General features: G+C 72.0%; 105 protein-coding genes and 1 pseudogene (2 of these 106 only partly in view). 44 read left to right on the forward strand and 62 right to left on the reverse strand.

Annotated features, from left to right (window positions below; all coding sequences use genetic code 11):
• Positions 1-439 carry the 3' portion of an NfeD family protein gene (locus IE95_RS0108385; RefSeq protein ID WP_240666359.1) on the forward strand. 56 nt of this gene lie to the left of the window's left edge, so the window shows 439 of its 495 coding nt (coding positions 57-495); the start codon falls outside the window, past its left edge; the stop codon is at positions 437-439.
• Between the two features lie 64 nt (positions 440-503).
• Positions 504-1,976: a flotillin family protein gene (locus tag IE95_RS0108390; RefSeq protein WP_030151177.1), complete on the forward strand. Its 1,473-nt coding sequence runs from the start codon at positions 504-506 to the stop codon at positions 1,974-1,976.
• An 80-nt stretch (positions 1,977-2,056) separates the two neighbouring features.
• Here IE95_RS0108390 and IE95_RS0108395 read toward each other — a convergent pair whose 3' ends face one another.
• Positions 2,057-2,749, reverse strand: a complete 693-nt coding sequence (locus tag IE95_RS0108395) for a class I SAM-dependent methyltransferase (protein WP_051702902.1) — start codon at positions 2,747-2,749, stop codon at positions 2,057-2,059.
• A 103-nt stretch (positions 2,750-2,852) separates the two neighbouring features.
• A complete protein-coding gene (locus IE95_RS0108400) occupies positions 2,853-3,662 on the reverse strand; it encodes a GAP family protein (RefSeq protein WP_030151179.1) in 810 nt (269 codons plus the stop codon).
• A gap of 127 nt (positions 3,663-3,789) precedes the next feature.
• Between IE95_RS0108400 and IE95_RS0108410 the strand changes: the two genes are divergently transcribed.
• Together IE95_RS0108410 and IE95_RS0108415 are read left to right on the forward strand one after the other, a co-directional pair.
• The gene (locus IE95_RS0108410) at positions 3,790-5,280 is read left to right on the forward strand and encodes a sensor histidine kinase (RefSeq protein WP_051702903.1); all 1,491 of its coding nucleotides are present in this window, start codon (positions 3,790-3,792) and stop codon (positions 5,278-5,280) included.
• Complete coding sequence (locus IE95_RS0108415; protein ID WP_030151181.1) at positions 5,277-5,963, forward strand: response regulator; 687 nt, start codon at positions 5,277-5,279, stop codon at positions 5,961-5,963. The genes IE95_RS0108410 and IE95_RS0108415 overlap by 4 nt, the downstream gene beginning before the upstream one ends.
• Before the next feature lie 40 nt (positions 5,964-6,003).
• On the opposite strand, the gene IE95_RS0108420 is transcribed toward IE95_RS0108415, so the two are convergent.
• The 3 genes from IE95_RS0108420 to IE95_RS0108430 all read right to left on the reverse strand — a co-directional run bounded on the left by IE95_RS0108420 (position 6,004) and on the right by IE95_RS0108430 (position 9,784).
• Complete coding sequence (locus IE95_RS0108420) at positions 6,004-7,485, reverse strand: sugar porter family MFS transporter (RefSeq protein WP_030151182.1); 1,482 nt, start codon at positions 7,483-7,485, stop codon at positions 6,004-6,006.
• Positions 7,486-7,593: 108 nt separating this feature from the next.
• Positions 7,594-8,967, reverse strand: a complete 1,374-nt coding sequence (locus IE95_RS0108425; protein ID WP_030151183.1) for an MFS transporter — start codon at positions 8,965-8,967, stop codon at positions 7,594-7,596.
• A 130-nt stretch (positions 8,968-9,097) separates the two neighbouring features.
• A complete protein-coding gene (locus IE95_RS0108430) occupies positions 9,098-9,784 on the reverse strand; it encodes a FadR/GntR family transcriptional regulator (protein ID WP_030151184.1) in 687 nt (228 codons plus the stop codon).
• Between the two features lie 130 nt (positions 9,785-9,914).
• On the opposite strand from IE95_RS0108430, the gene IE95_RS0108435 reads away from it, so the two are divergent.
• On the forward strand, positions 9,915-10,553 hold the full coding sequence (locus tag IE95_RS0108435) for a gluconokinase (protein ID WP_206053329.1): 639 nt from the start codon (positions 9,915-9,917) through the stop codon (positions 10,551-10,553).
• Positions 10,550-11,962 (forward strand): GntT/GntP/DsdX family permease, encoded by a 1,413-nt coding sequence (locus IE95_RS0108440; protein ID WP_030151186.1) that lies wholly within the window; start codon positions 10,550-10,552, stop codon positions 11,960-11,962. The genes IE95_RS0108435 and IE95_RS0108440 overlap by 4 nt, the downstream gene beginning before the upstream one ends.
• A 78-nt stretch (positions 11,963-12,040) precedes the next feature.
• Here the strand turns inward: IE95_RS0108440 and IE95_RS0108445 are convergent, their stop codons facing one another.
• The 3 genes from IE95_RS0108445 to IE95_RS0108455 all read right to left on the reverse strand — a co-directional run bounded on the left by IE95_RS0108445 (position 12,041) and on the right by IE95_RS0108455 (position 14,973).
• Positions 12,041-12,352, reverse strand: a complete 312-nt coding sequence (locus IE95_RS0108445; RefSeq protein WP_129429523.1) for a hypothetical protein — start codon at positions 12,350-12,352, stop codon at positions 12,041-12,043.
• Between the two features lie 58 nt (positions 12,353-12,410).
• Entirely contained in the window at positions 12,411-13,688 is a 1,278-nt protein-coding gene (locus tag IE95_RS0108450) for a hypothetical protein (RefSeq protein WP_129429524.1), read from the reverse strand.
• 166 nt (positions 13,689-13,854) lie between these two features.
• Complete coding sequence (locus IE95_RS0108455; RefSeq protein ID WP_030151189.1) at positions 13,855-14,973, reverse strand: VIT1/CCC1 transporter family protein; 1,119 nt, start codon at positions 14,971-14,973, stop codon at positions 13,855-13,857.
• 123 nt (positions 14,974-15,096) lie between these two features.
• Here IE95_RS0108455 and IE95_RS0108460 point away from each other — a divergent pair, with 123 nt between their 5' ends.
• From IE95_RS0108460 to IE95_RS0108495, 8 genes are all read left to right on the forward strand, one after another.
• Complete coding sequence (locus IE95_RS0108460) at positions 15,097-15,474, forward strand: FKBP-type peptidyl-prolyl cis-trans isomerase (RefSeq protein WP_030151190.1); 378 nt, start codon at positions 15,097-15,099, stop codon at positions 15,472-15,474.
• Between the two features lie 219 nt (positions 15,475-15,693).
• Positions 15,694-16,284 (forward strand): ribonuclease H family protein, encoded by a 591-nt coding sequence (locus tag IE95_RS0108465; protein ID WP_084689980.1) that lies wholly within the window; start codon positions 15,694-15,696, stop codon positions 16,282-16,284.
• 113 nt (positions 16,285-16,397) lie between these two features.
• A complete protein-coding gene (locus IE95_RS0108470) occupies positions 16,398-16,820 on the forward strand; it encodes an ester cyclase (RefSeq protein ID WP_030151192.1) in 423 nt (140 codons plus the stop codon).
• Between the two features lie 40 nt (positions 16,821-16,860).
• Positions 16,861-17,829 (forward strand): DNA-3-methyladenine glycosylase family protein, encoded by a 969-nt coding sequence (locus IE95_RS0108475; protein ID WP_240666361.1) that lies wholly within the window; start codon positions 16,861-16,863, stop codon positions 17,827-17,829.
• 298 nt (positions 17,830-18,127) lie between these two features.
• Complete coding sequence (locus IE95_RS0108480; protein WP_030151194.1) at positions 18,128-19,186, forward strand: iron-siderophore ABC transporter substrate-binding protein; 1,059 nt, start codon at positions 18,128-18,130, stop codon at positions 19,184-19,186.
• A gap of 13 nt (positions 19,187-19,199) precedes the next feature.
• On the forward strand, positions 19,200-20,258 hold the full coding sequence (locus tag IE95_RS0108485; protein WP_030151195.1) for a FecCD family ABC transporter permease: 1,059 nt from the start codon (positions 19,200-19,202) through the stop codon (positions 20,256-20,258).
• Positions 20,255-21,334 (forward strand): FecCD family ABC transporter permease, encoded by a 1,080-nt coding sequence (locus IE95_RS0108490; protein ID WP_084689981.1) that lies wholly within the window; start codon positions 20,255-20,257, stop codon positions 21,332-21,334. Before IE95_RS0108485 ends, IE95_RS0108490 begins: the two co-directional genes overlap by 4 nt.
• Positions 21,335-21,336: 2 nt before the next feature.
• The gene (locus IE95_RS0108495; RefSeq protein WP_084689982.1) at positions 21,337-22,197 is read left to right on the forward strand and encodes an ABC transporter ATP-binding protein; all 861 of its coding nucleotides are present in this window, start codon (positions 21,337-21,339) and stop codon (positions 22,195-22,197) included.
• A gap of 102 nt (positions 22,198-22,299) precedes the next feature.
• Here the strand turns inward: IE95_RS0108495 and IE95_RS20385 are convergent, their stop codons facing one another.
• Together IE95_RS20385 and IE95_RS0108505 are read right to left on the reverse strand one after the other, a co-directional pair.
• Complete coding sequence (locus tag IE95_RS20385) at positions 22,300-22,458, reverse strand: hypothetical protein (RefSeq protein ID WP_157283418.1); 159 nt, start codon at positions 22,456-22,458, stop codon at positions 22,300-22,302.
• A 217-nt stretch (positions 22,459-22,675) separates the two neighbouring features.
• Positions 22,676-23,347 carry a DsbA family oxidoreductase gene (locus tag IE95_RS0108505; protein ID WP_030151198.1) on the reverse strand — a complete coding sequence of 224 codons (672 nt, stop codon included), beginning with the start codon at positions 23,345-23,347 and terminating at the stop codon, positions 22,676-22,678.
• Positions 23,348-23,492: 145 nt separating this feature from the next.
• Here IE95_RS0108505 and IE95_RS0108510 point away from each other — a divergent pair, with 145 nt between their 5' ends.
• Entirely contained in the window at positions 23,493-23,765 is a 273-nt protein-coding gene (locus IE95_RS0108510) for a hypothetical protein (protein ID WP_030151199.1), read from the forward strand.
• 102 nt (positions 23,766-23,867) lie between these two features.
• On the opposite strand, the gene IE95_RS0108515 is transcribed toward IE95_RS0108510, so the two are convergent.
• The 5 genes from IE95_RS0108515 to IE95_RS20390 all read right to left on the reverse strand — a co-directional run bounded on the left by IE95_RS0108515 (position 23,868) and on the right by IE95_RS20390 (position 26,638).
• Positions 23,868-24,476 carry a DinB family protein gene (locus IE95_RS0108515; RefSeq protein ID WP_030151200.1) on the reverse strand — a complete coding sequence of 203 codons (609 nt, stop codon included), beginning with the start codon at positions 24,474-24,476 and terminating at the stop codon, positions 23,868-23,870.
• Between the two features lie 111 nt (positions 24,477-24,587).
• The gene (locus IE95_RS0108520) at positions 24,588-25,376 is read right to left on the reverse strand and encodes an SDR family oxidoreductase (protein ID WP_051702931.1); all 789 of its coding nucleotides are present in this window, start codon (positions 25,374-25,376) and stop codon (positions 24,588-24,590) included.
• Positions 25,377-25,555: 179 nt separating this feature from the next.
• Positions 25,556-25,816: a metal-sensitive transcriptional regulator gene (locus IE95_RS0108525; RefSeq protein WP_030151202.1), complete on the reverse strand. Its 261-nt coding sequence runs from the start codon at positions 25,814-25,816 to the stop codon at positions 25,556-25,558.
• 11 nt (positions 25,817-25,827) lie between these two features.
• Entirely contained in the window at positions 25,828-26,295 is a 468-nt protein-coding gene (locus IE95_RS0108530; protein WP_030151203.1) for a hypothetical protein, read from the reverse strand.
• Between the two features lie 169 nt (positions 26,296-26,464).
• Positions 26,465-26,638: a hypothetical protein gene (locus tag IE95_RS20390; RefSeq protein WP_129429525.1), complete on the reverse strand. Its 174-nt coding sequence runs from the start codon at positions 26,636-26,638 to the stop codon at positions 26,465-26,467.
• A 75-nt stretch (positions 26,639-26,713) separates the two neighbouring features.
• Between IE95_RS20390 and IE95_RS0108545 the strand changes: the two genes are divergently transcribed.
• Positions 26,714-28,522: an FAD-dependent oxidoreductase gene (locus IE95_RS0108545; protein WP_036571507.1), complete on the forward strand. Its 1,809-nt coding sequence runs from the start codon at positions 26,714-26,716 to the stop codon at positions 28,520-28,522.
• A 344-nt stretch (positions 28,523-28,866) separates the two neighbouring features.
• Here IE95_RS0108545 and IE95_RS0108555 read toward each other — a convergent pair whose 3' ends face one another.
• Positions 28,867-29,061 (reverse strand): hypothetical protein, encoded by a 195-nt coding sequence (locus IE95_RS0108555; protein WP_129429526.1) that lies wholly within the window; start codon positions 29,059-29,061, stop codon positions 28,867-28,869.
• A gap of 215 nt (positions 29,062-29,276) precedes the next feature.
• On the opposite strand from IE95_RS0108555, the gene IE95_RS0108560 reads away from it, so the two are divergent.
• Together IE95_RS0108560 and IE95_RS0108565 are read left to right on the forward strand one after the other, a co-directional pair.
• Positions 29,277-29,936, forward strand: coding sequence for a histidine phosphatase family protein (locus tag IE95_RS0108560; RefSeq protein ID WP_051702905.1), 660 nt, complete (start codon positions 29,277-29,279; stop codon positions 29,934-29,936).
• An 18-nt stretch (positions 29,937-29,954) separates the two neighbouring features.
• Entirely contained in the window at positions 29,955-30,479 is a 525-nt protein-coding gene (locus IE95_RS0108565) for a PH domain-containing protein (protein WP_030151207.1), read from the forward strand.
• Positions 30,480-30,518: 39 nt separating this feature from the next.
• On the opposite strand, the gene IE95_RS0108570 is transcribed toward IE95_RS0108565, so the two are convergent.
• Complete coding sequence (locus tag IE95_RS0108570) at positions 30,519-31,214, reverse strand: MOSC domain-containing protein (RefSeq protein WP_051702906.1); 696 nt, start codon at positions 31,212-31,214, stop codon at positions 30,519-30,521.
• Positions 31,215-31,451: 237 nt separating this feature from the next.
• Between IE95_RS0108570 and IE95_RS0108575 the strand changes: the two genes are divergently transcribed.
• Entirely contained in the window at positions 31,452-32,975 is a 1,524-nt protein-coding gene (locus IE95_RS0108575) for an APC family permease (protein ID WP_030151209.1), read from the forward strand.
• An 83-nt stretch (positions 32,976-33,058) separates the two neighbouring features.
• Here the strand turns inward: IE95_RS0108575 and IE95_RS0108580 are convergent, their stop codons facing one another.
• Both IE95_RS0108580 and IE95_RS0108585 read right to left on the reverse strand, forming a co-directional pair.
• On the reverse strand, positions 33,059-34,792 hold the full coding sequence (locus tag IE95_RS0108580) for a M20/M25/M40 family metallo-hydrolase (protein WP_240666366.1): 1,734 nt from the start codon (positions 34,790-34,792) through the stop codon (positions 33,059-33,061).
• 215 nt (positions 34,793-35,007) lie between these two features.
• Entirely contained in the window at positions 35,008-35,517 is a 510-nt protein-coding gene (locus IE95_RS0108585; protein ID WP_129429527.1) for a hypothetical protein, read from the reverse strand.
• A 96-nt stretch (positions 35,518-35,613) separates the two neighbouring features.
• Here IE95_RS0108585 and IE95_RS0108590 point away from each other — a divergent pair, with 96 nt between their 5' ends.
• Entirely contained in the window at positions 35,614-36,351 is a 738-nt protein-coding gene (locus IE95_RS0108590; protein WP_030151212.1) for an MIP/aquaporin family protein, read from the forward strand.
• Positions 36,352-36,404: 53 nt separating this feature from the next.
• Here the strand turns inward: IE95_RS0108590 and IE95_RS0108595 are convergent, their stop codons facing one another.
• The 4 genes from IE95_RS0108595 to IE95_RS18800 all read right to left on the reverse strand — a co-directional run bounded on the left by IE95_RS0108595 (position 36,405) and on the right by IE95_RS18800 (position 41,154).
• Positions 36,405-36,908, reverse strand: a complete 504-nt coding sequence (locus tag IE95_RS0108595; RefSeq protein WP_129429528.1) for a hypothetical protein — start codon at positions 36,906-36,908, stop codon at positions 36,405-36,407.
• 166 nt (positions 36,909-37,074) lie between these two features.
• Positions 37,075-37,770 (reverse strand): TetR/AcrR family transcriptional regulator, encoded by a 696-nt coding sequence (locus tag IE95_RS0108600; protein WP_084689983.1) that lies wholly within the window; start codon positions 37,768-37,770, stop codon positions 37,075-37,077.
• A gap of 22 nt (positions 37,771-37,792) precedes the next feature.
• Complete coding sequence (locus tag IE95_RS0108605; protein WP_030151215.1) at positions 37,793-40,111, reverse strand: YhgE/Pip domain-containing protein; 2,319 nt, start codon at positions 40,109-40,111, stop codon at positions 37,793-37,795.
• 89 nt (positions 40,112-40,200) lie between these two features.
• Positions 40,201-41,154, reverse strand: a complete 954-nt coding sequence (locus tag IE95_RS18800) for an ATP-binding cassette domain-containing protein (RefSeq protein WP_240666367.1) — start codon at positions 41,152-41,154, stop codon at positions 40,201-40,203.
• A 162-nt stretch (positions 41,155-41,316) separates the two neighbouring features.
• Between IE95_RS18800 and IE95_RS0108615 the strand changes: the two genes are divergently transcribed.
• From IE95_RS0108615 to IE95_RS20840, 6 genes are all read left to right on the forward strand, one after another.
• Complete coding sequence (locus tag IE95_RS0108615) at positions 41,317-41,805, forward strand: RrF2 family transcriptional regulator (protein WP_051702907.1); 489 nt, start codon at positions 41,317-41,319, stop codon at positions 41,803-41,805.
• A complete protein-coding gene (locus tag IE95_RS0108620) occupies positions 41,805-43,028 on the forward strand; it encodes a globin domain-containing protein (protein WP_030151218.1) in 1,224 nt (407 codons plus the stop codon). The genes IE95_RS0108615 and IE95_RS0108620 overlap by 1 nt, the downstream gene beginning before the upstream one ends.
• Before the next feature lie 171 nt (positions 43,029-43,199).
• Positions 43,200-44,552 carry an NAD(P)/FAD-dependent oxidoreductase gene (locus tag IE95_RS0108625; protein WP_051702908.1) on the forward strand — a complete coding sequence of 451 codons (1,353 nt, stop codon included), beginning with the start codon at positions 43,200-43,202 and terminating at the stop codon, positions 44,550-44,552.
• A 315-nt stretch (positions 44,553-44,867) separates the two neighbouring features.
• Complete coding sequence (locus IE95_RS0108630) at positions 44,868-45,782, forward strand: lysylphosphatidylglycerol synthase transmembrane domain-containing protein (RefSeq protein ID WP_051702909.1); 915 nt, start codon at positions 44,868-44,870, stop codon at positions 45,780-45,782.
• 104 nt (positions 45,783-45,886) lie between these two features.
• Positions 45,887-46,114 (forward strand): hypothetical protein, encoded by a 228-nt coding sequence (locus IE95_RS0108635; protein WP_030151221.1) that lies wholly within the window; start codon positions 45,887-45,889, stop codon positions 46,112-46,114.
• Positions 46,115-46,124: 10 nt separating this feature from the next.
• Positions 46,125-46,586: a hypothetical protein gene (locus IE95_RS20840; protein WP_204807050.1), complete on the forward strand. Its 462-nt coding sequence runs from the start codon at positions 46,125-46,127 to the stop codon at positions 46,584-46,586.
• Positions 46,587-46,714: 128 nt separating this feature from the next.
• Here the strand turns inward: IE95_RS20840 and IE95_RS0108645 are convergent, their stop codons facing one another.
• Positions 46,715-48,838: an MMPL family transporter gene (locus tag IE95_RS0108645; protein ID WP_036571514.1), complete on the reverse strand. Its 2,124-nt coding sequence runs from the start codon at positions 48,836-48,838 to the stop codon at positions 46,715-46,717.
• A gap of 77 nt (positions 48,839-48,915) precedes the next feature.
• Entirely contained in the window at positions 48,916-50,400 is a 1,485-nt protein-coding gene (locus IE95_RS0108650; RefSeq protein ID WP_084689985.1) for an amino acid permease, read from the reverse strand.
• A 199-nt stretch (positions 50,401-50,599) separates the two neighbouring features.
• Here IE95_RS0108650 and IE95_RS0108655 point away from each other — a divergent pair, with 199 nt between their 5' ends.
• From IE95_RS0108655 to IE95_RS0108670, 4 genes are all read left to right on the forward strand, one after another.
• Positions 50,600-51,238: an SDR family oxidoreductase gene (locus IE95_RS0108655; RefSeq protein ID WP_030151225.1), complete on the forward strand. Its 639-nt coding sequence runs from the start codon at positions 50,600-50,602 to the stop codon at positions 51,236-51,238.
• Positions 51,239-51,332: 94 nt separating this feature from the next.
• The gene (locus IE95_RS18805; RefSeq protein WP_129429530.1) at positions 51,333-53,414 is read left to right on the forward strand and encodes a hypothetical protein; all 2,082 of its coding nucleotides are present in this window, start codon (positions 51,333-51,335) and stop codon (positions 53,412-53,414) included.
• Positions 53,415-53,656: 242 nt separating this feature from the next.
• Complete coding sequence (locus tag IE95_RS0108665) at positions 53,657-54,274, forward strand: class I SAM-dependent methyltransferase (protein WP_030151227.1); 618 nt, start codon at positions 53,657-53,659, stop codon at positions 54,272-54,274.
• 112 nt (positions 54,275-54,386) lie between these two features.
• Complete coding sequence (locus IE95_RS0108670; RefSeq protein ID WP_030151228.1) at positions 54,387-54,803, forward strand: Hsp20/alpha crystallin family protein; 417 nt, start codon at positions 54,387-54,389, stop codon at positions 54,801-54,803.
• A gap of 236 nt (positions 54,804-55,039) precedes the next feature.
• Here IE95_RS0108670 and IE95_RS0108675 read toward each other — a convergent pair whose 3' ends face one another.
• Positions 55,040-55,885 (reverse strand): SDR family NAD(P)-dependent oxidoreductase, encoded by an 846-nt coding sequence (locus IE95_RS0108675; protein ID WP_030151229.1) that lies wholly within the window; start codon positions 55,883-55,885, stop codon positions 55,040-55,042.
• An 86-nt stretch (positions 55,886-55,971) separates the two neighbouring features.
• Complete coding sequence (locus IE95_RS0108680; protein WP_129429531.1) at positions 55,972-56,907, reverse strand: hypothetical protein; 936 nt, start codon at positions 56,905-56,907, stop codon at positions 55,972-55,974.
• 124 nt (positions 56,908-57,031) lie between these two features.
• Between IE95_RS0108680 and IE95_RS0108685 the strand changes: the two genes are divergently transcribed.
• On the forward strand, positions 57,032-57,991 hold the full coding sequence (locus tag IE95_RS0108685; RefSeq protein ID WP_030151231.1) for a hypothetical protein: 960 nt from the start codon (positions 57,032-57,034) through the stop codon (positions 57,989-57,991).
• A 57-nt stretch (positions 57,992-58,048) separates the two neighbouring features.
• On the opposite strand, the gene IE95_RS20845 is transcribed toward IE95_RS0108685, so the two are convergent.
• On the reverse strand, positions 58,049-58,336 hold the full coding sequence (locus IE95_RS20845) for a hypothetical protein (protein WP_206053330.1): 288 nt from the start codon (positions 58,334-58,336) through the stop codon (positions 58,049-58,051).
• Positions 58,337-58,358: 22 nt separating this feature from the next.
• Here IE95_RS20845 and IE95_RS18810 point away from each other — a divergent pair, with 22 nt between their 5' ends.
• Positions 58,359-59,840, forward strand: coding sequence for an exonuclease domain-containing protein (locus tag IE95_RS18810; RefSeq protein WP_084689986.1), 1,482 nt, complete (start codon positions 58,359-58,361; stop codon positions 59,838-59,840).
• A gap of 15 nt (positions 59,841-59,855) precedes the next feature.
• Here the strand turns inward: IE95_RS18810 and IE95_RS0108700 are convergent, their stop codons facing one another.
• Positions 59,856-60,572 carry a hypothetical protein gene (locus IE95_RS0108700; RefSeq protein WP_129429532.1) on the reverse strand — a complete coding sequence of 239 codons (717 nt, stop codon included), beginning with the start codon at positions 60,570-60,572 and terminating at the stop codon, positions 59,856-59,858.
• Positions 60,573-60,791: 219 nt separating this feature from the next.
• Between IE95_RS0108700 and IE95_RS0108705 the strand changes: the two genes are divergently transcribed.
• Positions 60,792-61,958: a DNA/RNA helicase domain-containing protein gene (locus tag IE95_RS0108705; RefSeq protein ID WP_036571518.1), complete on the forward strand. Its 1,167-nt coding sequence runs from the start codon at positions 60,792-60,794 to the stop codon at positions 61,956-61,958.
• 1,162 nt (positions 61,959-63,120) lie between these two features.
• On the opposite strand, the gene IE95_RS20115 is transcribed toward IE95_RS0108705, so the two are convergent.
• The 4 genes from IE95_RS20115 to dcm all read right to left on the reverse strand — a co-directional run bounded on the left by IE95_RS20115 (position 63,121) and on the right by dcm (position 69,394).
• Positions 63,121-65,331 carry a Z1 domain-containing protein gene (locus IE95_RS20115; protein WP_084689987.1) on the reverse strand — a complete coding sequence of 737 codons (2,211 nt, stop codon included), beginning with the start codon at positions 65,329-65,331 and terminating at the stop codon, positions 63,121-63,123.
• Positions 65,328-66,884: an ATP-binding protein gene (locus IE95_RS0108715; protein WP_030151237.1), complete on the reverse strand. Its 1,557-nt coding sequence runs from the start codon at positions 66,882-66,884 to the stop codon at positions 65,328-65,330. Before IE95_RS0108715 ends, IE95_RS20115 begins: the two co-directional genes overlap by 4 nt.
• A 425-nt stretch (positions 66,885-67,309) precedes the next feature.
• A complete protein-coding gene (locus IE95_RS0108720; RefSeq protein WP_036571695.1) occupies positions 67,310-67,738 on the reverse strand; it encodes a very short patch repair endonuclease in 429 nt (142 codons plus the stop codon).
• A gap of 96 nt (positions 67,739-67,834) precedes the next feature.
• Entirely contained in the window at positions 67,835-69,394 is a 1,560-nt protein-coding gene (gene dcm / locus IE95_RS0108725; protein WP_051702912.1) for a DNA (cytosine-5-)-methyltransferase, read from the reverse strand.
• 147 nt (positions 69,395-69,541) lie between these two features.
• On the opposite strand from dcm, the gene IE95_RS0108730 reads away from it, so the two are divergent.
• On the forward strand, positions 69,542-70,957 hold the full coding sequence (locus IE95_RS0108730) for a hypothetical protein (protein WP_129429533.1): 1,416 nt from the start codon (positions 69,542-69,544) through the stop codon (positions 70,955-70,957).
• A gap of 38 nt (positions 70,958-70,995) precedes the next feature.
• Here IE95_RS0108730 and IE95_RS0108735 read toward each other — a convergent pair whose 3' ends face one another.
• From IE95_RS0108735 to IE95_RS0108760, 6 genes are all read right to left on the reverse strand, one after another.
• Complete coding sequence (locus IE95_RS0108735; RefSeq protein WP_030151241.1) at positions 70,996-71,838, reverse strand: VOC family protein; 843 nt, start codon at positions 71,836-71,838, stop codon at positions 70,996-70,998.
• A gap of 85 nt (positions 71,839-71,923) precedes the next feature.
• On the reverse strand, positions 71,924-74,278 hold the full coding sequence (locus IE95_RS0108740) for a GmrSD restriction endonuclease domain-containing protein (RefSeq protein WP_051702913.1): 2,355 nt from the start codon (positions 74,276-74,278) through the stop codon (positions 71,924-71,926).
• 249 nt (positions 74,279-74,527) lie between these two features.
• Complete coding sequence (locus IE95_RS0108745; RefSeq protein ID WP_030151243.1) at positions 74,528-75,079, reverse strand: hypothetical protein; 552 nt, start codon at positions 75,077-75,079, stop codon at positions 74,528-74,530.
• Complete coding sequence (locus tag IE95_RS20850; protein ID WP_206053331.1) at positions 75,076-76,143, reverse strand: vWA domain-containing protein; 1,068 nt, start codon at positions 76,141-76,143, stop codon at positions 75,076-75,078. The genes IE95_RS0108745 and IE95_RS20850 overlap by 4 nt, the downstream gene beginning before the upstream one ends.
• 44 nt (positions 76,144-76,187) lie before the next feature.
• Positions 76,188-76,586 (reverse strand): hypothetical protein, encoded by a 399-nt coding sequence (locus tag IE95_RS0108755; protein ID WP_051702914.1) that lies wholly within the window; start codon positions 76,584-76,586, stop codon positions 76,188-76,190.
• Between the two features lie 82 nt (positions 76,587-76,668).
• Positions 76,669-77,175 carry a hypothetical protein gene (locus IE95_RS0108760; RefSeq protein WP_030151246.1) on the reverse strand — a complete coding sequence of 169 codons (507 nt, stop codon included), beginning with the start codon at positions 77,173-77,175 and terminating at the stop codon, positions 76,669-76,671.
• Positions 77,176-77,511: 336 nt separating this feature from the next.
• Here IE95_RS0108760 and IE95_RS0108765 point away from each other — a divergent pair, with 336 nt between their 5' ends.
• Positions 77,512-78,498, forward strand: a complete 987-nt coding sequence (locus IE95_RS0108765) for a glycoside hydrolase family 19 protein (protein WP_030151247.1) — start codon at positions 77,512-77,514, stop codon at positions 78,496-78,498.
• Positions 78,499-78,587: 89 nt separating this feature from the next.
• Here IE95_RS0108765 and IE95_RS0108770 read toward each other — a convergent pair whose 3' ends face one another.
• The 12 genes from IE95_RS0108770 to IE95_RS0108825 form a co-directional block, all read right to left on the reverse strand.
• Entirely contained in the window at positions 78,588-79,235 is a 648-nt protein-coding gene (locus IE95_RS0108770; RefSeq protein ID WP_030151248.1) for a nucleotidyltransferase domain-containing protein, read from the reverse strand.
• Positions 79,236-79,526: 291 nt separating this feature from the next.
• A complete protein-coding gene (locus IE95_RS0108775) occupies positions 79,527-82,052 on the reverse strand; it encodes an alpha/beta hydrolase-fold protein (protein WP_129429534.1) in 2,526 nt (841 codons plus the stop codon).
• A 93-nt stretch (positions 82,053-82,145) separates the two neighbouring features.
• Entirely contained in the window at positions 82,146-82,982 is an 837-nt protein-coding gene (locus IE95_RS0108780) for an HpcH/HpaI aldolase/citrate lyase family protein (RefSeq protein ID WP_030151250.1), read from the reverse strand.
• On the reverse strand, positions 82,979-84,187 hold the full coding sequence (locus IE95_RS0108785) for a CaiB/BaiF CoA transferase family protein (protein ID WP_030151251.1): 1,209 nt from the start codon (positions 84,185-84,187) through the stop codon (positions 82,979-82,981). The genes IE95_RS0108780 and IE95_RS0108785 overlap by 4 nt, the downstream gene beginning before the upstream one ends.
• Positions 84,184-86,286: an SUMF1/EgtB/PvdO family nonheme iron enzyme gene (locus IE95_RS0108790; RefSeq protein WP_030151252.1), complete on the reverse strand. Its 2,103-nt coding sequence runs from the start codon at positions 86,284-86,286 to the stop codon at positions 84,184-84,186. The genes IE95_RS0108785 and IE95_RS0108790 overlap by 4 nt, the downstream gene beginning before the upstream one ends.
• Positions 86,283-87,242 carry a ribokinase gene (locus tag IE95_RS0108795; RefSeq protein WP_030151253.1) on the reverse strand — a complete coding sequence of 320 codons (960 nt, stop codon included), beginning with the start codon at positions 87,240-87,242 and terminating at the stop codon, positions 86,283-86,285. Before IE95_RS0108795 ends, IE95_RS0108790 begins: the two co-directional genes overlap by 4 nt.
• Positions 87,239-88,660 carry an ADP-ribosylglycohydrolase family protein gene (locus IE95_RS0108800; protein ID WP_084689988.1) on the reverse strand — a complete coding sequence of 474 codons (1,422 nt, stop codon included), beginning with the start codon at positions 88,658-88,660 and terminating at the stop codon, positions 87,239-87,241. The genes IE95_RS0108795 and IE95_RS0108800 overlap by 4 nt, the downstream gene beginning before the upstream one ends.
• Complete coding sequence (locus tag IE95_RS0108805) at positions 88,657-89,835, reverse strand: ADP-ribosylglycohydrolase family protein (RefSeq protein WP_030151255.1); 1,179 nt, start codon at positions 89,833-89,835, stop codon at positions 88,657-88,659. The genes IE95_RS0108800 and IE95_RS0108805 overlap by 4 nt, the downstream gene beginning before the upstream one ends.
• A gap of 107 nt (positions 89,836-89,942) precedes the next feature.
• Positions 89,943-91,235, reverse strand: a complete 1,293-nt coding sequence (locus tag IE95_RS0108810; RefSeq protein ID WP_030151256.1) for an ABC transporter substrate-binding protein — start codon at positions 91,233-91,235, stop codon at positions 89,943-89,945.
• Between the two features lie 80 nt (positions 91,236-91,315).
• On the reverse strand, positions 91,316-92,143 hold the full coding sequence (locus tag IE95_RS0108815) for a carbohydrate ABC transporter permease (protein WP_030151257.1): 828 nt from the start codon (positions 92,141-92,143) through the stop codon (positions 91,316-91,318).
• A gap of 4 nt (positions 92,144-92,147) precedes the next feature.
• On the reverse strand, positions 92,148-93,116 hold the full coding sequence (locus IE95_RS0108820; RefSeq protein ID WP_030151258.1) for a carbohydrate ABC transporter permease: 969 nt from the start codon (positions 93,114-93,116) through the stop codon (positions 92,148-92,150).
• Positions 93,113-94,153, reverse strand: coding sequence for a LacI family DNA-binding transcriptional regulator (locus tag IE95_RS0108825; protein WP_030151259.1), 1,041 nt, complete (start codon positions 94,151-94,153; stop codon positions 93,113-93,115). The genes IE95_RS0108820 and IE95_RS0108825 overlap by 4 nt, the downstream gene beginning before the upstream one ends.
• Positions 94,154-94,422: 269 nt before the next feature.
• Here IE95_RS0108825 and IE95_RS0108830 point away from each other — a divergent pair, with 269 nt between their 5' ends.
• Positions 94,423-95,577 carry a hypothetical protein gene (locus tag IE95_RS0108830; RefSeq protein WP_129429535.1) on the forward strand — a complete coding sequence of 385 codons (1,155 nt, stop codon included), beginning with the start codon at positions 94,423-94,425 and terminating at the stop codon, positions 95,575-95,577.
• A 45-nt stretch (positions 95,578-95,622) separates the two neighbouring features.
• Entirely contained in the window at positions 95,623-96,276 is a 654-nt protein-coding gene (locus IE95_RS0108835; protein ID WP_084689990.1) for a chitinase, read from the forward strand.
• An 88-nt stretch (positions 96,277-96,364) separates the two neighbouring features.
• On the opposite strand, the gene IE95_RS0108840 is transcribed toward IE95_RS0108835, so the two are convergent.
• Positions 96,365-97,132 carry an SDR family oxidoreductase gene (locus IE95_RS0108840; protein WP_030151262.1) on the reverse strand — a complete coding sequence of 256 codons (768 nt, stop codon included), beginning with the start codon at positions 97,130-97,132 and terminating at the stop codon, positions 96,365-96,367.
• Between the two features lie 153 nt (positions 97,133-97,285).
• Here IE95_RS0108840 and IE95_RS19560 point away from each other — a divergent pair, with 153 nt between their 5' ends.
• Positions 97,286-97,915: a hypothetical protein gene (locus IE95_RS19560; protein WP_051702916.1), complete on the forward strand. Its 630-nt coding sequence runs from the start codon at positions 97,286-97,288 to the stop codon at positions 97,913-97,915.
• Positions 97,916-97,952: 37 nt separating this feature from the next.
• Here IE95_RS19560 and IE95_RS19565 read toward each other — a convergent pair whose 3' ends face one another.
• From IE95_RS19565 to IE95_RS0108860, 3 genes are read right to left on the reverse strand one after another with little or no spacing between them, the layout of a single operon-like run.
• Positions 97,953-98,552, reverse strand: coding sequence for a MarR family winged helix-turn-helix transcriptional regulator (locus tag IE95_RS19565; protein ID WP_051702917.1), 600 nt, complete (start codon positions 98,550-98,552; stop codon positions 97,953-97,955).
• Entirely contained in the window at positions 98,549-99,337 is a 789-nt protein-coding gene (locus IE95_RS0108855) for an SDR family NAD(P)-dependent oxidoreductase (RefSeq protein WP_036571523.1), read from the reverse strand. Before IE95_RS0108855 ends, IE95_RS19565 begins: the two co-directional genes overlap by 4 nt.
• A gap of 47 nt (positions 99,338-99,384) precedes the next feature.
• On the reverse strand, positions 99,385-99,816 hold the full coding sequence (locus IE95_RS0108860; protein WP_051702918.1) for a VanZ family protein: 432 nt from the start codon (positions 99,814-99,816) through the stop codon (positions 99,385-99,387).
• 28 nt (positions 99,817-99,844) lie between these two features.
• On the opposite strand from IE95_RS0108860, the gene IE95_RS0108865 reads away from it, so the two are divergent.
• A complete protein-coding gene (locus tag IE95_RS0108865) occupies positions 99,845-100,300 on the forward strand; it encodes a YchJ family protein (RefSeq protein ID WP_240666369.1) in 456 nt (151 codons plus the stop codon).
• 146 nt (positions 100,301-100,446) lie between these two features.
• On the opposite strand, the gene IE95_RS19570 is transcribed toward IE95_RS0108865, so the two are convergent.
• Together IE95_RS19570 and IE95_RS19575 are read right to left on the reverse strand one after the other, a co-directional pair.
• Positions 100,447-101,355 carry a copper chaperone gene (locus tag IE95_RS19570; protein ID WP_051702919.1) on the reverse strand — a complete coding sequence of 303 codons (909 nt, stop codon included), beginning with the start codon at positions 101,353-101,355 and terminating at the stop codon, positions 100,447-100,449.
• Entirely contained in the window at positions 101,352-102,977 is a 1,626-nt protein-coding gene (locus tag IE95_RS19575; RefSeq protein ID WP_030151269.1) for a tyrosinase family protein, read from the reverse strand. Before IE95_RS19575 ends, IE95_RS19570 begins: the two co-directional genes overlap by 4 nt.
• Before the next feature lie 169 nt (positions 102,978-103,146).
• On the opposite strand from IE95_RS19575, the gene IE95_RS0108880 reads away from it, so the two are divergent.
• Positions 103,147-104,256, forward strand: a complete 1,110-nt coding sequence (locus tag IE95_RS0108880; protein WP_030151270.1) for a threonine aldolase family protein — start codon at positions 103,147-103,149, stop codon at positions 104,254-104,256.
• 73 nt (positions 104,257-104,329) lie between these two features.
• Here the strand turns inward: IE95_RS0108880 and IE95_RS21340 are convergent, their stop codons facing one another.
• From IE95_RS21340 to IE95_RS0108900, 5 genes and pseudogenes are all read right to left on the reverse strand, one after another.
• Positions 104,330-104,881, reverse strand: coding sequence for a DUF5979 domain-containing protein (locus IE95_RS21340; protein WP_036571525.1), 552 nt, complete (start codon positions 104,879-104,881; stop codon positions 104,330-104,332).
• A 229-nt stretch (positions 104,882-105,110) separates the two neighbouring features.
• Positions 105,111-107,162 (reverse strand): annotated as a pseudogene (locus tag IE95_RS19580) (choice-of-anchor A family protein); the annotation flags it as partial.
• 300 nt (positions 107,163-107,462) lie between these two features.
• Complete coding sequence (locus IE95_RS0108890; RefSeq protein WP_030151281.1) at positions 107,463-107,741, reverse strand: hypothetical protein; 279 nt, start codon at positions 107,739-107,741, stop codon at positions 107,463-107,465.
• On the reverse strand, positions 107,738-109,015 hold the full coding sequence (locus IE95_RS18850) for an inorganic phosphate transporter (RefSeq protein ID WP_084689994.1): 1,278 nt from the start codon (positions 109,013-109,015) through the stop codon (positions 107,738-107,740). Before IE95_RS18850 ends, IE95_RS0108890 begins: the two co-directional genes overlap by 4 nt.
• A gap of 189 nt (positions 109,016-109,204) precedes the next feature.
• Positions 109,205-109,975 (reverse strand): NUDIX hydrolase, encoded by a 771-nt coding sequence (locus IE95_RS0108900; protein ID WP_030151272.1) that lies wholly within the window; start codon positions 109,973-109,975, stop codon positions 109,205-109,207.
• 96 nt (positions 109,976-110,071) lie between these two features.
• On the opposite strand from IE95_RS0108900, the gene IE95_RS0108905 reads away from it, so the two are divergent.
• From IE95_RS0108905 to IE95_RS20400, 4 genes are all read left to right on the forward strand, one after another.
• Positions 110,072-111,118, forward strand: coding sequence for an SPFH domain-containing protein (locus tag IE95_RS0108905; protein WP_030151273.1), 1,047 nt, complete (start codon positions 110,072-110,074; stop codon positions 111,116-111,118).
• Position 111,119: 1 nt separating this feature from the next.
• Entirely contained in the window at positions 111,120-112,160 is a 1,041-nt protein-coding gene (locus IE95_RS0108910; RefSeq protein WP_030151274.1) for a hypothetical protein, read from the forward strand.
• 47 nt (positions 112,161-112,207) lie between these two features.
• On the forward strand, positions 112,208-112,960 hold the full coding sequence (locus IE95_RS0108915) for a DinB family protein (protein ID WP_030151275.1): 753 nt from the start codon (positions 112,208-112,210) through the stop codon (positions 112,958-112,960).
• A 207-nt stretch (positions 112,961-113,167) separates the two neighbouring features.
• Positions 113,168-113,169 carry a 2-nt sliver of a hypothetical protein gene (locus IE95_RS20400; protein WP_157283420.1) on the forward strand. Its footprint extends 172 nt past the window's final position, so only 2 of the gene's 174 nt are visible here; only part of the start codon is in view: it crosses the right edge, with 2 bases visible at positions 113,168-113,169; the stop codon falls past the right edge of the window.

Here is a 113,169-nt window from a genome sequence, read left to right on the forward strand (position 1 = left end):
GCTCGCGCTCGTCCTGATCTCGATGATCCTCGGGGAGTTCATCGAGCTCGGCGACGGCGCCGTCTCGGGGACCTCGCTCGGCGTCGGGGCGATCGTGTTCGGCGCGACCGGGGCGATCGTCGTCTCGAACGACCTGCCCGTCGTGCTCGCGTACGTGGGCTCCGCGGTCCTCGCGGCCCTCGCGATCCTCCTCGTGGCCGTGCTCACGACCAAGCTCCGCGCGTCCGACGACGCCGTCCCCGTCTCGCTCGTCGGCGTCCAGGGCACCGCGACGAGCGACATCTCGCCCGCGACCGGAGAGGTCTCGCTCGACGCCGCGCACGAGCTCGAACGACGCCTCGCCTGGGCCGACGAGCCGATCCCCACGGGGGCCCGCGTCGTCGTCCTCGAGCAGTCCGGGACGCGCGTGCGCGTCCGGCGGTACTTCCCCAACGACTGACACCCGCACGACCCGCACGCACGACCCGCCACCGAAAGGAGTCGCGCCGCAGGCGCGTACCGACATGCTCGAAGATCCCAACCTCGTCGGCATCATCGCCACGATCGCCCTGGTCATCGCACTCTTCGCGATCATCACCTTCATCGCCAAGCGCATCCGTCGCGTCCCCCCGAACGAGGCCCTGATCATCGTCGGGCGCGGCGCGGGTCGCAAGGAGGCCGCGGGCACCGGCCAGCGCGTCGTCACGGGCGGCCGCACGTTCGTGTGGCCCATCCTCCAGCAGGGTTTCTCCATCTCGCTCGAGCAGCGCCAGATCGGCATCACGGTCGAGGGCGTCGACAAGAACCGCATCAAGATCGCGATCAAGGCCTCGATCAACTTCAAGGTCCGCGGTGACGAGGAGGGCGTGCGCCGCGCGGCCCAGCGCTTCCTGTCCCAGCAGGGCACCCTGACCGAGATCATCAAGGAGTCCCTCGAGGGCTCGCTGCGCTCGATCGTGGGCGACATGACGATCGAGCAGATCATCTCCGACCGCAAGGGCCTCTCGGACCGCGTCGTCGAGTCCACCAAGACGGACCTCTCGGAGCAGGGCCTGCAGGTCGACCTGCTCAACATCTCCGACATCTCGACGCCAGGCTCCGACTACCTCGCGAACCTCGGTCGCGCCGAGGCCGCTCGCGCCCGCCAGGTCGCCGAGGTCTCCGAGGCCGAGGCCCAGCGCGCGTCGGAGTTCGCCGCGATCGACGCCGCCGAGCAGATCGCCGAGCGCCAGAAGGCTCTCGACCTCAAGCGCGCCGTCATCAAGGCCGAGACCGACAAGGCCAACGCCGAGGCCGAGGCCGCGGGTCAGCTCGCCCGCGCCGAGCAGGAGCGCCTGGTCGCGGTCGAGGAGCGAGAGGCCCTCGCCGAGCAGGCCCGTGTGACGCAGGAGCGCCTCGACATCGAGATCCGCAAGCCGGCCGAGGCCGCGGCCTACGCCGAGGTCCAGCGCGCCAACGCGCAGCGCGACTCGTCGAACGCCGCGACCGAGGCCGACGCGTACAAGCGCACCACGATCGCCGAGGCCAACAAGACCGCCGCGATCCAGGACGCCGAGGCGTCCGCCGAGGCCGTCCGCCGCGCCGGTGAGGCTGAGCGTGACCGCCAGGTCGCCCTGGCCGTCGGTATCAAGGCCGAGGGTGAGGCACGGGCGTTCGCGGTCGAGGCCGAGGGACGCGCAGAGGCCGTCGCCACGGACGCCAAGGCCGAGGCGCTCAAGAAGTACGGCGAGGCGGCCCTGGTCCAGGAGCTCATCGAGCGCCTGCCGGAGATCGTCCGTGCCGCGGCAGAGCCCATCGGCAAGATCCAGGGCATGACCGTCATCTCGACCGACGGCGCGAGCGCGGTCACCAAGAACGTCGCCTCGGTGCTGGGCGAGGGCCAGCAGGTCATCAAGCAGCTCACGGGCGTCGACATCAACCAGCTCATCGCCGGGCTCGCGGGCGGGCACCTGAGCGGTCAGCCGGCGTCGAACGGTTCGGCCGCGTCGTCCAGCTGACGTCCCGCACGGCGAGGTGTCGAGGTAGAGCCGTCGTGCCGAGGTAGAGCCCTGTCGGCTCTACCTCGGCATCCACGGCTCTACCTCGACGGACGCTGGGCCTGACGCTGGGCCTGGTGCTGGGACGGGCGCCGCACGCGCAGCACCGTGTCGCGGATCGTGGTGGGCTCCCCGTCGGGGCCGGTCGTCTCGCGCGTGGGCGCGTCGTCGGTCTCGACCGTCCAGCCGTCGAGGTCGAGCTCGCCCAGGAGGTCGTCGCCCGTGTAGAAGAAGTGCTCGTCGAACTCGCGGCGGACCGTCTCGTGGTCCTCGGGGTGGTGCCCGACGACGAGCAGCCGCCCGCCCGGTGCCACGGCGTGGGCGAGGCGTGGGAAGACCTGGCGGCGCAGGTCGGCCGGCAGGTGCATGAAGTGGACCGTGACGAGGTCGAAGCGCTCGTCGCCCGGCACCCACTCGACGAGGTCGGCCTGGCGCCACTCGATGCGGTCGGCGACGCCGGCGACGACCGCGTGCGCCGCCGCCTTCCCGAGCGCCACCGGGGAGATGTCGAGCCCGACGACGTCCCACCCCCGGCGCGCGAGCCACACCGAGTCGGCGCCTTCGCCCGCGCCGACGTCGAGCGCGCGGCCCGGCGTCAGGTCAGCGGCCTGGGTCACGAGCTGCGGATTGGGGTTGCCGCTCCAGACCGACGCGGCGGAGCCGTAGCGCTCGTCCCAGAACGCCTGGTCGTGGTGGTGCTGCTGGTGGCCGTGGTCGTGGTGGTCGTGCGTCATGCGGGGCTCCTCGGGTCGGGGCGGGCCGCAGGGTCGGCCGTCCTCCCGACCATGGGCCCTCGCCCGGCCCGCGCGCAAGCGCCGTTGCCGTTCCGGCAAACGCTCACCCCATCCAGCCGAGCCACACCACGGCGTCGCGCGCGAGCAGGAACCCGACGATCCCCACGACCCATGCCGTGGTCGATGCCGCATTCTTCGTCATCCAGGCGTTGAGCCGGGCGAGCAGCGGCTCGACCAGCCGTCCGGCCAGGACGCGCCCCGCCAGGAGCACCAGCGCGGGCAGCACCATCACGAGGCAGTACCCCGCGAGGACGACCGCGGTCCCGGGCCACCCGAGGTCCGAGCGGGTGAGCATCCCGATCGCTGCGAGGTACGGCAGCATCGACGCGAGCTCGATCGCGGCGGCTGCGAGCGCCAGCCCCATGAGCGCGGTCACGGAGCCGGTGCGGGGTGTGGTCGCCACGCCCGGGTGCGTGCCGGGAACGGGGTGCGCTGCGCCGTCGGGCAGGGGTGTGAGGCCCGACGGCGCCGCTCCCGTCGCGTTCGACGCCCCCATGGCGCGGGCTCGCCACCGCAGGACGCGACCCTGACCGTTCGACGGCTCCTTCGAGCGCCGGTCGAGGCGGAAGCTGTAGGCGACGAGAGCGACCCCTCCGAGCAGCTCGATCAGCCGGGCGGGCCGTGTCTCGAAGAGCTCGCCGAACCCGTCGGCGAAGGCCCCCGCTCCGAGCGCGAGGACGACCCCGACCACGAGGTAGAACCCGGCGATCGTGCCCAGGTACACGAGCAGGCGTGCGACGCGCACCCGCCCCGGGGTCATGAGGAGCCAGACGGGGATGAGGAGGGTCCCGAAGCTCGTCGAGTCGACGAGGGCCAGGACGACGAGCGCGCCGAGAAGAGGCAGGAGTTCCATGCCGCAAGGTTCGTGCGCTGCGGCGGGCGGCGTCGTCGGGCGGACGAGTGATCCTGGGGTCGGCGGGCGCCGCGCCGTACATCGTTCGGGCGATCCCGGGCCCGGGTCGCTGTGCTGTGATGGGGGCGTGCCCGACCCCCTGCCCACGGCCGCCGACACCGAGGCCCCGACCGCACGCGCCGACGCGGCGCCGGCGACGGCGCCGGCACCAGCGACGGGACCGAGCCTTGCTTCGCACGTGCAGCGGGTCGTGCGCCGGATCGACGCGGGGTTCCGCGACGACGGTCCTGCCGGGGACCCGTACGGCGCGGCCGGGACGTTCCTCGTCGGGGTCGCTCTGCTCGCGGTCGGGGTGGTCTCGGTCTGGTCCGTGCCGGCGCTCGTGCAGCCGGCGAACCGGTGGTGGCACGTCGTGCCGCTCGCGGTCGGCTGCCTGGTCCTGCTCGTCAAGCGCCGCCGCACGGCCCTCGCCCTCGTGGGGGGCACCCTGGTGGTCGTCGCCGACTTCCTGATCGGCGGCAGCCTGAGCATCCTCCTGGTCCTGTGGGACGTGTTGTTCGCGTGCGGCCTCTACGGGAGCAGACGCCTGCGGACGGTGGTCAACGTCGTCGTGACGCTGCTCGTCGCCGTGGCCGCGGTGGCCACGGGCGAGCACTTCCGGGACGTGCAGGGCTTCGCCCTCGGCGGCATCCAGGCGGCGGCGATCATCGCGACGCCCCTGTGGTGGGCCGCGAACGTGCGCCAGAAGACCGACCTCGCCGCGCTCTCGGCCGAGCGCGCAGACCTGGAGGCGCAGCGTGCGGATCTCGAGGCGCAGCGCGCCGCCGACCTGGAGCAGATCGCCGAGCTCGGTCAGCACGAGGCCGTGCGGGCCGAGCGTGCGGCGATGGCGCGCGACCTGCACGACGTCATCGCGTCGCACCTGTCGGCCATCGCGATCCACTCGGGGGCCGCGCTCGCGTCGCCCCCCGACGCGGTGAGGGACCGGGGGGCGCTCGAGCTCGTGCGGTCGAGCAGCATCACGTCGCTCGAGGAGATGCGGGCCATGATCCTGCTGCTGCGCTCGGACCTGCCGCGCGACGGGAACCCGGTCGGCCCCGCGACCCGTGACGTGCCGCACGGCCGCGACGCACCGCACGGCACGGTGCTCGCGGGCGAGGCCGTCGCGGCTCCCGCACGCCTCGCCGGGCTCGACGACGTGATCTCGTCCGCGTGCGCCCAGGGGCTCGCGGTCGAGGTCGAGGACCCCGACGGCGCCCGCTCTGCGCATCTGCCGTCGGCCCTCGACCAGGCCGCGCACCGGATCGTGCAGGAGGCCCTGACGAACGCGGCCAAGCACGCGCCGGGGGGCCGTGTGCGGGTCGTGCTCGGGCTGGCGGAGCAGGTCCTCACGGTCGAGGTCACGAGCACCCTGACCGCGACGCGCGGGCCGTTGCCCCCGCCCCTGAGCGCCCGCACCGGTCTGCTCACGATGCGCGAACGGGCCGAGGCGCTCGGCGGCACGTTCCGTGCGGGCCCGGGTGGCGTGGGCGACGTGTGGACCGTCCGGGCCGACCTGCCGCTGCGGGGTCCGTCCCCGTCCTCTGCCACCCGCCACGATCCTGGAGCCCTCGCATGATCCGTGTCCTGCTCGCCGACGACCATGCCGCGATCCGCGCCGGCCTGCGTTTCCTGCTCGACTCCGCGCTGGACGTCGAGGTCGTGGGCGAGGCCGCCGACGGCGCCGCCGCGATCACGAACGCCCGTGCCCTGCGCCCCGAGGTCGTCCTCATGGACCTGCGCATGCCGGGTGTCGACGGCATCGAGGCCACGCGCACGATCGTGTCCGAACGGCTCGCCGAGGTCCTCGTCCTCACGACGTTCGACCTCGACGAGTACGTCGACGAGGCCTTGCGCGCGGGGGCGGCGGGGTTCCTGCTCAAGTCTGCGGAGCCCGCCGCGCTCATCGACGCGGTCCGTCGCGTCGCGGCCGGGGACGGCGTCCTCGCACCGGAGGTCACGCGCCGTCTGCTCGCCGCGTTCGCGTCCGCCCCACGGCCCGACGGCGCCGCTCACCTCCCGGGGGGAGCGGCGTCGTCGGGCACGGGGACGCCGGGCGACCCGCGACTGTCCGACCTGACGCCGCGCGAGACGGACGTGCTCGCAGCCCTGGGGCGCGGGCTGTCCAACCAGGGCATCGCCGACGAGCTCGTCATCAGCGAGGCCACCGCGAAGACGCACGTGTCGCGCGTGCTCGCCAAGCTCCAGGTCACGACCCGCATGCAGGCAGCGATCGTCGCGCGGGACACGGGGCTCGCGTGACGATCGCTGCTTCCTCGGCGGGGCCGGGCGAGGACGTGGGTCAGCCCGGCTCGACGATGTGGCCGCGCTTGATGACGAAGTCGTCGCGCATGTCCTCGAGCTCCTTGCCGCGCGTCTCCGGGATCTTGTGGAAGACGAAGAACAGCGACAGCAGCGCGAAGAACGCGTAGAACGCGTACGCGAAGCTCAGGCCGATGTCGGCCAGCACGGGGAAGGTCGTCGAGATCGCGAAGTTCGCGACCCACTGCGCCGCAGCGGCCACCGCGAGCGCGCTCGCACGGATGCGGTTGGGGAACATCTCGCCCAGCAGCACCCAGACGACCGGCCCCCACGACGCCCCGAAGAACACCACGAACGCGTTCGCCGCGACGAGCGCGACCGTGGCCCAGGCGCCGTCGAGCGACGCCGACGTCGTGCCGTCCGAGGCCGTGGTCAGGGTCGCCTGCGTGAACGCGATGGCCATCATGCCGAGCGAGACGAACATCCCGCTCGACCCCGCAAGAAGCAGGAAGCGGCGGCCGACCCGGTCGATCAGCAGGATCGCGACGATCGTCACCACGATGTTCGTGATCGACGTGATGACCGAGGTCAGCAGCGCGTCGTCCTCCGAGAACCCGACCGACCGCCACAGCGTCGTCGAGTAGTAGAAGATCACGTTGATGCCGACGAACTGCTGGAAGACCGAGAGCAGGATGCCGACCCAGACGATCGGCTTGAGACCCAGGCGCGTGCCCTTCAGGTCCTTGAGTGACGCCTTGGTGTCGGACGTGAGGGAGTTCTCGATGTCCGCGATCTTGTGGTCGACGTCCTCGACCCCCGTGAACTCCCGCAGGACCTCCGCGGCCTTCTTCGTCTCGCCCTTCGCCACCAGGTAGCGCGGCGACTCCGGGATGCGCAGAGCGAACACGCCGTAGACGACGGCAGGGACAGCCTCCGCCATGAACATCCAGCGCCACGCCTCCTGGCCCAGCCACAGGACGTTCGACGCGCCCCCCGCGGCCCCCGCCAACGCGGCGTCCGACAGGAGCGCGGCGAAGATGCCGGTCACGATCGCGAGCTGCTGCAACGACCCGAGCCGCCCACGGATGCGCGCCGGGGACACCTCCGCGATGTACGCGGGCGCGATGACCGACGCGGCACCGACGCCGAGGCCGCCCACCACGCGCCACACGATCAGGTCCACCACCGAGAACGCGAGACCTGACCCGAGCGCCGACACGAAGAACAGTGCCGCCGCGATGAGCATGACCTTGACGCGGCCGATCTTGTTCGCGACCGGGCCCGCGAACCAGGCACCCACCGCACAGCCGATGAGCGCCGACGAGACCGCGAACCCCGTGATGGCCGCGTTGAGCTCGAACTGGTCGGACAGGGCGTCGACGGCCCCGTTGATGACCGCCGTGTCGAACCCGAACAGGAAGCCACCGAGTGCGGCTGCCAGGCTGATCCCGATGACTCTCTTGTTCAGCCGATCGGCCCGGGTCTGTGCGTCCCCAGCCGCTCCCGCGTCGTTGCTGGTCATGACGACCCCCTCCGTGTCAGGTTGTCCTTCGACGATAGTGAGGAGAGGGCGTGGACGCGCGGTGAGGGACCGTGGTGAGAGTCACGGCGCTCACCGGTGCAGGGCGCCCTACGGCTCGGGGTGCAGCGCGTCGTACCTCAGGAAGCGCGGCTGCGCCCGCAGGATCAGCCACACCACGACGACGCAGGCCAGGCCGCCCGCGACCGCGGCCCACGCCTCGCCGAACCAGCTCGCCTGCGCACCGAGCACGACCTCGCCGAGCCGGGGCCCGCCCGCGACGACCACGATGAACACGCCCTGGAGGCGGCCGCGCATGTCGTCGGGTGTCGCGGTCTGCAGGATCGTCTGGCGGAAGACCGCGCTCACCGCGTCGGAGGCCCCCGCGAGGGCGAGCGCGACGCACGCCGCGACGAGCCCGCCCACGAGCACGTGGGAGGGCTCGGTCCGCCCGACGACGAGCAGCACGGCACCGAACGCCGCGATCGACAGCCCCCACGCCGTGATGGCCCACGCGATCACCAGCCCCTGCCAGCGCACGCGCGACAGCGCCCCGGAGAACACCCCGGCGAGCACCGCACCGACCGCGAAGGCCGCGCTCAGGACGCCCGTCGTGGTCTCGCCGCCGCCGATGAACAGGACGCCGACCGCGGGCAGCAGCACCCGCGGGAAGGCGAGGATCATCGCGGCGAGGTCGACGAGGAAGGTCGTGCGGACGTTGGGCCGGGTCGCGAGGTAGCGCAGGCCGTCGACCACCGAGCTGATGCCGACGACCTTGCGGCGGGGTGCTGCTCCATCCCCCGCCGGGTCGCCACTGACGTTGTCAGAACCACCGTGACCCGGGGTGCTCGCTGGTTCTGACACGTCGCTCGTGAGGACCGGCGGGATCGACGGCAGCCGCCACACCGCCCACAGTGCCGCCGCGAACAGCACCACGTCGATCGTGTACGCGACCGGGTAGCCCCACAGCGCCACGAGGAACGCCCCGAGCAGCGGGCCCACGGTCAGCGCGATGCTCCACGAGATCGTCTGGAGCGCGTTCGCGGCGGGCAGCAGGCGGGGCTCGACCAGGCGCGGGATGATCGCCGAGCGTGCGGGGTTGTTGATCGCGAACGCTGCGGACTGGAGCGCCACGAGCCCGTACAGGACCCCGACGGACCCGACGTCGAACCACGCCTGGAGCGCGAGCAGCCCCGTGACGACCCACAGCGCCCACGACGCGAGCAGCGCGACCTTGCGGCGGTCGTACGCGTCGACGAGCGCGCCCCCGTACAGGCCCAGCGCCACGAGGGGCACGAGCGCGAAGATCCCGAGCACGCCGACCGCGAGCGTCGAGCCCGTGAGCGCGTAGACCTGGAGCCCCACGGCCACGACCGTGAGCTGGGAACCGAGGTTGGAGATCCCGAGCCCCCACCACAGCCTGCGGAAGGGCGGGGAGACGCGGAGCGGGGTCGTGTCGGCAAGGATGCCGTCGAGGCGGGGCACGACCGACGAGGCTACCTCGCACCGGCCGGAAAACCGTCTCCCGGGGCGACCGTCTCAGGACCGCGAGCCTGGACGTGCGGGGTGAGCGACGCCGTCGGGCACCCGGCGCGCTGCCCTGCCGGCGCGCAGATCATGCGCCGAGCGCAGCCCTGACCTCGCCCACGAGCGCCGCCATGGCGCGCTCGGCCTCGACGGGGTCTCCCGCCGCGACGGCGCGGGCGACGGCCTCGTGCTCGTCGAGGGCCTCGGCGACGGGCGCCTGCGGCATGAGGCCCAGGTGCGTGCGCCCGGCGAGGACCTCGCCGACGACGTCGGTGAGCGCCGCGAACATCTCGTTGCCGCACGAGCGCAGGAGCAGGGCGTGCAGGCGGATGTCGAGCTGGAGGAACTCCTCGAGGCGCCCGGCCTCGCCGAGCGCGCGCATGCGCGCGGCGAGCTCGACGGCCTCGGCGCGGGCCTCGGGGGTCGCGTGCCGGGCGGCGCCGGCCGCGGCGAGGGGTTCGACGGCGCAGCGCAGCTCGGTCAGCGAGCGCAGCTGTGCGTCACGGGCGGGGCCGGCGAGGCGCCAGCGGATGATGCGGGCGTCGTAGACGTTCCAGTCCTGCTCGGGGAGGACGACGAGGCCGATGCGTCGGCCCGAGCGGACGAGGCCGAGCGCTTCGAGCTGGCGCATGGTCTCGCGGGTCACGGTGCGGGAGACGCCGAACTCGGTGCCGATGCCGTCGAGGGTCAGCGTGGCACCCGCGGGGAGGTGACCTGCGGTGATGCGCTGGCCGAGGACGTCGGTCACCGAGCTGTGGAGCACCGTCGTGGACATGGGTCGAGCGTACGGCGTCCACCATTGGTCACACCATTGTTTGCCAAAGGTGATACCAATCATGCATGCTCGAACAGCGGCCGCAGAGGTCCGCGCACGACGCAGCAGTCGACAGGCCAAGGAACCCCTCATGGACACAGACGTCAGCCCCGCCCCGACACCGGGGAGCGAGACCGAACCCGTGCACCTCGTCATCATGGGCGTCGCCGGATCGGGCAAGACCACGGTCGCGACCCTGATCGCCGAGCGCACGCACCGCCCCTACGCCGAGGCCGACGAGTTCCACCCACGGGCCAACATCGACAAGATGAGCGCGGGCACCCCGCTCACGGACGAGGACCGCTGGCCCTGGCTCCGGGCGATGCGCGACTGGCTCGACCACCAGGCCGCCGAGGGCGACTCCGCCGTCGTGACCTGCTCCGCGCTCAAGCGCACCTACCGCGACCTGCTGCGCACGGCGCACGGCCGCGTGCGGTTCGTGCACCTCACCGGGAGCCCCGAGCTCCTCGAGGAGCGCATGACGCACCGCAGCGGGCACTTCATGCCCGCATCCCTGCTGCCCTCCCAGCTCGCGACGCTCGAACCCCTCGGGGACGACGAGGACGGGACCACGCTCGACGTCGGCACCCCGCCCGAAGAGCTCGTCGACCGGATCCTCGCGACCAGCACCCTGCCCCACCCCACGATCCCCCGCTCGCCCCGCCACCTCGCGGGTGCACCCAGCACCGTCCAGGGGACCGACACCGACACCGACGCCGAGGAGCGATGATGCTCAGCCTCGCCTCGCACCCGCTCACCGCGGGCGCCCTGCGCGCAGCCACCGAGACCCCCACGACCGACGCCGGGACGACCCAGCTCATCCTCGCGGCCGTCGTCGGGATCGCGACGATCATCGTCCTGATCGTGTGGCTCAAGCTCCACCCGTTCCTGTCCCTCATGATCGGCTCGGCGGTCCTCGCGATCGTCGCGGGCATCGACTTCGTGAGCGCGTTCGTGAGCTTCTCCGCCGGACTCGGCTCGACCGTCGCCGGGGTCGGCGTCCTCATCGCCCTCGGCGCGATCATCGGCAAGATGCTCATCGACTCGGGCGGCGCCGACCAGATCGTCGACACGATCCTCGCGCGCACGCCCGTGCGACGGCTGCCGTGGGCCATGGCGCTCATCGCGTTCGTGATCGGCATCCCGCTGTTCTTCGAGGTCGGCGTCGTCCTGCTGATCCCCGTCGTGATGATGGTGGCCCGCCGCTCCAAGGTGTCCCCGATCCTCGTCGGCATCCCCGCCCTCGCGGGCCTCTCGGCGCTGCACGGCCTCGTGCCCCCGCACCCCGGCCCGCTGCTCGCGATCGACGCACTCGGCGCGAACCTCGGCCTGACGCTCGGGCTCGGCCTCCTCGTCGCGGTGCCGACCGTGATCGTGTCCGGACCGCTGCTCGCCAAGCCCCTCGCCGCGTGGGTCAGGCTGGCCCCGCCCACGACCGTCCTGGGCGTGTCCGAGCGAGACCAGGACGCCCCCCGCCCGAGCTTCGCGGTCGCCGTCACCGTGGTCCTGCTGCCCGTGATCCTCATGCTGGCCCGGACCGTCGTCGAGACGACCGGCACCCTGGACACCACCGTCGGCAAGGGGCTCGAGTTCATCGGGACGCCGCTCGTCGCGCTGCTCATCACAGCGCTCGTGTCGCTCGTCGCGTTCGGCAGCGCGATGGGCCGCACGCGCGACGAGATCAGCACGCTCGTCGACAAGTCCTTCGCCCCGATCGCGGGCATCCTGCTCATCGTCGGCGCGGGCGGCGGCTTCAAGCAGACGCTCGTCGACTCGGGCGTGGGCGACGTCATCGCGAGCGGCATCTCCGACGCGAACCTCTCGCCGCTCCTCGCGGGCTGGCTCGTCGCGGCCCTCATCCGTGTCGCGACGGGGTCAGCGACCGTCGCGACCATCACGGCCGCAGGGATCATGGCGCCCCTCGCCGTGGGCCTCGAGCCCACCCACGCGGCGCTGCTGGTCCTCGCGATCGGTGCGGGCTCGGTGTTCCTGTCCCACGTCAACGACGCCGGATTCTGGCTCATCAAGGAGTACTTCGGCATGACCGTGGGCCAGACGTTCAAGACGTGGTCCGTCATGGAGTGCGTGCTGTCCGTCGTGGCGCTGGTCGTGATCCTGCTGCTGGGCCTCGTCGTCTGACGCGCCTCCCGGGATTCCGAGGCCCGACGGCGGAGCGCGCCTCCACCGTCGGGCCTGACGATCACTGCGCCTTCACGCTCACGCCCTGCGGAGGTGGTCGGAGACGAACTGCCCCACGACCCCCAGGGTCAGGACGATCAAGGCGGGCCACATCCGCAACACCTCCAGGTCCTCCCTCAGCGTCCACCACCCGAGCGGAACGGCGATGAAGACCAACGCCACCCAGGCGAGCGCGCCGACGACTCCTCCGATGAGGATCGGGCCGGCCCTCTTCGCCCGAGGCTTCGGAACGAGCACCCGGGCGTACTCCTCCGGACTGCCGAGCTCGCGCTCGAGTGCGGCGTCGCTCGCCCCGCGGGCCTCCACGTCCCGCAGCGCAACGGCGATCACGTCATCCTCGGCGCCACGAGCTCGAAGGGCGGCGTCCAGTCTGCGCGCGTAGGTCACCTCAAGACCTCTCATCGGCGGCGGTCGCGCTCTGCGCGGGTGGACGCGTCCCGTCGTCGGCGCCCGCCCACGAGAACGTCCGCTCCTCGATCCCGACGCCGTCGCGCCAACGGTAGAACAGGCGGCGGTCCTTCGCGTATCGCCATCCCTCGCCCTTACCGTCGTCGAACACCCCGAAGGGAGGGCTGAGGCCGGGCAGGTGCTCGACGACGCTCCCGTCGAGCCTGACGAGGAACGCGCCGTCAGCACTCAGGGCGACGAGGAGGCCGGTCGCCTTGTCGTGGTGCAGTTCGCCCTTGACGCCGCCATCGTCGTCGAGCGGGAACACCTCGCAGTCCACCTTGGCCACGGGGTCGAGCCACCTCGCCTCGCCGTCCGGCGTGAGTGGCGAGGGGATCGTGAAGAAGTGGAGCTGCTTGTACTCGTACCCCTCCTCGACCGCGTCCTCCTGGTCCATGAACCCCCCGAGGAGCAGGTCGTCCACGGCCACCACGAACGTCGAGTCGTCGATGAACGTGAGAGGCCGAATGGCGCTGTCCCCGCAGCCTTCGAGGTGCGCAACACTGGCCCCCCAGTCCTCCAGGAAGTCGTTGACCGAGTACACGCACTCTGCCGAGTGCATCGTGCTGCTGGCCTCGCAGAGGAAGTGAGCAGAGCCTGGCGCGACGTGCAGCGTGCTGGCTGCCAACCAGGACCAGTTCTTCTCCTCGACCTCCCACACGCCGTCCTCGTTCGGCTCGCCGACCCTCCGCGAGTACATCTCACGGTCGGTGCGAAGGTCCCCGGTCTCGGCGTCAAAGATGTCCAACCTGTTGAAGTCCGTCTGGGCGATCAGTAAAGTCCGACCACCACGTTCCACGAACCCCACGGAATAGGAGGTGAAGGAGTGGTGCCGGAGCTTTCGTGAGAGCTCCCGCACCAGCCCCGTGACGGTGTTCACGAGTGTCGCGTTCTCGCCGAACCTCTCGGTGACGCACACCCACGGTCCGTGCACGTACAGCTGCAGCGCGAGCGGACTGTCCCTCCAGTACCCGCCTTCCCTCTCCTCCCGGATGTTCGGCAGCTCGCACACGACCTCGGCCTCCGCCCCTTGGCCGACGGTCAAGCACAGCCGCCCGTCGGCCACCACGAAGAACCCCGGGCCGTCGTCCGCCGCGGCGACCGCCCGCACCACGCTGTTCCTCAGGTCAACGGTCATCAGCGCGGTCTCCTCGGGGTCTGCGGCGGGCGGCGACGCCGGGACGCGGGCGGTGGACCGACCGATCGTCGTCGTCCACACCGCCCGGGGCGCCCTGCCGCCACCGAGTGTGCGCCGAGTATCGACGCACACCGGCGGCCAGCGCAAGGAGGACATGTCCGGCACGCGGGCTCTCGTCCGCGCCACAGGGGCCCACACCTAAGGACCGAGGCGCGCTCCGCCGTCGGGCCTCCTCGCGGGCGGACCGCTACGCGACCGTCGCCCCGAAGATCAGGCCCAGCGCGTACGTCGCGGCCGCGGCCCCGAACCCGATCGCGAGCTGGCGCAGCGCACGCTTGATCGGCGAGGCGCCCGACAGGAGCCCGACCGTCGCGCCCGTCCCGAGCAGCGCAATCCCCACGAGCGCGCTGCCGACGAGGATCGCGACCCCGCCCTGGAGGCCGAACAGGTACGGCAGCACGGGGATGAGCGCGCCCGACGCGAAGAACAGGAACGACGACACCGCGGCGCCCATCGCCGACCCGTGCGTCTCGAACTCGTCCCCCTCCACCGCGGGCGCGATGACGGTCGCGGCCGTGTACGTCGACAGGACCTCGCCAGCGTGCTTCTCGGCCTCGTCGGGCGCGAGGCCCCGCGCCCGGTAGACGAGCGCGAGCTCGTTCGCGTCGACGTCGAGGTGCGGCAGGGCCGCGGACGCCAGCGGCGAAGGCGTCGACGCGTCGAGCAGCTCGCGCTGCGAACGCACCGACACGTACTCGCCAGCCCCCATCGACAACGCCCCGGCGAGCAGGCCCGCGAGGCCCGACAGCAGCACGGTCGCGTTCGACGCGCCCGACGCCCCGATGCCGAGGATCAGCGCCAGGTTGGACACCAGGCCGTCGTTCGCACCGAACACCGCCGCACGGAACGTCCCCGACATGCGCATGCGCCCGCGCGTCGCGAGGCCGCGCACGACCTCCTCGTGGATGCGCTCGTCGGCGGCCATCGTGGCGGTCGCGTCGGCGTCGGTCTCGTACGTCGACCGGGCCTCGGCCCGCTGCGCGAGCGCGAGCACGAACACCCCGCCGAACCGGCGCGCGAACAACCCGAGGGACCGCGTGCGCCAGTCGCCGCGCAGCGGCTTGCCGACGTCGTCGCCGAGCAGCGCGAGCCAGTGGTCCTCGTGCCGCTTCTCGGCGTCGGCGAGCGCCAGCAGGATCTCCTTCTCCTCGCCGCTGCGGCGCGACGCGAGGTCGCGGTAGGTCGCGGCCTCGGCGCGCTCGTCCGCCAGGTAGCGGCGCCAGCGGCGGATGTCCTGGGGGGCCCGACGGCGGTCCGCACCTGCGTTCGCGGGCACGCCGGAGGTCGGGGTGGAGGGGGGAGTCATGCGTTCATCATGGCAAGAAAGGGCCCTGCGTGGGTTTCGGGATCCCCAACTTTTCCGCGCGGTTCTGCGGTTCCCGGGAGTTCCGACAGCCCGCGCGGGGGTGCGGCGTGGTTGGATCGGAACATGTCCGAGAACACCGAACGCACCCGTCCTGAGGTCGACGCCCCCGAGGGCCCGGCCCCCACCGAGCTCGAGGTCACCGACCTGATCGTCGGTGACGGCGCCGAGGCGCAGCCCGGCTCGACCGTCAACGTCCACTACCTGGGCGTCGAGTACGACTCCGGCGAGGAGTTCGACTCGTCCTGGAGCCGCGGCCAGTCCATCAACTTCCCGCTGCGCAGCCTCATCGCCGGCTGGCAGCAGGGCATCCCGGGGATGAAGGTCGGCGGGCGCCGCAAGCTCGTCTGCCCCCCGGAGCTCGCGTACGGCCCGGCCGGTGGTGGCCACCGCCTGTCCGGCAAGACGCTCGTCTTCGTGATCGACCTGCTCGGCGTCAGCTGACCACGGCCTGATCCTGCGGCGCCCCCGCTCCCCCGGTTCGCGGTGGGGAGCGGGGGCGCCGTGCGTGGACGGTGCCGGAGGTGTCAGAACCAGCGTGAGGTCTGGGTCACGCTCGCTCTGACATCACCCGCGGGCGCGCGAGCGGCGGTCCTCGCGGCCCGGAAAGTCGGGGACAATGGGCGCGACGGACTTCCGACTCCGATGAGCGAGGACGCACAAGTGATCACTGTCAGCACCGACGGCTCGTGCCTGGTCAACCCGGGTGGAGCGATCGGTTGGGCGTGGATCAACCACGACGGAACCTTCGACTCCGGCGGCGCAGCCTCCGGGACGAACCAGATCGCGGAGCTCATGGCTCTGCTGGAAGCGGTACGCGCCCACCCCAGCGCCGAACCGCTCCTCATCGAGTCCGACTCCCAGTACGCCATCAAGTGCGCGTCGGAGTGGCTCGAAGGATGGAAGCGCAAGGGGTGGCGGACCGCCGGCGGCAGCCCCGTGAAGAACCTCGAGCTCGTGCAGGGCATCGAGGCCGCGATCACGGCCCGCCCCGGTCCGGTGCGTTTCCGGTGGGTGCGCGGGCATGTCGGCAACCACTTCAACGAGCGGGCCGACCAGCTCGCGGGCCTCGCGGCGCAGGACTGGGCCGCGGGCCGCGGCGAGGAGCGGGCGACGCTCGCGGGGACGGACGACCTCGCGGTCGTGCCCGCCAAGCGGCCGGCTGCTGCGGGCCGTGCGGCCACCAAGGTCGGGGCGAGCGCCGCGTCCAAGGCTGCTGCGGACGCCTGGACCGAGTCGACGCTCTTCGACTGACCCTCGCGAGCCGCCGAGAACGGGTTGGAGGTCGTCACCGCGTCGGTGGCGGCCTCCACCCCGTTCTGGACGTGGCCCACCGGCCCCGGTGACGGATTGGCAGGATGTCACCCATGAGCACTCCCGCTTCCGAGGCCCTGGTCCGTGAGTTCTTCGCCGTCGTCCGCTCGGGCACGGCCCCGCACCGGGCGGGCGACTTCATGGCTCCCCGCGTGCGTGCTCACCAGGTCCAGGCCGAGGCGCCGACGACGGTCGAGCGCACACCCGAGCAGTACGCCGAGCACGTCGAGGAGATGATCGCGGCCTACGGCCCGTTCCGGCTCACGATCGACGAGGTGCTCGCTGCGGGCGACAAGGTCTACGTGCGGTGGACCCAGGAGGGGAACCATGTGGGCGAGATCGACGGCCACGCTCCGACGGGACGGCCCGTGGTCCAGGTCGCGAGCTGCGTCTACCGGGTCGAGGACGGCCGGATCGTCGAGTACTGGATGCAGATCGACCGGGCGGGGTTGGCCGTGCAGCTGACCGCCACCTGAGCCCGGCGGGGCGCCCAGGTGGCGGTGCGAGACTGGGGCGATGTCCGCGTCTGCGCTCTCCGCGCCGGCCCTCGTAGGGCCCGGGGCTGCCGATGCGCTCCCCCTCGTCGTGCGTTCCGAGCGGCCGCTCGACCTGCGTTCGACGCTCGCGAAGCTCGCGCGCGGCCCCTACGACCCCACGTTCCGCGTGGTGCCGAGCGGCCCTCAGGCCGGGACCTGGCGCACGAGCCTCTTCCCGACCGGACCTGTGACCTACCGCCTGGTGCAGGCGGGGGTGCGTGACGTCGTCGGGCAGGCGTGGGGGCCTGGGGCGGGAGAGCTCGCCGCGTCGCTCCCCGCGCTCCTCGGCGAGCCCGACGACGCAGCCTCCTTCGAGCCCCCGCCTCCCCTCGCGGACGCGCACCGCAGGCACCCCGGGCTGCGCGTCCCGGCCACCGGGCGGGTGCTCGAGGCCCTGGTGCCCGCGGTCCTGGAGCAGAAGGTGCAGGTCGTGACAGCGCATCACGCGTGGCGCTGGCTGCTCGCGCGGTACGGGACGCCCGCGCCGGGTCCCGCGCCGGACGGCATGCGCGTGGTGCCCGACGCCCGGACCTGGGCCACGATCCCTACGTGGGACTGGCACCGCGCGGGCGTCGACCCGCGGCGTGCACGGACCGTCGTCGAGTGCGCGCGCGTCGCGCGTCGGCTCGAGGAGTGCGCCGCGATGGACCCGGCCGCGGCGCAGGCGCGGTTGCAGCTCGTGCCCGGGGTCGGGGTGTGGACGGCTGCGGAGGTCGCGCAGCGGGCGCTCGGGGACGCGGACGCGGTGTCGGTCGGGGACTTCCACCTGGCCAAGGCCGTCGGGTGGGCGCTGACCGGCGAACGGACCGACGACACCGGGATGCTGGCGCTGCTCGCGCCCTACGCGCCGCACCGGTACCGCGTCGTGCGGCTGCTCGAGGTGTCGGGCCGAGGTCACGCACCCAGGCGAGGCCCGAGACTCTCGATCCAGGACCACCGAGGGAACTGACCCCCGCTCCCCGCTCCCCGCTCCCCGCCGGTGTCGAGCATGCGGTTGGCGTCCGTCTGGGGTCGATTCTCGACGCCAACCACATGCTCGGGCGACGCCAACCGCATGTTCGGCACCGGGAGGCCCCCCGCCTGGGCTCCGCGACGGCAGTTCCGCGACATGTCCTGGCCGGGAGATGACACCGCGTTGTGAACCATCCCACTGGGTCGCGCGGGCCCCTCCGTCGAGAGCACCCAGGTCATGAGGTTAGCCTTACCTCTAGCACTACCGTCCTGTGCAGCACCGACCGAGGAGCACCATGTCTCGCACCGTCTCTCGACGGCTCCGGCCCGCCGCGCTGGTCGCCGCGACCGTCGCCACCGCGTTCGCCCTGGGCGCCTGCTCCGGCGGGTCCACCGGCGACGCCTCGTCGCCCGCGGGCGACAGCACCGCGTCCGAGGGCGCCTTCCCCGTGACGATCGACAGCGCGCTCGGCGAGGCCGTCATCGAGAAGAAGCCCGAGCGCGTCGTGACGTGGGGCTGGTCGACGCAGGACGCCGTCCTCGCGCTCGGCGTCGTGCCCGTCGCGATGCCGGCCTACGCGTACGGCGGCAACGCCGACGGCGTGCTCCCCTGGGTCGCCGAGACCCTCGACGAGATGGGCGCCGAGACGCCGACGCTGCTCTCGGGCGGCGACACGAGCGAGGTGCCGTTCGAGGAGGTCGTGGCCGCGAAGCCCGACGTCATCCTGGCCCCCTACTCGGGCGTCACGCAGGAGGAGTTCGACAAGCTCTCCAAGATCGCGCCCGTCGTCGCGTACCCCGACGAGCCGTGGTCGCTGTCGTGGCAGGACCAGCTCGACGTCGTCGGCACGGCCCTGGGCCTGTCCGAGGAGGCCGACGCGCTGCTCGAGGAGACGAACGCCGGCATCGCCGCGCAGTCGGACGCCCACCCGGTCATCAAGGACAAGTCCTTCCTCTACGCGGCCGCCAACACGGCCGACCAGCTCAACGTCTACCGCGCCGGGGACCCGCGCGTGCAGGTCGTCGAGGACCTCGGCATGACGCTCTCGCCGAGCGTCGCGGAGCTCGACGCCGACCCCGAGTCCGGGACCTTCTGGTACCCGCTGAGCTACGAGAACGTCTCCAAGATCGAGACCGACGTCCTCATCATGTACTTCGCGACGCAGGCCGACGTCGACACGTTCGTGGCCGACCCGGTCATCGCCGCGATGCCCACGGTCGCCGAGGGACGCTTCGCACCGATCGTCGGCGAGTCGTTCGTCATGGCGTCGAGCGCCCCCACGGTCCTGTCGATCCCGTGGATGCTCGACCAGTACGTGCCGCAGCTCGCGGCCGCCGCCGAGAAGGTGTCGTAGTCTCGCACCACTCATGAGCACGACCCACAGCACCGACGCCGGCACGGGCCGGGCGACCTCTCGTCGCCCGGCCCGTGCTCGGCGTCTCGTCGTCGGGCTCGTGCTGCTGCTCGTCGCGCTCTCTGCGGTGTGCGCGCTGAGCCTCGCGGTCGGGGCCAACGCCCTGCCGCTGCGCGTCGTCATGGACGCCCTCACGAGCTACGACCCGACCAACCCCGACCACCTCGTGGTGATCGAGAAGCGCGTGCCGCGCACGCTCGTGGGCCTGGTCGCGGGGGCCGCGCTCGGCGCCGCAGGCACGCTCATGCAAGGCCTGACGCGCAACCCGCTCGCCGACCCGGGCCTGCTCGGCATCAGCGCGGGGGCCTCGCTCTTCGTGGTCGGCGCGATCTCGTTCCTCGGCGTCTCGCAGGTCGGCGGGTACGTGTGGTTCGCGTTCGCGGGCGCCGCGGTCGCGGCGGCCGTCGTCTACGGCGTCGCGAGCGTGGGGCGCGAGGGCGCGACCCCGGTCAAGCTCGCCCTCGCGGGGGCTGCCGTCACGGCCGCGCTCACGTCGGTCGTGACCGCGGTCCTCCTGGTCGACCGCGCCGCGCTCGACCTCATGCGCTTCTGGCAGGTCGGCTCGCTCGCCGCGCGCGGCTCGGCCGTGGTGTGGCAGGTGCTGCCGTTCGTCGTCGTGGGCCTGGTCCTGGCGCTCGCGCTCGGGCGCTCGCTCAACGGTCTGGCCCTGGGCGACGACGTCGCGCGCGGCCTGGGCCAGGACGTGACCCGCACGCGTGTGGCCGCGGGCGTCGCGATCGTCCTGCTGTGCGGGGCAGCGACCGCGGCCGTCGGACCCGTGGCGTTCGTGGGGCTCGTCGTCCCGCACGTGGCGCGCTACGTCGTCGGGCTGGACTACCGGTGGGTGCTGCCGTACGCGGCCGTAGCGGCGCCCGTGCTGCTCATCGGGTGCGACGTGATCGGACGCGTCGTGGCCCGGCCGGGCGAGCTCCAGGTGGGCGTGGTCACGGCCGTCGTGGGTGCGCCCCTGTTCATCGCGCTCGTGCGGCGCGGGAAGACGGTGTCGCTGTGAGCGCCCCGACCACCGCCCCGCACGGCCTGCCCGACGGCGCCGCTCCCCCGGGCATCGACGTCGCCCGGGCCTCGCGTCACCGCGGGCGACTGCGCGAGGCACGCCTCGTGACGGGTCTGTCGGCCGTGCTCGTGGCGCTCGCTGCCGTCGGGATGACGCTGGGCGACGCCGCCGTGCCGTTGTCCGGCATCCTCGACACGGTCCTGGGTCGCGCCGACGTCCTCACGCAGTTCGTGATCGTCGAGCTGCGTCTCCCCCGTCTCCTGACGGCCCTGGTCGTGGGGGCCGCGCTGGGCCTGTCGGGCGCGCTGTTCCAGTCGATCGTGCGCAACCCGCTCGCGAGCCCCGACATCATCGGGATCACGCAGAGCGCGAGCGCCGCGGGCGTCATCGGCGTCGTGGTGCTGGGGATCAGCGGGCTCGCGCTCACGGGGCTGGTGCTCGCCGGGTCGCTCGTCGCGGCCGTCGCGATCTACCTCCTCGCGTGGCGCGGCGGCGTCGCCGGGTACCGGCTCGTCCTCATCGGCATCGGCGTCGCGGCCCTGTGCATGAGCGTGGTCTCGTGGGTCCTCACGACGAGCGACGTCCGCGATGCGCAGGCCGCGCTCGTGTGGATCACGGGCTCGCTCGCGCGCTCCGACTGGTCGACGCTGGGCCCGCTGCTCGTCTGCTTCGCGGTGCTCGTGCCGCTCACGACCTTCCTGGCACCGCGGCTGCGCTCGCTCGAGCTGGGCGACGACGCCGCGGCCGCTCTCGGCATCCGCGTCGAGCGCTCCCGGCTCCTGCTGATCCTCGTGGCCGTGGGGCTCGCGGGCGCGGCCGTCGCGGTCGTGGGCCCGATCGCGTTCGTCGCGCTCGTCGCGGCCCCCATCGCCCGCCGCACGCTGGGCGACGGCCGGCTCGCCCTCGTGCCCGCGGCGCTCGTGGGCGCGCTGCTCGTGCTCGGCTCCGACCTCGTCGCACAGTTCGCGATCCCGGGCGTCACGCTGCCCGTCGGCGTCGTCACCGGGATCGTCGGGGCCCCCTACCTGCTGTGGCTGCTCGTGCGCACCAACCGTTCCGGACGCGGAGGCTGAGAATGACCGACCACCCCGAGACTGCCGGGGGCGCGCCCGAGGCGCGCGACGCCGTCGGGCGCACCGCCGGGACGCACACGCTCGCCGCCGACCACGTGTCGCTCGCGTACAACGAGCGCCGCGTCGTCGAGGACCTCAGCCTGACGGTCGCGGCCGGGAGGATCACGTCGATCGTCGGCTCCAACGGGTGCGGCAAGTCGACGCTGCTGCGCGGTCTCGCGCGCCTGCTCAAGCCCGTGGGCGGCGCCGTCCTGCTCGACGGCGAGGACATCCGCTCGATGCCCACCAAGCAGGTCGCGACCACGCTCGGCCTGCTGCCGCAGAGCCCCGTGGCCCCCGACGGCATCACCGTCGCTGACCTCGTGGGCCGTGGCCGCTACCCGCACCAGGGCTGGTTCCGGCGCTGGACCGCCGACGACGACGAGGCCGTGGCCGACGCGCTCGCCTCGACCGGGACGCTCGACCTGGCCGAGCGGTCTGTGGACGAGCTGTCGGGCGGGCAACGGCAGCGCGTGTGGATCGCGATGGCGCTCGCGCAGCGCACCGACCTGCTGCTGCTCGACGAGCCGACGACGTTCCTCGACATCGCGCACCAGATCGACGTGCTGGACCTGCTCGTGGACCTCAACGAGTCGCGCGGGACCACGGTCGTCATGGTGCTGCACGACCTCGACATGGCGTGCCGCTACTCCGACCGCCTCGTCGCGATGCGCGACGGCCGGGTGCACGCCGAGGGCACGCCGGGCGACGTCGTGGACGCGCAGATGGTGCGTGAGGTGTTCGGCCTGGACTCGCTCGTGGTCCCCGACCCGATCACGGGCACGCCGACCCTGGTGCCGATGGGCCGCCACCACCGCGGCTGAGCCTCCTCCGGCTGCCGAGCTGCCGACCTTCCGAGCCGCGAGAACGGGGTTGAGGCCGCTCCGCGGGCCAGAACGGCCTCAACCCCGTCCGCGACCCGGCGATCACTCCGGGAGAGCGCACACCCCGTCGACGCACACCGCGGCGTCGTCGCTGCCGACCATCGTGAACGGCGCGGCGGCCTCGGAGGCAGAGACCGTCATGAGCGTCGTACGGCGCGGGTTCGCGATCGAGTGGAAGAGGGTGTCCTGGGTGTCAGTCATGGGATCTCCTGATGTCACGTGCTGCGATGCTCGTGGGTGGTGGGATGGCTTGCCGTCTCGACGGGCGGACGGCCGCGAGGCCACCGGGACCAGCGACGCTGCGGGTTTCCGACAGTCTGGCTGATACTCGGTCGCATTCGCTACCGCTCCTGCTGTGATCTCGGTCGCATTCCACGCGGTAGGTGGAGGCGCCCCGGACCCACGGCGAGCCGGGGCGTCAGGCCACGGACTCCGCGGCGTCCGCGACGACCTGGTCGAGGACCTGAGTGAAGACCGCCGGGTCCTGCGCGCCCGAGACCCCGTACTTGCCGTTGAACACGAAGAACGGCACGCCGCTGATGCCGTAGGCGCGGGCCTGCGCGATGTCCTGCTCGACGTCGTCCTCGAACTGGCCGCTCTCGAGGGCCGTGCGGACCTCGTCGGCGTCGAGCCCGACCTCGGTCGCGAGCGCGACGAGCTCGTCGATGCGGCCGACGTGGCGCCCCTGCTCGAAGTACGCCTTGAGCAGGCGTTCCTTCATCTCGACCTGCTTGCCACGCGACTTCGCGAGGTGCAGCAGCTCGTGCGCCTTGAGGGTCTTGGTGTGCTGGAGAGCGTCGAAGTCGTACGCGAGCCCCTCCGCGGCGGCGACCGTCGTCATCTGCCCGAGCATCTGCTCGACCTGCCCTGCGGGCATGCCCTTGTGCTTGGCCAGGAAGTCGACCTCGGTCCCCTCGAAGTCGACCGGGGTGTCCGGCGCGAGCTCGAACGAGTGGTACTCGATCTCCACCTCGGGGGCGTCGTCGCGACCCGCGAACCCGGCCAGCGCCGTCTCGAAGCGGCGCTTGCCGACGTAGCACCAGGGGCACGCCACGTCGGACCAGATGTCGACCTTCACCTTTTCGCTCATGACCGTTCTCAACCGCGGCAGAGGGCCGGCGATTCCCCGCAGCGGTGTGATCCTGGCGACGGCTCTCCGGTTGCGGGCCGTCCAGCCCTGTGACGAGGATTGCGGCGTGCCCACCACGGGGCATTCGGATGAATCAGGGGAAAACATGCGAAACAAGGTCATCGGAGCCCTCGTCTCTGCAGCACTCGGCATCACCGCTCTGGTCGGAGCTGCGGCCCCGGCGAGCGCGGCGCCCCACAGCGGCCAGGCCGCACCTGTCAGCGGGCAGGTCGCACTCCTCAGCACACCGGTCGTCGTCGGTGGCTTCACGACGCTGGCGAGCTGCAACGCCGGACGCGCCGAGTGGCGCAACCGCGGGTACATCGTCAGCTCCTGCACGTACGCGGGCGGCGAGTACCGCTTCACCGCCCGGCGCTGACCGACGACCTCGGCGACGTCGCCGAGAGGACTGCTACGGTCCCGTCAGCAGAGCACGACGGCGCGCCGCCCCGTGGGGGTGGCGCGCCGTCGTCGGGGTGACTCAGTCCGCGTGCCGCGCCCGGTACAGGTCCTGCAGCACCATGATCTCGGCGCCGTGGTGGATGAGTTCGCGGTTCATGTGGAGCACGAGGTGCCCGAACGGCGCCTGGGCGTCGATCTCGGTCGCCTGGCCGAGCCCGACCGTGAAGACCTCGTCGTCGGGCAGCGAGTCGACACCGTCGCGCCACAGGTCGACCCAGCGCGTCAACCCTTCGATCGCGGGGTCGACCTCGCCCGAGAACGCGACGGTGTCCCGCCGGGCGATGCGGTCGCCGAACGTCCACTCCCACCGCTCGAAGAACGCCTCGGTGAGGTGCGCGACGAGCCACGCGATGGTCCGCGGCTGCGGCGAGTCCGACCCCTCGGGCCACTCCATGACCCACTCGCCGACCCCGAGCGTGCGGGGCGAGCGCTCCTCCCCACGCCGCACGACGCGCAGCGCGTCGGGTCCGGGCTCCCACTCGAACTCGTCCTGGTCGAGCGTCACGAGCCGCCCGAGCACCTCGAGCCACGAGAAGCCGAGCTGCCCGCGCACCATCGCGAGCGGGGTCGGGACGGTCAGCAGTGACCAGTCGAAGACAGGGCTGCCGTAGGTCGCGTCGTCGCTCATGGATGGCTCCTGGGAGGTCGCTCCTGCCCGACGGCGTCGCTCGCCGCGGGCGTCCTGCTCACCTTCGCGATCATCCCCCGGGGCATGCGCGGTCGCCTCCCGGGGCGAACCTCAGCGGCGCGGGATGCCCGCGACCAGGCCGCCGTCGACGACGAGCTCGGCCCCGGTCGTGTACGACGACGCGTCGCTCGCGAGGAACACGATCGTGTCCGCGATCTCCGCAGCACGACCGGCGCGCCTCAGGGGGATGTCGAGGTGGTCGGGATCGATGCGTGACGTCATCCGGGTGCGCACGTAGCCGGGGTGGACCGAGTTGACCCGGATGCCGAACTCGCCGAGCTCGACCGCGAGCGACTTCGACAGACCTCGCACACCGAACTTCGCGGCCGTGTAGGCGTGCACGGCGGGGCTGCCCCGCAGGCCGTCGACCGACGAGATGTTGATGATCGAGCCACGACCCTGCGCCTTCATGACGGGGACGACCGAACGACAGCCGAGGAACACTCCCGTGAGATTCACGGCGAGAACCGCGTTCCACCTGGCCGTGGTGAACTTCTCGATCGGTGCCATGTTGGCGATGCCAGCGTTGTTGACCAGCACGTCGACGGTACCGAGGTCGGCGACGACGTCCTTGACCGTCCGGGCCCACGCGGTCTCGTCGCTCACGTCGAGGTGGACGAACCGGGCCAGGTCACCGAGTGCGGCCGCGAGCGCCGCCCCGTACTTGTCCGCGACATCGGCGATCACGACGTGCGCACCTGCGGCATGCAGCGCTCGCACGGCGCCCTCGCCGATCCCGCGGGCCCCGCCCGTGACGAGTGCGACACGTCCGTCGAGCGCCCCGGCACCCGTCCCTGCGTCGGCCTGCGCCGCTTCCACGTTCGTCTCCGCACGCGCCATGGCTCCCCCCTCGGTCGTGCCGAGCGGTCGCTTCGGCTCGTCGTCACAGTAGGGGAACCGCACGTCCTGCGACAGGGGGCGGCGGCGCGGCTCGGCCACCACCCCCGGTGAGGGCGAGAGCGCGGCCGGCGCTGCGCCGTCGGGCCGGAAGGTGCCGATGGGAGGCTGGGCCGGGCGGGCTACGTGAGGGACAGGAAGAGCTTCTCGAGCTTCTGCACGTCCGCCGGGCCGTTCTCGTCGTCCGTGAGGCACTGCTTCATGCCCGAGGCGATGATCGCGAACCCGGCGCGGTCGAGCGCCTTGGACACCGCGGAGAGCTGCACGACGAGGTCGGCGCAGTCGCCGCCCTCGTCGACCATCCGCACGACCGCGGCAAGCTGCCCCTGGGCGCGCTTGAGCCGGTTCGAGACCTTCTTCATCTCGACCTTGTCGAGCTCCATGACTCTTCCTCTCATCGCGCACACACGTCGCGCGTGCTGCTCGTGCGCTGCACGAGCCCGAACAGGACAACAGCCAGCGCGGGCAGCACCATCCCGACCTGGTGAGGCGCCTGGCCGACCAGGAACACGGCGGCGAGCACCGTGCCGCCCGAGACGACGGCGCACGGCGAGCACCCGAGGGTATCCCGCCAGGACTCGCCCCGGGCCGGGACGTAGCTCGCGAGCGTGAGGCCACCGACGGCGGCCACGACCACGAGCAGCCCCAGCCACAGGGGTGTGACGCCGGTCGTCCAGCCACCGCCCGCCTGCACGAGCAGGACGAGCAGGGCGGGCGCGAGGGTCGCTGCGACGACGAGCCGCCGCCTGCCCCAGGCCGGGCGCCGCACCTGGACCGGCAGCGGAGCGGCCGCCTGCGCGGTGACGGGAGGTGGGGCGTCGGACGGGGCGTCGAGTGCGGCGCTCCGGGGCGCCGGGCTCATCGGCAGGTGCAGCGTTCGGAGGGCTCGAACTCGGCGAGGACCTCGTCGGCGTGCATGCCGCAGCCGGTCCAGGTGATCTTGCGGCAGGTTCCGCAGCGGGCGGGGCTGCACATGGTGGTTCTCCTCGTGATCTGGGTGGTCTAAGTGGTCGATGCGGTCGCGGTCGCGATCAGCGCTTGAAGAGACGCGAGAGGAAGGACCCCTGGGCAGGGGCCTTGACCTCGGCCGCGTGGCCCTCGCAACGGTCGTTGCGGGGCACGCCCCGCATGACCTGGTCGACGTGCTGGCCGCAGCCGGCCCACGTCGTCTTGCCGCACTTCTTGCAGGTCACAGCTCTACACACGCTTTTCCTCCTCGGTGGATGTGCTCCAACTATACCCCCAGGGGTATAGTGCTTCTCGACCCCCAGGAGGAAACCATGAAGATCGTCATCGTCGGAGGCGTCGCGGCAGGCATGTCCGCGGCCACCCGTCTTCGCCGTCTGTCGGAGGACGCCCAGATCGTCGTCCTCGAAGCCGGCGATCACGTCTCGTTCGCCAACTGCGGCCTGCCCTACTACGCGGGAGGAGTCATCGAGGACCGCGACGCGCTCCTCCTCCAGACCCCCGAGTCGCTCGCCGCCCGCTTCCGCATCGACGTCCGCGTCCGCCACCGCGTCACGGGCGTCGACGCCGACGCGCACACCGTCACCGTCCACGACCTCACCACGGGCGAGGAGTCCGTCGAGACCTACGACCGCCTCGTGCTCAGCCCCGGGGCCCGACCGATCGTCCCGCCCGCCCCCGGCATTGAGCGCGCCCTCGTGCTGCGCGACGTGGCCGACGTCGACAAGATCGTCGCCGCGATCGACGGCACCGTCCCCGAGGCCGCACGCTCGGCCGTCGTGATCGGCGGCGGGTTCGTCGGGGTCGAGGTCGCGGAGAACCTCGTCCACCGAGGCCTCGACGTCACGCTCGTCGAGCTCGCCGACCAGGTCCTCGCCCCGCTCGACCCCGAGATGGCGATCCGCGTCCAGCAAGAGCTCGAGGCCCACGGCGTCCACGTGCGCACCTCGACGCAGGTCACCGCGCTCGGCCCCGACACCGCCGACCTGTCCTCGTCCGACGGCTCCCCCCGCGGCACCGTCCCGGCCGACCTCGTCGTCGCCGCGATCGGCGTCCGCCCCGACGTCGAGCTCGCGGTCCTCGCCGGGGCCCAGGTCGGACCGCGCGGCGGCATCCTCGTCGACCAGGACCTGCGCACCTCCGTACCCGACGTCTACGCCGTCGGTGACGCGGCGACCAAGCGCGACGCGCTCGCAGCCACCGGCTCCGACCCCGGCGCGACCGGCGACGAGCCCACGACCCTCATCCCGCTCGCCAACCTCGCCAACCGGCACGGACGCCACGTCGCCGACGTGATCCTCGGTCGCCGCACCGGCATGCGCCCCTCGATGGGGACGGCCGTCGTCGGCGTCTTCGGGCTCACAGCCGCGAGCGTCGGGCGCAACGAGAAGCGACTCCGGGCCGAGGGACGTCCCTACCGGGCGATCCACACGCACCCCGCGCAGCACGCCGGCTACTACCCCGGCGCGACCCAGATGGCGCTCAAGCTCCTCGTCGACCCCGAGACCGACCAGATCCTGGGCGCCCAGGGCGTCGGGCGCGACGGCGTCGACAAGCGCATCGACGTGCTCGCCACCGCCATCGCGGGCGGGCTCACGGCCTCCGACCTCGCAGACCTCGAGCTCGCGTACGCCCCGGCGTACGGCTCGGCCAAGGACCCCGTCAACATGCTCGGATACGTGGCCGACAACCTGCGCACTGGCGAGACCCGCAGCGTCCAGTGGCACGAGCTCGACGCGCTCGTCGCGCAGGGTGCGACCGTCGTCGACGTCCGCACGCCCGGCGAGCACGCGCGCGGGACGGTCGAGGTGGCGCAAGCCTCCGGCGGTGCCGCGAGCGCGAGCCGCACGCCCGGCCCGGACGGCACCGGCTCGCTGCCCGCACTCAACGTCCCGCTCGACGAGCTGCGCGACCGCGCCGCAGCCGAGATCCCGGCCGGGGCACCCGTCGTCGTGCACTGCCAGGTGGGGCAGCGCGGGCACACCGCCGCGCGGCTGCTCGCCCAGCTCGGCTACGACGTGCGCAACCTCGACGGCGGCTACCTCACCTGGCGCGACGGGACGGCCGCCCGACGCGCGGCCCGCGCCGACGAGCTCGCGGCCTCCGGCACCCCCGCCACCTGACGTGTCCGGGCGGGCGGGCAGACCCGCCCGCCCGGACACGTCGGCCGCGGGTACCTCGGCCGCGGGCGCGTCGGCCGCCCCGACCGTCCCGGCGCCGCGACGGAGCCCCGGGTGCCTACGATGGTCAGGTCCCCACACCTTCGCCCGACGCACCCGGACGACCGGTGCGCCACCCCGACCCCGGCAGGAGCCCCATGCCCGTCCGCCCCCGCACCATCCTGCTGATCTCGGTCGGTGTCGCCGTCGTGCTGCTCGGGTCCCTCGTGGTCTTCCTGTCGATCGTCGGGATCGACGGCGTCGCCTGACACCCCGTCAGGCGCCCTGCCCGCCGGGTCGTCAGCGGGTCAGACGACCTCGTGCGCCCCGGTCCACGACGCCACCGTGCGGTCGTCCGAGGTCTGCAACGAGAACGACGTGAGCGGCAGGTTCCCGCTCCGCTTGCGTGACCGGACGACGTCGAGCGCCGCCTCGTCGGTCTCGGCCTCGAACGGTTCGCCTCGCAGCGCAGCGGTCGCCGTCAGGATCGAGTAGGTGGTCATGACGGACGAGCCTATGGGCAGACCCCGCCCCGCGACGAGCCCCGACTCGGTCACACCGGCCCACGAACACCCGTGCGGCCGGCGCTGCAGGACCTCCGACACCGGCCGGCCCGCCCTCGGACACCCCGCCCGCACGGCGCGACGGACACCCAGCGCGTGCTCCGCCGTCGGGCCTGGGAGATGCTCGGAACAGCAACCCGACCCCGGAGGACACCATGCCCGAACCCCAGCTCGTGCTCCTGCGCCACGGCGAGACCGCGTGGAGCCGCACCGGTCAGCACACCGGCACGAGCGACATCCCCCTGACCCCGCACGGTGAGGAACAGGCGCGCGCCGCCGGGGCGTTCCTCGCCGGACGCACGTTCACCCTCACGCTGTGCAGCCCCCTGCTGCGCGCCCGGCGGACCGCCGAGCTCGCCGGGCACCCCGACGCGACCGTCGAACCCCGCCTCGCCGAGTGGGACTACGGCCCCGTCGAAGGCCGCACCGCCGACGACGTGAGCCGGGAGATCGGCCACGACTGGCTGATCTTCCGTGACGGCGTGCACGTCGTGCCCCGCGCACAAGGCACCCCGGGCGAGCCGGGGACCCGGCCCGGCGAGACGCTCGACGACGTCGCGGACCGGGCGCACGCCGTCGTGCAGCGCGTCGAGCCCGTGCTCCACGACGGCGGCGACGTGCTGCTCGTCGCGCACGGTCACCTGCTGCGCGTGCTCGCCGCGGTCTGGCTCGGGCTGGACCCCGCGACCGCCGCCCGGTTCGAGCTGGGCACCGCGAGCATCAGCCTGCTCGGCCACGGGCACGGCCTGCGCACGGTCGAGGGCTGGAACCTGCCGACGGACCGACCGGGACACCGTGCCGCGACACCCCCCTGAGGTGGCACGATGCTCCCCATGAGCGTCAACAAGAACCTCGCCGAGGGCGAGACCGTCGTCATGGAGCTGCGGACCCACCCCAAGGCCCTGTTCCTGCCGATCCTCGTCCTGGTCCTGATCGTGGCCGCGGCGACGGCGATCCTCTGGTTCTCGCCCGAGCACCCCGTGATCCTGTGGGGCACGCTCGGTGTGGCGGCGGTCGCGGCGTTCGTGTGGGTCGTCGTGCCGCACCTGCGCTGGCTGACCACCCAGTACACCGTGACGACCAAGCGCCTGTCGACGCGCACCGGCATCCTCACGCGCACGGGCCGCGACATCCCCCTCTACCGCATCAACGACGTCACGTACGAGAAGGACCTGGTCGACCGCATGCTCGGCTGCGGGACGCTCATCATCTCGGACGCGACGGCCAAGCCCGGCATGACCCTGCCCGACGTCCCACGCGTCGAGGAGGTCCAGGTCCAGCTCCACGAGCTGCTGTTCGCGGCCGACGACGGCTCGGACGACGGCGAGTGGCCCCCGAGCGAGCCGCGACGCGCCTGACCCGTCCTGGCCCGTCGCCGCCGGATCACGCACTCAGCGTCAGCGCACGGCCCGCTCGGCCCGCTCGCGCACCTCGGCCGACAGCCGGACCTCGCCCGCAGCCTCGGCGTCGAGCAGGCGCTCCGACACCTCGACCGTCGTCCCCGCGACGCGTGCCCCGAACCAGTCCGCGATGCTCACGCCGTGCGACGGCCGCGACACGACCTCGACCACGTCACCGGCCCGCACCTCGCCCGGCGTCACGACCCGCAGGTACGCCCCCGTGCGGTTCGCGTCGGTGAACCGTTTGACCCACCGCTCCTCACCGAGGCGCCGCGCGAACGTCGAGCACGGCGTCCGCGGCTGCGTGACCTCCAGGACCGCGGTCCCCACCTGCCAGCGCTCACCGATCAGCGCCCCGCTCGCCGCGACGCCACGCGTGCGGAAGTTCTCCCCGAACAGCCCGGGAGTCACCTCGTAGCCGAGCTCGCCCGACCAGTGGTCGGCGTCCTCCTGCGAGTACGCGTACACGGCCTGCTCCTCGCCGCCGTGGTGCGCGCGGTCGGCCTGCACGTCGGCGTACAGACCCAGCGGTCGGACCTTGACAGGCCCTTCGACGGGTCGCTTGTCGATCGCGGTCACGCCGACCGCACCGGCATCGGGCAGCAGGACGTGCACGCGGCACACCGCGAGGAGCTCACCCGCCGCGCCGAGCGGCGCGTGGGGACGGGCAGGTTCGGGGGTCGAGAAGGTCATCGGACGATTCTCCCAGGTCGTGCTGCCCCTCCGGCCCGACGGCGGCGCACCCGCAGGACCGTCCCGTCACCCTGGACGGTGCGTGCGGTCACCGTCGGCGGGCAGGCGCGTCACCCTCGGCGGGCGGGCGCGTCACCCTCGGCGGGCCGCGCCTCCGGGGCGTCCGTGATGCGGGCGGCGCTGCGTCGTCGGGCGGTCCGGCGCGCGTGATGCGAGCCCTGCGGACAGACTGGAGCGATGGCCAGAGGTGTACTACGACTCAAGTCCGTCGAGGAGTCCCTCGCGTCGCTCGACGACCCGGAACGCTCCCTCAAGCGCGACCTCAACGCCTGGGACCTCGCGGTCATGGGCGTCGCGGTCGCGGTCGGCGCGGGGATCTTCTCGGTCGGCGCGACCGCCGCCGCGAACTTCGCCGGGCCGTCGGTCATCATCTCGTTCGTGATCGCCTCGATCGTGTGCGCGCTCGCCGTCATGTGCTACGCCGAGTTCGCCTCGGCGCTGCCCATCGCAGGCTCGGCCTACACGTTCTCCTACGCGACCATGGGCGAGCTCGTCGCGTGGATCATCGGGTGGGACCTGATCCTGGAGATGCTGCTCGCGGCGGCCGTGATCGCGAAGTTCTGGGGCATCTACCTCGCCGACGCGTTCGCGCTGTTCGGCGTCGACCTGCCGTTGTCCATCCCGATCGGCCCGGTCGACCTCGAGTGGGGGCCCGTGTTCATCGTCGCTGTCTTCACGACGCTCCTCGCGATCGGGACCAAGCTCAGCAGCCGCATCAACAGCGTGTTCACCATCATCAAGGTCGCGATCACGCTGTTCGTGATCGTCGTGGGCTTCTTCTACGTCAAGGCCGAGAACTACACGCCGTTCATCCCGCCGTCGCAGCCCGCGCCCGAGAAGACGGCCCTCGAGCAGCCGTTGTTCGCCTTCCTCACGGGCCTCGAACCGACGACGTACGGCGTCATGGGCCTGCTCGCGGGCGCGGCGCTCGTGTTCTTCGCGTTCATCGGGTTCGACGTCGTCGCGACCACGGCCGAGGAGGCCAAGAACCCGCAGAAGACCATCCCGAAGGGCATCCTGAGCGGCCTCGCGGTCGTCACGGTCCTGTACATCCTGGTGACGCTCGTCGTCACGGGCATGGTCTCGTACACCGACCTCGCCGCCTCGGACGACCCCTCGCTGACCACTGCGTTCATCCTCGTGGGCGCCGACTGGGCCGGGAAGGTCATCTCGGTCGGCATCCTCGTCGGTCTGACGACCGTCATCATGGTCCTGCTCCTGGGCCTCACGCGCGTCATGTTCTCGATGAGCCGCGACGGCCTGCTGCCGCGGGGCGTCTCCAGGACCTCGCACCGGTTCCACACCCCGGTCCGCCTCCAGGTGGGGACGGGCCTCGTGGTCGCGCTCATCGCGGGGCTCGCGCAGGTCGAGCTGCTCGAGGAGATGATCAACATCGGGACGCTGTCGGCGTTCGTGCTCGTGAGCTTCGGCATCCCGATCCTGCGCCGCACGCGACCCGACATCGAGCGCGGCTTCCGCGTCCCCTGGTCCCCCGTGCTGCCCATCTTCTCGGGTGTCGCGTGCCTGTGGCTCATGACGAACCTGACGACGCTCACGTGGCTGCGGTTCCTCGTGTGGGTCGCGGTCGGGCTCGTGATCTACGCGTCGTTCGGCTACCGGCACAGCCTGCTCTCGAAGCGCAACGTCGCGGCGCGCGAGGCGGAGGCCGCTGCCGACCCGCCGGGCATGACGCCGAGGTAGAGGTGTTTCGTCGAGGTAGAGGGCCGGAACCCTCTACCTCGACGGGAGGCCTCTACCTCGGCGACCGCGGTCTCACGGCCAGGTCAGCAGGTCAGGGCCGCGTACGGGAGCGTGTAGGTCTCCTGCGAGCCTGCCTCGTCCCACGCCCTGACGGTCACGCTGCCCGCCGCGAGCGCACCGGACCGGGTGCTGAACTTCTGCTGCGCGATCTTGTCCGGGTTGACCTGGTCGAAGGTCTTCTCGCCGAACGGCGTCGTGATGCGCACGTCGAGCGGGCGGTCCTCGCCGTTCGTCGCGACGACCGAGAGCGACGCCACGCCGCCCGTGCAGCGTGCGGACGCCGAGAGCCCCGTCAGCTCGGGGTCGACGGGCGAGACCACACCGTTGATCGCCGACGTGTCCGCCGCGAGCGACGCCGTGGCGTGCGCGATCGCCTTGGACGTGATGTCGAGCGCAACCGGGTCGACGTTGTCGATGTCGTCGTCCGCCGAGTGGTAGTTCGGGTCCTGCCAGATCCCCGCCGTGCCGCCGAACAGAGCGACCTCGGCCTCGGTCTTGACATCGTCGGCACCCGTGAACAGGCCAGACGCCGGGACGCCGTTCGCGATGAACGCCTGGTAGTCCGAACGGCCCGAGAACTCCGAGTCGACCCACGCCTGCCCGATCGAGTCGAAGTAGTCCGTGAAGACGTCCTCCGTCTCCGGGGAGCCCGGCGGGACCTCGACCGGCGCCGGATACGTCGACTCGTCGGCGTCGTAGACCCCGATCACGTAGTTGGGCGAGCCCACCATGTCGAAGTTCAGGTACGTCGCGATCTGGTCGAGCGCTGCCGGGTCGTTCGCGACGAGGTCGTCGACGTAGTGCGTCGACCCCAGCAGCCCCACCTCCTCGGCGCCCCACCAGGCGAAGCGCACCTGGTTGTCGAGCGGGCCGCCGTGCTCCGCGAGCTGGACCGCGGTCTCGAGGATCGCGGCCGAGCCCGACCCGTTGTCGTTGATGCCCGGCCCCTCCGGCACCCCGTCGAGGTGCGCGCCGAGCATGACGACGTTGTCCGACCGGCCCGTGCTCGTCTCCGCGATGACGTTGAACGTCTCGTGCTGGACGGTCGACGTCTGGAGCACGTAGGTCGCGCTCGTCTGCCCGCCCGCGACCCCGGCGATGATCGCCTGGCCGTCGGCCTGCGTGATGCCGACCGTGGGCACCCACGCGTCGCTGGGCGCACCGAGCGTCGGGCTGATGGGGCCCGCCGTGTTGTTGTAGATGATGACGGCCGCCGCCCCCGCAGCGGCAGCATGCTGGACCTTGAGCGAGAAGTTGCAGGCCCCTCGGCTGACCAGGGCGACGCCGCCCGTGGCCGCGACCCCGGTCCACGCGTCGGCCGTGCAGCCCTGCCTGAGGGCGTCGGCCGGCTGGACGACCGGACCCGTGACGCCTTCCGGCGGGGTGTCGGGCGCGAACTCCGCGGGGAAGACGCTCTGCGTGACCGCGACCCCGCCGGCCGTGAGCGACAGCTCGTCGGTCACGAGGTCCTCGAACGTGAAGTACTGGCGCTCGGGCGTGTACCCGGCGTCGGTCAGGACCTGCTCGACGTACGCGGCGCTCGCCTCGTACCCCGGGGTCTCCAGGGCGCGGTTGCCGCCGTTGGCGTCCGCGATGGCCTGGAACTGCTCGAGGTGCTCCATGACGGCCGCGCCCGTGACGTGGTCCTCGAGCGGGGCGGGTGGTGCCGGCGGCGCGGCGGCGGCCGGCGGGACGAACACCGCGGCGAGCCCCAGGCTCAGCGCGGCGACGGACGGGACGATCGGACGTGTTCTCACACTCGTTCTCCTCCACTGGTCTCCCAGCAGCAGACCGCACACTCGACGCGACGCTGCGGGAGTTCGGTTGTCGCGAGCGTACGGGCAAGGTGCGGGACGCGACACAGGAACGGGAGCCCGCCGAGGGTGACGGGCTGACCCGCCGAGGGTGACGGGCTGACCCGCCGAGGGTGACGGGCTGACCCGCCGAGGGTGACGGCGACACCCTCCCAGGACTACGGGACCGACCCGACCCCGTCGAGCGGGGTGATGAGCGCCCACCCGTCGCCGGACCCGGGGAGATGGAACGACTCGGCGTCCTTGAGGTACAGGCGCACCTCGCCGTCGGCGTCGAGCGGGTCACCCTCGGGGTACGTCGCACTCGAGCACGTCGGGGGCGTCGAGACGACCTCCAGGCGTTCGCCCGGCTCCGCATCTCCCTTCGCGACCGACCCGACGTCGACCGACCACACGTTCGCCTCGGCACCGAACATCGAGCGGGTCCCGGCCTGCTCGACGACGGTCGCGTCGACCACGAGGTCGGCCTGCTCGGTCCGGGCCGCGTCGTCCGCGAAGGACGCCCAGCTCACGCACGTCTCGCTCCCGGTCCCGGCCACGCAGGCAGCGAGCAGCACGGTCAGCACGCCCGCTGCGGCGACCACGACCGGTGGTGCGACGACAGTCCGCGGCGAGCGACGCCGTCGGGCCTGCCGCGTCCCGGGACCCGCCTGAGCCTCATGCTCCATGACGGGCAGTGTCCCCGATCCCCGGGGATCGCGCGAGGCCCGTCTCGCGGGGTGTCGCGCCGCCCGCCCACAGCCCACCCCTGGTAGGGTGTGCGCATGGATCCGGACTACTCCCTGGCGGTGCGTGCCGCGTGCGAGTTCATCGGCACGGCGATTCTCATCATCCTCGGCAACGGCACGGTCGCGAACGTACATCTCAAGGGGTCCAAGGGGTACGGCGGCGGTTGGAGCCTCATCGCGATGGGCTACGGGTTCGGCGTCATGATCCCGGCGCTGATGTTCGGCGGGATCAGCGGGAACCACATCAACCCGGCGTTCACGATCGGGCTCGCGACGTGGGGCCTGTTCCCGTGGGCCGACGTCGCGCCGTACGTGGTCGCGCAGATGCTCGGGGCCATGGCAGGGCAGCTCGCGATCGTCGCGACCCACAAGCCGTACTACGACCGCACCACGAACACCGACGACGTGCTCGCGACCTTCTCGACCGTCAATGCGGCCCGCAGCCGCGTCAACGGGTTCGCGAACGAGCTGCTCGGCTCCGTCATCCTGTTCTCGTGCGCGCTCGCGATCATCGGCTCACCCCTGACGACGACCGAGCCCGGGCTCGCGCACCTCGCGCTCGGCTTCCTGGTGTGGGGGCTCGTCGCGGGCCTCGGCGGGCCGACCGGGCCGGCGCTCAACCCGGCCCGTGACCTCGGTCCGCGCATCGTGCACGCGCTCCTGCCGCTCAAGATCAAGGGCCGCTCCGACTGGGGCTACGCGTGGGTGCCCGTCGTGGCGCCGCTCCTCGCGGGGGTCATCGGGGTGGGCGGCTGGAAGCTGCTCCTGGGCTGAGCCGTGCAGGGGCCCGACGGCGGAGCGTGCGTCCCGCCGTCGGGCCGCCCGGGTCAGCCCACGGGCGCGAGGTACGAGTACAGGTTCCCCGCGGCGTCGGCCGTGTAACCGAACTCGACGGCCCCGTAGGAGCCGTCGGCCCACTCCCCGGCCCCGCGGCAGACCAGGACCTCGTCGGTCTCCTGGCCGGCGGCGACCGTGAACGTGCCGGCGTCGAGCTCGTCCTGGCGGTCCTCGAGGAACGACGCGTCGGTGATGTCGACGATCTGACCGGACGCCGGCTCCTCCGCGGTCATGGCGACGACCTCGTCGATCGCCTTCTCGCACGTGAGCGGCCCGAGGCCGAGCAGCTTCTGGACCACGGACCACAGGACGAGGAGCAGCACGACGCCCACGGCGATCAGCCACCACCCCCAGACCGGCATCGGGGCGCGCGTGTACAGGACCCACCCGGACGGCGGCGGGCCCCATGCGGGGTCCGGCTCCCAGCCGCGCGGGGGCTTCCATCCCTGGGGCGGTACCGGCCAGTTGGGGGGTCGGTTGAACTTCCTGACCATGCAGCACTCCTTGCGCCGGGCGCCGACGGTGGCGCACCGAGAATCTAGCGCCTGGCGGTCACTGCGGAGAACTTCGCCCGCACGGCCTGCCGGCCGTCACCCTCGGCGGGACGGAGCGTCACCCTCGGCGGGTGGGCCCGTCACCCTCGGCGGGCGCGAACCGCGCTCAGAGGTCCGTGACCAGCTCGAGCACCGCGGCCAGGACCTCGTCGAACTCGCGCTCGGGCTGGAACACGAGCCATTCGAGCCCGGCGACGAGCGTGGCCCCGAACACCGACGCCGCGAGCAACGACACGTCCGCCCCGGGGCGTTCCTCGCGCAGCGCGGCCGCGTAGAACTCGATGACGCGCGCACGGATGTGCCCGACTGTCTCCTGCCACTCGCGCCCGACCCGGAAGACCTCGGCCGCGAGGAGCTTCGCGAAGTCGGGGTGAGCACTGATCTGCTCGAGCAGCGACGCGATGAGCGCCGCGAGCGCCTCCTTGCCCCGCAGCCCTGCGCGGGCCTCGGAGAGCGTGAGGGTCAGGCGTTCGAGCCCGCCCGTGAGCGCGGCCTCGAACACGTCGGACTTGGACCCGAAGTTGTAGTAGACGCTGCCCTTGGCCACGCCCGCGGCGGCCGCGATGTCCTCGACCGACGTGGCGGTGAAGCCCTGGTCGGCGATGAGGCTCACGGCCGCGTCGATGATCTGCTGCCGGGTCCCGGCGCGGCGGGCCGCGAAGGCCTGCTCGCGCCGGGTCCCGTTGGGACCGCCGGACGTGGTCGCCCCGCTGGGCTCAGCGGGCTCCCCGGTGGCGCCGGGCTCGTGGGGCCCGACGGCGCCCGGTCCGTCCGCCGTCGGGTCCGCCTCGGTCGTCGTCATCGTTCGTCCAGCCTCTTCGTCGTCAGATCTCGAGCGCCGGGTGCAGGCGGTCGAGGGTCCAGGTGCGCATGCGGCCCGCCCGCCAGGCGCTGATCGCGAGCGACGCTAGCAGCAGCACACCGAGGTAGACCACCGCGAACCAGAGCCGTCCGTCGACGCCGCCCGTGATGGTCTGCCGCAGCCCGTCGACCGCGTAGCTCATGGGCAGCAGCGGGTGGATGGCCTGGAAGAACGCAGGCGTGGTCTGCACGGGGTAGGTGCCGCCCGAGGACGCGAGCTGGAGCATGAGCAGCGCCAGGATCGCGACCTTGCCCGCGGCCGGGCCGAGCAGTGCCATGAGCGCCTGCTGGAGCGCGAGGAACGTCGCGGCGACCAGCGTCGTGAACGCGAGCGTCCCGAGCGCGTGCGTCATGTCGAGGCCCACGCCCCAGTGGATGACGGCGAGCATCACGGCGACCTGCGCGAACCCGATGCACAGCGCGGGCAGGAACCCGGCGAGCGTGGTCCGCAGACCCGAGGCGGGCGTCGCGAGGGCCCGCGAGGGCAGCGGACGCATGAGCAGCCACGTGATGAGCGCCCCCACGAACAGGGCCAGCGGGATGAAGAACGGTGCGAATCCTTCGCCGAAGCCCTCGGCCTCGGCCAGGTCGTGGTCCGCGACGGTCACGGGGGCCGCGATGACGTCGGCGCGCTGCTCGCGCAGGGCGGTGCCGTCGTCGGGGATCGCCTCGGACCCCTCGGCGAGCTTGTCGGTCAGGGTCTGGGTGCCGTCGGTGAGCTGGGCCCCGCCGTCGGCGACCTGCGTGGCGCCGTCGGCCAGGGTGCTGGTGCCGTCGGCGAGCGCCCCGGCGCCGGCCGCGGCGGACTGTGCACCGTCGGCGAGCTGCTGGGCGCCCGAGTAGAGGGACGAGGTGCCGGCGGCGAGCGTGCCCGCCCCGGTCGCGAGCGACGCGTTGCCGGCCGCGAGGTCCGAGGCCCCGCCGCGCAGGGTCGTGAGGCCGCTGCTCAGGTTCGCGGCACCGGCGGCCACGCCGTCGACGCCGTCGCGGACGGTCGCCGTGCCCGACCCGGGGTGGAGCTGCGCGTCGATCTGTGCCGCTGCGGCCGAGGCCGTCTTGAGGCCGGTCGAGAGGGCGGGCAGCCCGGCCGCGACCTGCTTCGAGCCGTCGGCGAGGGTCTGGAGCCCGGCTGCGCTCTGGGCGAGCTCGGCGTCCGAGGGGAGCTGGCCGAGGGCCTGCTGGTTCGCGGCCGCGAGCGCCTGCGCCCGGGGGTCGGCGGAGGCGCCGAGCGTCGCGGCGTTCTGCTGGAGCAGCGCGCGGAGCGTGGGGATGCTGCCCGTGAGCGAGGTGACCTGTCCTTGGACCTGCGCGACGCCGTCGGACACCTGCTGGGCGCCCGCGGCGGCCTTGTCCGCCCCGGCCACGAGCCCGTCGGGGGCCGTGAAGCCCCCGACGAGCTGCTGCGAGCCGTCGGCGAGCTGGACCATGCCCGACTGCGTCGTGGCCGCACCGGCCGCGAGCGCAGAGGCGCCGTCGGCCGCGGAGGACGCACCGGCGGCGAGCTTCGAGGCTCCCGCGCTCGCCGACGACGCGCCCTGGGACAGGGCTCCCGCACCGGTCGCGAGCTGTCCGGCGCCCGCCACCGCGGACCCTGCGCCGTCGGCGAGGCGGTCGATCCCGGCCGCGAGCGTGCCTGCGCCGTCGGCGGCGGACGTCGCGCCGTCGGCGACCTGCGTCGCACCGTCGGTGAGCCGGCCGCTCGCCGCGGTGAGCGTGAGCGCACCGTCGGAGGCCTGCGCGAACCCGTCCCGCGCGCTGCCGAGGCCCACCAGGACCTTGTCGACGGCCTGCGCGCCGATCTCCTCGCGCACCGCGCCCTGGACCTGCGTCATGGCGCTGCGGCCCAGGGTCGTGGCGAGGAACGAGTTCGCGTCGTTGTACGTGACCATGAGCTGGGCGGACTGCGGGTCGTCGCCCGCGGCGCTCGCGACGCCCTCGGAGAACCCCTCGGGGATGGTGAGGGCGAAGTAGTACGTGCCGTCCTTGACGCCCTGCTCGGCCTCGGTCGCGTCGACGCGCGCCCACTCGAGGTCGCCCGAGTCGATCAGCGTGGACGTGACCTCCTCGCCCGCGTCCAGGCGTTCCCCGTCCACCTCGGTGCCGGTGTCGGCGTTGACGATCGCGACGGGGAGCTTGTCGAGGTTGCCGGTCGGGTCCCAGAAGGCCCACAGGTACATGGCTCCGTAGAGCAGGGGCACGAAGATCATCGCGCCCACGGCGAGCTTGGGCAGGAGGCCGCGGCGGAACCGCCGCAGCTCCGTACCGGTGGAGGTCCAGGACATCACGAGAGGTGTTTTCCGTTCTGTTCGTGCGAAGGATGGGGCCCGACGGCGGAGCGCGGGCGGGCGACGACCGGCACCCGGGTGGTGGGTCAGGCCGCGACGAGCTGCGGTCCGGTCGTGAGGCGCACGACGTGCGGGGCACGGCCCCAGCGCATCGCGGCGACCTCGCCGGCGGAGGCGACCGAGCCGACGACGGTCACGCCCGTGGCCGCGATCGCCTCGAGGCGCTCCCAGACGATCTGGCGGCGGGCCGAGTCGTGGACCTGGTCGAGGTCGTCGACCACGAGCAGCTCGGGGACCTGGGCCATGGCGATCGCGATGCGCAGGAGCATCGCGTCGACCTCGTCGAGGTCCCACACCATCGAGTCGAGCGCGGGCAGCTCGCGCGGCCCGAACACGGGACGGGCGACGCCCTCGTAGACCTCCTGGGTGACCCGGGGCGTGCGGCGGTACCAGGGCGCGAGCCAGGTGAGGCGTTCGCGCACCGAGTCGCCGACCGTGACGGCGTCGTCGAGCTCGTCGATCCCGTGGAAGCCCGCGATCGCCGCGCGGCGCTGGACCGCGGTGCGGCGTGCCCTGCGGCCCGTGAGGTTCTCCCCGAGCACGACGAGCCAGCCGTCCGGGGTGTGGTCGGGGGCCATGCGGCCCGCGAGGGTCAGGAGCAGGCTCGAGCGGCCCGCGCCCTGCGGGCCCTGGAGGACCACGACCTCGCCGGCCGGGACCTCGAGGTCGACCGGCCCGTAGACCAGGCCGCGCGGGCCGTGGAGCTGGAGGTCGTAGGCGCTGATCGCGTGCGGGGTCGCAGCGGGCGGGGACGCGTCCTCGGCAGGCTCGAGGGTCTCGGCGATCTCCCCGCCGAGCGGGCCGCGCAGCGTCATGTCGTCGGCGATGTCCGCGGCGGCGAGCCGTCCCTGCGGGAGGTGCGCGGCACCGTCGGGCACCTGGTGGTTCGTGGTGCCGGGGGCGCCGGCGGGCGTGGTCACGGTGGCCTGCACGAGGTACGTGGCCTCGTCGCTGCCGTGTCGGGCGACGGGCTGGTTCATGGGGGTTCCTCCGAAAGTTCCGGTCCGATCACTCTTTTAGACTGACCGGTCAGTTCGAAGTTACGCGCAGGAGGGCCGGGTTGTCCACACATCGTCAGAAAATGACCGAGATCACACCCTGATACTTCGCATGACGAATGCGAGAAAAGCTACGGTCGCAGGGTGCAGCTCACCCAGTTCACCGACCTCGGCCTCCGCATCGTGATGCGGCTCAGCGTCGTCGCCCCGGACGAGCCGGCGAGCACGCGGCAGGTCGCCGAGCAGATGGCGGTGTCCTACACGCACGCGACCAAGGTCGTCACGCGGCTGGCCGAGCTCGGCGTCGTGCACGCCCGCCGTGGACGCACCGGAGGTCTCACCCTCACCGACGCCGGGCGCACCGTGACCGTCGGCTGGCTGGTCCGCCGCCTCGAGGGCGACGGCGAGGTCGTGACCTGCGAGGGCCCCGCACCGTGCCCCCTGCGCACGGCCTGCCGCCTGCGCCACCTCCTGCGCGACGCGCAGGAAGCGTTCTACCGCTCGCTCGACGACCACACCGTCGCGAGCCTCGCCGAACCCCCCACCGGCCCCGTCCTGCTGACCCTCACCCGGCCCGCCCAGGACCCCCCAGCCCTTGCAGGTCCTCACTACATCCAGGATGGGAGCAGCTGATGCTGTCCGAGAAGTCCACCGAGATCGTCCGCGCGACCCTGCCCGTCATCGGCGCAGCGATCGGCGACATCACCCCGATCTTCTACCAGCGGATGTTCGCCGCACGACCCGACCTGATCACGGACCTGTTCAACCGCGGCAACCAGGCGCAGGGCGACCAGCAGAAGGCCCTCGCCGGCGCGATCGCCGTCTACGCGACGCTGCTCGTCGACCCCGCCGCGCCCTCGACCGGCTCCGTCCTGGGCCGCATCGCCCACAAGCACGCCTCGCTGGGGATCCTGCCCGAGCAGTACGCGATCGTCCACGAGCACCTGTTCGCGGCCATCGTCGAGGTCCTCGGCGAGGTCGTCACACCCGACGTCGCCGCTGCCTGGGACGAGGTCTACTGGCACATGGCGCACGACCTCGTCGCGGCCGAGACCGCGCTGTACCGCGAGGCCGGCGTCGAGGGGGGCGACGTCTGGCGCGACCTCGTCGTCTCCGAGCGCCGTCTCGAGTCGACGGACACCGTGTCGTTCGTCCTCGCCGCCCCCGACGGGTCGGACCTGCCCCCGTTCAGCCCGGGCCAGTACGTCTCCGTCCAGGTCGAGCTCCCCGACGGCGCCCGGCAGATCCGCCAGTACTCCCTGTCGTGGGGCCCCCAGCGTGGCCAGTGGCGGATCGGTGTCCGCCGCATCCTCGCCGCCTCGACCCCGACGGGCACCACGCTGCCCGCGGGCGAGGTCTCCAACCACCTCTACGAGAACGCGTTCGAGGGCGACCTGCTCCACGTGTCCCTGCCGTTCGGCGACCTCGCTCTCGACGACGCCGACACACCGCTCCTGCTCGTCTCCGCGGGCATCGGCTGCACGCCCATGCTCGGGATGCTCGACCACCTCGCGGCCGGGCCCGCGCACCGTACCGTCGCCGTCGTGCACGCCGACCGGTCGCCCTCGCGCCACGCCCACCGCGCGGAGCTCAAGGACCTCGTCGACCGCCTGCCCGACGCCGCCCTGCACACCTGGTACGAGGACGCCGGGACGGGCGCCGCCCAGGAGAGCCGCACGGGGTACGTCGACCTGTCCGAGATCGACATCGCCCCCGGCACCACGGCCTACCTGTGCGGGCCGCTGCCCTTCATGTCCGCGATGCGCGACGCGCTCGTCGCGCGCGAGGTGCCCGCCGATCGGATCCACTACGAGACCTTCGGGCCGGACAGCTGGCTCGTGGGCGCGCCCGCCTGACCGCGCTCCGGCTCCCGACAGCCACTCGACCCTGATCCCTGGCCGGGAGACACCTCGTCTCCCGGCCAGAGCGCTCGTCTCGCCCCCGGCACCCCGCCCGGCATACGCTCGTGCCCCGGACCACCCGGCACATCGTCGTGTCGCACCACGAGACGTTTCGAGAGGCACACAGTGAACGACGGCACCGCCGCGCAGCCCGCACCCACCGGGGCGCACGACGCGCTCCCCCACGTCGTCGTCGTGGGCGGCGGGTTCGCCGGCCTCGCGACCGTCAAGGCTCTCGCCGGGGCCCCGGTGCGCATCACGCTGATCGACCGCCGCGTCTACAACACGTTCCAGCCGCTGCTCTACCAGGTGGCCACGGGCGGCCTGAACCCGGGCGACGTCACGTACTTCCTGCGCGCGCTGCGCCTGGGGCAGCCCAACGTGCACGTGGTGCACGAGCACCTCGTGGGCCTCGACCCGCAGCACAAGACCCTCCGGCTCCTCAACGACGAGGAGATCCGCTACGACTACCTCGTCCTGGCCAACGGCGTCACGACCAACTTCTTCGGCACGCCGGGTGCCAAGGAGCACGCGTTCGCCATGTACTCGCGCTCTCAGGCGCTCAAGATCCGCGACACCCTGTTCGTGCGGCTCGAGAAGTCCGCGGCCACCCCGGAGACCGACGACGGGCTCCGCGTGATCGTCGTGGGTGGCGGGTCGACGGGCGTCGAGGTCGCGGGAGCGCTCGCCGAGCTGCGCACGCAGGGCCTCGCCCCCGCGTACCCGGAGATCCACGGCGACGCGTTCAGCGTCAAGATCGTCCAGCGCGGCACCGAGCTCATCAAGCCCTTCCCCGCGAAGCTGCGCACGTACGCGGCGCGAGAGCTCCAGCGTCGCGGGGTGGACCTGCACCTGGGCGCGGGCGTCGCGAAGGTCCTGCCCGACGGCGTCGAGCTCACCGACGGCACCTTCATCCGCTCGGACCTCACGGTCTGGGCCGCGGGCGTGGCCCCGCACGAGGAGGTCTCGCGCTGGAACCTCCCGCTGGGCGACGGCGGGCGCATCCGCGTGGGCGACGACCTGCAGGTCGAGGGCTGGCCGGGGCACTTCGCGGCGGGCGACATCGCGATCTCGCCCGCGGGCCTGCCGCAGCTCGCCCAGCCCGCGATCCAGTCGGGCAAGGTCGCGGGGCGCAACATCCGCGCGCTCGTCCAAGGACGCCCGACGACGTCGCTCACCTACCTTGACAAGGGCACCATGGCCGTCATCGGACGGCGCGCGGCCGTCGCGGACATCGCCGGGAAGGTGCGACTGACCCGCGGCAGCGCGTGGCTGGCGTGGCTGTTCGTGCACATCATGAGCCTGATCGGGCCCCGCAACCGCCTCACGACGCTCGCCGGGCTCGTGACGCGCTACGGCTTCCCGTTCCACCGCCGCCCGGTGCCGATCGTGGGCGACGTCCCCACGATCCGCCCACCCAAGGGATGGGTGCCCGCGGACGGCCCTGCGCCGCTTCCCGAGGTCACGCCGAACGACTGAGCCTCTGTCACCTGACGCCGAGCGTGCAGTTCGGGTCGCCTCCGAACGGCAAGGACGACCGACCCGCACGCTCGACGGACGGTCCGGTGCACCGGGCCTCGCGCATCGGTAGGGTCGCGGGACAGCCCGCACTCTCTCGGCAAGGAGCTCGTCATCGCGCACGCACCCGACCCCGAGCCCTGGTCCGCGGTCCCCGAGGTTCCGGCCACCCCAGAGGCTCCGGCCACCCCGGGGACTCCGGCCACCCCGGGGACTCCGGCCACCCCGGCCCCGACCCCCAAGCCCGCACGCTCTCCCCGGAGCCACGCCCTGCGCGTGCTCGTGTGGTTCGTGCTCATCGGCGGGCTCACGTACGTCGTCATCCCGGAGATCAGCGAGATCCCGCGCATGGGCGAGGCGCTGCGCGACGCGCAGCCGGCATGGGCGATCCTGGCCGTGCTCATCGCGGCGACGGGCTTCTTCGCGGCTGCAGCGTCGCTCGCGGCGTGCTCACCGATGCCCTTGCCGTTCCTGCGGACCACGCGGGTCCAGCTCGCGAACGCGTTCGCGGGCACCGCGACCCCGGCCAACGTGGGCTCGCTCGCGCTCAACGTCCGCTACCTCGCGAAGTCGGGTATGACGACGGCGCTCGCGACGGGCACGGTCGCGCTCCAGAGCATCGTGCAGGTCCTCACGCACCTCGTGCTGGTGACGATCCTGGCGCTTGTCGCCGGGCGCAGCATCGACCACCACATGCCGACCTGGGCAAAGTGGGCGCTGCTGGCGGCGGGGGTCGCCGTCGTCGCGACCGGTGTCCTGCTGCTCGTGGTGCCGCGCTTCCGCCACGCTGTCCGGACGTACGCGCGCGACGACGTGCTGCCCGCGTTCCGCCAGCTCGGCGGGCTCGCAAAGGACCCGCGGCGGCTCGGGCTCGCCGTCTTGGGCGCGATGGGCACGACACTGACATCGGCCGCGACCCTGTGGGTGTGCGTCCTGGCGCTGGGCGGCGGCAGCGACCCGATCGCGGCGGCGTTCTCGACCATGGTCGGGCAGACGCTCGCGTCCGCCGCCCCGACGCCGGGCGGCGTGGGGGTGGTCGAGGCCGCGCTGACGGGCGGGCTCGTGGGCTTCGGGATCCCGTCGACCATCGCCCTGCCCGCGGTCCTGCTGTACCGGCTCATCACCTGCTGGATCCCGGTCCTGCTGGGCTGGATCACGCTGCGCCGGCTGCAGCGCGAGGACGTGGTCTGACGCGACGACACACTCGACGGGACGGCTCTCGTACCGACACCGCAGGAGCGGGCGAATGTCAAAGCAGGCTTGACGCAATCCATCTGTCAAAGTACCTTTGACAGATGCGGATCCTCCCCGATGCCCTGAAGCACGGTGTCTCCCGCGACGAGATCCGCTCCGCTCTCCAGGTGCCGATGCGGGAGGTCCGCCAAGGCACTGAGAAGATGCTCGTCATCGGGGCGACGAGCGCTGGGACGCTTCTCGAGCTCGTCGTTGCTGATCCCGAAGGCGACGACCCTCGCGTGATCCACGCAATGGCCCTTCGCCCCAAGTTCTACGACTACCTGTGAGGTGATGACGATGACCAAGACAACGCGCAAGGACCCAGCCGTCACCGGCCGGGTGTTGACCACTCGTCACGACGCTCTCGACGAGGCCCGCCGCCTGTTGAAGGTCGCGCATCTCAGTCTCGCTTCGGCCGACGAGACGCCGCTCGACGAACTCGACGAATCACTCGGAGAGCCGATCGAGGTCATCTACGTCGTTCCGCGACCAGCAGATGCGCCCCGTGGCGAAACGGCAGAAGCAGAAGATTGGCTCGACTCCCTCGACCCGGCGTCGACTCCGGCCGATGACCCGCGCGAGCTTCGTCGGGTCGGTCTCGCACAGCGAGGTGTTGAAGAAGCCGAGGCCGAGCTCAGGGCAGCCGTGCGTGAGGCCCGAGCAGCCGGGCGAACCTGGGCCGACATCGGACGCACACTCGGGGTGACTCGACAGGCCGCACAGATTCGATTCCGCGAGTCGCCACTCCCCACCGCCTGAACCCACCGTCAGCGCCGCCTCCGAGCAATCGGAGGCGGCGCTCTGGCGGGTCCTCGTCGACGAAGGCATGGTCCGACACCCTCCGGCGGTGCGCTCCGCCGTCGGGCGTGGGTCTTCCTGGCCGGGTGCTACTCGCGGACCGGTGCGCCCGTCGGGACCACCGGGGCCTCCTCGACCGGCACGTCCTCCTTGCGGCCCAGGGCGCTCGGCCACCACATGTGCCGTCCCACGTCGAGGTTGAGGGCCGTGACGAGCACCGACCGGACGACGAGCGTGTCGAGCAGGACACCGAAGGCGACCGCGAACCCGATCTCCGCGAACGCGACCACGGGCAGCGTGCCCAGCACCGCGAACGTCCCCGCGAGCACCAGGCCCGCCGACGTGATGACCGCGCCCGTCGCGGCCAGCCCGACCAGCGCACCGCGCCGCGTCCCGACGCGCAGCGACTCCTCGCGCACCCGGGTCATGAGGAAGATGTTGTAGTCGATCCCGAGCGCGACGAGGAACACGAACACGAACAGCGGCAGCGACGTGTCGGCGCCCTCGAACCCGAACACGTACCTGAACACGAGCGCGCTCACCCCCAGGGCCGCCGTGAACGACAGCACGACCGTCGCGACGAGGACGAGCGGCGCCGTGACCGCGCGCAGGAGCACCGCGAGGATGACCAGGACCGTCAGCAGGATGATCGGGATGATGAGCACGTTGTCCGCGGCCGAGGCGCGCTGGACGTCGAGCGTGATCGCGCTCGCCCCGCCCACCAGGGCGTCGGCGTCCGGGACCGCATGGACCGCGTCCCGTACCCGGTCGACGGTGTCGTACGCCGCCTGCGAGTCCGGCTCGGACGTGAGCGTGCCCTCCATGTACGCGTAGCCGCCCGCCGACACGGGCTCTGTCACGGTCGACGCGTCGATCCCCTCGGTGCTCGCGAACGCGTCGTGCACCGCAGCGACCGCGGCGGGCGACGAGTCGTCCGCGACGACGACTACGGGCGAGCCCGACCCCGCCGGGAAGTGCTCGGAGAGGACCTGCTCGCCCACGATCGAGGGCTGCTCGCCCCGGAACGACTCGGCGCTCGACAGCCCGTTGGCGTCGAGCTGCGTGATGCCCAGCCCCAGCACGGCCAGGACGATCGAGGTCACGACCCACACGCGCCGCGGACGCCTCGCGATCCGGCCGCCCAGCCGTGCCCAGACGCCGTGCTCGGTGGGCTCGTCGTCGCCCAGGTGCGGCACGCGCGGCCAGAACACCCACCGGCCCGTCGCGACGAGCAGCGCGGGCAGCAGCGTCAGCATGACCAGCAGCGCGACCACGATCCCGACCGCCGCGACCGGCCCCAGCCCGGCCGTCGAGCTCATCTGCGCGAACAGCAGGCACAGCATGCCGATCGCGACCGTCGCACCGCTCGCGACGATCGCCGGGCCCGCGCGGTGCAGCGCGAGCGCCATGGCCTCGTGCCGGTCCTCGTGGCGGCGGAGCTCTTCCCTGTAGCGCGCGACGAGCAGCAGGGCGTAGTCCGTCCCCGCGCCGAAGACCAGGACCGTGAGGATGCCCGCGCTCTGCGCGTTCACGGTCAGACCGGTGGTGTCGGCCAGGACGTAGACCACGGCCTGCGACACCGTCAGCGCGACGCCCGCCGAGACCACGGGCAGGAGCCACAGCGTGGGGCTGCGGTAGGTCAGCAGCAAGATCACGATCACGACGCCCGCGGCTGCGTACAGCAGCGTCGAGTCGATGCCCTCGAACGCCTTCGAGGAGTCCGCGGCCGCGCCGGCCGGGCCCGTCACATAGACGTCCATGCCGTTCGCGCCGTCCTCCGCGGTCGCGCGCAGGTCCGCGACGGCGTCGGCCGCGAGGTTCCAGCCCTCGCTGCCCAGGTCGAGGGGCACGATCACCTGGGCAGCCTGCCCGTCCTCGGACGGGATCGGCCCGACGACGTCCCCGTCCAACGTGTCGAGCTCACCGAACGTCGCGACGTCCTGGGAGACCTTGGCCAGGTCCTCGGGCGTGAGGCCCGACTCGCGCACGTAGACCAGGACCGCCGGGATCGTGTTGGGCGACGTGAAGCTGCTCGCGACGTCGAGCACCTGGGTCGACTCGGCGTTCGCCGGGAGCCACGACGTGGCGTCGTTGTCCTGCGCCCCCGTGAGCCTGCCCGCCAGCGGCGCGGTCAGCGCCAGGACGACCGCCCAGAAGGCGATGACGACCCACTTGGCGTAGCGGTGCGTGATCCAGCCGGCGATGCGAGACATGGGTTCTCTCCGAGACTCCCGGTGCTCCCTGGCGCGAGATTCCAGCGCACACCCGCGAGGGGGTGGGTGTCAACGGGTCAGGAACCGGCGCCGGCCCGCCCCGCCCGCCCCCGCAGCCGCGACCGCACCGCGTAGATCCCGACGATGACGCCCACGAGCACGAGCGTCGACACGAGCTGGACGCGCGCGGCGTCGTCGAACAGCATGAGGACGATGAGCCCGGCGAGGCCCGCGAGCGTCGCCCACGTGAGCCCCGGGTAGGCCCACATGCGCAGCGTCATCTTGTCCGCACCGCCTGCGGCGGCCTCGAGGCGCGGGCGCAGCCTGAGCTGCGAGACGGCGATGAACACCCAGATGACGAGCAGCGCCGAGCCCACGGCGTTGAGCAGGATGCCGAGGACCTCGCCCGGCAGCAGCCAGTTGAGCCCCACGGACAGAAGGCCGAAGAACACCGACAGCAGCACCGCGACCCACGGGACGCCGGTCGGCGACACCTTGGTCAGGGCACGGTGGCCGTCGCCGCGGCCCGCGAGCGAGAATGCCATGCGGGACGTGCCGTAGACGTTCGCGTTGAATGCCGACAGGAGCGCGACGACCACGACGGCCTCCATGAGGCGGGCCGCGCCGGGCAGCCCGGCGAGGTCGAGCACCGCGACGAACGGGCCGCTCAGCAGCTCGGGGGCGTCCCACGGCAGGACGAGCGCCATGATCGCGACCGCACCCACGTAGAAGAAGAGGATGCGCCACACGATCGAGCGGGTCGCGGTCACGATGGCCTTCTGCGGCTCGCGCGCCTCGGCCGCGGCGATCGTCACGATCTCGATCCCGCCGAACGCGAAGACCACGACGAGCAGCCCCGCCGCGATACCCGGCAGGCCGTGGGGGGCGAAGCCCGCGAGCGAGGCGGGGTCGCCGAAGATGTTGGTCGTCCCCACGGGGTCGGTGCCGGGCAGCCAGCCCAGGACGAGCAGCACACCGATCACGAGGAACGCCACGATCGCGGCGACCTTGATGAACGCGAACCAGAACTCGAACTCGCCGAAGTGCTTCACGCCCCACAGGTTCACGACCGCGAACACCGCCACGAACACGAGCGCGACGACCCACTGCGGCACGCCCGGGACCCACCCGGACACGATCTGCGAGGCGCCCGTGATCTCGGCGCCGAGCACCATGATGAGCGTGAACCAGTAGAGCCAGCCCATGGTGAACCCGGCCCAGCGACCCAGCGCGGTCTCGGCATACACCGAGAAGGACCCGCTCGACGGCACGGCCGACGCCATCTCGGCGAGCATCCGCATGACGAGGATGACGAGCAGGCCCGCGACGGCGTACGAGACCAGGACGGCGGGTCCCGCGGTCGCGATCCCGACGCCGCTGCCGAGGAACAGGCCGGCCCCGATCGCGGACCCCAGGCCCATCATCGTGAGGTGGCGGGTGCGCAGGCCGTGAGCGAGCTGCTCACCCTCGGGGGCGAGGGGCCCGGCGGGGTGCGCGGCGTCGTCGGGCAGGGCGGGGGAAGCGCTGTCAGGCATGCCCGACGGCGGAGGTGCGGTGCTCATGGGGGTGCGGTCTGTCCGTGCTCGAGGGGGGCGCCGAGATGGCGCCGTTCCACGGTACCCGCACCCGGGCGACGACGACGACCCGCCGTGGAGCGTCCCGGCCTCACCTGCGCACCACCACGGGCACGCCCGGCGAGCGGGGAGCGCCTGCACGGTGCACGGTGGAGGGAGCCCGTCACCGACACCCCCGAGGAGAACCATGAACGTCGCCCTGATCGGAGCCCACGGCAAGGTGGGCCGCCTGGTCATCCCCCTCCTCGCCGACCACGAGATCCAGGTGAGCGGGATCGTGCGGCACGAGTCGCAGCTCCCGCTCGTCGAGGAGCTCGGCGGCACGCCCGTGCTGCTCGACGTCGAGAACGCGACGACCGAGGAGATCACGGAGGCCCTGCGCGGGCACGACGCCGTGGTGTGGTCCGCCGGGGCCGGCGGCGGGGACCCCGACCGGACCTACGCCGTCGACCGGGACGCCGCGATCCGTTCGATCGACGCCGCCGCTGCCGCGGGCGTCTCGCGCTACGTCATGGTGTCGTGGATCGGCTCGGTGCCGGACCACGGCATCGCGAAGGACGACAGCTTCTTCCCGTACGCCGACGCCAAGCTCGCGGCCGACGACCACCTGCGCGGCACCGACCTCGACTGGACGATCCTGGGTCCCGGCACCCTGACGAACGACAAGGCGACCGGCACCATCGACGTCGGCGCCGAGAACGGCAGGACGTCGCGCGGCAACGTCGCCCTGGTCGTCGCGCAGGCTCTGCGGTCGCCGTCGACCGTCGGGCAGTTCGTCCGTTTCGTCGACGGCGAGACGCCGGTCCTGGAGGTGTTCGGCCGGTAGGCCGGGCGCGTCGCCCCCGTCGCCCCCGGCCCGTCGCCCCCCGACCGCCGCGAGCGGCTACCGTGTGCCGAACGGCAGACGAGGAGGTGTGCACGTGGTCAGGCGCAACAGGACGAAGGAGCGGGCCCGGGCGGGCTCCGTCCTGGGCGACGCGACGACCCCGGTACCCGCCGAGGCCGCCCCCACCGCGTCGCCCCGGACCCCGCCGTCCGGGGCACGCTGGGTGGCCGACGTCGACGGGGCGCGCGCCCTCGCCGAACGGCTGCTCACCCCCGGCCGCGCCTGGCCCGTGGTCGCGATCTCGGTCGCCGCCGGGCACGCCGAACCGTACGTCGACCTCGACGAGCTCGTCGACGAGGTGTCCGGGCTCGCCGAGGTCGTCGTCCTGCCCACGGGCGACGCGTCGTGGGCGTTCTCGGCCGTCATGCCCCCTGCGACGCAGGTCTACGGCGGCGCAGCCCGCGTCTACCCCGTCGACCACGAGTGGGTCGGCGCACCGCGCCGCAGCAGGCTGCGCTTCGCGTACTCGGAGTCCGACGCGGGGCGCCTGCTCGACCACCTGGTGCACGACTGCCTCACGGCCGCCCTCGGCGCGGGCCTGCTCGGCGCCCACCGCGACCCCGACGCCCCGCGCGTCGAGGGCACCGTGCGCTCGATCCTCGGCCCGCGCGCGTTCGTCGCGCTCGACGACGACTCGCTCGCGAGCATCGCCGAAGAGCTCACGGTCCCCGGAGTCTCGCTCGCGCGCCTGCTCGTCGTCGGGCAGCGGGTCACCGGGACGCTGGACCGGGAGGGCCGCCGGCTGGACGTCCGCGAGTCGCTCCTCCTGCCCGACGGCGCCACGCCCCCGGGTGCGGACGCAGGCCTGGGTGGCTACGCCGTCGGGCAGGTGGTGCTCGCGGACGTCGCCGCGGTCTCCGCGGCGACCGTCCGGCTGCGCCTCGTGCCCGGCCTGACCGTGGACGTCCCGCGCGACGCCGTGACGGGGAACCCCGCCGACGCCCTGACCGACCTCTTCACGGTCGGCGAGGTCGTGCTCGCACGCGTCGCGTCCACGGCGCCGTGGGCGCTGCGGCTCGACGACATCGACGACATCGACGGCGACGACAGCACCGAGGTCCCCGTGGCTGCGCCGAGCCTGCTCCCGGGCGGGCCGCCGTGGCTCGTCCTGCCCGAGGTCGGGCACGCGACGCCCGCACGCGCCCTGCCCGAGCTGCCGCCGCTGCGCGTCCCGGTCGTGAGGGCCGCGCTCGGGGCTCCACCGGACCCGGGGGCCCCGGGCGAGCCTGGTGCTGCCGACGACACGCACGTCGGCGACGACACGGGCGCACCCGCCGCACCCGACCCCGACGACCACCCGCGTCCGGACGGGGCCGCCGAGGGCACGCTGCGCCGTCGGACCCCGCTGGACCTCGTCGCCCCCGCCGACCGACCCGGCGCCCGCTCCTCCACCGCTCCCCCGCCTGCGGGGCGCGCCCTGCGGGACATGAGCCTCGCGCTCGAGGCGAGCCGGGCGCAGACCCGCGGGCTCGACACCGCCCTCGCCGCGGCACGGGCCGAGAACCTCACCCTGCGGGCCACGCTCCAGGCGACCACGGTCGAGCTCGCCGGGCTGCGCCGACGCGCCGCCGAGCTCGAGCACGAGGCCGCCGCCGCACAGAGCCGGGCCACGAACTTCCAGACCAAGTACCGCCGGGCAGACCTCAGCCGGCAGCAGCTCAAGAAGGACCAGCGAGCGACCGCGCACACAGACGAGCACCACGACGGCATCGCGTTCCTCGACCCCGCCGAACAGTTCCGCCACGAGGTCGCCACCGCCTGGATCCGGCGCGTCCCCGCCGCCGAGAAGGCCAGCAAACCGCTCGCGGAGTACACCCTGGGCGACCGCTTCCTGACATCCCTCGACGCGCTCGAAGGGATCTCGCGGGCCAAGGTCGTGGACGTCGTCGTCGAGGTCCTGACCGGGGACGCCGAGCACATCGCCGGCCGCGAGCTGCACCCCCTGCGGGTCAACGAGGGCGGCGGCAGCCCGGCCGTCGTCCGCGACGACGGAGCCACGTGCTGGCGTGCGTCCCTCCAGACCAGGAGCGCCTCGGCGCGGCGGCTGCACTACTGGAAGCGTGGGGACCGGATCGAGCTCTCACGCGTCGTGCTGCACGACGACATGGACCCGTGACCCCGGCGCTGCCGGAGCTGTCGGTCGGTAGCCGGTGCAGGCAAGCCCCTGATCGACGGGTGGTGGGGGGTCCGGTCGTTGAGACCACGGCGGCCCTGCCCTGGACGGCCGCCAGCACGGTACCCGGTGGGGGTACGGTCGGGGTGCGGCAGCCGGCTCTCGTGCTGGTCGCCGAGCGCACCCCCGCACGACAAGGACCCGCCTGACCCCGTCCGACCCCGTCCGACCCCGAGGAGCCACCGGTGAGCAAGGCCAACCCCACCCGCTGGGAGCAGAAGACCGCCGTGAACCCGTCCCACTCGACGTGGTACGTCGAACGGTTCCGCGCCATGGCCGCCCAGGGCGCCGACCTCGCAGGCGAGGCCCGGCTGGTCGACGCGATGGTTCCCCGCGGCGCCCGCATCCTCGACGCCGGCAGCGGGCCGGGACGCGTCGGCGCCGAGCTCGCGGCGCGCGGGCACGTCGTGGTCGGCGTCGACGTCGACCCCGTGCTCATCGAGGCCGCCCAGGCCGACCACCCCGGTGCGACGTGGCTCGTCGGAGACATCGCCGAGCTCGACCTGCCCGCGGCGGGCATCGCCGAACCGTTCGACGTGATCGTGTGCGCAGGGAACGTCGTGACGTTCCTTGCGCCGGGCACCGAGGTCGAGGTCCTGCGCCGCTTCCGCGCCCACCTCGTGCCGGGCGGCCGGGCCGTCGTCGGGTTCGGAGCAGGGCGCGGGTACGCGTTCGACGCGTTCTTCGCCGACGCCGCCGAGGCCGGGCTCGAGGTCCAGCTCGCGCTCTCGACGTGGGACCTGCGGCCGTTCGCCGAGGACGGCGACTTCCTGGTCGCGGTGCTGGGAGTGCCCGAGGCCTGACGACGGCCACCGGGGCGCAGCCGTTCGTCCAGGGCGAACGGCGATCTGGAATTGAGCGGAGGCGACTCAAGTTGTACCGGTCAGAGGTTCCGCACCGACCGAAGGAGTCACCATGACCACCACCCTGACGACCGCTCCCGCGTTCGACCGCGCCCTGCGCGACCTGCTCACCGCCCGCCCCGTGGCAGGCGTCCCGGCCCACGCCGACGTCTTCCAGGACGGCGACGACCTGGTCGCCCGCTTCGACCTGCCGGGCATCGACCCGGCGCAGGACGTCACGGTCGAGGTCGAGGGCCGCAAGCTCGTCGTGCGCGGCGAGCGCAAGGACGAGCGGGCCGAGGAGGCCGAGGGCCGTCGCGTCCGCGAGGTCCGCTACGGCGCGTTCCACCGCGTCGTGACCCTCCCCCAGCCCGCCGACGCGAGCACCATCAGCGCCCGGTACGACGCAGGTGTCCTGACCGTCACCGTCTCCGGCGTCTACGCCGGCACGACACCGCAGCGCATCGAGGTCACGACCTCCGCGTCCTGACGGTCTTCCAGACCTCCCCGCCGCCGGTCACCCCCCTTCGGCCGGCGGTGCGGTGAGTCGACGGGCCCGGTGCGAGTGCACCGGGCCCGTCGTGCTGTCCGGGCACGGTTCGAGCATGCGGTTGGCGTTCCTCGAGCATGCGGTTGGCGTCCAGTTCCGGGCAGATCCCGACGCCAACCGCATGCTCGGCACCGGACACCGAGGCCCGGTCCGGTGCGGGCTCCGGCCCCGAGGTCTCAGGCTGCGGCCCCCGGGGCGCCGTCGGCGGCGACCATCTCCACGCTGCGTTCCCACAGTTCGGCCGCGAGACGTGGGTCGCTCACGAGCGGGTGGGTCGTCGCGACCTTGCGCTTGACGTAGTAGCTCCCCGGCTCCCAGTCGACGCCCGGGGTCGTGGTCGCGAGCCAGACGAGCGTGTCGGCCCCCTTGGCCGACGACGTGAGGAAGCGGCTCAGCACCGTCTGGTACATGACGCGCATGCTGCTCGTCGAGGTCGCGGCGAAGTTGGTCGCGACCACGCCCGGGTGGAACGCCGCAGCCGAGATCCCGGCCGCACGGTACCGACGGTCGAGCTCGCGCGTGAACAGGTTCACGGCGAGCTTCGCGTTGCCGTACGCGGTGTTGGGCGCGTACGACCGCTCGGACTCGAGGTCGTCGACGTGGAAGTCGCTGAACAGCCGGTGCGCGGCGCTGCTCGTGCTGATGACGCTCGCACGGCTCTCCGCCAGCCGGTCGAGCAGCAGCGTCGTGAGGAGGAACGGTGCGAGGTGGTTGACCTGGAACGTCAGCTCGTGGCCGTCCTCGGAGACCCGACGGTCGGCCATGATGCCGCCCGCATTGTTCGCGAGGACGTCGATCCGCTCGTAGCGGTCGCGCAGCTGCGCGGCGAGCGACCGCACCTCGGCCAGCCGCGCGAAGTCGGCCGCGAAGAAGTCGGCGCCCAGATCGCGTGCGACCGCCGCGGTCTTCTCGGGCGAGCGCCCCACGACCACGACCTCGTGCCCGTCCTCGGCGAGCGCCCGGGCCGCCGCCGCCCCGATCCCGTCGCTCGCTCCCGTGATGACGATCGTCCTGCGTGCCATGTGCCGTCCCGCCTCGTCTCGTGCCGTCGCCGTGCCCCTCTCGGAGCGTAGACCGCGTGGGGGCGACGATCCCCGCCCGGGGCGCGCTACGCCGTCGGGCCGGTGTCTCGCGTGAAGCGGTCCCGTAGTCCCAGCGCGGTCGAGCGCCACGCCGCGGCCCGCTTGATCGTCGCGCCCATCTCGCCCTCGTCGACGGGGACGTGCACGACCGGTACGCCGCGCTCGGCTGCGAGCGCGAGCATCGCGTCGGTCGACCCGGGGAACGCGAGCTGCAGCAGGACCGACGTCGCGCTCGCCTGCCGCTCGCCCTCGCCGAGGCGGCGCTTGTAGCGGATCTCGGTCACGGTCCGCCGTGTGAACGGGGCCGCCCTGGACCCCGCGTCGCTGTCCGGCGCGTCATCCGTCGTGCCGCCGGTCGTCAGGAGGTGAGCGGCGTCGTCGGGCAGCGGGACGGCCGTCAGGTACAGCGACACGAGCAGCTCCGTGACCTTGCCCAGGACCCAGCCGCGCCCCGGCACGCGCGGGATCACACGCAGGTACTGCGCGAAGTTCGCCTCGAGCGCGTCGGCCGACAGGCTCGACCACGCGGGCTGGGTGCGCACCTCGAGGACGCGGTCCCAGTCGATCGCGTCGCCGTCGAACCCGACCTCGCGCGGCCCGACGTGCACGGCCCCGAACCGGTCGAGCAGCTCGAGCGGCCTGGTCGCGAAGCGCGGCACCAGCGGGACCTGGCGCACGAGACCGGCGACCGAGGCGTCCCAGTGGTCGGTGAGCGGCAGCACAGGTCGCGGGTACGCGTCCAGGGCGCGGCCGACCCAGCCGGTGACCAGGGTGTCGAGGCGCGGCCTGGTCTCGGTCCCGTCACGGCCCGACGGCGGAGCGTCGGCCGCGTCGTCGGCCGCCGCGGTGGCGGTGGCGGAGGTGGCCGTGGCGGCCGCGTCATCGGCGGTGGTGGCTGACGGCTCGGTCAGGTCGTCGGGCTCGCGGCAGGTCGTCGAGACCACCGGTAGTTCCTGGTCCATGGACTCCTCTGCGTGCACGCGACCGCGCGCGACGAGCCGGGCGCGGTCAACCCCGGACCCTACCTTCTCCTCGCCGGGCCCGGCCGCCCCGGCGGCGACTCCCGAACGGTGCGACGCTGGACCGATGAGCGAGGAGCCCGACGCGACCGGCGATCAGGTGATCGACGGGCTGTTCGCCCTGCCCCTCGACGAGTTCGTCGCCGCACGGAACGCCGCGGCCAAGCAGGCGACCGCCGCCGGGGACGCCGTGGGTGCCGCACGCCTGAGCGCGCTGACCAAGCCGACCGTCGCCGCGTGGGTCGTCAACCAGGTGGCCCGCGCCCACCCCGAGACGGTCGGGAGCCTCGTCGCGCTCGGCGACGACCTGCGCGCCGCGACCGAGGCGCGGGACCGGGCGCGGCTGGCCGAGCTCGACCGCGACCGCCGACGCCAGGTCGAGGCGCTGGTCGGGGGCGTCTCGGCGGCGGGCGAGGTCCGCGGGCGGGCCGTGTCGGGCGAGGTGCTGCGGCGCCTCGGCGAGACGCTCACCGCCGCGGTCATGGACCGTGACGCGGGCGCGCTCGTGCAGGCCGGGCGCCTGACCCAGGCGTTGCAGTACGTCGGGTTCGGGATCGTCGACGAGTCCGGCGAGAGCGCCGACGTCGTGTCGTTGAGCGCGGAGCGAGAGGCCCGACGCAGCACAGGGACGCGCTCGCGGGCCGCCGAGCAGCAGGCCGAGGAGGCTCCCTCGCCCGTGCCCGAGCACTCGGGATCGGACACCCACCTCGCAGACGCGGAACGTGAGGTCGCCGCGGCGGCCGCAGAGATCGACCGTCTCGAAGGTCGCCGCGACCAGGCCGCCGACGTCGTGCGGGAGGCGAGCGACGCCGTCGGGCCGCTGGACGCGCGACTCAGCGCGCTCGACGAGCAGATCGCGCGGCTCACCGCCGCACGCGACGACACGCTCGTGGCGCTCGACGAGGCGCGGAGCGCGCTCGCCGCAGCCGAGGAGGACCTGGCCGCCGTCGACCGCGACCTCGAGGACGCCGAGGGGAAGGCCGAGGAGGCGAGGCGCCGCCGGCGGGCGGCGCGACCGAAGGGCTGAGTCGGGCGGCGCGATGCCCTGGCGAGCGCTGGGGCGTTCGGGCGCGGTGGCCCCTCGTCAGCCGCCCGAGGGCGGGGTCGTGCGCTCGGGGATCTGGACCTGGATCGAGATCTCGTTCTCGCCCGGCTCGGTGGGCGTCGCGGGGTCGGTCGGCGTGGGGGTCGGCGTGGCTGTCGGGGAGGGCGTCGGCAACGGGGTGACCGGCGGGGTCGTCGGGGAGGTCGTCGGGGCACTTGTCGAGGTGGGGGTCGGCGAGGGCTGCCCGGGGCCCGTCTCCCCGCCCTTGCAGCCCGTGAGCACGGCGACGGACAGCAGGACTGTGGTCGTGATGGCGGCAGTGCGCACTACGGCTCCCCGATGAATTGGTATGTCCGTCCAGGCTAAAAATGATTCGCGCGTCTCGCTCGGCGAGAAGTCCTCTCGACGGCTCCTATGCGCGGACTTCACCCAGCAGCCCGGACCTGGCACGCTGTCCCCCGTGCCCGGATTCGCCGTGATCGACCTCGAGACCACAGGGTTCTCGCCCCGCCAGCACGACCGTATCGCCGAGGTCGCCGTCGTCCTCACCGACACCACCGGCCGCGTCCAGGACGAGTGGTGCACGCTCGTCAACCCCGAGCGCGACCTCGGACCCCAGCACGTGCACGGCATCAGCGCCGCCGACGTCGGGCTCGCGCCCACGTTCGCCCTCGTCGCGCCGCACCTCGCGCGGCTCCTCGAAGGGCGCGTGATCGTCGCGCACAACGCGAGCTTCGACACCCGGTTCCTGCGCGCAGAGTTCAGCCGCGTCGGCCTGCCCGTGGGGATCGACCCGCTCGCGTGCCTGTGCACCATGCGCCTCGCCGGGACGTTCCTGCCGTCCGCGCCGCGCGGGCTCGCGATCTGCTGCGAGCTCGCCGGCGTCGTGCACGACGGCGCCCACTCCGCCCTCGGGGACGCGCGCGCCACGGCCGGACTCCTCGAGCACTACCTCGGGCTCGACGACTCCGACCCGCTCTGGGCCGTCGCGCACGAGGCGTCGTCCTTCCACTCCTGGCCGGGGCTACCCGCCGCTGGAGCCTTCACCCCGGTGCTGCGCGGCGCGAGCCGCCCGACCGGCCACTGGCTGTCCGGCCTGTCCGACCGCCTCGACCGCGTCCCCTTCCCACCCCAGGCCGACGACTACCTCGCTCTCCTCGACCTCGCCCTGCTCGACCGGTACGTGTCCTTCACCGAGCGCGGCGCCCTGCTCGCTGCTGCCGAGGAGGCCGGGCTCAGCCGGGCGCAGGTCGAGTCGCTGCACCACGGGTACCTCGACGCGCTCGCCCGCGTGGCCCTGCTCGACGGTGTCCTCTCGGACTCCGAGCTCGCCGACCTCCACGAGGTCGCGGGCCAGCTCGGCATGGACGCCGACGACGTCGCGGCGGCGGTCGCGCGCGCGGGGCGCGGCGTGGTGGTCGCCGGGGCACCCGCCTCTCTCCCCACGGTGCCCGACGCCGGAGCGCACCCGGGCGCGGAGGCGAGCGGCGCCGTCGGGCCGGTTGGGACGGGCGAGGCCGAGGCGCTGGGCGAGGCCGGTGCGCCGAGCGGGGCCGTCGCGACCGTGGCCGACAGGCCGCGGTTCGCGCTGGCCCGGGGAGACGAGATCGTGCTGACCGGGGCCATGACGCGGCCGCGCGAGGACTGGGAGCGTGAGGCGCGGGGCGCCGGGCTCGCACCCTGGCCGAACGTCACCAAGCGCACCCGCGTCGTCATCGCCGCCGACCCGGACTCGCTGTCCGGGAAGGCGCGCACCGCTCGGCGATACGGAATCCCGGTCGTGAGCGAGCGGGTGTTCGAGGAGCTGCTGGGGCGGGTCTCGGTCGGCTGACCTCGTCGTGGGAACTCATGCCAGCGCTGCTTGGTCCGGCCCGGACGGTTCCCACGGTGCCGTGACGTAGTGCGTCGATGGCGGTGTCCGCGCCCTGCTGAGACCCCGCACGATCGGTGAGACCCGGTCGACGACCCGGAGCTCGCCGTCGACCCCCTGCCGCGGCCGGTGGCGGCCCGGGAGATACCCCTGCGCGCACTCACCACTGCGCACGTCCACCAGTCGCACGCCCGTCCAGTGCGCGTACCGGACTGCCTCGACGAGCTCCACCACGCGGCCACCCGGCACCGCGTCGGCCCGGAGGAACAGGCGCGCCCACCGACGCCGGCTGCGCGCGACGAACCACGCCGGGCCGGCGACCGGGGCGAGGAACAGCGTCCAGACGACGACCATCTGCATCCTGCCGGTGGCCGAAGTCACCGGTTCCCCGCCGACCTGGACCGCGAGATGCGGGCTAACGAGGAAGGCGACGAGCGGCAAGGGTGAAAAACAGACTGCCACGAACGGCAGCAGCAGGCCGACGAGGGTCGGTCGGAACCAGTAGTGGGTGACGAACCACGGAAGGTAGAGGGCGAGCAGCACGAGACCGACACCCCCGCTGTACGCCAGGCCCTCGTCGCCGCGCACCACCCCCGCGATCCACATCGCCAGGACCGAGACGAGACCCGCAACGACGAGCCCCGTGAGGACCAGACCCGCGGTAGCCCACACTCGTGTGACGGTCGTGCCCATGCCGACTCCCCCGGTCGTGGACGCCCGTGCCGCTCGGCGCGTGCGCCACGGGACCGGACCGGCGCGCGACGCGCGCCCTGGGACCATCGTGGTGGCGTCACGGGGTGCGGTCGGGGTTGTCCACAGGGAAATCTCGGTGTGAGACGAACTCAAGCCCCGCCGGGTGAAATCAACCATCGGCGAGAGGCCGATCCCATTGCGAGTGCTAGCGTCGCGGCCGTGGCAACGACCAGGGTGCGGGAACAGCACATCGCAGTGTTCGGTGGCAGCGGCAGCGGCAAGACCGTGCTCGTCTCGTCGTTTTACGGGGCGGCGCAGGAAAAAGCGTTCACCAAGGACAGCTTGTTCTACGTCAACGCTGACGACACCGGCCAGGGCCACCGGTTGCACCAGAACTTCCTGGGCATGAAGAACTCGGCGGTGGTCCCTGAACCTACCCGCTTCGCAGCGACCTCCTACGCCTTCTCGATCAAGTCGAAAGGCCCGAGCGATGAGAAGATCGCCAAGATGCGGCCGTTCGACGAGCTGAAGCTCGTCTGGCACGACTACCCGGGCGAGTGGTTCGAGCAGGAACCTGACCGAGAGTCGGAGGCCACCCGCCGCGTCGAGACCTTCCGGACGCTCCTTCGATCCGACGTCGCTGTCGTCCTCGTCGATGGCCAGAAGCTCCTGGACAACCGGGGCGAGGAGGAGAGGTATCTCAAGCTGATGCTCGGAAACCTCCGTGGTGGCCTGCTGAGGTTGAAGGACGACATCCTCGATGACGGCCAGCCGCTCGCCGAGTTCCCCCGCGTCTGGGTCATTGCCTTGTCCAAGGCCGACCTTCTCCCCGACCTCGACGTGCACGGGTTTCGCGAGCTGCTCATCGAGAAGGCGGGCAGTGACATCTCGTCGCTGCACGAGGTGGTCAAGGGCTTCGTCCAGCTTCCCGAAGCACTGTCGATCGGTGAGGACTTCATGCTTCTCTCATCAGCGAAGTTCGAGCCGGGCCGGATCGAAGTGTCGAAGCGGGTCGGGCTGGATCTCATCCTCCCCGTCGCCACCCTGCTGCCGCTGGAGCGCCTCGTCCGATGGTCCGAGAGGTTCGATATCCCCCGCAAGCTTGTCGGCCAGCTAGCCGATAATGCCGAAGCTCTGGCGACGGTTCTCGTCGGCGCCAACGCCTTCCACGCCCTTGTGAAGAAGGTGCCCAAGGTCGGCCCGGTGCTGGGCACGCTCATCCTCCCGATGCTCACCGGGGCGATCCGGCTCAGTAAGACCAAGATCGAAGAGACCAACACCAGTGCGCGGGCGAATCATGACTACCTCACGGCGACCCTGACTCAGTCCCGACTGGACCTCGATCAAGGTGTCGAGGACGACATCCTCGTCAAGAGCGTCAAGTGAACATTGTCTGGGCCACGCGCGGACGCACTTGGGGCTTTCGCTTCCTCCTCGACGCCGGGCTCCCTGATCCCCTCCCGACCTATGACCTCGCGTTCGACGGAACCGAGGGCGATCGGACGCTCTGCCGACGCGTGGGGGACCACGTCGCGCTGAAGTTCCCTGACCCCGTGGGCCGCCGGGACCAGTCCGGCCGTGTCATCCCCCACGACATCGTTCTGCGGCCGCCATTGGCGGACGACGTCCGCTCAGTCGAGGACGGCCTACGAATCGTGTGGCCCCTTCTCGCTGATGCGTTCACAGTCGTCTGGGACGGGGAGAAGCCACCCACCGGAGCGCGCCTCCAAGCACTTCTTGCGAGTGGTCGGCCTTCCTCTGACGGTGACAACTCACCGGGACAATCACCTGGGGTGCTTCCTGCCGGATGATTGATCCGCTGGAGATGTGCGGATCGCGAGACATCATCGCTCATACTGCTACCACCCTGCCCAGGGTGAGGGCACGAACGCTCTCGAGCACGCCATGGCTGCTTACCGGACGGACGTGCAGGCCCTCACGGACCGTGATGAGGTGGAACGTGACGTGGTCGGACGAGTCGATCTTTCTAGGAACACGCAAACTGCGATGCGCACCCGGGCCTGGCGCTCAGCGGGCGCTCTCACGACCAGCGTGACCTGACGTCACGCTTGACATGCACTTGGGGCCTCCTGCGGGTGTCGAAATGTAGCGCGTCGTTGCCGACGCCTGTTCCTGTCGAGTCCGCGCACAATCGACGAGGCCCGTTCGAGAATGGTCTCGGGGCATCGTCACCCATTCATAGCTCCCCAACCCGTAGGACCCCTCCACCTACGCTCCTCCTGCGGACCGGTGGGGCATCGACCGGGCGCACCCACGTCGACCGGGTGTGCCGGACGCCCCGACCACAGCACCCCGGACACGACATCTCCAGAGGGGACCAGACCCGCGGGACCGCTGAACTATCAGATGCCTGCGTTTCCCAGGCACAGCGTGCGACCTTGAAGTACTCACGGAACGGGTCGCGAGGTTGCAGCCAAGTGGGGGCACGCCAGCTCTCGCTAGTGCATCAATCAGTCGACCGAAACAACCAGGTGGCGCTCCTGGCCGAGGTTGCCCGTCGCCAACATTCGACCGTCCCGACGGTCACCTACTCGGCCTGCTCCGCTTGGAGAATCACCCGGTCACCGAGATCTGTCGGGATGTGAATCGCCAGCGAGGTCGCACGAGATCGAGCGGCCAAGCCAACCTCGACCGCGAGCTCATGCACCTCGACGGTGACGGCGTCGACCGCCGTGAAACCCCGGTCGCCCGGATAGGTGCTTCCATCATCCGGGTCAGGACCTTGCATCAGGTTCCCAACCTCGAGCGCCTCGACGTCGTCGATCCGATTCAAGTCCCAGCCTGCAACGGCAAGCACCGGGCGCGACGCGACTGACGGACCACGATCACGAGTGGCTCCACCGTTCATGAAGACGACATCGACCGGGACCTCCCCCTCGACGCTGCCAAGCGCGAGGAGGATCGCGTAGAGGATGTTCTTCTCGCCCGCTGCCGCACGCCAGTCAACGAGGACTTCGGCCACTTCGGACCAAGTGCTCCGGACGACCGTGTTGCGGGCACCTGTACGGCGATCCCGAGGGTCGTCTGTCGCTGAGGCACGAAGCCCGTCGAGTCGAGACCTGCCTGCCGCTGTTGGGCCCGTTGGCTCTCCGTATACGTGGGTCTGCGTAAGCACCCATCCGCGGAGTCTGAAGTCGTTCACATCCAGACTGATCACCGCACGTCGTGTTGGGTTGAGGCTGGAGTCAAGCAGGATCGTCCGTCGCCATGTCGATAGCTCTCGGCCATTGGAGTCGAGATCCGAAAGCGCGTCCCTCATAGCGTTCTCGTGTCTGACATACTTTTGGAACACGTCGCTTGTATCTGGGTTCATCCATGCGCGCAACTGGTCCAGGTAGGCCCGCTTGTATCCAAAGAAGCGTCCGCGCTGCTGGACCGTGTCGGCGTTGCGCACGCCAGGCCCCCTCGGCATGTATGTGACGGCGAGGTTTTCCACGGTGAAGCCACGGTCGAGCTTATTTCCTCCAATGACAACCCATCCGGGGGCCTGCGTCCACTCGCTCGAACTAATCTCGTTGCCCTGCGCACTGTTGACTACACGAACTCTCACCGCTTCGAGGTATCCGCCGTCGCCAAGCATCTCGATGAGCTCTTCGAGCGGCACTCGCACACCCTCGACCATGTTGCCACCCGTAGATGACAGGTCGTCGTATGCAGGAAGGAACACCTCTTTAGCGACCTGATCTCTTAGCACCTCATCGCCATCGGTTAGCCCAACTGTCAGCCGATCCATGATGCCTCGCACCCAGATTTCGTAGGCGCGATGCAGGTCTGTCCCCGAGGACGGATGGATCAGCATCGTGAGAGGTCGAGGGCTTCCTCGGAACTGCGCGATACCCATTGCGAGGAGGTATGTTGCGATCGCCCGCTCAAGCGACTCGGGCGGACTGATCGACGCATCATCGAGAGCGTCGTCGTTGATCTCCCGCACGAACCCGGTATAGGACTCGTCGAATAGGTCCGCACCACCGACGTAGCCATCACCGGGAGTTAGGACTGAGACCGTCCGTGGCGAAAGGGTGTCCTCCAGAGCGATCAGAAGAGGAGCCTGAGGCGTGGCCGTATAAAGGACGTAAGAGTGATTTCCTGCCGTCTCCCGGAGAAGTCGAATCGCGCGATATGTAGGGCTCTCTTCGGCATCAGATCTGGCGACATTTAGGCCCGCCTGGTCCGCCTCGTCATCGATGAACATGACCGGTGCGCCAGGGATCTGACCGAGGACTTCTGCAAGCACAGATCGAGCGCGTCGAAGGCTTGCGTGGTTCTTGAGCACGACGGCAACGGTCGTGACCCGGCCCCTAACTCTGCGATCGTCTTGCCATCGCTGAACTCGCGCAAAGATCTCCTGTGCGTTCGCCGGTCGAAGGTCGTTGACCGGATACCAGCTCGGCAGTCCGCCGTCACCGTCCATTGCAAGGTCCCTGACGAGCCGCTCGTAGGTCTGGTTGCGCAGGTTGGTCTTAGTCCCTGCAAGCACAACGACTAGCGGGAAGCCGTTGTCGCGGGCCGCTGCGATGAGACCGGTGAAAGACAGCGTCTTGCCACTCTGCACGGCGCCCACCACAAGTTCGGCCGCGTTGCCATCGTTGTCCCACTCCGGTGCGCGGCACCGACCCAGGATACGGAGGGTCTCCCGCTCGACACGCGCCTGCTCATGCGCGATCAGGTTTGTACGAGCGAGCAGGCCCTGCAACTTCTCCCCCGGCTGCGGTGCCCACAGGTTTGCGTGGCTAGTCATGATGTCGCCTTCTTCGCGAGCGGGCCGGTGAGGATTCGATTAAGTTCCGCGATCATGTAGCGCGGTTCGCGTGCTCCACCACGCTCGGCCTTAATCTGAGCGAGAGCGATAGCGACAGCGAGCCGAAGCACAGGCTCCAGGTCCATGCCTGGCAAGTACGCGAATGACTGAGTGAACGTATGGGCACGGTTAACTGTTACCGTCCACCCGTTCTCTTCCTGGAGGACCCTGATCCAATGGTTCTTGTCCGCTGCGCTGTCAATGACGCTGACCGTCAGATGTTCGCCCAGGACCTCCCGCTCGGTATCGCTAAGAATCACCGACTCTGTCACAGGCGGCGACGCCGGGCCCGCCCCGATCGCCTCCGCCTGATCACTGGGTCCAGCGGCCTCAGGGATCGGCTGAACGGCCGCCTGAACAACCTGTTCAACAATTCCGCGAACCGTGGTCTGGATGCCACGCCCGCGCTCAGTCGTTCGGTGGTTGCGTGCCATCTTGAGTATCGGAAGCGGTTCTGCGTCGATCGCCTGGCCGAGCTTTTCCAGGAACTCCTCCTCTTCATCGTCATGCCAGACGAGGGAGTCCTTGGTGTGGGTAACGTCAACTTGGGAGACATCAAGTTCTCCGACGAGTCGCTGCGACTCAAAGGAGTTGCCGCGGCCGAAGACTCGGGCGGGCTTATACCCATCGTCGTCTCGCGCTGCGCCCCCCGCGCCCTGCACGACCTTATCGCGATACAGGAGAGCAAAACCAGCCGCAGCAGTATCTCCCTTCGCGAAGAGTCCTGCCCAACCAGTGATCGTGCGGCCGGAGTCGAGCGTGATCGAGATGTCTTTCCGCCACGTATTTGGCGCGGCTTCGGGAGTGCTCCATCGCGGGGCAACCAGCAACGCCGGGGGTGAATAGGTGAGTCGACGGCCAGCAACAACGATCTCCACCCGCTCGTCAGCGATGAACCTTCGGTAGATTGACGAGAGGTAGTCGCGGATCTTGCCGAGCGTCCGCCCGCTGGGGGCCGGGTGGTTGAGGTCGGTGAGGACAAGAGTTGTTCCATGCTCCTCGGTCCGCGCCAGCGTCGTCACGACCGCGATGTGATCCGAATTCGCCTCGACGATACCAGGAATGTCAAAGGCGACCACTCGGCGAACACCTTCGCCGAGGGCCGTAGTGGTAACAACGAAGTGCTTGGCGTACCAGCTAGCGGCACTCTTCATCCCGATACCAAACTGCGATAGCCCAGAAGAGTCGGCGGGTGGGGCAGCCGGCGTAAATGCGCGACCGATGTCCTCGGCGTAGATGCCCGCTGCGTTGTCGGCAACAGAGATCCGCCCACCCGAACGGTCGATCTCGATGTCGATGTTGAGCCGAGCAACTCCACCGCCCACGCGGGCAAGGTGCTCCTGATTCGTCCGCCAGGACTGGAGTGAGTTGTCGACGAACTCGCCGATCGCGTACCAAGCTTTGTAGTTCATAGACGGGAACAGTGCGAGCATTCCCACACCGGGCCGGACTTCGACCTGTTCGACAACCTGTTCGACGACCTGCTTGCTCATTCGACTCCCTTGGCTCCGGGAGAAGGCTAGCGGAGATCCGAACACTCGAGGGGGTGAACCTACGGTCGGAGCGGTTGCGCGCAACAGGCACCCGGGTGAGACGCTACGGGGCGCTGCTTGAAAGGTGTCCCGTGCCCCTGTCACCCTTCCTGAAGAGTTGGCGGGGGCGTCATGGCGATCGACTGTCAGAGGGGGAGTCAGGTGGCGGGTGACCGCGCGCGGTGTCTGTGCTTGGCGGGCGGCTGGTGGTCCTAGGCGCAGGGCCCAGTAGGTCGAGCAACAGGGGCCGCCCGCGCAGGACGGCCTCTTCCGTGGTGTTTCACCACGGACGAGTCCAACACGTTGTGGCAAACGGACTTCACCAAGCAGTCCGCTCGGTTCACGCCGCAGCGACTTGGGCACTGACACTGCCAGGCCGAGCGATCTCAGCGGAAGGCGTCCATCGCAGCACGTACTTGGTCAGACACCGTCTTAGGGTCCTCATGCTCCCAGAAGCGCAGGACGGTCCATCCCGCATCCTCCAAGTGGCGTGTGGTCTCGACGTCCCGCACCGCGTTTCGCTGGAGCTTGGCGTCCCACCAGTCCGAGTTGGAACGTGGGTGCGTGCCGTGCTCTGGGCAGCCGTGCCAGAAACAGCCGTCGACGAACACCGCGACCTTGACCCGGGTGAACGCTATGTCAATACTCCGGCGTGCCATACCAGGGACCGGGAAGGCGACGCGATACCGAAGACCGCGCGCATGAAGGACCCGGCGCACGTCAAGCTCTGGTTTGGTGTCTCGACGGCGTGCCGCGCTCATTCGACGGCTCACCGCCAGGCTCGAAGCCCCAGGGTGCGGTCCGACGAGTACCATCCGTCTCACGCTACCGCCCTGCCCGGGCACCAAGCCATGTCGACGTTGCAGAGAGATCGACCAGCTCCGGTCGCCGGGAGTCAACTTCAGGCGGCTTCAGGCCGCGCGGGAGCCTTCTACCACATCGGTCCTCGACACCTTGGCCTGACCTCGGGTGACCGCCGCGGCGATCTTCTCGCGCAGGTCCCCACCTGTCACACGCATCGTCTCGCGCACTGCCGCGAGGACTCTACGACCTCGCTCATCGAGCTCGAGGAGCGCAGCGTCTCGCTCAACTTGCGCAGAGAGCGCCTGGGCCACGACACCCGTGTTGACCCCGTTGCCCAACTGCTTCCATGTCGCGCCCTTGAACGACGCCGGAAGCCCCTGAAGCAGGGTGCCTTCCTCGATCGTCAGTCGGCGCTCGAGCGGGCCAATGATCGGTGTCTGCGAGATCGCCACCAGGGCTGGCAGGTGGGTCATCTGCTTGACGCGCAGGCCCGAAGGACGCATCGAGATCACGCAGTCACGGATCGAGCCCGAGTCCTGAGCCTGCCACTCCATCTTCTGGCGCGACTCCGGGAACTGTCGCGTCGTGCCTAGCCAGTTGGGCGTCCACCGCGACTCGTCCGCGCCCTTCTCGTCCGCGCCCTTCTCGGTCGAGGCCAAGAAGGCGTCGTAGGAGCGCAGTCGGTCGTAAAGCTCGTAGTTCTTCCTGAGATGGCTGACCTTCCACGCCATCCCCGCGGCGCCCTCGAGCGCGGCCCGACGTTCGTTCTCATCCGTGGTCCAGACGTTCGCCCAGATCGGGAAGCCCGGGATCTCCTTCGCGGGGAGACCGGCACGGTCGGCCTCATGTGCGAGCATCGCACGCATTCGCTGGACGAGGCGCTCCCAGTGATCGATCCACCGCCACTCGTCCACGCTGACAGATGAGCCACCGACATTCTTCTCGTCAAGCGGCAGGTCGGCCATCAGGTTCCAAGGGCGCTGCATCTTCAGGTGGTCCAGCGCGATCGGCTTTACGGTCTCGTCGGTGTCCTGAACAGGATCGGGGAGGACGATCCTGCCCCTCGCGAGAGCCTCTTCGGCCTCCGGGGTCGGCCGCAGAGGAGCGACACGCGTCGCCGCTATGAACACACGATCACGTGTCTGAGGGTGCCCCCCGAACTCCGGCGCAACCTTGACCGGAGACAGTACCGATGCCGTGTGGCTCACACGATATCCAGCCTTCCGAAGGCGCTCGATGATCACGTCCCACTCGTGCACGTGACGCGGTCCGGCGAGGTTGCGAACGTTCTCGAGCAGCACCACAGCGGGCTTGCGGTCGTTGACGATCCGCATGATGTCGAAGAACAGCGTGCCCCGGATCTCGTCCATGCCCTTCTGAGCACCAGACTTCGAGAACGGCTGGCACGGGAAACCAGCCACGAGCACGTCATGCTCGGGCACGTTGACCTCTAGCTCGGTCTGAGTGTCGAGCGTGATGTCGCCCTTGTCGTTCGATCCGAGGGGGCGCATACCCCAGTTGGCCTCGTAGACGTCCTGGGCAGCCTTGTCGATCTCGACCGCATAGACGCACTCTCCGCCCATCGAGTCGAGGACGGCGTGGAAGCCACCGATGCCGGCGAAGAGATCGATGTACCTGAAGGCCGCAGTCTCAGTCTGGTGGCTCACGGATACTCCATCTGCCGAGTCGGGGTCGAACACGTGTTCTAGCTAACCGCATCCTGCGCGCGAGCGCAAGTACCCCTGTCGGATGTTGTGAGCGAAGCCCCAGTGTTCCACGAACTTGGCATCTCCCCGCTGTGCCAGGCTGTGCACGTGACCGACACCACGTTCAACCCTGCGACATCGATTCCTGAGGCGAGTGCACGCATGTTCGCCCTCACCACGTCCCAGGACTCCGGGACGCGTGGGCCAAAGCGCTCACTGGTGGCGCTTGCACAGAGCATTGGTCTCGACGTGGATCTCAGTGCGGTCAACGCGACGCTCGGTGGTCAGATCGCCGCAGCCTTGTCGGTCGACTGGGTTGCCGAGCACGACTACATCGGACTCCAGGTGACGCTCGCCGGCATGAACACCCTGCTTCGTGCAGCGTCGTACAGCCTCGCCGCCCTGTCGCGCTCATCGAACGTCGGGTCGAAGACGACCGCCCAGCAGGTCATGAAGGCGTTCCCCGGTTTCAGACCGGCGGAGAGCAAGCAACAGGCAGTCGATCGCATCTGCGACATCGCGGGAGTGCCGCACGACCTGCTCGGCCCTGGAGGCAAGGAGCACACGTGGACGCTGAAGGACCTCGCGAGGCGCCACGCACCGCACCTGCTCGACCAGAGGAGGACCAAGCACGACCTGGCGGCGGCGCTGTGCAACGAGTTTGGTGTCCCATGGCTCGACTCGGCTGGCTCGACAGGCGCAAGCATCACGCTGGAGGGGCTCAACCTCATCCTTGCTGGTGCCGAGAGGCATGCCCACGTCTCGTCTGCCGCTTGGGCGACCGCGGCTGACGAGGGGACCGCCCTGGTGGACGCACTTCAGCGTGGACTGCCAGACCACTGGGACGGGCGGGCATGCGTCGAGTGGATGCGCGAGAGCGGCTCGACGCAATGGCGCCAGATGGAGTGGGCCGGGTTCTACTTCGAGGAGAAGGTCCGCGAGATTCTCAACGAGCTCCGTCCGACACCACCTGTCGGCGGACCCAAGGTCAGGTTCGGAAACACGATCTTTGACTACGCCTCGCCGACGCGCGTCTGGGACGCAAAAGCCCACACCGCGATGACGGCGACCCACCCGTCTGACGGGCAGCCACCGAAGCGGAGCAACGGTGCGATGTGGCTGAACGACTCGCGCGCCGTGAAGGAGTGCGTCGCCGAGCAAGGACTCGGCTTCCTGGTGGTCGACGGGCTCGCGGGTCTTGATGCTTCCGGCGGATTCCGCGAGTGGCACAAGGCCTACGGGGAGTCAGACGGACGCCCGCTGAGCGGCTACGTCGCCAGCACGGGTACATCTCGTCCGCGGAAAGCCGTGTGGAAGCCTCTGATGCTTCGAGCGATCTGGATCGAGGACCTGCCTGCCCTCGATGCCGGGATCGCCGCCGGTTGGATAGTGCAGAAGGAACAGCCCGACTGGGGAAGCGGAGACGCACGGCGTCGACGCAACGACAAGTTCCAGGGCAAGCCCTCCTTGGCAGCACCGTGGCACGTGGCTTCCCATGTCTGGCCGAACCAGACCTTCAAGTAGGCGCGGCTCGCGCCGACCTGACTGTCCCTTTCGCGCGCCTACCCCCACTCCTGCGGCGCGAACTGCGACAGCGTCAGCTCCGCTCCCTGCGGGTCGCGCACCACGGCCTCGCGCACCCATTCGTTCTCCGACGTCGACAGCACGACCCCACCGGCCCGCTCGGCCGCGGTCGCGCTCTCGTCGCGGTCCGCGACGGCGAACGCCACGTCCCAGCGCGCGGGCTGCCCCGCCACGCGCGCGACGCCCGCGGCGACGTCGGCGAACCGCGGGGGCGCGAACTCCTGCCGCTCGTGGATGCCGGGATCGACGGTCCGCGTGAGGTGGTCGCCGTAGCCGGGGACGCGGAACATCCCGGCGCCGAGCTCGGGGTCGAGCACCCAGCCGAGCAGCGGTCCGTAGAAGTCGAGTGCCCGGTCCGGATCAGGCGTGAGGAGGTTGCTGAAGTTCCAGGTCCCGGGCTCGTTGACCCGTTGGGCGCCGAGGCGCGTGCCGGCCTGCCACAGGCGGAACCGTGCGCCCTGCGGGTCCTGGACCGAGGCCATGCGTCCGGGTGGGCCGACGATCTCAGGACCGGAGAGCAGCACGCCGCCGTCGGCCGCGACCGCCCCGGCCGTCACAACGATGTCGTCGACCGCGACGTAGGTGATCCACTCGGGCGTCGCGTCGCCCCCGTCGGACGGGGAGGCGATCGCCGCGACGTCCTGCCCGTCGAGCGAGGCGACGACGTAGCGCCCGGGTGCGTCGGGCGGCATCTTGTCGGTGAACGTCCACCCGAACAGGGCGCCGTAGAACGCGGTGGCGGCGTCGACGTCGGGCTGCTCGGTGTCCACCCAGCACGGCACCCCGTGCGGGTACGTGCGTGGCGGTGTCGGTGTGCTCATCGCTACCTTCCCGGTCCCGCCCGGCGCGGGGCCTCCCGCATCCCACCTTCCCAGCCGCCGCCGACACGGGCCTCCCGGAGGACGCCTACGACGCGTAGCGCGTGTAGGCCTCGCTGACCTCCTCGACCCAGACCTTCTCCTTCTGCGCGCGGTTGAGAGGCCAGGCCGGGACCCGGCCGTGGTGACGAGCGATCGCGTAGAAGCCCTCGCCCGGCTCGTTGCCCCCCTTGTAGATGCACAGAGCACTCAGCAGCGGCCCGCCGTCCTCGACCTCGCGCGTCGCGATCTGGCCGAGGAGGTGCGGGAAGGCGTGGTCGTGCGCTCGGATCTCGAGGCCTGTCCGGTCGACGAGGGCACCGGCCAGGTCGGAGTACGACGTCAGGGTCCGCCGGCGTGCCACCTCTCGCAGTTCGTCCAGGCCTGCTCGCACCAGCTCTTCCCAGGTGTCGAGGGAGTAACCGTAGAACGTGCTCGCCTCGTCGGCCTCGGCGCCCGCACCAGGCTCAGCCGTGGTCTCGGCCTCGCCCTCGACCCCCCGGTGACGGGCGTATCCGAGCAGTGCGTCGATCGACGTGAAGACCTTGTAGCCCAGTTCCGTGAGGCGGGAGAGGTCGGCCATCTCGGCGTCCACCTCAAGGACCACGGACGAACCCATTCCAGGCTGGAGCCCGTCCGGCCAGAAGGCCTCCGCCACGGACAGAACATGGCCGGTGGCCGGGTCGGCGATCTCGGCGTCTCGGAGAGGCGCGGCGAACCCGAGCTCCTGGAACTCCGCGGTGAGGTCGTCGATCTCACCGGAGCGCTCATCCATCTCGAGGTCAACGGGCGGCTCGGCACGACTCAGGTCAGCGGTCGGGTCGGCGGTACCGGCCAGGAACGAGTCGAGCAACCGGTTGGCGGCCTCCGCGAGCAGCGCCTTGCGGGCATCGAGGAAGTCGAGATAGCGCTCCGGCTTCCACAGCTCCGGGTCCATGGGGATCCACTGGGACTCCAGGGCACCGGGTTGCTTGGCAGCGACCTCGGGCAGGTACTCGAACGGAGCACGCTTACCGATCTCGAGGTTCGTCTTCTGGGTGAGGAAGGCGAAGTTCGCGACGGCGTTCACGTCCCCGCGCGTGTACCCGTGCTCGTAGAGATAGGCCTTGGGGAAGAGGTGGTGCACCTGGAGGGAGGACAGCCTGCCGAGCATCTCTCTCTTCAAGGGGTTCCCCGTCCCGAAGTCGCGAGCCTCGAGGACACGCGTCATCAGATAGAGCAGCGGGTAGAAGCGGGACCCGACTCCTGCTCCCTCGAAGTCGTGCGGGGCGATCGTGAGGTTTCCACCTCGCCATCGCCGCAACGACTCGACGAGACCAGCCACTCCGTCTCGCTCGGCGATCTCGAACTCACGCGCCAGCACCGTCTCGACGGAGCCGGTGAAGCGGCCCCAGAGCGCCTGCTGGACATACCAGTAGAGCGCCAGGTCCCTCTCCCGTGCGTCCGCGAAGCTGCCGCCCTGCAGGGCAAGGTGCCTGGTGACGACCGGGATCGCGTAGCGCCCCATCAGGACGCGGTCGTGATCAAGGCCCAAGCGCCCCTGGACCGCGTCGAGGAACGTTCCGACATGCTGGGTCGCCTGGTTCCGTGCCGCACGGAACTCCTCGCTCGACACCTGCGCGAGGAACGAGAACGCCGCTCTGCCTGTTGCGACGGCGTTGACGTTGCGCAGGAGCCAGTCGAGCGAGAACGCGTACCCTGCCTGCTCCCACACACTGAGCATGGCCCGGAGATCGCTGCGCGCCGACGGGTCGGCCGCCGAGATCCGAGCGAGGGCGAGGTCCCCCTTCGAGAGCTTGGTCCCGCCTGAGTTCACCTTGTTGAACAGGTCGACGACCATGTCGATGGACCAGGTCGAACCCGCGATCTTCTCCAGGTGGAACTCCTTGCCAAGGATGCCCTGGAGCTTCATGAGCCTCGTGAGTGCCTCGAGGAACTCGTCGTTCGGCAGAGCGGCCTGGAGCTGTGCGGTCGCCTTCTGGAGACCTCCGGTGGCGAAGAGCTCCGAGACATCCACCCACGTCGCCTCGTGTCGCATCTTGGCGGGCGCGTAGAACTCGAAGCTCTCGCTCCTCACGTTGAAGCGCAGGCCCGTGAACGCCTTCTCGTTCCCCTCGAAGAAGGCCGGGGGCCGACCACGCAGCACGCCGTAGAGCGATGTCATTCGCTGCTGGCCGTCGAGGAGCAGCTGGCGGACACCGCTCGCGGCGGGCTGGTCGCCTCGCACTGCCCCGGGATCGGTCTCCGCTTCCCAGACGAGCAAGGAACCGACGGGATAGTCGAGGTACAACGAGCGCATGAGCCCACGGACCTGCTCTCGATTCCACACGTAGCCCCGCTGGAACTCCGGCAACAGCACGGAGCCGGCATCGATCTGGTCGAGGAGGGTCGAGAGCTTGGTCACGGTTGGTTCCTTCGTCGTGGGACGGTCGTCCGTCGAGGCCCGGTGACCGGCCCTCGCCGAGCATCCTCATCGTTGCGACCCGTCCACGGCTGATCGGACCGCCTGGCTGGCACCAGCAATCTGCCACGAAACCAGCACGTGCACTAGGGCCGGCCGGGTGAATAGGCCGTCTTCCACCCCGCCCACCTCGCACGCACAGGTGGGCCGTCCGTGCCGCGCGGGCGGAGCAGGCACGCGGATCGAGCGCACTCAGTCGCAGTAGTCGCACGTCCCGGCCGCCGGCAGCTGCATCGAGCAGGACGGGCACATCGCCGCCTCCCTCTCAGGCGCACGCCGGGCCCCTGCTCCCCCACCGCCACCGAAGTTCGACATCTCCGTCCGCTCGTAGTCGTTGGCTCCCCGATAGACGTCGACGAACCCCCGGTTGAAGTACGCGGCAGCCGGTCGGCCGTCGTCGAACCCGACACCGACGTACGACCGGCTCGCCGGCGCCCACACCACGTCGAAGTCGATGAGCGCTGCGATCTCGCGCATCCGCGCCCGGTTGGCGACCGGCAGGTTGAGGGCCTCGAACGCAGAGTCGAGAGAGACGAACAGGGTGCGCCCCCGCCCGTGGATCTCGTCGTCGCAGGCCGTACAGAGCTCCGCCTCGGCGCGATCGGTCTGCGTCGCCTCGACGAGCTTGTCCGCGGCGGTCCATGTCAGGTGGCTGCACCCGCGGAGGTGCAGCCTGCCGCCGCTCGCCGTCCGGTAGAGCGTCACCCGAGCCACCGGACCGTCGTCGCCGACGACGCCGCTCACAGCTGCCCCTCCTCCGCCTGTGCGGCCGTGAGGTAGCAGTACCAACCGGGGGTGCGGGCGCCGTCGGGCTGGAACGTGATCTTGTTGACGACCCCGTTGCGGTTCGTGATGGCCGACCAGACGAGCGGTCCTCGCGCCGCGTGCGCGAGGAACTGCTCGACGGCTTCTCGCGACGTGTCGGCGTTGAGGAACACGTCGCTACCCGCGACCTGGGCGTCGATGAGCCTGCGCCCGCCGTAGGTCTTGCGGTCACCGATGCTCGTGGCCGACGTGGTGTCGCGCCACTGCGTGAGCCACGCGACGAGCTCGCGCTCGGTGAGCCTGACGGTCGGCACGTCGGGTGGCCCAGCCGGACCCGTCACCACGGGCGCGCGTCGGGCAGAGTGTGCGCCCCCCGCGGGCTTCCCGTCGCCAGCCGCTCGGTCGCGCTCCTCGGTCGTGAACCCCGCGAACGTGTCGCGAGCCGCGGAGGGCGCAGCGCCGTCGGCGACCCCGGTGCGCAGGCGCGCCATGCTCGCCGACGCGGCCCCGTACGCGGCCCCTGCCGAGGCGCCCTCGTAGGTCAGCGACCGCTCGCGGGAGACACCGATCGACTCTCCGACCTCGATCGCGTCCTGGTTGGCCCCCATATAGAGGAAGGTCCACCCGAACACGGTCTCGCGCTCGGTCACGAGCGCCTTGATCGCGGCATGCGTGTACTCCTTCGAGGCGTTCTCGTGCCCGTCGGTCATGATGCCGACGATCACGGTCGCGGGCCGCTGGTCATCGGGCATCTGCGCGAGGCGCACGCTCGTCGAGTGGACGAGGCGCGCGATCGAGTCGAGCAGTGCCGTGGTACCACGAGGCTGGAGGTCGAGCGACGGGACGGAGGTGATGTCCCGGTCGGTGTAGAGCTCCTCGTACTCGCTGTCGAACTGGGCGAGCGTCACGGTGCAACGCCCCGTGACGCCGCGCTGCTCGAGCATGAACTCGTCGAAGCCCGCGATCGTCGCGGCCTTGATGGACTGCATGGAGCCCGACCGGTCAAGGAGCATCGACAGGTGGGTGGAGGTGGTGTCGGCCATGGGGTGCTCCTCGGATCGGGCGGGTGGGTGGGTGGGCCAGGGGGTCAGGTGCGGCGGCGGAAGCGCAGCGGCGTGGTCGTGTCTGGTGCGGCGCTCACGTGCTTTCCCTGCTCGACGTCGTAGCGCGCCCTGGTCACTCCTTCCGCGCTCACGCGGTCGTCGGGCCCGCGGTACGAACCGAGCGCCGCCGTGCGGGCGACGCGTGGCGGCACGGTGTTCGGGGCGACTCCTGCGTCGGCCGCGACCGAACGCAGCGAGCGGCCTGCCAGAAGTGCCTGCGCCATGGCCTCGTCAAGTGCAGCGTCGAGCTGGACCCGGGCCGCGGCGAGCGCGGCGACGGCATCCTCGGGGGCGAGGGCATCCGCAGCGTCCAGCGCAGCGCGGGCCGAGGCGAGGCTCGGCAGGCCGTCCATGCGGCGCGGTGCGTTCTTGTCGGTGGCCATACGACGAAGGTAGTGCATCAACTGCACGCGTGCAATAGATGCACACGTGCAACTTGTGCACGACGGACGGACGAACGTCCCCCTACCCTTCCTCCCACCCCTGGCACTCCGTCGCCTCACCGCGCAGCACCGATCCCCCGGACAGCCCCACCTCGGTGTGCTCGGTCGAGCGGAGCGTGAGGACGGCCCCGTTGGCGTCCTCGGCCGAGAGGAAGGCCCAGCCGCCGGTGGGTGACTCGTTCTCGTGGAGAGCGTGGAACCCGTGCTCGGTCAGGACGACGTCGAGGGTGTCGACGACCTGCGCCCAGGAGCCGTCGATGCTGATCGGTTCCTCGGCGCGCCACCCCGGGGTCCAGAACGGGCACCGGCCCTCGGCGACCTCCCACACGATCGGTGCCCGCTCGACGGACGTCCACTCACGGGGTCCTTCATGGTCGTCGACCACCTCACGGACGTCGGCGAGCACGGCACCGTAGTGCTCGGGCGCGTCAGCGAGCGTGACCGCCGCGGGTCCCGACGAGCCGTTCCCGCCGCAGCCCGCCACGAGCGCGGCCCCCAGCAGCGCGCTCAGGACGTCCCCACCTCGCATGGCACCCCCGCACTGCGTCCGAGGCTCCCGCGCGGAGCCGGGGCGACGATACCGACCGCCCCGGTCCGCCGGAGAGTTGTCCACAGGGATGGGCAGCCCGCTCGCCGGGCCTGCGCACCATCCGTCGCCGGTCCGACGTCCCCCCGCCGACACCCCTGTGCGCCGAGGGTGCAGTTCGGGTCGTCCGGACGCCCCCACGACAGCCCGAACTGCACACTCGACGACACCGCACGAGCCGCGAGCGCCCTACGTAGTACCCCCTACGTGCGTTGACCATCGCCCGGGCCTCCCGACAGGCTCGCAGACGTCCCCCTGTAATCGACGAGAGGCACGTGCATGCTCACGGCACGAACGATCCGACGACCAGCGACGGTGCTGGCCCTCCTTGCTCTTCTCCTGACGACGGCCCTCGCGTGGTCGATCGCCGGACCCGCGCCCCGTGCGTCCGCTGCCGAGGTGTGCGCTCCGGCGTGGTCCTCGTCCGCGGTGTACACGGGCGGCGCGGTGGTGTCGAAAGACAACCAGAACTGGAAGGCCGGGTGGTGGACGCAGGGCGAGGCGCCGGGCACCACGGGCCAGTGGGGTGTCTGGCGCGCCCAGGGCGTCTGCGGCCCGACCGGCGGCACCACGGGCGGCACGACGGGTGGGACCACCGGCGGCACCACGGGTGGGACGACCGGTGGCAGCACCGGTGGCGGCACGGGCAGCTTCGTGGTGAGCGAGGCTCAGTTCAACCAGATGTTCCCGAACCGGAACCCGTTCTACACCTACCAGGGCCTGGTCGCGGCGCTCAGCGCCTACCCGCAGTTCGCCACGTCGGGCGGCACCGAGGTCGCCAAGCGTGAGGCCGCGGCCTTCCTCGCGAACATCAACCACGAGACGGGTGGCCTGGTCTACATCAAGGAGAGCAACACCGCGAACTACTCGCACTACTGCGACACGAGCAAGTCGTACGGCTGCCCCGCGGGTCAGTCCGCGTACTACGGCAAGGGCCCCATCCAGCTCTCGTGGAACTACAACTACAAGGCCGCGGGCGACGCCCTGGGCATCGACCTGCTGAACAACCCGTACCTGGTCGAGACCGACCCGGCCGTGGCCTGGAAGACGGGCCTCTGGTACTGGAACACGCAGTCGGGCCCGGGCACCATGTCGGGCCACCAGGCCATCGTCAGCGGCGCGGGCTTCGGTGAGACGATCCGGTCGATCAACGGCACGCTCGAGTGCAACGGTGGCAACCCCGCGCAGGTGCAGAGCCGCATCGCGGCGTTCCAGCGCTTCGCGCAGATCCTCGGCACGACGACGGGGTCGAACCTCACCTGCTGAGTCGTCCCTTCCCTGCCCGACGGCGGAGCGCACCTTCTCCTGGGAGGTGCGCTCCGTCGTCGGGTTCTGCGGGGGGCCGGACCCACGCGTCAGACGACGAGCGGCAGGTGCTCGTGCACCGGTGGGCCGCAGAGCTGTTCGGCGTCGCGAGCCCATCGTTCGAGCATCGGCCGGGCAGCGCCGAGGCTCCACGCGACGAGCTGTGCGGGCGTCGCACGGTGAACGTCGGCATCGTTCCCGGTCCATCGCGGAACGTCGCGGTTCAGCTGGTCGAGCAGCTCCGCGGCGATCCACCCTTCCAGGCTGGCCGGGACGACGACCAGCAGGTCGAGGTCGTCGGCGGCGGCACCGTCCCCTCGCGCGGCCGAACCGACGAGCGCGACGCCGATCTCCGCACGGACCTCGTCGTCCCGCACGACGTCGCACAGCAGGCTCTCGACCCGACGCTGCAGCTCGCGGCGGGGATGGAGCGCCTCGAACAGCCCCTCGATCGCCGGCCAGCACACATGATCGGTGTTGATCCGGTACCACGCGCTGGCCCCCGCGCCCCGACGGCTCACGACCCCCTGCTGCACGAGCCGGGCGAGCGCCTTGCGGACGCCCTCCGACGAACCGGCGTGCGCGACCCGGTGCACCTGCGCTCCCGACAGCTCGTCGTCCTGCCGAGCCCAGAGCCCCCGCAGGACGGCGCCCTCGAGCCCGGGCACGACCGCCGAGACTGGTCGGCTCCAGTCCACGGACTTCCCCTTTCGTGCGGTTCCTCGTGCGCCGTGCCGGGCCGGCCTGCCTCTCGGTGCCGGCAGCCTGCGTGCGCACACAGACGGTGCTGGGGCTGCGCTGGGGGGGGCGGGGGTGATGTTTCGAGAATCGCCCACCATTGTTGGTGATTCTCGAAACAACACCCCGCCCCTGCCGAGCCGCACCACCCGGAGCACCTCCGAGCAGTGTGCCGCCTCGGCAGCGACGCGCGAGCGAGCGCGGCCCGGCCTGTGGACGGCCCACCGAGGTCTGTGGACGACCCCGCCCCGTCAGGCCCCGCAGTCCGTCGCCGCGTACGGCGCGAGGACCTCGACCGGCCCCGACGGTTCGCGCACCGTCACGGTCGCCGCCCCCGCCTCGATAGACGGCACACGGGCGGAGAACGCCTGGTGCGCGCTCTTCCCGGCCCCGAGGGCCGTGAACTTCTTGCTCCCGAACGGCGTCGACACCGCGACGTCCACGGGGTGGTCGCCGCCGTTGAGAGCCCGCACCGAGACCTGCGCCCTGCCCCCGACGCAGCGCGCCGTCGCCTCGACGCCGACCTCGGTCGACGGCACCGACGGCCCGGTCGCGAACTCGACCCGGGTCACGAACACGTCCCCGGCACCGGCGTTGACCGCCCCGAAGGGCGCCCCGAACGTCAGACCGCTCAGCCACACGCCGTCCGCCCCGGGGGCCGCCGCGGCGAACAGGTTCGCGTCGTCCCACTCGTCGGCCCCGTCACGCTCGCGCGTCCCGAGCTGGGTCACGGCCCCGGGCGCACCGTCGGCCGCGAGCGCCAGCGTGAACACGTCCACCCCTCCGACGGGCGTCCCCAGCGAACCGTACGTCGTGCCCACGACGAGCACCGTGCCGTCGGCACCGGCGACACCTGTCACGCCGCGGTCGTCGGTCGCCGTGCCGGTCTGCGTCGTCCACAGCACCTCGCCGCGCGCGTCGAACGCCCGCGCGAACACGTCGTTGTCCCCTGCGGACTCCCCGCCGAGCGCGCCACGCGTGTGCCCCACGGCGACGACCGACCCGTCGGCGCGCGCGACGAGCCCGCTCACCTGGTCGTTGGCCGACGTCGCGACGCCGCGCAACCACTCGAGCTCGCCCGCGCCGTCGTACCGCGCGACCCACCCGTCGTTGGCGCCGGCCGCCTGCGCGCCCGGCATGCCCTGCCCCGCGACCCCGCCGACGTACACGGACCCGTCGGGCCCGGGCGCGACCGCGAGCGCCTTGTCCTCGCCCGCCCCGCCGACCTGGCGCAGCCACAGGAGCTCGCCGCTGGCAGAGACGCGCCCGACGATCGCGTCCTTGTCCCCCGCGCTCGTCCCGCCGGGGACGGTCCCGCTCGTGTACCCGGCGACGTACGCGCCGCCCGCGCCGTCGGACGAGACGGCGTAGAAGCGGTCGGCCGCGGCGGGGTCGCCCGTCTGGAGCGTCCACGCGCGCTCGCCCGTGGCGGTCACGGCCGCGACGAACCCGTCGTCGCGCGTCGAGCCCGGGTGCTTCCCGTCGAGGTCACCCTTGGTGTACCCGGCGACGAGCGTCGTCCCGGCGCGCCCGGCGACCACGCCGTACGCGCGCTCGTCGGCGGCCGTCGCGATCTGGTGCTGCCACTGGGTCGCCCCGTCGGCGTCGCGGCGGGCGAGCACGACGTCGAGGCCGCCCGCGGGCTGCGACCCGGCCCACGCCCCGGCGAGGTTGAGCGCGACGGTCGTGCCGCCGTCGGGCGTGGCGAGGATGCCGCCCGCACGGTCGTCACCCGCGGAGCCGAGCAGCTCGGCGTCCCACGGCACGGTGGGCTCGGTGCGCAGGCGCGAGGACACGTCGACGATCGCCTCGCGGAACGCGGGCTGCCAGACGTCCCAGTCGTGGCCGCCGTTCATGACCCGCAGCTCGGCCGTCACCCCCGGCACGCGGCGCGCGGTGTTGTAGAGCCGGGCGGACTCGAAGTCGATGTCGTGGCTGGCCTCGGCGGGGTCGGGGTTGGCCCACTCGTCGTCGCCGACCGCGACGAACAGGTGCACGGGCAGGGCCGGGTCGAGCGCCGCGAGCGCCGCCGGGTACGAGAGCTCGGTGTACCGCTCGGGCGAGAAAAGCTCGTGCCCGACGCCGTAGCCCCCGTGGTCACGGACGGACGAGTCCGCGGGGGGCTGGGGGACGTACACCGCGGGGCTCAGCACGAGCCCGGCCGAGAACTCGTCCTGGTGCGCGAGGGTCAGGCGCAGCGCGCCCGCCCCGCCCATCGAGTAGCCGCCCACGGCGCGCGCCTCGCGGTCGGCCACGGTCCGGTAGGTCGCGTCGACGTGCCCGACCAGGTCGCGCGTGAGCGCGGTCTCGACCTGGAAGCCTGCACCGGTGCCGGAGTCCGCGGAACCCTCGTAGGCCGAGTCGGTGTACCAGCTCCCCCGGTCGTTCCAGGGCGCGTCGGGCATGACCACGACCAGGGGCTGGATCGCCTCGGTGCCGATGAGCTCGTCGAGGTCGGTCGCGACGCGCTGCCACGCAGCCTGCGTGTCGCCGCGCCCGTGCAGCAGGTAGACGGTCGGGTACCGCTGCTCGGCGTCCTCGTCGTAGCCCGGCGGGAGGTACACCGTGTAGTCGACGGCGCCGCCTGCGCCGAGCGCCTCGGAAGGCGCGCTGCCGGGCACGAGCGTGCCCTGCTCGGCGGCCGCGACGGGCCCGGCGGCGACGAGCGGGAGCCCGACGACGGCGCCGCCCGCTCCCACCACCCCGGCCAGGAGGGCGGCGATCCGCCGTCGTGAGCGAGGGACGCGTGGTGGGGTCGCCGGGAGTGCAGTGGTCATGGTTCTCTCCTTTGAGAAGCAGTTGTGTCACTGAGCCGTTGAGTGCGGAGTTCTTGTGCGACACGCCCGGCGTGTCGCACAAGAACTCCGCACTCAACGATGGGGCTGGGGGTCGCCCGCGACCGCGAGGACCGAGCGCGCGCGCTCGACCATCGCGACGTCGAGGAACGTGCCGTCGGGGAGCGCGATCGCCCCGACCCCGCGCGCGGCCGCGGTGCCGACGCGGTCGAGCACCTCGCGCGCCCGCGAGACCTCGTCGGTGCTCGGGAGGAACGCCTCGCGGATGGGGTCGAGCTGGACGGGGTGGATCGCGGTGCGCCCCAGGAAGCCGAGCGCACGGCCCGCACGGCACGAGGCCACGAGCCCGTCGAGGTCCTTGACGTGCGTGTACGCCGACATGGACGGCGACGGCAGTCCGGCGGCCCGCGCCGCGACCACGAGGCGGCTGCGCACCCAGGCCAGCGCGCCGTCGTCGTCCACGCGCAGGTCCGAGCGCAGGTCTGCCTCGCCGAGGCCGACCGACGCGACCTGGGGCGAGGCGGACGCGATCTCGAACGCGCGCTCGACCCCGAGCGCCGACTCGATCAGCAGGTGCAGGTCACGTCCGGGCAGCGCGGCGGCGAGGTCGCGGACCTCGTCGGCCGACTCGACCTTGGGCACGCGAGCCCCCACGGCGCGAGGCAGCAGCGCGACCGCCGCGACGTCGTCGGCGTGCCAGGGCGTGCCGCGCTGGTTGACGCGCACCTGGACCCGGCGCGAGACCTCGGCCAGCAGCGCCACGGCCTCGCGGCGCGCGGCCTCCTTGGCCGCCGGGGCGACCGCGTCCTCGAGGTCGACGATCGCGACGTCGGCGGACGTCGCGAACGCCTTGGCGACGCGGTCGGGCCGGTCTCCCGGGGCGTAGAGCAGCGTGAGCGGCGGGGTGCTCATACGGCTCCCGCCTCCCGCAGCGCGGCGACGCGCTCGGCGTCGAAGCCCAGCTCGCCCAGCACCTCGTCGGTGTCGGCGCCGTGCGCACGGCCCGTGAACCCGATCACGCCGTCGTGGCCCGAGAGCCGGAACAGCGGGCCCTGCATGAGCATGGGCCCGAGCTCGGGGTCGTCGATCTCGTGGAGCGTGCCAAGGGCCTGGAACTGCGGGTCGCCCACGATGTCCTGCGCGTCGTAGATGGGCGCGACCGCGGCCTGCGCCTCCTCGAACGCCGCCACGACCTCGTCGCGCGTGCGCTGCGCGATCCACCCGCCCACGGCCGCGTCGAGCTCGTCGGCGTGCTGGGCGCGCTCGGCGCCCACCGCGAACCACGGCTCGTCGATGACCTCGGGGTGCCCCACGAGACGCATGACGCGCTCCGCGATCGACTGCGCCGACGTCGAGACCGCGACCCACTGGCCGTCGCTCGTGCGGTACGTGTTGCGCGGCGCGTTGTTCGCCGAACGGTTGCCCGTGCGCGGCTGCACGGTCCGCAGCTGGTCCCAGCGCGTGATCTGCGGCCCGAGCATCGCGAGGATCGGCTCGATGATCGCGGTGTCGACGACCTGGCCGCGCCCCGAGCGCTCCCGGCTCTGGAGCGCGACCATGACCGCGAAAGCGGTCGCGAGCGACGCGACGCCGTCCGCGAGGCCGAACGGTGGCAGCGTCGGCGGGCCGTCCGCCTCGCCCGTCATGGCCGCGAACCCGCTCATGGCCTCGGCGAGCGTCCCGAACCCGGGACGCGACCGGTACGGCCCCACCTGCCCGAACCCGCTGATGCGCGCGAGCACGAGGCGCGGGTTGTGCGCCGAGAGCTCGTCGTAGCCCAGGCCCCAGCGTTCGAGCGTCCCGGGCCGGAAGTTCTCGATCACGACGTCGGCCTCTGCCGCGAGCGCCAGGAAGACCTCGCGGCCCCCGTCGCTCGACAGGTTCACGGTCACGGTCCGCTTGTTGCGGCCGAGCGTCTTCCACCAGAGGTTGACGCCGTCCTTCGCGGCGCCGTGCCCGCGCGACGGGTCGGGCTTGGTGGGGTGCTCGACCTTGATCACGTCGGCGCCCATGTCACCGAGGTGCATGGCCGCCATGGGGCCCGCGAAGAGCGTCGAGGCGTCGACGACCTTGAGCCCCGCGAGCGCACCGTCCTGGGGGTCGCGCGAGACGGTCACGCCGTCACCTCGTCCGTGGTGGCGGCGCCGAGGGTCCACGCGCACCGGAAGCCGATGCTCGCGCTGCGCGCCAGACCCAGGCCCGGCAGGAGCAGCTTGGCGCTGAACTCGGGGCGCTGGACGCCGCCGTCGAAGTACCACTCGGAGCCGACCGACTCGTGGTCCGAGCCGCCCTTGAGCATGACGTACCGCGTGCGGCCGTCGCTGTGCTCGCTCTCCGTCCAGTTCCACACGACGGGGGCACCGCGCAGCAGTCCGCCGGTCTCGCCCGCGAGCTGCCACTCGTCCTCGCTCGGGAGCCGGCCCCCGCGCCACGCGCTGTAGGCGCGCGCGTCGTCGAGGTCGACGAACGTGACGGGCTCGTCCTCGCGCCCCGCGGGCGGTCGCCCGTCGACCCAGTGCGCGAGGAACCGGTGCGGGGTCGCGGGCCGGTAGCCCGTGGTGTCGACGAACGCCGCGAACTCGGCGTTGGTGACCTCGGTGGCCGCGACCGCGACGGGAGCGGCGAGCTCGCCGTCGCGCTGGAGCGTGCGGGGGTCGTGCAGGCGCGGCGAGAGGGGCTTCCACTCCTCGACGTAGGGCGCGCCCTGGTACATCCCCGTCTCGCGGGCGCGGTAGCGCACGGTCAGGACGTAGGGCCCCGCAGGCACGACGACGGCGCCCGCCTCGGCGCCCTGGCCCGCCCCGGTCGTGGCGTGGGTCGGTGCGGCGGCGCCGTCGGGCCGGGCGGCGCCGTCGGGCCCGGACGCCGGGGCCCGCGGCACGATCCGGCGCGCGAGGCGGTGCGGGAACCGTGCGTCCGCGCTCGGCGCACGGTGCCGCATGTCCTCGACCAGGCCGGGGAGCCAGTCGGGCTCCTCGGCGCCGGGCGCGACGTGCACGAGCGCGGCGATGCCTCGCCCAGGGATGGTGGGCCCGGTCAGGTCGATCAGGCGGCCGGCGGGGGCGTCCGTGAGGACCGGGCCCGTCCAGTCGTCCTCGCCGCGGTTGACGAGCGTCCACAGCGAGACGCCGTCGCGGGAGAACAGGGACGCGTGGACGCCTGCCTCGCGCGCCTCGGGGGCGAGGTCCGTGAGCGGGGTCCACTCGCCGTCGAGCAGCAGGTCCTTGGCGGCGCGCTGGACCGTGACCATGCGGCGCAGGGTCGCGGCGTCGCGCTCGCTCCACCCGACCCACACCCCGAACACGACCTCCCACACCATGACGCCCACGCCGTTGATCCAGGCGGACTGGAGCTCGTCGGTGTGGTCGCGGTTCCAGCGGCGCACGTGGTGCTGCATGTGGCGGCGCTCGTACCAGTGCGCGCGCAGCACGCCCGGCACGGACGAGTCGGCGAAGAACTGCGCCCACGACGACGAGTGGTCCTCGATGCGCTCGACCGCGAGCTTGGACTCGCCCTCCAGGACGATGCCCGGCCGGGCGGCCTCGAGCCGCTCGACGAGCTCGGGCTCGGCCTTCTTGAGGGTGTCGAGGAAGACGCCGTCGGCGGGAAGGTCCGCGACGACGGCGGCGAGCTCGGTCAGGTCGTCCTCGCCGCGGCGCGTGCCCGTGTCCCACGGGTTGTAGTCGACGAACACGTGCAGGCCCGCGGCGTGCAGGGCCGCGACCAGGCCGCCCGGCCCCGTGAGGCCTGGGACGTCACGGTAGAAGTCCCACTGGTTGCGGTCGTCGATCCCGATCACCGGGTACGCGTGCCACAGCACCACGGCGTCGAGGTCCGCGAAGCGCTCTCGCGCGTCGGCCAGGAAGCGCTCGGGCGTGAAGCGGTTCTCCTCGAACGAGTAGAGCAGCTCGTCCCACAGCCAGACCTGCGCGATCGTGAAGCAGCTCGCGGCCCACGCAGCCTGGGGCCGCTCGTAGACGGCGCCCGTGAAGCCGTGGCGCTCGCGCGCGTCGGTGCGCCACGCCTCGAGCCGCTCGCGCCACGCGGCCCACTGCGCGGGGTCGTCGGGCGCGGCGAAGATCTTCGCCTGGTCGAGCGCGGCGAGGGCCTGCGTGGCGTCGGTGGTGCCGTCGGTGGCTTCGGTGGCGGCGTCGAGCGGGACGACCGTCGGGAGGTCGATGGGGCGGGGGACGAGCGGGTCGAACGTGTAGCTCATGGCTGCTGCTCCGGGTGCGCGAAGGTGGTGACCTCGTCGGCCGTGGGGACGGCGTCCTGGGCCCCGGGCCGGGTCACGGCCAGGGCACCAGCGAACGAGGCGGTCCGGGCGGCGTCCACGAGGGTGGACCCGCCCGCGAGGGCGGCGGCGAGCACGCCGCAGAAGGTGTCGCCCGCGCCGGTCGTGTCGACCGCGTCGACGCGCGGGGCCGGGACGCGGACGGGCGCCGAGCCGCGCTGGGCGACGAGGCACCCTGCACCACCGAGCGTCACGACGACGGCGGGCACCTTGGCGAGCAGGGCCGCGGCCAGGTGCTCGGCGGCGTCGACGGGGTCCGTGGGGGTGGCCGGGCCGGCGGCCTCCCCCGCGAGGTCGCGCGCCTCGTGCTCGTTGACGATCAGCAGGTCGAGCGCGGCCCACATCGCGTCGGGCAGGTCACGGGACGGTGCGGCGTTGAGCGCGAGCACGGCCCCCGGCCGGCGGGCGGCACCCGCGGCGAGGACGACGTCGAGCGGGATCTCGAGCTGCGCCAGGACGACGTCCGCTGCGCCGATCCGCTCGGCCTGCTCCGGGCCGATGCGCACGTGCGAGTTCGCTCCAGGGGCGACGACGATCGCGTTCTCGCCGTCGGGCGAGACGGTGATGAGCGCGGTGCCCGTGGGCGCCGCGGTGCGTCCGACGAGGTCGGTACGCACCCCTGCGCCGTCGAGCGAGGCAAGCAGCAGCTCGCCCGACTCGTCGCGGCCGAGGGCCCCGACGAACGTCGTGTCGGCGCCGCCCGCCCTGGCCGCGGCGACGGCTTGGTTGGCCCCCTTGCCGCCAGTGCTGCGGCGCAGGTCGCCGCCGAGGATCGTCTCGCCGCCGCCAGGGTGGCGGGGCACGTCGACCACGAGGTCGACGTTGGCCGAGCCGACGACGACGACGCTCCCCCGGTGCGTGCTCGGGTCGGGGCTCATGCGCCGGCCCTCGCAGTGTCGGCAGGGTCGGCAGGGTCGGCAGGGTCGGCAGGGTCGGCCACCGGGACCACCGCTTCCGTGAGCCGCAGCGCGAGCGTCCGGGCGACGAGGTCGTCGATGCGCTGCTCCCCGCCGGGGAGCGAGGTCGCGATGCGACCGTCGATCGGCGCGGTCCATGCCTGACCGATCCCGTCGGTCCCGAGCAGGGCCCCGACGACGCCGCCCACGGTCGCGGCCGCCGAGTCGGTGTCCCAGCCCGCGGTGACCGCGATCGAGACGCTCGTCCCGAAGTCCCCCGCGCCCTTGGTCAGGGCGTACGCGATCACGGCCGCGTTGTTGAGCACGTGGACCCAGTGCAGGTCCCCGTACGCGGCGTGGATCCGGTCGAGGCCGACGCTCACGTCGCCGTCCTGCGCGGCCTCGCGGCCCAGGCGCACGGCCTGCGCGATCCGGCTGCCGGGAGGGAGCACGGTCTGGGCCGCGTCGAGCACGTCCTCGACGCTCGCGCAGACCATCGACGCCGACGCGAGGGCCGCGGCCCACATGGCGCCGTAGACGCCGTTGCGCGTGTGGCTCAGGCGCGCGTCGACCCATGCGAGGTACGCCGCGCCCCGGACGTCGCCCGGGGCGACCCACCCGAGCACGTCGGTGCGGATGAGCGCACCGATCCACTCGCGGAACGGGTTCTGGTGCGTCGCGGTCTCGGGCACGGGACGCGCGTCGAGGATGTTGCGGTACGCCGCGCGCTCCGCGGTGAAGACGCGCCCTGCGGGCAGGTTGTCGAGCCAGAGCTGGGCGACGTCGTCGGTCGTGAAGCCCGGGCCGTGCTTCTCGAGCAGGGCGAGCGCGAGGATCGGGTAGTTGAGGTCGTCGTCCTCGGGCATCCCGTCGATGTTCTCCTCGAGCGAGGTCGGGGCGCTGCGCCGGTTCCAGGGCCAGCGCGCCGCGACGTCGTCGGGCAGCCCGACCGCCGTGAACCACGTGGCGAGGGGCCAGCGGCCAGTGGCCCGCAGGATCTCCTCGATGCCCTGGCGCGGGATCTTCTCGACGGGCTTGCCCAGCAGGCACCCTGCCGAGCGCCCGGTCCAGGCGCCGTGCACGCGGCGGGCGAGCTCGCCGTCGGGCACCGCGGGGAGAGCCGGGGGCGCCGGGAGGAGCGCGGCGATCTGCGCCCACTCGTCCGGCTCGTCCGGGGCCGGTGCCGCGGGCAGGGCGTCGAGCTCGTCGAGGAGCTCGCGTGCCAGGGCGCGCAGCGCCGGGGGCGCGGGCACGGGGCCCGCGCCGCTCACGGCCGGGACCGTGTCGCCGCCCGCCGCGGTCCACCGTGCGACGACTCCGGAGACGTCCTTGCCCTCGATCGTCGACTGGACGAGCTCGTGCGCGAGCAGGTCCTCGGGCTGAGCCCAGGTGAGTCTCACGCCGGGGCTCCCACCGTCGCGGCCTCGATCTCGTCGAGGGCCAGGAGGCGGGCCTTCGCGGCCTCGCGGTCGGCGCGCAGGATGTCGCCCGCGACCTGCCCCATGAGGCGCCCGGTCGCACGGACGTCGGTGCGGCTCGCGCGCTCGATCTCGTCGAGCCACTCGGTCGGCACGACCTCGGTCCCACCGATCCCCGCCGTGATCGCACCCGCCATGACGGCGATCGAGTCGGCGTCGCGCCCGTAGTTGACCGCGCCGAGCACCGCACCGCGGAAGTCGCCGCGGTGGCCCAGCACGAACCCGAGCGCCGCGGGCAGCTCCTCGATGGCCTTGGTGCGCGAGGGGCGCCGCGCGTCCATCGACATCTGCCGGTACTCGGGGCCCACCGAGTCGAAGGGGGCCACGACCTCGCGGATCTTGCGCGCCAGGGCACGCTCCTCCTCGTCGGTCGTGGGGACCGTGGTCCAGCCGTCGAACGCGTCGACGACCGCGCGCAACGCGGCGAGCGTCCCGTCGTGCGCGACGTCGAGCGCGGACGCCACGACGTCCTCGACCGTCGCGCCGGGGGCGACCGCCGCGGCGACCATGGCGGCGAAGACGCCCGCGGCCTCGCGACCGTAGCTCGCCTGGTGGGCACCGGTCAGGTCGATCGCCTCGGCGTACGCGCCGCGCGGGTCACCCGCGTTGGCCAGCCCCACGGGGGCCACGTACATGGCCGCGCCGCAGTTGACGATGTTCCCGACCCCGGCCTCGCGCGGGTCGACGTGCCCGTAGTGGAGCCGCGCGACGATCCACTTCTCCGCGAGGAACACGCGCTGCAGCAGCAGCGCGGTCGACTCGAGCTCGGGGATCCAGCGGGGCTCGCCGATCATGAGCGGGACCAGGTCCTCGGCCACGGCGTACGCGTCGAGGTGCGCCCGTCGCTTGGCGTAGACCTCGACGAGCGCCTGGGTCATGAGGGTGTCGTCCGTGATGTGGCCGTCGCCCTTGTGGTAGGGCGCGATGGGGCGGGCGTCCTGCCAGTTCGGGTAGAACGGCCCGACGATGCCGGTGACCCGTCCGCCGTGACGCTCCTCGATCTGCTCCGGGGTCCACCCCTCGGTCGCCCCACCCAGCGCGTCGCCGACGGCTGCGCCGGTGATCACCGCCACTGCCTTCTCGTCCAGCCAGCTCACGAGGTCACTCCCTGTCGTTCGTCGTTCTGCGTCCGGGCGGCTCGCGGCCACCCGTGGTCGTCGTCCGTGCGGACGGCCGGTCTGCCCGGCCGTCCGCACGGGTTGCACTACTTGGTGATCTCTTCCCAGCCGGCCGTCAGCTCGGTGGCCACGCCGTCGGCGTCGATCTCCTGCGCGAGGAAGCGCTGGTAGGCCGGTGTCGCGACCGTGTCCTTCCACTGCGCGTAGGCGTCGACGAAGAGGTACGGCGCGGACACGAGGTGCTGACCCGAGGACAGGATGACGTCCCAGCCGTTCTCGGTGCCGAGCCTGGCCGCGAGGGCCTCCTGCGCGGACGTCGTCGCGGGGATGAGGGCGTCGGCCTCGTTGAGGGCGGCCAGGTTGTCGGTCTGCGTGAAGAACTCGATGAACTCCGCGGACTCCTCGACGTGCTCGGAGTCGATGTTCACGGACAGGGTCTGCGGGTTGGCGGCCTGCTGCGCGCCCTCCGACCCCTCGAGCGGCGGGAGCACGATCCAGTCGAAGCCCTCGGGGGCGTCGGTCGCGATGTTCGCGGCCTGGAACGAGCCCTGGATCGTCATGGCGACCTGCCCGGCGTAGAACGTCGCGAGCGTCTCCGAACCGGTCTGGCTCAGCGTCACCGGCAGGATCGACCTGTCCTCGAACGCCATGGCGTCCACGAGGTTCGGCACGGCCATCTCGCCCTCGCCGACCGTCAGCGTCGCGTCCGCGCCGCTGCCCTCGAAGTAGGTGCCGCCGAAGCCGGGCGCGAAGGACATGTACGCGGCGGTGGGGCTCTTGAGGCCCCAGCCCAGGCCGTACGTGCCGTCCTTGGTCGTGGCCTGCGCGATGGCGCGCATCTCGTCCCACGTCATGGTCTCGCCCGTGGGGATCGCGACGCCCGCGGCGTCGAGCAGCGTCTTGTTCGCGAACACCATGTAGGACTGGAGCTCGGTGGGGTACGCGATGACCTTGTCGTCGACCGTGACCGCGTCGAGGATGCCCTCGGGGACGTCCGCGCGGAACTCGTCGGACATGTACTCGGAGAGGTCGGCCAGGTAGCCGTCCGCCGCGAAGGGCACGATGCTCGCGGCCTCGTAGTGGATGATGTCCGGCGCCGCACCACCGTTGAACTGCGTGATGAGCTTGTCGTAGATGCCGTCCCACCCCGCGGGGACGATCTCGACCTGGACGTCGGGGTTGGCCTCGTTCCAGTCGGAGACGATGCTCTCGGTCGCGGCGATGGCCGCGGGCTGGTCGGACAGCGACTGGAACTTCAGCGTGATCGGGCCGGAGTCTCCACCGTCGGCGCCACCGCTGTCTCCGCCGCTTCCGCAAGCGGTGAGGAACAGGGTGCCGATCGTGAGGCATGCGGCGATGGACGCACCACGAGTCTTCATGTGTCTGCCTTTCTGAGGCGTGGGGGTCGTGCGGGTGGGGTGGGTGGGACGGGTTCCGTCGAGGCGGTGGCGCACTGCGCTCACCCCTTGACGGCACCGGACAGGAGTCCGCCGGTGAGCCTTTTCTGCATGATCGAGAAGAAGACGATGCTGGGGATCGCGGCCAGCACGGCGCCCGCCGCGAGCGGGCCGAGGGCGACCTTGCCCTCGCCGCCGATGAACATCTTGAGCGTGATCGGCAGCGTGTAGTTCTCGGGCGACTGGAGCAGCACGAGCGCGAAGAAGAACTCGTTCCACGACGACACGAAGCTGAACATCGCGGTCGCGACGACGCCCGGCATGAGGAGCGGGAAGACGATCTGGCGGAGCACCGTCAGGCGGCTCGCGCCGTCCATCGAGCCCGCCTCCTCGAGCTCGATCGGGATCGAGCTCACGTAGCCCTGCAGCATCCACAGCGCGAACGGCAGCGTGTACGTCGTGTGCACCAGGGTCAGGCCGACGAGGCTGTCGGTCAGGCCGATGGTCCGCAGGATGAGGAACAGCGGCAGGATGATGAGGATGACCGGGAAGACCTGGCTGACCAGGATCCACCCGACGCCCATGCCGCGGACCAGGCCCTTGAGCCGGGCCAGGACGTACGCGCCGGGCAGCGCGATGAGGAGCACGAGCGCGGTCGAGACGAGCGCGACGATCGCGGAGTTCCACGCCGAGCGCACGAGGCCCTGGCGTTCGAGCGCAGCCGAGTAGTTGCCCCACTCGACGTCCTGCGGGATCAGGCTCACGGTGAGCGAGTTGAGCTCCCCCGACGACTTGAGCGACGCCGAGATGAGCCACAGCAGCGGGAAGCCGAGGAAGACGATGTAGAAGCACAGCGCCACGTACTGGGCCGGCCGGACGAGATGACGCATCAGATCACTTCCCCGTGCTGTCGCGGTCTTGGCGGAACTGGGACCACAGGTAGATCGCGAGCAGGAGGACGACGACGACCACGAGCACGACGCCCATGGCGGCCGCGTAGCCGATGTTCCTGTTCTTGAACGCCTCGAGGTAGGTGTAGAGCATCGGCAGCATGGTGCGGCCGCCCGGTCCGCCCTCCGTCAGCACGTAGACCAGGGAGAACGAGTTGAAGTTCCAGATGAAGTTGAGCGAGGTGATCGACGTGATGATGGGGCGCAGGCTCGGGATCGTGACCGCGGTGAAGCGGCGCCACGCGTTCGCGCCGTCGATCGCCGCGGCCTCGTGGAGCTCGTCGGGGATCTGCTGGAGCCCGGCGAGCAGCGTCACGGTGGTCTGCGGCATGCCGACCCAGATGCCCACGACGATCACGGCCGGCAGCGCGGTCGAGAAGTTCGCGAGCCAGTTGACGTCGTCGGGCAGGCCCACGCTGCCGAGGAACGCGTTGAGCGGTCCGGCGTTGGGCGAGTAGATCATCCGCCACATGATCGCGACGACCACGGGCGGCATGGCCCACGGGATGAGCGCGAGCACCCGGGTCAGGCCCTGGAGCTTGAGGTCGGAGTTGAGCAGGAGCGCGAGTCCCATGGCTGCGACGAGCTGGAGCAGCGTCACGGAGACGGCCCAGATCATGCCGATCCGGAACGAGTCCCAGAAGAACGAGTTGTCGGCGAGCCGGACGAAGTTGTCCATCCCGACGAACGTGTACTCGGGGTTGCGCACGAGGCGGGCGTCGGTGAACGCGAGGCCCACACCGACGAGGAGGGGCGCGACGCTCAGGACGAGGATCGGGAGCAGCGACGGGATGACGAGGGCGATGGCCTCGCGCCGCTTCGAGCGGGCCATCCCTCCGGTCCGGCGCGGCTTCTGCCGCTGGGGTGCGGGGGCGGTCGGTCGGGGGCCGGCCTCCACGGTGGGGGCTGTCATGACTTCTCTCCGTCGAGTACGTCGGTCGGTCGGGTGGATTCGCGGACGAGGAGGGTCGGGCCCACGTCCACGTGCCGGGTCTCCTGGTCGCTGCCCTCGACCAGTCCGAGCAGGAGCTGGGCGGCTCGCCGACCACGTTCGGCGGATCCCAGGGAGACGCTCGTGAGGCTGGGGTGGAAGACGCGGCCGATCTCGGTGTCGTCCATGCCGGTCACGGCGAGGTCGGTGGGGACGTCGAGGCCGCTCTGGCGGGCCGCGTGCATCGCGCCGATCGCGAGCAGGTCGTTGGCGGCGACGATCGCGTCGAGGCCGCCGTGCGCGGCGTTGCGCTCGATGAGAGTGCGTGCGGAGGCGAGGCCGGCCGCGACGGTGAAGTCCTCGGCGATCTCGACGTCGACGTGCTCGGCGGTGAAGCCCGGGGCGGCGACGGCGTCGTCGAAGCCGCGCTGGCGCGCCTCGCCGGGGGTCGTGTCGAGGGGTCCGTTGAGGAACGCGATGCGGCGGCGGCCGATGTCGAGCAGGTGGGTCACGGCCTGGCCGATCCCGCCCGCGGAGTCGGTCGACACCGAGTCGATGCCGTGGGCGCCGAGGGAACGTCCGATCACGACGACCGGCACGGCGGACTCGTGGATCGCGCGGACGAGCTCGTCGCTCATGCGCAGGGGGCTCAGGACGATCCCGTCGACCATGCCGTTGGCGAGGCTGCGCACGAGGTCGGTGGTGGACTCCGCCGTGTCGCCCGTGGTCGTCACGACGACCCGGTAGCCGTAGGGCGCGATGACCGCGTGGATCGCGGACATCATCTCGACGTAGACCTGGTTGCCGATGTCGGCGACCGCGAAGGCGATCTGGAACGTGCGGCGCATGCGCAGCGAGCGTCCGACGGCGTCGGGGCTGTACCCGAGCTCGGCGGCGGCGGCGCGCACGCGCTCGACCATGGCCTTGCTGGCGCCGGAGCCGTGCAGCGCTCGGGAGGTCGAGGCGAGCGACACCCCTGCGCGCTCGGCGACCTCGTTCAACGTTGCACGTGGTGCCATCGGTTCCTGCCCTCTCCGTCGAAGGTGGTGCGGAAGATCTCAGTTTGGAAACGTTTCCAACGCATCGGTGCGAAAGACTCTGGAAACGTTTCCGGATTGAGAGGCACTCTTGCACGCACCCTCGGAGGGTGTCAACCGCCGAGCGGCTCCGGGCCCGACGGCGGAGCGCACCGTGCGCGGGAAGGCGCGCTCCGGCGTCGGGCAGGACCAGGCCCGAGCCCCCCTCCCCAGGCCCTGGCGCCTCACGCGTGTGCGCTACCCTCGCGGGCATGCCGATGACGTCACGCAGGGACCCCGCGGTGCTCGTCGCCGGGCTGGTCACCTCGATCCTGTGGGTCGGGACGGCGGTCCTGAGCGACTGGGTGCACGCGAACCTCACGTACCGGTTCCACAGCGCGCTCGTCCGCACGTTCCTCCCCCACCCGAACGGCACGGTCCCGGGCGGCTCGACGGTCACGGGTCAGACGATCCTCGCTGCGCTCCTCGCAGGGCTGGTCGCCATGGTCGTGGCGTACCTCGCGACGCGGCGCCTGCCTCGCCGCACCGGCACGTGGGCCGTGTTCCTCGGGACGTGGTTCGGGGTCGTGGTCGGCGGCACCGCGGGGTCCGTCACGGACACGGTCGCGGACATCTCGTTCCCCTCGCCCATGAACCCGGCGTTCCACCTGCTCTCCGCGTCGTTCGACGGCGGCTGGTGGGGGCTGGTCAACGGTTGGCTCGTGGGCGTCGCGCTCGTCGGGGCCCTCGCCCTGACGAACCGGTCCTCCGAGGCGCTGCCCGCGACTCGCAGGGCGCGCAAGCCGCTGCGGGCCCGCGCCTGGCCGACCGTGCTCGCCGCCGGTCTGACGGCCTCGCTCGTGTGGGTCGTGCTCGGTGCCGTCAGCTCATGGCTCGTGTGGCACCGCAGCGCCCGAGGCCCGATCGACCTCGTCACCGAGGTGGCCACGGGCGCGATGACCTTCCGCCTCGCCCCGCAGGCGCAGCCGGTCCAGGGGACGGAGGTGGCCCTCGCCCTGGTCGTGGGCCTGGTCGTCGCGGGCGGGACGTGGCTCGCGACCCGCCGGCTCCCGCCGCGCGCGGGACGCTGGACGCTGGTGCTCGCGGTCTGGTTCGCCGCCGCCGTCGCGGCGACGGTCCCCGCGGCGACCCGGTCCTTCACGACGTACACCGCGTTCGGGCTGCACTCGGCCACCATGAACATGGTGCTGCCCGTCGTGCAGTCGAGCCTCTTCTGGCCGCTCGTGACCGGCTGGGTCGCGGGACTCGCAGCCGTCGCGGTGTACGCGAGGACGGGCGGCGCAACGCCCGCGGACGTCTCTCCCGAGGGCTCCCCCGACCCGGGCGACCGCCCCGAGCCGGACGCCGAGGACGCCCCGCGGAGCGCAGTGCACACCGATGCCGAGGAGCGCTCGCTCGTCCCCTAGGGTGACCGCTGAACGCACGCTGGGACAGTGACGAGAGGGTGGCTCATGGCTGAGACAGGTTCGACGAGCGGCATCACGACGGGGTTCGTGGTGACCGAGGCGCAGTTCGAGGAGATGTTCCCGGACCGCAACCCGTTCTACACCTACGCGGGCCTCGTCTCCGCGACCGAGGCGTACCCCGAGTTCGCGACGTCGGGAGGCCCCGAGATCGCTGCCCGCGAGGCCGCGGCGTTCCTCGCGAACGTGAGCCACGAGAGCACGGGCCTGCTGCACGTGAGCGAGCTCAACACTGCCGTGTACTCGCACTACTGCGACCCGTCGCAGCCGTACGGGTGCCCCGCGGGCCAGGACGCCTACTACGGCAAGGGCCCCATCCAGCTCTCCTGGAACTTCAACTACAAGGCCGCGGGCGACGCCCTGGGCATCGACCTGCTGAACAACCCGTTCCTCGTCGAGACGGACCCGACCGTCGCCTGGAAGACCGCGCTCTGGTACTGGAACACCCAGCCGGGTGAGGGCACCATGACGTGCCACGAGGCGATCGTCGGCGAGCACGGCTTCCGCGAGACGATCCGCGCGATCAACGGCCCGCTCGAGTGCGACGGCGGGAACCCGCGCCAGGTCGCCAACCGGGTCGCGCTGTTCCGCCGCTACGCCGAGCTCCTGGGCACCACGACGGGCGACGACCTGACCTGCTGAGGTCCGCGGCCCAACGGCGGAGCTCACCCTCCGCCGTCGGGCGGCACCTGCGCTCGGAGCAGCCCGGCCCCGGCGACCGGAGGCTCGGCTACCGCGAGCGCCCGTACCGCTCGACCAGGTGCTGCCCGTACGTCCCCGTCCCGGAGGGCTCGCCCGGCACCATGTGGTGGCCTGCCGCGTACGCCCGGAAGGTCCGCCCCGGCAGGCGTACCCGGGCGACCCCTCGCCGGCTGCCCGTCGCCTGCAGCCAGGCGCGCGCGGCCTCGCGGCCCGTGATGCGCTCGGGCCCGCCGACGTCCGCGACCCGGCCCGAGGGCCCGGCGGCGACGATCTCCACGAGGCGCGCGGCGACGTCGGGCACCGCGATCGGCTGGACCTCGAGCGCCGGCGTGAGCAGCACGGGCGAGAAGCGCTGCGCGATGAAGAGGTTGTCGACGAACTCGTGGAACTGCGTGGCCCGCAGGATCGTGTACGGCAGGCCGGACGCGGCCAGCAGGTCCTCGACCTCGACCTTCGCCGTGTAGTAGCCGAGCGGGATCCGGTCGACGCCCACGATCGACTGGAACACGACGTGCCCCACCCCGGCGTCGCGGGCCGCGGCCACGACGTGGCGACCCATCTCGACGTCGGCCCGGGGACCGTGGGTCGCGAGGTGCAGGACGGTCTGCGCGCCGTCGAACGCCTCCCGCAGGCCCTCTCCCGTGGTGAGGTCCCCGGTCACGACGGCCGGGCCTGGCCCCGCCGGGTGGCTCGCCGACCGGCTGAGCACGCGGACGTCGTGCCCAGCGGCACGCAGGAGCGACACGGTGGGGGCGCCGAGCGTGCCCGTGCCGCCCGTCACGAGGATCGTGGTCATGACCGCATCCTCTCGCGTCAGGCTCCGGTCCGCCGGGCGTCGCGACAAGGCGTCGCGATCCGGCGTCGTCCACAGGTCCGGCTACGACGTCCTCGTCCACAGAGCGCCCTCCGGCCCCCGCGGGCGTCCCCGCAGGCGCGGCACCCTACCGGCATGAGCCACGGCAACCGCCCCTCCCACCCCCGACGACGCGCGACGAACCGACACCCGGTCTCACCCCTGGGCCTGCCCACCCTCCGGGCGCTCTGGGAACGCCAGGCCGCCGAGGCCAACGGCCCCGACGGCTTCCACCACGTCCACGGACCGCACACGCACGGCTGGCTCCTCGACGACGCCGTGCCCGAGCTGCTGTCACCGGTCCTGCACCCCGACCACGACCCGCTCGAACCGACGTTCTTCGCGAACCTCGACGGACCCCTGGCCGAGGCGCTCCTCGCACGCCTCGCCCCGACCCGGCTCGCCCACCGCTCGAACGGCTCGCCACCGCTGGGAAGCCTGCTCCGGGCCGCCGCCGAGCACCCCGACGACGTGACGCTCCACGGGTTCGTCGTCGGCCCAGGACGCTGCGACGAACGCCTGGTCGCCGAAGGCGCGATCCTGCGCTTCGAGGCGGACCTGCTCGTGACCGAGCAGCACGCCCCGGACTGCGAGTGCGAGCTCCTGTGGGCCTACGTGGTCGACGAGCTGGGGCTCGACGACGCCCTCAACGCGCCGCACCGCATCCACCGGATCCACCGCGCGGACGCACCGGACGAGACCTGGTGGCGTCTGCTGTGGGCGTGACGGCGCGCTCGCCGGCACGGGCCGGCGCGCGGTCGCGTCAGCCCCGGTCGAGGAAGGCCTCGCTCGCCCCTTCGAAGCGCCGCATGAGCTCGGAGAAGACCAGGCGGTCCTGCGCGGACCACCCGTCGAGCAGCTCGTCGACGAGCGCGTCCCCCGCGGCGACGAACGTCCTCGCGACGCGAGCACCCGCCTCGGTGAGATGGACGCGCGAGGCACGGGCGTCGTCGGGGTCCTCGCGGCGCTCGGTGAGCCCCGCGGCGTCGAGGCGGCGCAGGATCTTGCTCACGTTCGACGGCCCCGTGGACAGGTGCTCGGCGATGGCCGAGGGCCGCCGCGGGCCCTGCCGCCACACGACCGTGAGCACCACGATCGCCGGGGTGTCCAGGTCGATCCCCTCGCGCGCCGCGACCGCCGCGAGGAAGTCGCCGCTGGTCCACAGGCCCATGACACGGACCAGCGAGTCGAGCAGGTCGGACCGGTACCCGGGCACGCGCGGGTCGCCCGTCATGGTGGCGCCCGACGGGGTGTCCGCCCGGGCGAGGCCGTCGCCCGACGGCGCGGCCCGGGTCGGTACCGGCCGGTCCCCCGGGGCAGAGCCGTCGCCCGGCCCCGCCCCGGGGTGCGGTGCGTCGGTCACGCGACCCGGGTTCCGCCGTCGACCGGCAGCACCACACCGGTGATGAAGCTGGCCTGGTCGGACAGCAGGAACGCGACGGCGTCCGCGATCTCCGACGGCTGGCCGAGGCGCTTCATGGGGACGTCGGCGGCGTACCCGGCCCGTGCTTCCTCGGGCAGCGACGCGAGCGCTGCCGTCTCGATCGCCCCCGGTGCGACGGCGTTGACGCGGATGCCGTCGGTCACGTACTCGATCGCCGTGCCGTGCGTGAGGGACACGACGCCTGCCTTCGCGGCCGAGTACGGCGCAAGACCGGGCGACGCCTTGAGGCCCGCGATCGAGGCGATGTTGACGATGCTGCCGCCACCGTGGCCGAGCATGTGGGCGATCTCTGCCTTCATCGACAGGAACGTCCCGCGCAGCGTGACGTCGAGCGTGCGGTCCCAGCCGTCCTCGGGCATCTCGTCGAGGCGGAAGGGTCGGGTGCCCACGCCGGCGTTGTTGACCGCGAGGTGCAGCCCGCCGTAGGTCTCGACGGCGAACGCGACGAGTGCGCCGACGTCCGCGGGGTCGGCGACGTTCGCGCGGCGGTACGCCGCACGACCGCCCGCGGACTCGATGTCGGCGACGACCCGAGCACCGGCTTCGTCGTTGACGTCGGAGACGACGACGGCCGCCCCCAGGGAAGCCAGCCGCTTCGCGACCGCCTCGCCGATACCTGCCCCGGAGGCCGTGACGAGGGCGACCTTGCCGTGGAAGGCCGGGACGCCGTCGAGGGGTGCGCCGGTGACGTGGGGGGTGGACATGGGGGACCTCCGTGTGACGATGCGAGAATTTTAGTGTCGTCGCGACACTATCTTGGGATCAACGGGCGCCGGGCGCCCAGAATTCCCGCCACCGCGACCGCACCCACGGCCGCACCCGTGGTGTTCATCACGACGTCCTGCACGGTCGAGTACCTGCCCGGGATCACGAGCTGCGACAGCTCGATACCGAGCGACAGGGCGAACCCCGCCAGGACGACGAACCCGACCGCCCGACCGAGCGGCACCGCGGGACGCGCCCCGGACAGCACGAGCAGCCCCAGCACGCCGAACGGCAGGAACATCACCACGTTCGAGGCGGCCTCGAGGAACTCGTACGACATCGGCACCCCCACCGAACGGAACGCGTCCAGGACCGCGAGCGCCCACCCGGGCGCGGCCGTCGACTGCGGGGACGGCCAGCACGTCACCACCAGGACGGCAGCGAGGTAGAGGGCGAAGGTCCAGCGGAGGAAGCGCACGGCTCACACCCTACGGAAGGATGGTCGGGTGACCGCGACCTCGCCCCTGCCCGACGACGCCCGCTGCCCCTGCCTGTCCGGAGAGACGTACGGGGCGTGCTGCGGGCGGTACCACCACGGTCACGCTGCGGGTCCGGGTGCAGCCGCTCCCGACACCGTGGCGGCGCCGACGGCCGAGGCCTTGATGCGTTCGCGCTACGCGGCGTTCGCGGTCGGTGACGCCGACTACCTGCTCGCGACCTGGCACCCCTCGACGCGCCCCGCGGACCTGGACCTCGACGACGACGTGACGTGGCGCCGTCTGGACGTCGTCGCGACGAGCGCGGGCGGCCCCCTCGACCGGACGGGCGTCGTGGAGTTCGTCGCCCACTACCGGTCCGCGCAGACCCGCGAGCGCGGGTCGCTGCACGAGGTCAGCTCGTTCGTCCGGGAGGGCGGGCGCTGGTTCTACGTCGACGGTGACGTCCCCACCCGCCGAGGGTGACCGCTCTCCCCTCCGAGGGTGACCGCCCCAGGCGCCGAGGGTGACCATCTCAGGCGCCGACGGTGACCGCTCCTGGCACCGACGGTGACCGGGCCGTCACCCTCGGCAGGCGGGCACGTCACCCTCGGCGTACCGGGCCGTCACCCTCAGCTCGTCCCGACGAGGACCACCGCAGACAGCACCCCGAGGACGACCACGGGGTGGCCCCAGCGCCCCGCGTCGGCGCCGAGCTTCTGGAGGCACGTCACGGTCGCGATCCCGAGCGTGAGCCAGAGCGGGTGCCCCGCGAAGGACAGCGCCACCATGAATGGTGCGCACGTGAGCACGCACGCGCGGGCGTGGAACCAGCCGAACCGCAGGGCTGCGACATCGGCCGACCGGCCCGCGACACCCAGCGGGACCGAGCGGTGACACCGGGCCAGGGCGCGCCGGACGACGGGGGTCAGCTGCCACGCCGAGGCCGCGACGAGGACCGCGGCGGCGGCCATGACCCCCGGGCGCAGCACGCCGGCGGCGAGGGTCAACCAGAGTCCCACGACCATCCACAGCGCAAGGTAGGCGACGACGAACAACGCCGTGGTCCGGTGCCGACGCCTGCGCGGTGAGGCGAACGCCGCGTGCCGCACGGACGGGACCAGCCCAGGCAGCATCATCGCGACGACCATGAGCCCCCAGTGCCCCCAGTCCGCCGCCGCGCCGGGCACGATCTCCGGGATGCCACCCGCCCGGCCGGGCCCGAGAGAGACCGGGTCCAGCCAGGCGGCAGCCCACCCCGCGCCCGCTCCCGGGACCGCGCCCGTGTGGTGCCCCGCGGGCGGTCCCGGGCCGAGGACGCCCGAACCTGACGCGGGCGACCCAGAGCCGAGGAGCGCCGCCCACGCGGCCGCCGCCGCCAGCAGGACCGGCCACTCGGGATGACGCCCGAGGAGCCGTCGCGCCTCGACGCCCGCCGCCCGGACGCCCGCCCCGCGAACGGCCGCCCCGCGGACGCGCAGCCCGCGGGCCGCCGGGCGCACGGCGGCCGGGCGCGGAGGGCGCCCGGCCGCGACGGTCACTGGACCATGAGGCGGACGGTCCGGACGACGACCTCGGGCGCCGCCTGCGCCTCCTGCTCGTCGTGGACGACGGGGTGGAACGTCAGGTGGAGGCGGCCCGGGTCCCAGGCTCCCTTCTCGCCGAGCTCGGCTGCGACGTCGGTGATGTCGAAGACGTACGACAGCCCGTGCTCGGCGTCGGACTCCTGCGACTCGCGGACTCCGAAGAGCGGCAGGTTCCCGACGAGCGCGTCGTCGTCCTCGGTGTCGCCGACGTAGACGGCGTAGGTGGGGGGCTGGTTGTCGCCCTCCAGGGTGATGTGCTCGAGCACGAGCAGCAGCCGCTCGGGCTCGGTGGGCGAGGCGGCCCGGTCGGTCAGCTCCCGGGCTGCGCCCGGCCCGACCGCGATGTCGACGCTCGCCGTCCGGGACGTGAGGCGTACCGGTTCACGGTTGACCGCGACGGCCTCGGGCGGGACCTGCTCGAGGCGCCGCACCTCGTCCTCGTGCCGCACCTCGTCCTCGGCCCCTGCGTCTCCGATGCCGGCCACGGGCCGCCTCCTGCCACGTTGCAGTGTGCGGACCGACGGCGGGACGCCGATGTCCGCGTACACGTACCCGAACGCGCTCGTGTCGAGCACCTCCCAGCTCTCGGGTTCCCGTCGGGCTCCGGACGGGTCGAGGAACGCGAACTTCTGGGTGAACACGCTCTTGGCGGGGTCGCGCCCCTGCCCCGCGTGGGATCGCCACACCTCCCACAGCCGGTCGATGTTCGAGTGGTGCAGCCAGAAGACTGCGTCGGAGGCCGCGGTGTTGAAGTTCCCCATCTTGCCGCCCACGAAGTTGTGGACGGTGCCGTGGGGGGTGCCCTCGAGTGCGCCGATCGTGCCGCCGAGGTGGCTGAACCCGGTCGTGGGGCCGCCGAAGGTCGTCGTGTTCGGGATCTTCGACGTGAAGAGCGGCTCGTAGAACCAGCCCTTCGCGGTGGTCTCGGGGGCGGTGAGGACTGCCGTCCCGGCGTTCACGCCGTTCTTGCGCTGCGCCTCGTAGAGCGGGTTGGCGAGACCGTCGGGCCCGACGGGGTCCCGGAAGGGCGGTGGAAGCGTGTTGGTCGTCGCCGTGTCGTAGTCCCAGTAGGGCAGGGCCCAGGTGTCCTTGACCTTCTGGGGGATGTCGTTCCGGTTGCGGATGATGTCGCGGCAGATCGCCTCGAAGTAGCCGAGGTAGAGCCGGTGCCAGGGCAGGAAGTACCAGGAGCCGTGCTGGCACTGGTTGCGCAGCCCGTCGTGCGGGTCCGGGCTCATGCCGTGGACCTGGGTCTGGTGCAGCCAGGACCGGGCTCCTGTGGGCGGGCCTGCCTTGAGGACGGCGACGGCTTTCGCGTACGCGTCGATGACGGCGCGGCCGTCGGCGCCCTGCCGGTAGAGCTTCCAGACGTCCTGACGGACGAACGGTCCGCCCAGCTGCGGGTCGGGGTGTGGTGCGGTGCTCATGGTCGTCCCCCTCGTGTGCCGGCGGGGGCGTGGGAGCGGGTCGTCGATCGTGTCCCGGGCCACGATGCCCGGGCAGACGGGCTGCTCGCCCGCCGCGTCCCCTGCGTCGTGCAGGGGCGACCGCCCCTGCTCTTCCAGGATGCGCCTCATGGGGGTCCTTGTCGCGCCGGCCCCTCGGCGGGCAGGCTCGTCACCCTCGGCGCCCCGGCTCGTCACCCTCGGCGCCCCGCACCGTCACCCTCGGCGCCCCGGCTCGTCACCCTCGGCGCCCCGCACCGTCACCCTCGGCGGGTTGGTGCGCCGGGCTTACCCTGGCCGGGTGCCTTCGACCCAGCGTTCGTTCGCGTCCGACAACTACGCCCCCGCCCATCCCGCGGTCCTCGCGTCCCTGACCGCGGCGAACGTGGGTCACGCCGGGTCCTACGGCGCGGACCCGTGGACCGGGCGTCTCCAGGAGGTCGTCCGGCACCACTTCGGCGAGGCGGCCACGGCGTACCCGGTGTTCAACGGGACGGGCGCGAACGTGGTCGCGCTCATGTCGATGCTGCCGCGCTGGGGCGCGGTCGTGACGTCGGAGCACGCGCACGTCCATCAGGACGAGAACGCGGCGCCCGAGCGCGTCGGCGGGATCAAGCTCCTCACGGTCCCGTCGCCGGACGGGAGGCTGACCCCGGACGCGGTCGACCGGTTCGTGGGCGACCTGGGCGACCAGCACCGTGCGCAGCCGCTCGTCGTGTCGATCACGCAGGCGACCGAGCTGGGCACGGTCTACTCGCCGGACGAGATCCGCGCGATCAGCGACCGCGCGCACGCTGCGGGTCTGCGGGTCCATCTCGACGGGGCGCGGCTCGCGAACGCGGCGGCCGCCCTGGGGGTCTCGTTGCGCGCGACCACGACGGACGTCGGCGTGGACGTCGTGTCGTTGGGCGGCACCAAGAACGGCCTGCTGTTCGGCGAGGCGGTCGTGGTCCTGGATCCTGACGCGGCGCAGGGGGTCGACTTCGTGCGCAAGATGACCATGCAGCTCGCGTCGAAGATGCGTTTCGTCTCGGCGCAGCTCACGGCGCTGCTCGAGGACGACCTGTGGCGTGCCAACGCGGCGCACGCCAACGCGATGGCCGCGCGTCTGCGTGCGGCGCTCTCGCCCGTGGCGGCCACGGGTGAGGTGCCCGACGGCGGGACGCGCGCGGCGCCGTCGGGCCTGGCGTTCACGCAGCCCACCCAGGCGAACGCAGTGTTCGCGGTGCTGCCGCGCACCGCAGCGGAGCGCCTGCGCGCGGACTTCGCGTTCTACGACTGGGCGGCCGCCGCCACCGACCCCGTCACGGGCGACGAGCGCGTCGAGGTCCGGTGGATGTGCTCGTGGGACACGTCGGAGGAGGACGTCGACGCGTTCGCCGCCGCGGTCCGCGCGGCGCTCGGCGCGTGAACGCCGGAGCGGGCGTGACCGGGTAGGTCACGCCCGCTCCGGGGCATGCTCGGGCGGTGGTCCGGTCAGGACCTCATGCCCGACGGCGTCGCGCACCCACGAGGAGCGCGCCACCTCCTCCGACCAGCAGCAGCGCGACGGCGGCGATGCCCGCGACCTGGGCTCCCGTGGTCGCGAGCCCGCCGTCGGCGGTGTGCGCGGTGTTGGTCAGGGTCACCGCGACGGTCTGGCCCGCGCCGACGGTGACCGACGTGACCTTCTCGCCGTCGATCGTGAAGACCGGCGTCCCCCAGCGCACGCCCGCGAGCTTCGGCAGGTCGACCTCCACGAGGTCGACGACCGTCCCTGCGGGGAGGTCTGCCGGGCCCTGGACGACGGTGCCGTCGGCGCGGACCGTCAGGGTGCCCTCGGTGCGCTCGCCGTCGACTGTCGCGGAGATCGCGACGGTGAACTCGGTGTCCGCGGGGACCTTGGACGCGTTCGGCCCCGTGACTTCCTTGGCGATCGTGAACCCGCCGACCGGGGCGGCCACGACGTCGGCCGTGTTGGTCAGGGTGACCGCGGTGCTCTCGCCGTCGGCGACGACGACCTGCGCCGGGCTGAACACCGGTTCGCCCCACACCACGCCGTCGATCGACGGCAGGTCGCCCGCCTGCAGGCTCGGCGTTCGCCGTGTTCGTCAGGGTGACCGCGGTGCTCTCGCCGTCGGCGACGACGACCTGCGCCGGGCTGAACACCGGTTCGCCCCACACCACGCCGTCGATCGACGGCAGGTCGACCTGGTCCGCGGCGGGCCCGGTGACCGCCTTCGCGAGCGAGAAGCCGCCCGACGGGGTGTCGAGCACCGTGTTGGTCAGCGTGACGGACGTGCTGGTCCCCGCACCGACCGTGATCGTCGCGGGGCTGAACACCGGGGCGCCCCAGACGACGCCGTCGATCGTGGGCAGCGCGATCTCCTCGAACGTCACGACCGTCCCGGCGCGCAGGTTCTGGGGCCCGTCGACCGCGGTGCCGTCGGCCGTCACCGTGAGGGTGCCCGACGTCGGTGTGCCCTCGAGGAGGTACGAGTAGCGCACCGTGAACCCGGTGCCGGCGGGCACCGTGCCCTCGGGCGCGTTCGCGACGACCTTCCGGACGGAGAACCCGCCGACGGGGACGAGCGCGGCGTCGGCCGAGTTGGTGAGCGTGACCAGGGGGTTCGCGCCGTCGCTGACCGTGACGGAGGCGGGCTCGAACGACGGTTCGCCCCACACCACGCCGGGCACGGTCGGCAGGTCGGTCTCGGTGAACGTCACGACCGCACCGACAGGCAGGTCCTGCGGACCGTCGACCACGGTGCCGTCGGCGAGGACCGTCACGGTGCCCTGGGTCGAGGCACCGTCGGCCGTCACGGTGTAGGCGACGGTGAACTCGGTCCCCGAGGGGACCTGGTCTGAGGCGAGCCCGGTGAGGGCCTTGGCGATCGAGAACCCGCCGACCTGTGCGGACGCGGTGTTGGTGAGCCGCACGGCGACCGTCCCCGTCGCACCGATCGTGACGGTGTCCGACGGGGCGAACGACGGGGTGCCCCAGTCGACCCCGGGGACGAGGGGCAGGTCGGGCTCGGAGAGGGTGACGACGGTCCCGGCGGGCAGGCCCGCGGGGCCGTTCACGACCGTGCCGTCGGCCGTCACGGTGAGGGTGCCGGTGACGGGCGTCCCGTGCGCGGTGTAGGAGTAGTCGACGGTGAACTCGGTGCCGGTCGGCACGAGGTCCGCTCCGTCCCCGACCACGTTCTTGGTGACCGTGAACCCGCCGGGCTCGTCCGAGAGGCAGGTGAACGGACCGGAACCGGTCCACGGGTAGTTGTGCTGCTCGATGCCACCGCCGATGCCGAGCACCGAGAGCGTCTTGCCCACGTAGACGCGTCCGTTCGTGCTCGTCGTGAGCGTCACGTCGGCGTGCGGCGCGAGGATCGACCCCATGAACTGGTCGTTCTCGCCGAGCTCGACGGAGGTCGCGTCGACGAAGTTCCAGAGGATGCGCGACGCGGCGTTGCCGAGCTCGGGAGACGAGAGGGCGTTGACCTGCGTGGTCCCGAAGAAGAAGGACTGTGCGTCGAGGTCGACTGCCGACCCGGTCACGTTGACGACGATCGGCGCGGTGCCGCCGATCTCGTCGAAGAAGACGGACACCTTCTTCCCGAGGCTCGTCAGTGCGGCACCGTCGACCGTGAAGGTGTGCAGGGAGGCGTCCGGGTCGCCCGTGAAGCGCAGCTCGCCCCAGGGCTCGATCTTCCCGGGCGTGCCGGCAGGCTGGGCGAGCAGTCTCGATTCCTCGGTGATGACGTCCTGGAAGGACGTGTACGACGCGACCGCCGCAGCGCCCATGCTCGGCGTCGCGACGCCGCCGTTGAGGGCGAGCGGGACCGTGTTCGTGATCGAGCCGCCGACGTCGACGTTGCCGCCACCGACGACGTTCGCCCCGACGTCCATGGTGGTCAGGGGGCCGACCGTCAGGTCGCCGCCGACGGCCAGCATCGTCGTCCCGCCCGGAGGCGTGATCTGCGAGCCGACTCCGGCCGAGCCGACGTTGTAGACACCGCCGGCCGCCTTGTCGAACGTCGCGTCGCCCATGACCACGAGGAGGCCTTCGGACTCGGCTGCCGTACCGGTCGCGGAGTAGTCACCCCCCGCGTAGACCGCGATGTTCGAGTCGGTGAAGGCAGGAAGGTTGCCGATCCCGGGCATCTCGCCGGGCGCCGGGCACTGCGGGAGCTGTGCCGTGGTTGCGGCGGACGCAGGTGCTGCGAGCGGGCCCGTGCCCAGCGCGAGTGCTCCTGTCAGTCCGAGCACCGTGGCGGTGACGGCGGCGACGGCCCTGCCGAACGGGGGAACCGTTCGACGAGCCCGGTGGGGGGTGATCATGACGCTCCTTCGGATGACCGGGACAGATGTCCAACTACCCAGAGGACCGGTTTCCGTCGGCGGTATGACGGGAGATTCGCGTGCTCCCGGTCACATCTCACGACACGCGTGCGTTTCCGCACGCAGGATGCGGGACAAGCTGGGGCGAGCGTGGTAATTCGACCACCCCCGCACCGATGTGGTGTGCGTCTCGTCACGCTCGACGCCTCCCCGGCACGCCCTGACGCCCCACCACGGACGACGGAGGCCGCCCCGTCGTCGAACGACGGGGCGGCCTCCGGTCGGGGGTCGTGCGGGAGGTCAGTGACCGCCGGACGCGAGGAACCAGATGCCCACAGCGCACGCGGCCAGCACCGTGCCGAAGCACACCACGGCGGCGGCGAGACGCAGGCCCGTGGGGCGCGCCGTCGTCGGGCCGGATTCCGTGCCCGACGGCGCACCCTCCACCGCGAGCGCCGCACCCTGCGACGGGGCGAGCAGGCGGACGCCCAGCGCGAACAGCGCGGGCAGGCCCGCACCGACGATCGCGCCGGCGACCACGACCTGGAGCAGGGCGTCGACGTGGATGAACTCGCTCATGCGTGGACTCCCTCACGGGCGGTGGCGGTCGGGGCGGCGTTCGCGGTGGCGGTCGTCGCGGTGGTCGCAGCGATCGTGGCCTCGGCCTCGGCCGTGGCCTCGACGGCGACGGCGGTGAAGGACTCGGCGGCGTCGACCACTGCGGTCTCGCCCTCGCCGTCCCACTCGTCGTTGACGTTCGACGCGTCGACCGGCTTGCGGCGCGACGCGACCCAGATCGCGGTCGAGACGCCGATGAGGATCGTGAAGACCGCGACGGTCCCGCCGACGCCACCGATGACGTCCTGCAGCCAGAAGCACAGCGCGCCGACGACACCGGCGGCCGGCAGCGTCAGGCCCCACGCGGCGAGCATCTTGCCCGCGACGCCCCAGCGGACCTTCGCGCCCGGCATGCCGACGCCCGAGCCGAGGATCGAACCGGTCGCGACGTGCGTCGTCGACAGCGAGAAGCCGAAGTGGCTGGAAAGGAGGATGACCGCGGCCGACGAGGTCTCGGCGGCCATGCCCTGGCGCGAGTCGATCTCGACGAGACCCTTGCCGAGCGTGCGGATGACGCGCCAGCCGCCCAGGTAGGTGCCCAGCGCCATGAAGAACGCGCACGACAGGACGACCCAGAACGGGACCCCCGAGTCGGACGGGACGGCGCCGCCCGCGATGAGCGCGAGCAGGATGATGCCCATCGACTTCTGCGCGTCGTTGGTGCCGTGCGCGAGCGAGACGAGCGACGCGGAGCCGATCTGACCCCAGCGGAACCCGCGGCTCGTGGTGTCCTGCGGCAGGTCCTTGGTGATGCGCGCGACCAGGAAGGTGCCGAGCGCGGCGACCCCGATCGCGATCACAGGAGCGAGCAGGGCGGGGATCATCACCTTGGACAGGACACCGGTCCACAGGACCCCGCTCGTCCCGACCGCGGCCAGGACCGAACCCACGACGCCGCCGATGAGGGCGTGCGACGAGCTCGACGGGATGCCCAGCAACCAGGTCAGCAGGTTCCAGGTGATGCCACCCACCAGACCGGCGAGCACCACCTCGAGGGTGATGACGTTCGCGTCCACGATCCCCTTGGCGATGGTCGCCGCCACGGCCAGGGACAGGAACGCCCCGACGAGGTTGAGGACTGCAGACAGCGCGACGGCGGTCTTGGGCTTGAGGGCACGTGTAGCGATGGACGTGGCCATCGCGTTGCCGGTGTCGTGGAAGCCGTTCGTGAAGTCGAAGGCCAGGGCCGTCACTACCACGAGCGCGAGCAGGATCGTCTCGGTCACGTACTCCATGGTGGACGCTGCATGACAGCGGTCTGAACCAAGTCGGCGAGTCTTCGACGACTGTTCACCTGGTGTTCATCTGACGTTCGAAGCCTCTTCGAAAGTGCTCTGTGGGCGCCGCCTGGCGGGCGGGAACGGCTCGACATCCGGACGGTTCCGCGGCGGCGCGCCCCCTCCGGCGGTGTCGCCCTGCGCGACTCAGGCGGGTCGCATGAGGGGCGGGTTGAGCACGGCGGGCACGGAGGCGGGCGCCTCCTCCTGCCCGACGACGTCACGCGCCCCGGCAGAGCGCTCCGCCTCGGGCGCGAGCCGGTAGAGCGCGGCGGGCCGGCCCGTCCCGCCCGAGGTCGACTCCCCCGTCTCGACGAGGAACCCCGAGGTGCCGACGGCTTTGCGGTGGAAGTTGCGGGGGTCGAGCCGGGTGCCCCACACGGCCTCGTAGACGGCGCGGAGCTGGGCGATCGTGAACTCGGGGCCGCAGAAGGCGGTCGCGAGCGTCGAGTACTCGAGCTTCGCGCGGGCGCGCTCGACGCCGTCGCGCAGGATGCGGTGGTGGTCGAACGCGAGCCCTTCCGGGTCCGCGAGCGCCTCCTCGACCGGGTACCAGCCGACCTGTGCGGCGTCGCTGCCCGCGGTCGGCAGGCCGTAGGTGGGTGCGAGCAGGAGGTGCGCGACGGTCAGCACGGGGCCGCGTGGGTCGCGGCCGAGCGGCCCGTAGGTGCGGAGCTGTTCGAGGTGTCCGGGGACCGCGACGCCCGTCTCCTCGGCGAGCTCGCGGGCGGCGGCCTGCGGCAGGGACTCGTCGGGCAGGACGAACCCGCCCGGCAGAGCGAGGCGGTTCCTGAAGGGGTCGAGGAGCCGCGTCACGAGCAGGACCTGGAGCATGCCGTCGCGGACCGTGAGCGCGACGACGTCGACCGTGACGGGGATCCGGGCGGCGGACGGCGGGGTCTCCGGGTGCTCGCTCATGCCTCCACCCTACCTTCTTATCGTCAAGTTGACGCTAACGACGATCCAGGCTTATCGTCAAAGTGACACAAACAACGACGACGGACGGAGCCTCCCATGGCCACCATCAAGCGCTACCCCTGGCTGCGGCACTTCCTCGGCAGCCCCACGGGTGCCGTGATCCACCTCAAGGCGGGGCGCGTCGCGCACCACGGGATCGGCCAGGCCTTCTGGTTCCGTCCCGGCACCTCGGTCCTCAGCGAGGTCCCGGTCGACGACCAGGAGCTGCCCGTCCTCTTCCACGCCACGACGCGCGACCACCAGGACGTCACGGTCCAGGTCAACGTGACGTACCGGTTCGCGGACCCTGCCGTCGTCTCGCAGCGGCTCGACTTCGGGATCGACCCCGACACCGGCGCCGCCACGACGACGGGCCGCGACCAGGTCGCGACGATCATCGGCCAGCTCGCGCAGAGCCACGCGATCGACCACCTCGCGGCCGTCCCCCTGACGACCGCGCTCGAGCAGGGCGTGAGCCAGGTCCGGGCCCAGCTCGTGGGAGCCCTGGGGGCGGACGCCCGGCTGGCCTCGACCGGCATCGAGGTCCTCGGGGTCCACGTGCTCGCGGTCCGCCCCGAGGGCGACGTCGAGCGCGCACTCCAGACTCCCCTGCGCGAGCACGTCCAGGCCGAGGCCGACCGGTCGACGTACGAGCGGCGGGCGCTGGCCGTCGAGCGCGAGCGCACCATCTCGGAGAACGAGCTCGCGAGCCAGATCGAGCTCGCGACCCGGCGGGAACGGCTCGTCGCGCAGGAGGGCGCCAACCTCCGGCGCGAGGCCGAGGAGACCGCCGCGGCGGCGCTCGTCGAGGCCCGGGCCGCGGCCGAGCGGCGAGACCTCACGTCGGCCGCGCAGGCCGAGGAGATCCGCCGGCTCGGCGAGGCGAACAACGCCACGTTCCGGACCGTCATGGACGTCTACGAGGGCATGGACCGGTCGACCATCCTGGCCGTGGCGATGCGCGACCTCGCCGGGGCGCTGCCCAAGATCGGCAGCCTGACCATCACGCCCGACCTGCTCAGCGGGGCGCTCGCCGCGTTCACCGGAGCCGGGGTTGCGGGCGGCCCCGCGACCGGCAGCGCCACCGCCGGCAGGGGAGCCTGACGTGCCCCTCCAGCGACGCGTGGTCGTCGCGCACCGGCGGACCGAGCTCGACGAGCTCCTCGACCGGCACGCGACCCGCGGTCAGGCCGAGTTCTTCCTCCGCACGCGCGGCCGCACGCTCGCCACGGTCCAGGAGCGGCACGACGCCGTGGCCGAAGCCCGCGCCCGGGTCGTCGCCGCGATCCCCGAGGGCTGGCGGCGGGCCGACGTCGAGCGCGCCGACCTCGGCCGGTTCCTCGTGACCCCCGAGGACGTCGTGGTCGTGGTCGGGCAGGACGGGCTCGTCGCGAACGTCGCCAAGTACCTCACGGACCAGCCGGTGCTGGGTGTCGACCCCGAGCCGGGGACCAACGCGGGCGCGCTCGTCCGGCTCGACGTCACCACGGCCGTACGCCTCCTGACCCGCGCGGGGAAGGCCGCGAGAACGCCCGGCGGTGCTGGTCCTACCAGCCCTCGGCCCGACGGCGCCGCGCACCTCGGCAGCCTCGGCTGGCGGACCGAGGACCTCACGACGGTCGCGGCCCACCTCGACGACGGCCAGCACCTGGCCGCGCTCAACGAGGTCTTCGTGGGGCACCCGTCGCACCAGTCGGCGCGGTACCGGATCGCCGCGGACGGGCCGGGCGGCGGGCGAGGAGCGGGTGGGGGCCGCGGCGAACGGGGCACGGCCCGTGGTCGCGGCGGGGAGCGCGGGTCCGTCCGGGGCGAGCGGCAGTCGTCGTCGGGCGTGATCGTGGCGACCGGCGCCGGCGCGACGGGCTGGTGCGCGTCGATCGCTCGCGAGCGCGGCGGACGACGCCTCCCCGGCCCCACGGACCCGCTGCTCGCCTGGTTCGTGCGCGAGGCGTGGCCGTCGCCCGCGACCGGCGCGGACCTGACCGAGGGGATGCTCGACGCGGGCGGCGAGCTCCGGCTCACGGTCGAGTCGGACCAGCTCGTGGTCTTCGGCGACGGCGTCGAGTCGGACCGGCTCGTCGCGACCTGGGGCCAGGAGATCACGGTACGGGTCGGGGAGAACCGGTTGCGGCTGGTGGTCGGGTGACCTGCCGTCAGCAGGCAGGACCGCCACGGGTCCGTCATGGTGGAGCGATGACGACCTATTCGGGGACGAAGGAGTTCGAGGGCGCGACCTTCGTCAGGGCCAGCTTCAAGGGCGCCACCCTGCGGTTCTCCGACGTCAGCGGTGTGACGATGCGCGCCGTCGACGTGGACGGCCTCGACATCGACAGCCACGACCTGTTCTTCGGCAACCTGATCGTCAACGGGGTCGACGTCGTGCCGTACGTGGACGCCGAGCTCAACCGGCAGTTCCCCGGTCGCGAGCTGCAGAAGGCGCAGACCGTCGAGGGACTGCGCGAGGGGTGGGTCGCCGTGCAGTCCGCGTGGCAGGAGACGGTGGACGGCACGCCACCGGACCTGGTGGACGCCCACGTCGAGGACGAGTGGTCCTTGGCCCAGACCCTGCGGCACCTCGTCCTGGCGACCGACGCGTGGCTCCGCGGCGGGATCCTGCGGGTGCAGCAGCCGTTCCACGAGATCGGGCAGATCTTCACCGGCGCCGACCGGATGGGCTTCGACATGTCGATCTTCCGCACGGACACACCGACGTACAAGGAGATCCTCGCGGTGCGTGCCGAGCGGCAGGAGCAGGTGACCGCGTTCCTGGCCACGGCCACCACGGAGCTGCTCGCGGAGGAACGCGACGACCCGTGGGGCGGCGAGGACTGGCACCCCAGTGTCGGGGACTGCGTGCGCGTGATCCTGGAGGAGGAGTGGGCGCACCTGCGCTACGTCCGCCGGGACCTCGCTCTCCTGCGTGAGGACCCGCCCGCCTCACCGTGAGGCGGCGGGCCGGGTACCTAGCCGGGGGACCGGGTTCGACGCTCGCTCAGGACCCGGTCGAGAGCGGCCCGTCCCGCGGGTCCCCACCCGGGCTTGCCGCCGGGGAGACCACGGTCCCCGTTCTGGCCCATGAGCATCAGGAAGAGACTCTTGAGCGCGGCGAGCCCACGGGCCCGTCGGATCGTCTGCTCGTCCGCCATCGCGTAGGT

Source organism: Oerskovia turbata, assembly GCF_000718325.1.
In the GTDB taxonomy this organism is placed as follows: Bacteria; Actinomycetota; Actinomycetes; order Actinomycetales; family Cellulomonadaceae; genus Oerskovia; species Oerskovia turbata.

Excerpts from the sequence above, each read along its gene's own strand:
- IE95_RS0108670 (WP_030151228.1), top strand. The coding sequence starts at position 54,387 with ATGACCACCACCCTGACGACCGCTCCCGCGTTCGACCGCGCCCTGCGC.
- IE95_RS0108520 (WP_051702931.1), bottom strand. The coding sequence starts at position 25,376 with ATGGCGCGTGCGGAGACGAACGTGGAAGCGGCGCAGGCCGACGCAGGG.
- IE95_RS0108455 (WP_030151189.1), bottom strand. The coding sequence starts at position 14,973 with ATGACTCCCCCCTCCACCCCGACCTCCGGCGTGCCCGCGAACGCAGGT.
- IE95_RS0108435 (WP_206053329.1), top strand. The coding sequence starts at position 9,915 with ATGGACACAGACGTCAGCCCCGCCCCGACACCGGGGAGCGAGACCGAA.
- IE95_RS0108795 (WP_030151253.1), bottom strand. The coding sequence starts at position 87,242 with ATGAGCCCCGACCCGAGCACGCACCGGGGGAGCGTCGTCGTCGTCGGC.
- IE95_RS0108505 (WP_030151198.1), bottom strand. The coding sequence starts at position 23,347 with ATGAGCGAAAAGGTGAAGGTCGACATCTGGTCCGACGTGGCGTGCCCC.
- IE95_RS0108830 (WP_129429535.1), top strand. The coding sequence starts at position 94,423 with ATGCCGATGACGTCACGCAGGGACCCCGCGGTGCTCGTCGCCGGGCTG.
- IE95_RS0108890 (WP_030151281.1), bottom strand. The coding sequence starts at position 107,741 with ATGAGCGAGTTCATCCACGTCGACGCCCTGCTCCAGGTCGTGGTCGCC.
- IE95_RS0108650 (WP_084689985.1), bottom strand. The coding sequence starts at position 50,400 with ATGAGCACCGCACCTCCGCCGTCGGGCATGCCTGACAGCGCTTCCCCC.
- IE95_RS0108590 (WP_030151212.1), top strand. The coding sequence starts at position 35,614 with ATGGATCCGGACTACTCCCTGGCGGTGCGTGCCGCGTGCGAGTTCATC.
- IE95_RS18800 (WP_240666367.1), bottom strand. The coding sequence starts at position 41,154 with ATGAACCAGCCCGTCGCCCGACACGGCAGCGACGAGGCCACGTACCTC.
- IE95_RS0108715 (WP_030151237.1), bottom strand. The coding sequence starts at position 66,884 with ATGAGCAAGCAGGTCGTCGAACAGGTTGTCGAACAGGTCGAAGTCCGG.
- IE95_RS0108855 (WP_036571523.1), bottom strand. The coding sequence starts at position 99,337 with ATGTCCACCCCCCACGTCACCGGCGCACCCCTCGACGGCGTCCCGGCC.
- IE95_RS0108475 (WP_240666361.1), top strand. The coding sequence starts at position 16,861 with ATGTCCGCGTCTGCGCTCTCCGCGCCGGCCCTCGTAGGGCCCGGGGCT.
- IE95_RS0108515 (WP_030151200.1), bottom strand. The coding sequence starts at position 24,476 with ATGAGCGACGACGCGACCTACGGCAGCCCTGTCTTCGACTGGTCACTG.
- IE95_RS0108585 (WP_129429527.1), bottom strand. The coding sequence starts at position 35,517 with ATGGAGCATGAGGCTCAGGCGGGTCCCGGGACGCGGCAGGCCCGACGG.
- IE95_RS0108825 (WP_030151259.1), bottom strand. The coding sequence starts at position 94,153 with ATGGCACCACGTGCAACGTTGAACGAGGTCGCCGAGCGCGCAGGGGTG.
- IE95_RS0108530 (WP_030151203.1), bottom strand. The coding sequence starts at position 26,295 with ATGAGCCCGGCGCCCCGGAGCGCCGCACTCGACGCCCCGTCCGACGCC.
- IE95_RS0108685 (WP_030151231.1), top strand. The coding sequence starts at position 57,032 with ATGAGCGAGGAGCCCGACGCGACCGGCGATCAGGTGATCGACGGGCTG.
- IE95_RS20850 (WP_206053331.1), bottom strand. The coding sequence starts at position 76,143 with ATGGCCGACACCACCTCCACCCACCTGTCGATGCTCCTTGACCGGTCG.
- IE95_RS0108735 (WP_030151241.1), bottom strand. The coding sequence starts at position 71,838 with ATGAGCACACCGACACCGCCACGCACGTACCCGCACGGGGTGCCGTGC.
- IE95_RS0108780 (WP_030151250.1), bottom strand. The coding sequence starts at position 82,982 with ATGAGCACCCCGCCGCTCACGCTGCTCTACGCCCCGGGAGACCGGCCC.
- IE95_RS0108680 (WP_129429531.1), bottom strand. The coding sequence starts at position 56,907 with ATGGACCAGGAACTACCGGTGGTCTCGACGACCTGCCGCGAGCCCGAC.
- IE95_RS0108720 (WP_036571695.1), bottom strand. The coding sequence starts at position 67,738 with ATGGTACTCGTCGGACCGCACCCTGGGGCTTCGAGCCTGGCGGTGAGC.
- IE95_RS19560 (WP_051702916.1), top strand. The coding sequence starts at position 97,286 with ATGAGCCACGGCAACCGCCCCTCCCACCCCCGACGACGCGCGACGAAC.
- IE95_RS0108495 (WP_084689982.1), top strand. The coding sequence starts at position 21,337 with ATGACCGACCACCCCGAGACTGCCGGGGGCGCGCCCGAGGCGCGCGAC.
- IE95_RS0108765 (WP_030151247.1), top strand. The coding sequence starts at position 77,512 with ATGCTCACGGCACGAACGATCCGACGACCAGCGACGGTGCTGGCCCTC.
- IE95_RS0108395 (WP_051702902.1), bottom strand. The coding sequence starts at position 2,749 with ATGACGCACGACCACCACGACCACGGCCACCAGCAGCACCACCACGAC.
- IE95_RS0108605 (WP_030151215.1), bottom strand. The coding sequence starts at position 40,111 with ATGTCCTGGACCTCCACCGGTACGGAGCTGCGGCGGTTCCGCCGCGGC.
- IE95_RS19575 (WP_030151269.1), bottom strand. The coding sequence starts at position 102,977 with ATGAGGCGCATCCTGGAAGAGCAGGGGCGGTCGCCCCTGCACGACGCA.
- IE95_RS20385 (WP_157283418.1), bottom strand. The coding sequence starts at position 22,458 with ATGACTGACACCCAGGACACCCTCTTCCACTCGATCGCGAACCCGCGC.
- IE95_RS0108545 (WP_036571507.1), top strand. The coding sequence starts at position 26,714 with ATGAAGATCGTCATCGTCGGAGGCGTCGCGGCAGGCATGTCCGCGGCC.
- IE95_RS0108700 (WP_129429532.1), bottom strand. The coding sequence starts at position 60,572 with ATGGGCACGACCGTCACACGAGTGTGGGCTACCGCGGGTCTGGTCCTC.
- IE95_RS0108835 (WP_084689990.1), top strand. The coding sequence starts at position 95,623 with ATGGCTGAGACAGGTTCGACGAGCGGCATCACGACGGGGTTCGTGGTG.
- IE95_RS0108600 (WP_084689983.1), bottom strand. The coding sequence starts at position 37,770 with ATGACGACGACCGAGGCGGACCCGACGGCGGACGGACCGGGCGCCGTC.
- IE95_RS0108915 (WP_030151275.1), top strand. The coding sequence starts at position 112,208 with ATGACGACCTATTCGGGGACGAAGGAGTTCGAGGGCGCGACCTTCGTC.
- IE95_RS0108815 (WP_030151257.1), bottom strand. The coding sequence starts at position 92,143 with ATGCGTCATCTCGTCCGGCCGGCCCAGTACGTGGCGCTGTGCTTCTAC.
- IE95_RS0108390 (WP_030151177.1), top strand. The coding sequence starts at position 504 with ATGCTCGAAGATCCCAACCTCGTCGGCATCATCGCCACGATCGCCCTG.
- IE95_RS0108840 (WP_030151262.1), bottom strand. The coding sequence starts at position 97,132 with ATGACCACGATCCTCGTGACGGGCGGCACGGGCACGCTCGGCGCCCCC.
- IE95_RS0108820 (WP_030151258.1), bottom strand. The coding sequence starts at position 93,116 with ATGACAGCCCCCACCGTGGAGGCCGGCCCCCGACCGACCGCCCCCGCA.
- IE95_RS0108415 (WP_030151181.1), top strand. The coding sequence starts at position 5,277 with ATGATCCGTGTCCTGCTCGCCGACGACCATGCCGCGATCCGCGCCGGC.
- IE95_RS0108485 (WP_030151195.1), top strand. The coding sequence starts at position 19,200 with ATGAGCACGACCCACAGCACCGACGCCGGCACGGGCCGGGCGACCTCT.
- IE95_RS0108645 (WP_036571514.1), bottom strand. The coding sequence starts at position 48,838 with ATGTCTCGCATCGCCGGCTGGATCACGCACCGCTACGCCAAGTGGGTC.
- IE95_RS0108760 (WP_030151246.1), bottom strand. The coding sequence starts at position 77,175 with ATGCGAGGTGGGGACGTCCTGAGCGCGCTGCTGGGGGCCGCGCTCGTG.
- IE95_RS0108460 (WP_030151190.1), top strand. The coding sequence starts at position 15,097 with ATGTCCGAGAACACCGAACGCACCCGTCCTGAGGTCGACGCCCCCGAG.
- IE95_RS0108480 (WP_030151194.1), top strand. The coding sequence starts at position 18,128 with ATGTCTCGCACCGTCTCTCGACGGCTCCGGCCCGCCGCGCTGGTCGCC.
- IE95_RS20115 (WP_084689987.1), bottom strand. The coding sequence starts at position 65,331 with ATGACTAGCCACGCAAACCTGTGGGCACCGCAGCCGGGGGAGAAGTTG.
- IE95_RS0108655 (WP_030151225.1), top strand. The coding sequence starts at position 50,600 with ATGAACGTCGCCCTGATCGGAGCCCACGGCAAGGTGGGCCGCCTGGTC.
- IE95_RS0108555 (WP_129429526.1), bottom strand. The coding sequence starts at position 29,061 with ATGACCACCTACTCGATCCTGACGGCGACCGCTGCGCTGCGAGGCGAA.
- IE95_RS0108790 (WP_030151252.1), bottom strand. The coding sequence starts at position 86,286 with ATGAGCTACACGTTCGACCCGCTCGTCCCCCGCCCCATCGACCTCCCG.
- IE95_RS0108400 (WP_030151179.1), bottom strand. The coding sequence starts at position 3,662 with ATGGAACTCCTGCCTCTTCTCGGCGCGCTCGTCGTCCTGGCCCTCGTC.
- IE95_RS0108675 (WP_030151229.1), bottom strand. The coding sequence starts at position 55,885 with ATGGCACGCAGGACGATCGTCATCACGGGAGCGAGCGACGGGATCGGG.
- IE95_RS0108420 (WP_030151182.1), bottom strand. The coding sequence starts at position 7,485 with ATGACCAGCAACGACGCGGGAGCGGCTGGGGACGCACAGACCCGGGCC.
- IE95_RS18810 (WP_084689986.1), top strand. The coding sequence starts at position 58,359 with ATGTCCGTCCAGGCTAAAAATGATTCGCGCGTCTCGCTCGGCGAGAAG.
- IE95_RS0108575 (WP_030151209.1), top strand. The coding sequence starts at position 31,452 with ATGGCCAGAGGTGTACTACGACTCAAGTCCGTCGAGGAGTCCCTCGCG.
- IE95_RS0108565 (WP_030151207.1), top strand. The coding sequence starts at position 29,955 with ATGAGCGTCAACAAGAACCTCGCCGAGGGCGAGACCGTCGTCATGGAG.
- IE95_RS0108430 (WP_030151184.1), bottom strand. The coding sequence starts at position 9,784 with ATGTCCACGACGGTGCTCCACAGCTCGGTGACCGACGTCCTCGGCCAG.
- IE95_RS0108755 (WP_051702914.1), bottom strand. The coding sequence starts at position 76,586 with ATGGCCACCGACAAGAACGCACCGCGCCGCATGGACGGCCTGCCGAGC.
- IE95_RS0108510 (WP_030151199.1), top strand. The coding sequence starts at position 23,493 with ATGCGAAACAAGGTCATCGGAGCCCTCGTCTCTGCAGCACTCGGCATC.
- IE95_RS18850 (WP_084689994.1), bottom strand. The coding sequence starts at position 109,015 with ATGGAGTACGTGACCGAGACGATCCTGCTCGCGCTCGTGGTAGTGACG.
- IE95_RS0108470 (WP_030151192.1), top strand. The coding sequence starts at position 16,398 with ATGAGCACTCCCGCTTCCGAGGCCCTGGTCCGTGAGTTCTTCGCCGTC.
- IE95_RS0108570 (WP_051702906.1), bottom strand. The coding sequence starts at position 31,214 with ATGACCTTCTCGACCCCCGAACCTGCCCGTCCCCACGCGCCGCTCGGC.
- IE95_RS0108560 (WP_051702905.1), top strand. The coding sequence starts at position 29,277 with ATGCCCGAACCCCAGCTCGTGCTCCTGCGCCACGGCGAGACCGCGTGG.
- IE95_RS0108620 (WP_030151218.1), top strand. The coding sequence starts at position 41,805 with ATGCTGTCCGAGAAGTCCACCGAGATCGTCCGCGCGACCCTGCCCGTC.
- IE95_RS0108810 (WP_030151256.1), bottom strand. The coding sequence starts at position 91,235 with ATGAAGACTCGTGGTGCGTCCATCGCCGCATGCCTCACGATCGGCACC.
- IE95_RS0108525 (WP_030151202.1), bottom strand. The coding sequence starts at position 25,816 with ATGGAGCTCGACAAGGTCGAGATGAAGAAGGTCTCGAACCGGCTCAAG.
- IE95_RS0108595 (WP_129429528.1), bottom strand. The coding sequence starts at position 36,908 with ATGGTCAGGAAGTTCAACCGACCCCCCAACTGGCCGGTACCGCCCCAG.
- IE95_RS0108905 (WP_030151273.1), top strand. The coding sequence starts at position 110,072 with ATGGCCACCATCAAGCGCTACCCCTGGCTGCGGCACTTCCTCGGCAGC.
- IE95_RS0108900 (WP_030151272.1), bottom strand. The coding sequence starts at position 109,975 with ATGAGCGAGCACCCGGAGACCCCGCCGTCCGCCGCCCGGATCCCCGTC.
- IE95_RS0108440 (WP_030151186.1), top strand. The coding sequence starts at position 10,550 with ATGATGCTCAGCCTCGCCTCGCACCCGCTCACCGCGGGCGCCCTGCGC.
- IE95_RS20840 (WP_204807050.1), top strand. The coding sequence starts at position 46,125 with ATGACCAAGACAACGCGCAAGGACCCAGCCGTCACCGGCCGGGTGTTG.
- IE95_RS0108635 (WP_030151221.1), top strand. The coding sequence starts at position 45,887 with ATGCGGATCCTCCCCGATGCCCTGAAGCACGGTGTCTCCCGCGACGAG.
- IE95_RS0108775 (WP_129429534.1), bottom strand. The coding sequence starts at position 82,052 with ATGACCACTGCACTCCCGGCGACCCCACCACGCGTCCCTCGCTCACGA.